The sequence below is a fragment of the Mongoliimonas terrestris genome, from assembly GCF_001927285.1.
Classification (GTDB): domain Bacteria; phylum Pseudomonadota; class Alphaproteobacteria; order Rhizobiales; family Pleomorphomonadaceae; genus Chthonobacter; species Chthonobacter terrestris.
Window position 1 is genome coordinate 170,834 of the sequence record NZ_MSIG01000006.1, and the last position, 113,767, is coordinate 284,600.

101 protein-coding genes, 1 tRNA gene and 1 pseudogene (2 of these 103 cut by a window edge) are annotated in these 113,767 nt (G+C 68.8%); 48 read left to right on the forward strand and 55 right to left on the reverse strand.

The features are described from left to right. Positions 1–922, reverse strand: the 5' portion of a protein-coding gene (locus tag BUQ68_RS10770; RefSeq protein WP_425349523.1) for a LacI family DNA-binding transcriptional regulator. 128 nt of this gene lie to the left of the window's left edge; 922 of the gene's 1,050 nt are visible here — the first part of the coding sequence; its start codon is at positions 920–922; its stop codon lies beyond the left edge, outside the window. Positions 923–1,157: 235 nt separating this feature from the next. Here BUQ68_RS10770 and denD point away from each other — a divergent pair, with 235 nt between their 5' ends. From denD to BUQ68_RS10795, 5 genes are all read left to right on the forward strand, one after another. Next, complete coding sequence (gene denD, locus BUQ68_RS10775) at positions 1,158–2,132, forward strand: D-erythronate dehydrogenase (RefSeq protein ID WP_075215963.1); 975 nt, start codon at positions 1,158–1,160, stop codon at positions 2,130–2,132. Between the two features lie 103 nt (positions 2,133–2,235). Then, positions 2,236–3,135 (forward strand): L-threonate dehydrogenase, encoded by a 900-nt coding sequence (gene ltnD / locus BUQ68_RS10780; protein WP_075215964.1) that lies wholly within the window; start codon positions 2,236–2,238, stop codon positions 3,133–3,135. After that, a complete protein-coding gene (otnK, locus tag BUQ68_RS10785; RefSeq protein WP_075215965.1) occupies positions 3,135–4,391 on the forward strand; it encodes a 3-oxo-tetronate kinase in 1,257 nt (418 codons plus the stop codon). The genes ltnD and otnK overlap by 1 nt, the downstream gene beginning before the upstream one ends. Further along, positions 4,388–5,032, forward strand: a complete 645-nt coding sequence (otnC, locus tag BUQ68_RS10790; protein WP_075215966.1) for a 3-oxo-tetronate 4-phosphate decarboxylase — start codon at positions 4,388–4,390, stop codon at positions 5,030–5,032. Before otnK ends, otnC begins: the two co-directional genes overlap by 4 nt. Then, complete coding sequence (locus tag BUQ68_RS10795; protein WP_075215967.1) at positions 5,033–5,803, forward strand: hydroxypyruvate isomerase family protein; 771 nt, start codon at positions 5,033–5,035, stop codon at positions 5,801–5,803. Positions 5,804–5,856: 53 nt separating this feature from the next. On the opposite strand, the gene BUQ68_RS10800 is transcribed toward BUQ68_RS10795, so the two are convergent. The 8 genes and pseudogenes from BUQ68_RS10800 to BUQ68_RS10835 form a co-directional block, all read right to left on the reverse strand. Further along, complete coding sequence (locus tag BUQ68_RS10800) at positions 5,857–6,807, reverse strand: D-2-hydroxyacid dehydrogenase (protein ID WP_075215968.1); 951 nt, start codon at positions 6,805–6,807, stop codon at positions 5,857–5,859. Positions 6,808–6,826: 19 nt separating this feature from the next. Further along, a complete protein-coding gene (locus tag BUQ68_RS10805) occupies positions 6,827–8,827 on the reverse strand; it encodes a transketolase family protein (protein WP_075216131.1) in 2,001 nt (666 codons plus the stop codon). Between the two features lie 100 nt (positions 8,828–8,927). After that, complete coding sequence (locus BUQ68_RS10810) at positions 8,928–10,184, reverse strand: TRAP transporter large permease (RefSeq protein WP_075215969.1); 1,257 nt, start codon at positions 10,182–10,184, stop codon at positions 8,928–8,930. Next, positions 10,181–10,738 (reverse strand): TRAP transporter small permease, encoded by a 558-nt coding sequence (locus BUQ68_RS10815; protein WP_075216132.1) that lies wholly within the window; start codon positions 10,736–10,738, stop codon positions 10,181–10,183. Before BUQ68_RS10815 ends, BUQ68_RS10810 begins: the two co-directional genes overlap by 4 nt. A 7-nt stretch (positions 10,739–10,745) precedes the next feature. Further along, positions 10,746–11,750 carry a TRAP transporter substrate-binding protein gene (locus BUQ68_RS10820; protein ID WP_075216133.1) on the reverse strand — a complete coding sequence of 335 codons (1,005 nt, stop codon included), beginning with the start codon at positions 11,748–11,750 and terminating at the stop codon, positions 10,746–10,748. Positions 11,751–11,902: 152 nt separating this feature from the next. Further along, positions 11,903–12,913, reverse strand: coding sequence for a transketolase family protein (locus BUQ68_RS10825; RefSeq protein WP_075215970.1), 1,011 nt, complete (start codon positions 12,911–12,913; stop codon positions 11,903–11,905). Next, positions 12,910–13,754 (reverse strand): annotated as a pseudogene (locus BUQ68_RS10830) (transketolase). Before BUQ68_RS10830 ends, BUQ68_RS10825 begins: the two are co-directional and overlap by 4 nt. Before the next feature lie 22 nt (positions 13,755–13,776). Further along, positions 13,777–14,526, reverse strand: coding sequence for an SDR family NAD(P)-dependent oxidoreductase (locus BUQ68_RS10835; RefSeq protein ID WP_075215971.1), 750 nt, complete (start codon positions 14,524–14,526; stop codon positions 13,777–13,779). A 109-nt stretch (positions 14,527–14,635) separates the two neighbouring features. On the opposite strand from BUQ68_RS10835, the gene BUQ68_RS10840 reads away from it, so the two are divergent. Next, complete coding sequence (locus BUQ68_RS10840) at positions 14,636–15,526, forward strand: LysR substrate-binding domain-containing protein (RefSeq protein WP_075216134.1); 891 nt, start codon at positions 14,636–14,638, stop codon at positions 15,524–15,526. 52 nt (positions 15,527–15,578) lie between these two features. Here the strand turns inward: BUQ68_RS10840 and BUQ68_RS10845 are convergent, their stop codons facing one another. The 6 genes from BUQ68_RS10845 to BUQ68_RS10870 all read right to left on the reverse strand — a co-directional run bounded on the left by BUQ68_RS10845 (position 15,579) and on the right by BUQ68_RS10870 (position 23,400). Further along, entirely contained in the window at positions 15,579–17,825 is a 2,247-nt protein-coding gene (locus tag BUQ68_RS10845; RefSeq protein ID WP_245293218.1) for a TRAP transporter permease, read from the reverse strand. A gap of 140 nt (positions 17,826–17,965) precedes the next feature. Further along, positions 17,966–18,922: a TAXI family TRAP transporter solute-binding subunit gene (locus BUQ68_RS10850; protein ID WP_075215972.1), complete on the reverse strand. Its 957-nt coding sequence runs from the start codon at positions 18,920–18,922 to the stop codon at positions 17,966–17,968. Positions 18,923–19,111: 189 nt separating this feature from the next. Next, positions 19,112–20,449, reverse strand: coding sequence for a sigma-54-dependent transcriptional regulator (locus BUQ68_RS10855; RefSeq protein ID WP_075215973.1), 1,338 nt, complete (start codon positions 20,447–20,449; stop codon positions 19,112–19,114). Then, positions 20,436–22,298, reverse strand: coding sequence for an ATP-binding protein (locus BUQ68_RS10860; RefSeq protein ID WP_139315204.1), 1,863 nt, complete (start codon positions 22,296–22,298; stop codon positions 20,436–20,438). Before BUQ68_RS10860 ends, BUQ68_RS10855 begins: the two co-directional genes overlap by 14 nt. A 167-nt stretch (positions 22,299–22,465) precedes the next feature. Then, a complete protein-coding gene (locus tag BUQ68_RS10865; RefSeq protein ID WP_083656481.1) occupies positions 22,466–22,876 on the reverse strand; it encodes a DUF4864 domain-containing protein in 411 nt (136 codons plus the stop codon). 221 nt (positions 22,877–23,097) lie between these two features. Next, complete coding sequence (locus tag BUQ68_RS10870; protein ID WP_139315205.1) at positions 23,098–23,400, reverse strand: hypothetical protein; 303 nt, start codon at positions 23,398–23,400, stop codon at positions 23,098–23,100. 231 nt (positions 23,401–23,631) lie between these two features. Here BUQ68_RS10870 and BUQ68_RS10875 point away from each other — a divergent pair, with 231 nt between their 5' ends. Further along, positions 23,632–23,841, forward strand: a complete 210-nt coding sequence (locus BUQ68_RS10875) for a hypothetical protein (protein ID WP_139315206.1) — start codon at positions 23,632–23,634, stop codon at positions 23,839–23,841. Positions 23,842–23,857: 16 nt separating this feature from the next. Here BUQ68_RS10875 and BUQ68_RS10880 read toward each other — a convergent pair whose 3' ends face one another. Beyond that, entirely contained in the window at positions 23,858–24,184 is a 327-nt protein-coding gene (locus tag BUQ68_RS10880) for a hypothetical protein (RefSeq protein ID WP_139315207.1), read from the reverse strand. Between the two features lie 277 nt (positions 24,185–24,461). Further along, positions 24,462–24,860 (reverse strand): DNA-binding transcriptional response regulator, encoded by a 399-nt coding sequence (locus BUQ68_RS10885; protein WP_139315208.1) that lies wholly within the window; start codon positions 24,858–24,860, stop codon positions 24,462–24,464. 159 nt (positions 24,861–25,019) lie between these two features. On the opposite strand from BUQ68_RS10885, the gene BUQ68_RS10890 reads away from it, so the two are divergent. The 3 genes from BUQ68_RS10890 to BUQ68_RS10900 all read left to right on the forward strand — a co-directional run bounded on the left by BUQ68_RS10890 (position 25,020) and on the right by BUQ68_RS10900 (position 27,097). Then, entirely contained in the window at positions 25,020–25,571 is a 552-nt protein-coding gene (locus tag BUQ68_RS10890; RefSeq protein WP_075216137.1) for a sigma-70 family RNA polymerase sigma factor, read from the forward strand. Then, positions 25,558–26,322 carry an anti-sigma factor family protein gene (locus BUQ68_RS10895; protein ID WP_075215979.1) on the forward strand — a complete coding sequence of 255 codons (765 nt, stop codon included), beginning with the start codon at positions 25,558–25,560 and terminating at the stop codon, positions 26,320–26,322. The genes BUQ68_RS10890 and BUQ68_RS10895 overlap by 14 nt, the downstream gene beginning before the upstream one ends. A 64-nt stretch (positions 26,323–26,386) precedes the next feature. After that, the gene (locus BUQ68_RS10900; RefSeq protein ID WP_075215980.1) at positions 26,387–27,097 is read left to right on the forward strand and encodes a Bax inhibitor-1/YccA family protein; all 711 of its coding nucleotides are present in this window, start codon (positions 26,387–26,389) and stop codon (positions 27,095–27,097) included. A gap of 104 nt (positions 27,098–27,201) precedes the next feature. On the opposite strand, the gene BUQ68_RS10905 is transcribed toward BUQ68_RS10900, so the two are convergent. Together BUQ68_RS10905 and BUQ68_RS10910 are read right to left on the reverse strand one after the other, a co-directional pair. Then, positions 27,202–27,987, reverse strand: coding sequence for a restriction endonuclease (locus BUQ68_RS10905; RefSeq protein WP_075215981.1), 786 nt, complete (start codon positions 27,985–27,987; stop codon positions 27,202–27,204). A 105-nt stretch (positions 27,988–28,092) separates the two neighbouring features. Beyond that, positions 28,093–29,172, reverse strand: coding sequence for a glycosyltransferase (locus tag BUQ68_RS10910; RefSeq protein WP_075215982.1), 1,080 nt, complete (start codon positions 29,170–29,172; stop codon positions 28,093–28,095). Between the two features lie 319 nt (positions 29,173–29,491). Here BUQ68_RS10910 and BUQ68_RS10915 point away from each other — a divergent pair, with 319 nt between their 5' ends. From BUQ68_RS10915 to BUQ68_RS10925, 4 genes are all read left to right on the forward strand, one after another. Further along, positions 29,492–31,225: a hypothetical protein gene (locus tag BUQ68_RS10915; protein WP_075215983.1), complete on the forward strand. Its 1,734-nt coding sequence runs from the start codon at positions 29,492–29,494 to the stop codon at positions 31,223–31,225. 74 nt (positions 31,226–31,299) lie between these two features. Continuing rightward, positions 31,300–31,452, forward strand: a complete 153-nt coding sequence (locus BUQ68_RS23695; protein ID WP_175577785.1) for a hypothetical protein — start codon at positions 31,300–31,302, stop codon at positions 31,450–31,452. A gap of 145 nt (positions 31,453–31,597) precedes the next feature. Beyond that, positions 31,598–32,419 carry a transglutaminase-like domain-containing protein gene (locus BUQ68_RS10920; protein WP_075215984.1) on the forward strand — a complete coding sequence of 274 codons (822 nt, stop codon included), beginning with the start codon at positions 31,598–31,600 and terminating at the stop codon, positions 32,417–32,419. Between the two features lie 161 nt (positions 32,420–32,580). Continuing rightward, positions 32,581–33,993 (forward strand): TadE/TadG family type IV pilus assembly protein, encoded by a 1,413-nt coding sequence (locus BUQ68_RS10925; protein WP_075215985.1) that lies wholly within the window; start codon positions 32,581–32,583, stop codon positions 33,991–33,993. A 54-nt stretch (positions 33,994–34,047) separates the two neighbouring features. On the opposite strand, the gene BUQ68_RS10930 is transcribed toward BUQ68_RS10925, so the two are convergent. Together BUQ68_RS10930 and BUQ68_RS10935 are read right to left on the reverse strand one after the other, a co-directional pair. Further along, a tRNA-Lys gene (locus BUQ68_RS10930) sits at positions 34,048–34,123 on the reverse strand. A gap of 147 nt (positions 34,124–34,270) precedes the next feature. Then, positions 34,271–34,771: a TIGR00645 family protein gene (locus BUQ68_RS10935; protein ID WP_075215986.1), complete on the reverse strand. Its 501-nt coding sequence runs from the start codon at positions 34,769–34,771 to the stop codon at positions 34,271–34,273. Positions 34,772–35,347: 576 nt separating this feature from the next. Between BUQ68_RS10935 and BUQ68_RS10940 the strand changes: the two genes are divergently transcribed. The 10 genes from BUQ68_RS10940 (at position 35,348) to BUQ68_RS10985 (ending at position 48,058) form a co-directional block, all read left to right on the forward strand. Further along, positions 35,348–36,529: an MFS transporter gene (locus BUQ68_RS10940; RefSeq protein WP_175577786.1), complete on the forward strand. Its 1,182-nt coding sequence runs from the start codon at positions 35,348–35,350 to the stop codon at positions 36,527–36,529. 99 nt (positions 36,530–36,628) lie between these two features. Then, positions 36,629–37,597 carry a quinone oxidoreductase family protein gene (locus tag BUQ68_RS10945; RefSeq protein WP_075215988.1) on the forward strand — a complete coding sequence of 323 codons (969 nt, stop codon included), beginning with the start codon at positions 36,629–36,631 and terminating at the stop codon, positions 37,595–37,597. Positions 37,598–37,784: 187 nt separating this feature from the next. Beyond that, entirely contained in the window at positions 37,785–38,141 is a 357-nt protein-coding gene (uraH, locus tag BUQ68_RS10950) for a hydroxyisourate hydrolase (protein ID WP_075215989.1), read from the forward strand. A gap of 3 nt (positions 38,142–38,144) precedes the next feature. After that, the gene (gene xdhA, locus BUQ68_RS10955; protein ID WP_075215990.1) at positions 38,145–39,641 is read left to right on the forward strand and encodes a xanthine dehydrogenase small subunit; all 1,497 of its coding nucleotides are present in this window, start codon (positions 38,145–38,147) and stop codon (positions 39,639–39,641) included. Continuing rightward, positions 39,628–41,976, forward strand: coding sequence for a xanthine dehydrogenase molybdopterin binding subunit (gene xdhB / locus BUQ68_RS10960; protein ID WP_083656484.1), 2,349 nt, complete (start codon positions 39,628–39,630; stop codon positions 41,974–41,976). The genes xdhA and xdhB overlap by 14 nt, the downstream gene beginning before the upstream one ends. 44 nt (positions 41,977–42,020) lie before the next feature. After that, positions 42,021–43,019, forward strand: a complete 999-nt coding sequence (gene xdhC, locus BUQ68_RS10965) for a xanthine dehydrogenase accessory protein XdhC (RefSeq protein WP_245293219.1) — start codon at positions 42,021–42,023, stop codon at positions 43,017–43,019. Positions 43,020–43,056: 37 nt separating this feature from the next. Continuing rightward, on the forward strand, positions 43,057–44,637 hold the full coding sequence (locus BUQ68_RS10970; RefSeq protein WP_083656485.1) for an ABC transporter ATP-binding protein: 1,581 nt from the start codon (positions 43,057–43,059) through the stop codon (positions 44,635–44,637). Positions 44,638–44,896: 259 nt separating this feature from the next. Next, positions 44,897–45,985: an ABC transporter permease gene (locus BUQ68_RS10975; RefSeq protein ID WP_075215993.1), complete on the forward strand. Its 1,089-nt coding sequence runs from the start codon at positions 44,897–44,899 to the stop codon at positions 45,983–45,985. Further along, positions 45,978–46,892 carry an ABC transporter permease gene (locus BUQ68_RS10980; RefSeq protein WP_075215994.1) on the forward strand — a complete coding sequence of 305 codons (915 nt, stop codon included), beginning with the start codon at positions 45,978–45,980 and terminating at the stop codon, positions 46,890–46,892. Before BUQ68_RS10975 ends, BUQ68_RS10980 begins: the two co-directional genes overlap by 8 nt. Before the next feature lie 95 nt (positions 46,893–46,987). Then, positions 46,988–48,058: a BMP family ABC transporter substrate-binding protein gene (locus BUQ68_RS10985; protein WP_075215995.1), complete on the forward strand. Its 1,071-nt coding sequence runs from the start codon at positions 46,988–46,990 to the stop codon at positions 48,056–48,058. Positions 48,059–48,141: 83 nt separating this feature from the next. Here the strand turns inward: BUQ68_RS10985 and BUQ68_RS10990 are convergent, their stop codons facing one another. Continuing rightward, positions 48,142–49,002 (reverse strand): glycosyltransferase family 2 protein, encoded by an 861-nt coding sequence (locus BUQ68_RS10990; protein ID WP_075215996.1) that lies wholly within the window; start codon positions 49,000–49,002, stop codon positions 48,142–48,144. 704 nt (positions 49,003–49,706) lie between these two features. Here BUQ68_RS10990 and BUQ68_RS10995 point away from each other — a divergent pair. Together BUQ68_RS10995 and mfd are read left to right on the forward strand one after the other, a co-directional pair. After that, complete coding sequence (locus BUQ68_RS10995) at positions 49,707–50,012, forward strand: FAD assembly factor SdhE (protein WP_075215997.1); 306 nt, start codon at positions 49,707–49,709, stop codon at positions 50,010–50,012. A gap of 214 nt (positions 50,013–50,226) precedes the next feature. Then, complete coding sequence (gene mfd / locus BUQ68_RS11000; RefSeq protein WP_075215998.1) at positions 50,227–53,880, forward strand: transcription-repair coupling factor; 3,654 nt, start codon at positions 50,227–50,229, stop codon at positions 53,878–53,880. Positions 53,881–54,419: 539 nt separating this feature from the next. Here mfd and BUQ68_RS11005 read toward each other — a convergent pair. From BUQ68_RS11005 to BUQ68_RS11030, 6 genes are all read right to left on the reverse strand, one after another. After that, positions 54,420–55,265: a transporter substrate-binding domain-containing protein gene (locus BUQ68_RS11005; RefSeq protein ID WP_245293220.1), complete on the reverse strand. Its 846-nt coding sequence runs from the start codon at positions 55,263–55,265 to the stop codon at positions 54,420–54,422. A gap of 394 nt (positions 55,266–55,659) precedes the next feature. Then, complete coding sequence (gene mazG, locus BUQ68_RS11010; RefSeq protein WP_075215999.1) at positions 55,660–56,481, reverse strand: nucleoside triphosphate pyrophosphohydrolase; 822 nt, start codon at positions 56,479–56,481, stop codon at positions 55,660–55,662. Between the two features lie 212 nt (positions 56,482–56,693). Beyond that, on the reverse strand, positions 56,694–57,620 hold the full coding sequence (locus BUQ68_RS11015) for a metal ABC transporter permease (RefSeq protein ID WP_075216000.1): 927 nt from the start codon (positions 57,618–57,620) through the stop codon (positions 56,694–56,696). Continuing rightward, positions 57,617–58,552 carry a metal ABC transporter permease gene (locus tag BUQ68_RS11020; protein ID WP_075216001.1) on the reverse strand — a complete coding sequence of 312 codons (936 nt, stop codon included), beginning with the start codon at positions 58,550–58,552 and terminating at the stop codon, positions 57,617–57,619. The genes BUQ68_RS11015 and BUQ68_RS11020 overlap by 4 nt, the downstream gene beginning before the upstream one ends. Continuing rightward, positions 58,549–59,358: a metal ABC transporter ATP-binding protein gene (locus BUQ68_RS11025; protein ID WP_075216002.1), complete on the reverse strand. Its 810-nt coding sequence runs from the start codon at positions 59,356–59,358 to the stop codon at positions 58,549–58,551. The genes BUQ68_RS11020 and BUQ68_RS11025 overlap by 4 nt, the downstream gene beginning before the upstream one ends. Before the next feature lie 13 nt (positions 59,359–59,371). Continuing rightward, positions 59,372–60,343, reverse strand: a complete 972-nt coding sequence (locus BUQ68_RS11030; RefSeq protein ID WP_245293221.1) for a metal ABC transporter solute-binding protein, Zn/Mn family — start codon at positions 60,341–60,343, stop codon at positions 59,372–59,374. Positions 60,344–60,678: 335 nt separating this feature from the next. Here BUQ68_RS11030 and BUQ68_RS11035 point away from each other — a divergent pair, with 335 nt between their 5' ends. The 5 genes from BUQ68_RS11035 to BUQ68_RS11055 all read left to right on the forward strand — a co-directional run bounded on the left by BUQ68_RS11035 (position 60,679) and on the right by BUQ68_RS11055 (position 66,234). Further along, positions 60,679–61,305 carry a regulatory protein RecX gene (locus tag BUQ68_RS11035; RefSeq protein ID WP_175577787.1) on the forward strand — a complete coding sequence of 209 codons (627 nt, stop codon included), beginning with the start codon at positions 60,679–60,681 and terminating at the stop codon, positions 61,303–61,305. Between the two features lie 282 nt (positions 61,306–61,587). After that, positions 61,588–62,190, forward strand: a complete 603-nt coding sequence (locus BUQ68_RS11040) for an SAM-dependent methyltransferase (RefSeq protein WP_075216003.1) — start codon at positions 61,588–61,590, stop codon at positions 62,188–62,190. A gap of 115 nt (positions 62,191–62,305) precedes the next feature. Continuing rightward, complete coding sequence (locus BUQ68_RS11045; protein ID WP_075216004.1) at positions 62,306–62,764, forward strand: hypothetical protein; 459 nt, start codon at positions 62,306–62,308, stop codon at positions 62,762–62,764. After that, positions 62,761–65,043, forward strand: a complete 2,283-nt coding sequence (locus BUQ68_RS11050; RefSeq protein WP_083656487.1) for a glycosyltransferase family protein — start codon at positions 62,761–62,763, stop codon at positions 65,041–65,043. The genes BUQ68_RS11045 and BUQ68_RS11050 overlap by 4 nt, the downstream gene beginning before the upstream one ends. A 102-nt stretch (positions 65,044–65,145) precedes the next feature. Further along, positions 65,146–66,234 carry a glycosyltransferase gene (locus BUQ68_RS11055; protein WP_075216005.1) on the forward strand — a complete coding sequence of 363 codons (1,089 nt, stop codon included), beginning with the start codon at positions 65,146–65,148 and terminating at the stop codon, positions 66,232–66,234. 61 nt (positions 66,235–66,295) lie between these two features. On the opposite strand, the gene BUQ68_RS11060 is transcribed toward BUQ68_RS11055, so the two are convergent. The 7 genes from BUQ68_RS11060 to BUQ68_RS11090 all read right to left on the reverse strand — a co-directional run bounded on the left by BUQ68_RS11060 (position 66,296) and on the right by BUQ68_RS11090 (position 76,365). Next, positions 66,296–66,547 (reverse strand): hypothetical protein, encoded by a 252-nt coding sequence (locus BUQ68_RS11060; protein ID WP_075216006.1) that lies wholly within the window; start codon positions 66,545–66,547, stop codon positions 66,296–66,298. Between the two features lie 80 nt (positions 66,548–66,627). Next, positions 66,628–67,452 (reverse strand): M15 family metallopeptidase, encoded by an 825-nt coding sequence (locus tag BUQ68_RS11065; protein WP_075216007.1) that lies wholly within the window; start codon positions 67,450–67,452, stop codon positions 66,628–66,630. After that, on the reverse strand, positions 67,446–68,798 hold the full coding sequence (locus BUQ68_RS11070) for a caspase family protein (protein WP_075216008.1): 1,353 nt from the start codon (positions 68,796–68,798) through the stop codon (positions 67,446–67,448). Before BUQ68_RS11070 ends, BUQ68_RS11065 begins: the two co-directional genes overlap by 7 nt. A 51-nt stretch (positions 68,799–68,849) precedes the next feature. Next, positions 68,850–70,427, reverse strand: coding sequence for a caspase family protein (locus BUQ68_RS11075; RefSeq protein ID WP_075216009.1), 1,578 nt, complete (start codon positions 70,425–70,427; stop codon positions 68,850–68,852). Continuing rightward, positions 70,417–71,682, reverse strand: a complete 1,266-nt coding sequence (locus BUQ68_RS11080) for an OmpA family protein (protein WP_075216010.1) — start codon at positions 71,680–71,682, stop codon at positions 70,417–70,419. The genes BUQ68_RS11075 and BUQ68_RS11080 overlap by 11 nt, the downstream gene beginning before the upstream one ends. 17 nt (positions 71,683–71,699) lie before the next feature. Then, complete coding sequence (locus BUQ68_RS11085; protein WP_075216011.1) at positions 71,700–75,176, reverse strand: c-type cytochrome; 3,477 nt, start codon at positions 75,174–75,176, stop codon at positions 71,700–71,702. Positions 75,177–75,201: 25 nt separating this feature from the next. After that, on the reverse strand, positions 75,202–76,365 hold the full coding sequence (locus tag BUQ68_RS11090) for a ferredoxin reductase family protein (RefSeq protein WP_175577788.1): 1,164 nt from the start codon (positions 76,363–76,365) through the stop codon (positions 75,202–75,204). A 493-nt stretch (positions 76,366–76,858) separates the two neighbouring features. On the opposite strand from BUQ68_RS11090, the gene BUQ68_RS24230 reads away from it, so the two are divergent. From BUQ68_RS24230 to BUQ68_RS11110, 3 genes are all read left to right on the forward strand, one after another. After that, entirely contained in the window at positions 76,859–78,649 is a 1,791-nt protein-coding gene (locus BUQ68_RS24230; RefSeq protein ID WP_083656489.1) for an SUMF1/EgtB/PvdO family nonheme iron enzyme, read from the forward strand. 32 nt (positions 78,650–78,681) lie between these two features. Then, on the forward strand, positions 78,682–80,832 hold the full coding sequence (locus BUQ68_RS11105; protein WP_075216013.1) for a caspase family protein: 2,151 nt from the start codon (positions 78,682–78,684) through the stop codon (positions 80,830–80,832). Between the two features lie 115 nt (positions 80,833–80,947). Then, positions 80,948–81,484, forward strand: a complete 537-nt coding sequence (locus tag BUQ68_RS11110) for a hypothetical protein (RefSeq protein WP_083656490.1) — start codon at positions 80,948–80,950, stop codon at positions 81,482–81,484. Positions 81,485–81,509: 25 nt separating this feature from the next. Here the strand turns inward: BUQ68_RS11110 and BUQ68_RS11115 are convergent, their stop codons facing one another. From BUQ68_RS11115 to BUQ68_RS11140, 6 genes are all read right to left on the reverse strand, one after another. After that, positions 81,510–82,643 carry an ABC transporter ATP-binding protein gene (locus BUQ68_RS11115; RefSeq protein ID WP_075216014.1) on the reverse strand — a complete coding sequence of 378 codons (1,134 nt, stop codon included), beginning with the start codon at positions 82,641–82,643 and terminating at the stop codon, positions 81,510–81,512. Between the two features lie 76 nt (positions 82,644–82,719). After that, positions 82,720–83,724, reverse strand: coding sequence for a glycoside hydrolase family protein (locus BUQ68_RS11120; protein WP_075216015.1), 1,005 nt, complete (start codon positions 83,722–83,724; stop codon positions 82,720–82,722). A gap of 68 nt (positions 83,725–83,792) precedes the next feature. Next, positions 83,793–84,635 (reverse strand): carbohydrate ABC transporter permease, encoded by an 843-nt coding sequence (locus BUQ68_RS11125; protein ID WP_075216016.1) that lies wholly within the window; start codon positions 84,633–84,635, stop codon positions 83,793–83,795. Beyond that, the gene (locus tag BUQ68_RS11130; RefSeq protein WP_245293230.1) at positions 84,632–85,483 is read right to left on the reverse strand and encodes a carbohydrate ABC transporter permease; all 852 of its coding nucleotides are present in this window, start codon (positions 85,481–85,483) and stop codon (positions 84,632–84,634) included. Before BUQ68_RS11130 ends, BUQ68_RS11125 begins: the two co-directional genes overlap by 4 nt. 222 nt (positions 85,484–85,705) lie before the next feature. Next, on the reverse strand, positions 85,706–87,025 hold the full coding sequence (locus tag BUQ68_RS11135) for an ABC transporter substrate-binding protein (protein WP_245293222.1): 1,320 nt from the start codon (positions 87,023–87,025) through the stop codon (positions 85,706–85,708). Positions 87,026–87,093: 68 nt separating this feature from the next. Beyond that, positions 87,094–88,119, reverse strand: a complete 1,026-nt coding sequence (locus tag BUQ68_RS11140; RefSeq protein ID WP_075216145.1) for a LacI family DNA-binding transcriptional regulator — start codon at positions 88,117–88,119, stop codon at positions 87,094–87,096. Between the two features lie 433 nt (positions 88,120–88,552). On the opposite strand from BUQ68_RS11140, the gene BUQ68_RS11145 reads away from it, so the two are divergent. Continuing rightward, on the forward strand, positions 88,553–89,554 hold the full coding sequence (locus BUQ68_RS11145; RefSeq protein ID WP_075216018.1) for an ABC transporter substrate-binding protein: 1,002 nt from the start codon (positions 88,553–88,555) through the stop codon (positions 89,552–89,554). Positions 89,555–89,629: 75 nt separating this feature from the next. Here BUQ68_RS11145 and BUQ68_RS11150 read toward each other — a convergent pair whose 3' ends face one another. The 10 genes from BUQ68_RS11150 to BUQ68_RS11195 form a co-directional block, all read right to left on the reverse strand. Beyond that, on the reverse strand, positions 89,630–90,445 hold the full coding sequence (locus tag BUQ68_RS11150) for an MBL fold metallo-hydrolase (RefSeq protein ID WP_075216019.1): 816 nt from the start codon (positions 90,443–90,445) through the stop codon (positions 89,630–89,632). Continuing rightward, the gene (locus BUQ68_RS11155) at positions 90,442–91,233 is read right to left on the reverse strand and encodes a TatD family hydrolase (RefSeq protein ID WP_075216020.1); all 792 of its coding nucleotides are present in this window, start codon (positions 91,231–91,233) and stop codon (positions 90,442–90,444) included. The genes BUQ68_RS11150 and BUQ68_RS11155 overlap by 4 nt, the downstream gene beginning before the upstream one ends. Positions 91,234–91,369: 136 nt before the next feature. Then, complete coding sequence (metG, locus tag BUQ68_RS11160; RefSeq protein ID WP_083656492.1) at positions 91,370–92,920, reverse strand: methionine--tRNA ligase; 1,551 nt, start codon at positions 92,918–92,920, stop codon at positions 91,370–91,372. A gap of 35 nt (positions 92,921–92,955) precedes the next feature. Next, on the reverse strand, positions 92,956–94,008 hold the full coding sequence (locus BUQ68_RS11165; RefSeq protein ID WP_083656493.1) for a DNA polymerase III subunit delta': 1,053 nt from the start codon (positions 94,006–94,008) through the stop codon (positions 92,956–92,958). Between the two features lie 3 nt (positions 94,009–94,011). Continuing rightward, positions 94,012–94,659: a dTMP kinase gene (tmk, locus tag BUQ68_RS11170; protein ID WP_075216022.1), complete on the reverse strand. Its 648-nt coding sequence runs from the start codon at positions 94,657–94,659 to the stop codon at positions 94,012–94,014. A gap of 62 nt (positions 94,660–94,721) precedes the next feature. After that, a complete protein-coding gene (locus BUQ68_RS11175) occupies positions 94,722–95,870 on the reverse strand; it encodes a D-alanyl-D-alanine carboxypeptidase family protein (protein ID WP_083656494.1) in 1,149 nt (382 codons plus the stop codon). A 51-nt stretch (positions 95,871–95,921) separates the two neighbouring features. Beyond that, entirely contained in the window at positions 95,922–97,283 is a 1,362-nt protein-coding gene (locus tag BUQ68_RS23995) for a septal ring lytic transglycosylase RlpA family protein (protein WP_075216023.1), read from the reverse strand. Positions 97,284–97,640: 357 nt separating this feature from the next. Then, on the reverse strand, positions 97,641–98,093 hold the full coding sequence (locus BUQ68_RS11185; protein ID WP_083656495.1) for a hypothetical protein: 453 nt from the start codon (positions 98,091–98,093) through the stop codon (positions 97,641–97,643). 161 nt (positions 98,094–98,254) lie between these two features. Continuing rightward, positions 98,255–99,343: a glycosyltransferase family 4 protein gene (locus BUQ68_RS11190; RefSeq protein ID WP_075216024.1), complete on the reverse strand. Its 1,089-nt coding sequence runs from the start codon at positions 99,341–99,343 to the stop codon at positions 98,255–98,257. A gap of 10 nt (positions 99,344–99,353) precedes the next feature. Beyond that, a complete protein-coding gene (locus tag BUQ68_RS11195) occupies positions 99,354–100,898 on the reverse strand; it encodes a lipopolysaccharide biosynthesis protein (RefSeq protein ID WP_175577790.1) in 1,545 nt (514 codons plus the stop codon). A 221-nt stretch (positions 100,899–101,119) separates the two neighbouring features. On the opposite strand from BUQ68_RS11195, the gene BUQ68_RS11200 reads away from it, so the two are divergent. Genes BUQ68_RS11200 through BUQ68_RS11210 form a run of 3 tightly spaced genes read left to right on the forward strand, consistent with a single transcriptional unit; the run spans position 101,120 to position 102,616 of the window. Then, a complete protein-coding gene (locus tag BUQ68_RS11200; protein WP_245293223.1) occupies positions 101,120–101,602 on the forward strand; it encodes a MarR family winged helix-turn-helix transcriptional regulator in 483 nt (160 codons plus the stop codon). After that, positions 101,580–102,116, forward strand: a complete 537-nt coding sequence (locus tag BUQ68_RS11205; RefSeq protein ID WP_075216027.1) for a cytochrome b — start codon at positions 101,580–101,582, stop codon at positions 102,114–102,116. The genes BUQ68_RS11200 and BUQ68_RS11205 overlap by 23 nt, the downstream gene beginning before the upstream one ends. Beyond that, complete coding sequence (locus tag BUQ68_RS11210) at positions 102,113–102,616, forward strand: anthrone oxygenase family protein (protein WP_075216028.1); 504 nt, start codon at positions 102,113–102,115, stop codon at positions 102,614–102,616. The genes BUQ68_RS11205 and BUQ68_RS11210 overlap by 4 nt, the downstream gene beginning before the upstream one ends. 55 nt (positions 102,617–102,671) lie before the next feature. On the opposite strand, the gene BUQ68_RS11215 is transcribed toward BUQ68_RS11210, so the two are convergent. Genes BUQ68_RS11215 through BUQ68_RS11225 form a run of 3 tightly spaced genes read right to left on the reverse strand, consistent with a single transcriptional unit; the run spans position 102,672 to position 104,775 of the window. Next, complete coding sequence (locus BUQ68_RS11215) at positions 102,672–103,916, reverse strand: RNA polymerase sigma factor (protein ID WP_245293224.1); 1,245 nt, start codon at positions 103,914–103,916, stop codon at positions 102,672–102,674. Beyond that, the gene (locus BUQ68_RS11220; protein ID WP_075216029.1) at positions 103,913–104,278 is read right to left on the reverse strand and encodes a YciI family protein; all 366 of its coding nucleotides are present in this window, start codon (positions 104,276–104,278) and stop codon (positions 103,913–103,915) included. Before BUQ68_RS11220 ends, BUQ68_RS11215 begins: the two co-directional genes overlap by 4 nt. Before the next feature lie 50 nt (positions 104,279–104,328). Further along, positions 104,329–104,775 (reverse strand): hypothetical protein, encoded by a 447-nt coding sequence (locus BUQ68_RS11225; protein WP_075216030.1) that lies wholly within the window; start codon positions 104,773–104,775, stop codon positions 104,329–104,331. 359 nt (positions 104,776–105,134) lie between these two features. Between BUQ68_RS11225 and BUQ68_RS11230 the strand changes: the two genes are divergently transcribed. From BUQ68_RS11230 to BUQ68_RS23285, 5 genes are all read left to right on the forward strand, one after another. Continuing rightward, the gene (locus BUQ68_RS11230; RefSeq protein WP_075216031.1) at positions 105,135–106,607 is read left to right on the forward strand and encodes a DNA primase family protein; all 1,473 of its coding nucleotides are present in this window, start codon (positions 105,135–105,137) and stop codon (positions 106,605–106,607) included. 415 nt (positions 106,608–107,022) lie between these two features. Next, positions 107,023–107,406 (forward strand): hypothetical protein, encoded by a 384-nt coding sequence (locus tag BUQ68_RS23280; protein ID WP_139315210.1) that lies wholly within the window; start codon positions 107,023–107,025, stop codon positions 107,404–107,406. Positions 107,407–107,547: 141 nt separating this feature from the next. After that, positions 107,548–108,243 carry a hypothetical protein gene (locus BUQ68_RS23705; protein WP_210215624.1) on the forward strand — a complete coding sequence of 232 codons (696 nt, stop codon included), beginning with the start codon at positions 107,548–107,550 and terminating at the stop codon, positions 108,241–108,243. Positions 108,244–108,535: 292 nt separating this feature from the next. Beyond that, on the forward strand, positions 108,536–108,985 hold the full coding sequence (locus tag BUQ68_RS23710; RefSeq protein ID WP_075216033.1) for a Panacea domain-containing protein: 450 nt from the start codon (positions 108,536–108,538) through the stop codon (positions 108,983–108,985). Then, entirely contained in the window at positions 108,948–109,301 is a 354-nt protein-coding gene (locus BUQ68_RS23285) for a hypothetical protein (RefSeq protein WP_139315211.1), read from the forward strand. The genes BUQ68_RS23710 and BUQ68_RS23285 overlap by 38 nt, the downstream gene beginning before the upstream one ends. 289 nt (positions 109,302–109,590) lie before the next feature. On the opposite strand, the gene BUQ68_RS23715 is transcribed toward BUQ68_RS23285, so the two are convergent. Beyond that, complete coding sequence (locus BUQ68_RS23715; protein WP_175577791.1) at positions 109,591–110,373, reverse strand: Ntn hydrolase family protein; 783 nt, start codon at positions 110,371–110,373, stop codon at positions 109,591–109,593. Positions 110,374–111,180: 807 nt separating this feature from the next. On the opposite strand from BUQ68_RS23715, the gene BUQ68_RS11250 reads away from it, so the two are divergent. From BUQ68_RS11250 to BUQ68_RS11270, 5 genes are all read left to right on the forward strand, one after another. Continuing rightward, positions 111,181–111,624, forward strand: coding sequence for a hypothetical protein (locus BUQ68_RS11250; protein WP_139315212.1), 444 nt, complete (start codon positions 111,181–111,183; stop codon positions 111,622–111,624). A 3-nt stretch (positions 111,625–111,627) separates the two neighbouring features. Next, entirely contained in the window at positions 111,628–112,053 is a 426-nt protein-coding gene (locus tag BUQ68_RS11255) for a hypothetical protein (protein ID WP_075216036.1), read from the forward strand. Between the two features lie 63 nt (positions 112,054–112,116). After that, positions 112,117–112,635, forward strand: a complete 519-nt coding sequence (locus tag BUQ68_RS23290) for a hypothetical protein (protein ID WP_139315213.1) — start codon at positions 112,117–112,119, stop codon at positions 112,633–112,635. 13 nt (positions 112,636–112,648) lie between these two features. Further along, positions 112,649–112,888, forward strand: a complete 240-nt coding sequence (locus tag BUQ68_RS11265; protein WP_075216038.1) for a hypothetical protein — start codon at positions 112,649–112,651, stop codon at positions 112,886–112,888. Positions 112,889–112,950: 62 nt separating this feature from the next. Beyond that, positions 112,951–113,767 carry the 5' end (the start) of a head maturation protease, ClpP-related gene (locus BUQ68_RS11270; protein ID WP_075216039.1) on the forward strand. The gene runs 1,145 nt beyond the window's last position, so 817 of the gene's 1,962 nt are visible here — the first part of the coding sequence; its start codon is at positions 112,951–112,953; its stop codon lies beyond the right edge, outside the window.

Consider the following 113,767-nt stretch of genomic DNA (forward strand, 5'->3'; position numbering starts at 1 on the left):
TGGTGAGCGGGACAGGCAGAGCCTGACCGATCTCCAGGCCGTTGAACCCGGCGAGCGCCACGTCCGCCGGAACCGACAACCCGGTCCCGATGCAGTGGTACATGCCCCCGACTGCCAGATCGTCGTTGGAATAGTAGATCACATCCGGACGCTCCGGCATCGCCGCGAGCAAGCGCTCGGTTCCGGTGCGGCCGAGGGTGACCGAAGAGGGCTCCTGGAGGATCATCTCGCCGGCGAGCGCGTGGCCGCACTCGGCAAGCGCCGACCGAAATCCCTCGAAGCGCCGGCCGGCCCGCCGGTCGCGGGCGATGTCGTGGCCGACGTAGGCGAAGCGACGGTAGCCCCGGCCACTCAGGTAGTAGGCCATCGCACGGCCGCTGGCGGTCTGGGAGATGCCGACCGCCATATCGATCGGCTCGACGTCCACATCCATGATCTCGACGACGGGCAGGTTGGCGGAGCGCAGGAGCGCAATGCCACGCTCGGACAGTCCGGCGCTGGCGAGCACGATGGCGGCGGGGCGCCACGCCAGCAGCGCCTCGAGCAGGTGCTCCTCCCGGTCCGGGTCATAGTTGGAGATGCCGAGGACCGGGTGGAAACCGGCCTCCTCGAGCACCTCTTCAAGGCCTTTCAGCACATCCGGAAAGACCACGTTGGCAAGAGACGGAAGGACGACGCCGACCTGGTTGGACGGCCCGCCGGCCAGCGAACCGGCAAGCCGGTTGCGCACATAACCCAGCTTGCGCGCCGCCTCCTGAACGCGGGCGGTGGTCTCTGGGAGGACGTGGGCTTCGCCGCGCAGCGCGCGGGACGCGGTGATCTCGCTCACGCCGGCTTCCCTGGCGAGGTCCCGCAAGGTCGGCCGCGGCCGACCCGAAAATGTGGATGCGTCGTCCAGCGCCAAACTACCCTCTCCGAGCACCGCCAAGGTCATGGCCCAGGTCATCGCCCGAACAACCTTACACCCCGCCTGATGGCGATCAATACGGGCACAGGCTGTCTGTAATCGCAACGCCCATGGTGACAGCGCTACCATAACCTGAGCTAAGAAGTCTGTCTCATCTCCAATATGGTGCGATTTTTCGGGTTCTGTATGGAAATCCAGATTGACAGCGCTGTCACATACTGTAGAAAACGACAAGCACGGGGGAAGGTTGATGCAGATTCTCGTCACAGGGGCGACCGGATTCATCGGCCGCTTGGTCATGGCCGAATTGGCCGCGCGAACGACGCTCCAGATCGATGGGGTGGACCAGCCTATCGACACGATCTTGGCGGCAGACCTCGATCAAGCGGCGCTGGAAGGTCTGAAGGCGGCTGATGATCGCGTCCGGCCGCTGGCGGGCCCCTACGGGGATGCTGCGACGATCGCGGCGATCGAGGCGGCACAGCCGGGCCTCGTCATCCATCTGGCTTCGGTGGTGAGTTCGGCCGCGGAGGCGGACTATGATCTCGGCATCGAGGTGAACCTCGCCGGGCTCGTCCGCCTCGTGCAGGCCTGCCGCCGGTTTGCGGAACCGCCCGTCTTCGTCTTCACGTCGTCCGTCGCCGTCTTCTCGGCCCCGGGCAACGGTGCGCTCACAGACGACGACGTTCCGGTGCCGCGCTCGTCCTACGGCGCCCAGAAGCTGATGGGCGAGATTCTGGTGCGCGATGCCAGCCGGCGCGGGATCGTGCGAGGCCGGTCGATCCGCTTCCCGACCATCGCGGTGAGGCCGGGCGCGCCGAACCGGGCGGCGTCCAGTTTCGTCAGCGGCATCATCCGCGAACCGCTTGCCGGCGTTCCGGCCCGGCTGCCCGTTGGGACGGAGACCCGGCTCCATCTTGCCTCGCCGGAAGCCGCGCTGGGCTCGATCCTGCGGGCAGCCGCCCTCGTGCAGGCGTCGCTGGGAGGCGAGACCACCATCACCCTGCCTGGCCTCAGCCTGTCGGTCGCGGACATGATCGAGGGACTTCGCGCGGTCGCGGGCGACGATGCGGTCGCGCTCATTCAGCACGAGCCGGATCCGGCGATCGAGGCCATCGTGCTGACCTGGCCCGGCTCCATCGCCACGCCGCGCGCGGTCTCGCTCGGCTTTGACGTCGATCGCACCTTCGCCGACCTGGTGAAGGGGCACGTCGCACGGACCTGAAGTCCGCATCACAGAATCCTGGTCCGAGGACGTTCGGCAGGTCGGTACCCGGTTCGTTCGCTTGCGCTCTGGCCCGTCGAACTCCTGTTGGGGAATTGAGGACATGTCGCATCGGGTCATGGCTGTCGCGGGTCTCGGCTCCATGGGGCACGGGATTGCACTCTCGCTCCTGAGCGCCGGCCACACAGTCTACGGAGCAGACGTGAACCGGGACCGCGTCTCCCGGCTCGTTGCCGCCGGCGGGCGGGACGGCACCGCCACGGTGGTGTCGGCGGACATCGACACGCTGGTGGTCGTCGTCCTGAACGCGGCGCAGGTCGAGGCGGTGCTCTTCGGTGCCCAGGGCTGGGTCTCGCGCCTGAAGCCTGGTGCGGTAATCATCGGATCCACCACCGTTGCGCCGGACTTCGCGCGGCGGATGGCGGACCAAGTGGAAGGCGCCGGTCTGCATTACCTCGATGCGCCCATTTCCGGCGGTGCGGCCCGCGCCGCGGAAGGCCGCCTGTCCGTCATGGCGTCCGGCAGTCCGGCCGCGTTTGCGGCCGCCGAACCGGCCCTCGCCGCCATCGCCGAGACGGTGCATCGCCTCGGCGACGTGGCCGGAACCGGTTCGGCGATGAAGGCGGTCAACCAGCTGCTCGCGGGCGTGCACATCGCCGCGATGGGCGAGGCCCTCGCGTTCGCCGTCTCGCAGGGGCTGGAGCTCGGCCGCGTCGTGAAGGTGATCTCCGGGTCGGCCGGCACATCCTGGATGTTCGAGAACCGCGCACCGCACGTGGTGGACGGCGACTACGCGCCCCGCTCCGCCGTGGGGATCTGGCCGAAGGACCTCGGCATCGTGGCCGAGATCGCCGCCCGTGCCGGCCTGCCGGTGCCCATGACCGAGACGGCGCTCGCGCGCTTCCGCGCCGCCGCGGAGGCCGGGTTCGGGGCCGAGGACGATGCGGCTGTCACCAAGATCTATGCACGCGAAGGCAGGCTCAAGCTGCCAGGAGAGCCCTGATGCTACTCGGCTGTATCGGCGACGACTTCACCGGGAGCTCGGACCTCGGCAACACGCTGACCAAGGCCGGCATGCACACGGTCCAGTATGTGGGCGTGCCGCGCGGGCCGGCGGCGCCGGACGTGGAAGCGGGCGTCATCGCCTTGAAGTCGCGGTCGATCCCGGTCGCCGAAGCGGTGTCCCTGTCGCTCGCCGCATTGGACTGGCTGCGCGCCCAGGGCTGCCGGCAATTCCTGTTCAAATACTGCTCCACCTTCGATTCCACCCCGGAGGGCAACATCGGGCCGGTCGCCGAAGCCTTGGCCGATGCGCTCAATGCGGACCGGGTGATCGTCTGCCCGGCGTTTCCGACAGCCGGGCGCTCCGTCTACCAGGGTCATCTGTTCGTGCGGGACCGGCTCCTGAACGAGAGCGGCATGGAGCACCATCCGCTTACGCCCATGACCGATCCGGACATCCGGCGTTGGCTCGGCCTGCAGACCCGCGGCAGCGTCGGCCTCGTCGGCGCGGCCGACGTGCTCGCCGGGCCGGCGGCGATCCGCGAGGCAGTGGCGCGGGAAATGGCGGCCGGGCATCGGCTGATGGTCGCCGACGCCATGCGGGACGCCGACCTGATGGCGCTTGGCGCCGCTGCCGCCGATCACCGTCTGATCACCGGCGGGTCGGGCATCGCCATGGGCCTGCCGGCGAGTTTCGCCGCGCGGGGCGAACTCGCCGGCGGCCTTTCCGGCTGGCGCGGCGAGGCGGGACCGGCCGCCGCGCTGTCCGGCTCCTGCTCGACCGCGACCCGCGAGCAGGTCCGTCGGCACCGGGAGGCCGGTCACCCGCAGTTCGAGATCACCGCCGAGGCGGTGATGGCCGGCGCGGTGACCGCTGCGGACATCGCCGCCTGGGTGGCGGCCAATCCGGGATTGCCGCTCGCCTATTCGTCCGCCGATCCGGCGACGGTGCTGGCGGCGCAGGAGCGCTACGGCCGCGAGATCATCGCGGGGCGCATGGAGGCGCTGTTCGCCGAGGCCGCCCGGGCGCTCGTCGCCGGCGGCGTGCGGCGGCTGATCACGGCAGGCGGGGAGACCTCCGGTGCCGTGGTGGAAGGCCTCGGCCTCGACCAGCTCCGCATCGGCCCGGAAATCGATCCCGGCGTGCCGATCGTTCGGGCCGGGCCGGACCTGCTCCTCGCCCTGAAGTCGGGCAATTTCGGCGCGCCGGATTTCTTTGCCAAGACGGCCGCCATGATGACCGAGGGGGCGGCATGAGCGACGCCAAGCTGCGCGAGGACATCTGCTTCTGGGCCGCGTCGCTTTTCGCCCGCGGTCTCACGGGCGGCGCGTCCGGCAACATCTCGGTGCGCACCGAGGACGGCGGGCTCCTGGTGACGCCGACCGGCGCGAGCTTCGGCCGGCTGGATCCCGCGCGGCTCAGCCGGTTCGATGCCGCCGGGCGACATGTCGACGGCGATCCGCCCACCAAGGAAATGCCGCTGCACGCGGCCTTCTACGAGACCCGCACGAAGACCGGGGCGGTGGTGCACATCCACTCCACCCATTCGGTGGCGCTGTCCATGCTGCCGGACGCCGATCCGGACCAGTTCATTCCGCCGCTGACGCCCTATGCCATCATGCGGCTCGGGAAGGTGCGGCTGCTGCCCTTCTTCGTCCCGGGCGATCCGGCCATGGGGGACGCGGTGCGCGGCCTCGCCGGGCGGCGCTCGGCCGTCATGCTGGCACACCATGGGCCGGTGGTCGCCGGAAAGGAACTTGAGGCCGCCGTCTACGCCATGGAAGAATTGGAAGAGACGGCCAGACTCGCGCTTCTCTTGCGCGGGACCGGTCACCGGACCCTGTCGGCCGACGAGGTCGCCCGCGTGGTGACCAAATACGATGTGGAGTGGGACTGAATGCTGTTCTCCGCCAACCTGGGCTTTCTCTTCACCGATCGGCCGCTCCCGGACGCCATTCGGGCGGCTGCCGCCGCTGGCTTCGACGCGGTGGAATGCCACTGGCCCTACGAGGTGCCCGCCGAAGACGTGAAGGCGGCGCTCGCCGAGACCGGTCTGCCCATGCTCGGCCTCAACACCCGGCGTGGACGCCCGGGCGAGAACGGCCTTTCGGCGCTCCCCGGCCGGGAGGCGGAGGCGCGAGAGGAGATCGATCGCGCGCTCGCCTACGCCCTTGTTATCGGGGCCGCCAACGTGCACGTGATGGCCGGGTTCGCCGCAGGGCCGGACGCCGCCGCAACCTATCGGGCGAACCTCACCTACGCCTGTGACGCCGCTGCCTCAGCCGGGATCACCATCCTCATCGAGCCGCTGAACCACTACGACGCGCCGGCCTATCACATCGGCCGGACGGACGAGGCTATGACGGTCATCGAGGCGGTCGGCCGGCCGAATCTGAAGCTGATGTTCGACGCCTATCACGTGCAGATCATGGAGGGCGACCTGACGCGGCGCCTCCGCGCGCTGCTGCCGATGATCGGCCATGTCCAGATCGCCTCGGTGCCGGATCGCGGCGAACCGGACGAAGGGGAGGTGGATCTCCTGTTCGTGCTGAAGGCCTTGAAGACGCTCGGCTGGACGGCCCCTGTCGGGGCCGAATACAAGCCCCGCGCAGGGACGGAAGCGGGCCTAGGCTGGCGCGCCCGCTTCCGTGCGGCACTGGCGGATTGACCGCCGCCGGGTCGGACAACGTAGCTCCCGTGTAACGCAACGTAGCGCCGGATTCAGACGACGTTGCGCGGCGTGCCGGCTACGTAAGCCTCGATGTTGCCGATCAACTGATCCGCGAGCGCCTGCTGGGCCTCGTTCGACGCCCAAGCCACATGCGGTGTGACGATGACGTTCGGGCGCGCCGCCATCCGCATCAGCGGACCGTCGGCGGGGGGCGGTTCGGGCATGGTGACGTCGATGCCGGCACCCGAGACGAGGCCTTCGTCGAGGGCCGTCTCCAGGTCATCCTCGACGACGATGCCGCCGCGGGCGGTGTTGATGATCAGCGGCTGGCGCTTCATGCGGCGGAAGGCCGCCATGCCGATCAGGCCCTCGGTGTCCGCCGTCAGCGGGCAGTGCAGGGTGATGATGTCGGACTCGCCGATCAGGTCTTCGAACGACACGAGGTCCGGGGTGCTGGCGGGTGCCCAGGGATCGTAGAGACGGACCACCATGTCGAACGCCCGGCCGATCGCCGCCACCCGGCTGCCGAGGACGCCGGCCCCGACGATGCCGAGGCGCTTGCCGCCGAGGTCGCGGATCGGGGCATCGAAGAAGCAGAACTGGCCCGACCGTTGCCAGGCGCCGTCGAGGACGGCGGCGCGGTAGGGGACGATCGCGCGCTGCAGGGCGAGGATCAGCGCGAAGGTGTGTTCCGGAACCGTGTGAACCGCATAGCCGCGGATGTTCACGACCGTGATCCCGCGCGCCTTGGCGGCCTCCTTGTCCACGCAGTCGGTGCCGGTCGCCGCGACGGCGACGAGCTTCAGCGCGGGCAATTGCTCCATCGCCTCGGCGGTGAGGCGGACCTTGTTGAGGACGACGATGCTGGCGTCGCGGCATCGGGGCACCACCTGGTCGGGCGCGGTGCTGTCGTAGGCCGTCCACGCATGGTCGAAGGCCGGACGCCGCAGCGTCACCTGCGGCGCGAGGGTCTCGTTGTCGAGGAAGACGATGTTCTCCATGATGACGGGACCGATCCTCTCAGAGTTGGCGCTTCGCCGCGGCCACGACGGCATCCACGGTGATCCCGAAATGCCGGAACAACGCCTCCGGCGGGCCGGACGCGCCGAAGCCGGACATCCCAACGAAGGCGCCCTCGGCGCCGAGCCAGCGGTCCCAGCCGAACCGCACGGCCGCCTCGATGCCGATCCGCACGGTGCCGGGCTCCAGGACGGCCTCTCGGTAGGCCGGATCCTCGGCCTCGAACAGCTCCCAGCAGGGCATCGACACCACGGCGGTCGGGATGCCTTCCCCTTGCAGGATCCGCCTCGCCTCAAGGGCGATCGCCACCTCCGAGCCGGTCGCCATCAAGGTGACGCGCCGGTATCCGCCGGTTTCCAGCGACAGCACGTAGGCACCCCGCGCGGACCGGTTCTCCGCGCCGCCGTCGCGCCGGACGAGCGGCAGCGGTTGGCGCGAGAGGGCAAAGGTCACCGGACCGGTCCGGTGCTCCATGGCGATCTCCCAGCATTCCGCAGTCTCCACCGCGTCGGCCGGCCTGAAGACGAGCATGTTCGGCATGGCGCGCAGCGAGGCCAGGGTCTCCACCGGCTGGTGGGTGGGGCCGTTCCGGCCGATGCCGATGGAGTCGTGGCTGAACACGAACTTCACCGGCAGACCCATCAGGGACGCCATGCGCATGGCGGGCCGCTCGTAGTCGGAAAAAGCCAGGTAGGTCACGGCCGCCGGGATCACGCCGCCATGGGCCGCGAGGCCGTTCGCGAGCGCCGCCATGGCGTGCTCGCGCACGCCGCAGTGGAGGTATCGACCGGCGGGGTGATCGGCCGTGAAGGCGGCGAGCTGGCGCTTGTGGTTGGTCGAGGCTTCCAGATCGGCGCAGCCGGTCATGAGCTCGGGCACCCGGTCGTAGAGCAGGGCGGCCACGTCGCCGGAACTCGCGATACCGGGCTGGCCCTCGCCACTCTCGGCGGCGGCCACCTTGTAGGCATGGAGCGGCTTGCGCCAGCCGTCCAGCAGGTTGCCCGCCATGGCACCACCCAGAGCATCCCGCATCGCCGTCGGCGCGGATGCGAAACGCTGGCGCCAGCCGGCCACGCGCGGCGCGGCGCGGTCGGCAAAGCCGCGCCAGGTCGCCCGGACGTCGGCCGGGATATCGAAGCTGCCGGCCGTCCAGCCGAAGCGTTCGGCCATCGCCGCCCGATCGTCCGGGAAGACCTTGCCGCCATGGCCGGCGCGCTGGCCCTCCACGCGCGGGATGCCGCGGGCGATCGTGGTGCGGCACGCGATCATGGACGGTCGGGGATCCTGCTTGGCCGCCGCGATCGCCGCCGAGACGGCCGCGATATCGTGGCCGTCGACCGCCGAGACGTGCCAGCCGGCGGCGCGGAACCGGGCGGGGACGTCCTCCGAGGCGCCGATCGACAGGACGCCGTCGTCGGTCATCTCGTTATCGTCCCAAAGGAAGATCAGGCGGCCGAGGCCGAGGTGGCCGGCGAGCGCGATCACCTCCTGCCCGACTCCCTCCTGAAGGCACCCGTCGCCCACGAAGGCATAGGTGTAGTGGTCGATGAGGTCCGCGCCGAACCGGGCCCGCAGATGCGCCTCGGCGATCGCCATGCCGAGCGCGTTGCCGATCCCCTGGCCGAGCGGTCCGGTCGTGGTCTCGATGCCGGCGTCCGGTTCGTACTCCGGATGGCCGGCGCAGTGGGAGCCGAGTTCGCGGAAGCGTTTCACCTGATCGAGCGAGATCTTCGCGTAGCCGGCGAGATGCAGCGGGGCATAGAGCAGCATGGAGCCATGCCCGTTGGAGACCACCAGCCGGTCCCGGTCCGGCCACAGCGGATCCGTCGGGTCGTAGTTCAGGTGATCGGCAAAGAGCGCCGTCGCGATCTCCGCCATGCCGAGCGGAGCGCCCGGATGGCCTTCGCCGGCCGCCAGGAAGGCGTCGACGGAGAGGAAGCGGATCGCGTGGGCGGCGGCGGCGAGCGGCGCCGGCGTGACCGGGGGGAACAAGACGGGCATGGGAAGGTCGTCGGGCATCGGGATCGAAGCCTCGCAAGATCCGTGTCGGGAATGGTGCCGGCGGGCCGAGTGCGAACACCCGACCGCGCCGGCGGCAGAATTAGAGCGTCAGGGCAGGAATGAAGCTGAAGGCGAGTACCGTGGCGATGGCCACCAGATAGAAGGGCCACAGCTCTCGGGTTGCCTTGATGATCGAGACGCCGGCGATCGAGGACGAGATGAAGAGCGTGGTCCCGACCGGGGGCGTGTAGAGCCCGAGGGCAAGGTTCAGCACCATCATCACACCGAGCTGGGTGAGGTCGAGGCCGATGGCGAGCGCCAGCGGGACGAAGATCGGACCGAGGAGCAAGATCGCGGCCGGCAAGTCTATGAACATGCCCGCGACCAGCATGATCAGGTTCATCGCCAGGATGATCAGCATGGGATCCTGCAGGACTTCGAGGCACCAGGCCGCGAAGGTCTGCGGCACCTGCGCCCAGGTCATCAGCCAGCCGACCACCGACGAGCCCATGATCACCAGCATGACGACGCCGGTCGCGACGCCCGCCGCGATCATCGCCTCGACGAAACGCTTCACCGTCATGTCCCGGTAGACCAGCACACCGGCGGCGATCGCGTAGAGCACGGCGACAACGGAGACTTCCGTCGGGGTCGCGAAGCCGAACCGCAGAAGCGTGAGGATCATCACCGGCATCAGGAGCGCCGGCAGCGCCGCGACGAACAGGCGCCGGACCTTCGCCCCGTCGAAGGGCGAACGCACGAGGGGAAAGCCCCGGACGCGCGCGGAAATGTTGTTCACCGCCACGAAGCCGACGGTCAGGATCAGGCCGGGGACGACACCGGCGAGGAAGAGGTCGGCGACAGAGACCTCCGAGACCAGCGAGTAGAGGATGAAGGGGATGGACGGGGGAATGAGGATGGCGATCGTGGCCGAGGCGGCGTTGTTGGCGGCCGCGAACCCGGCCGGATAGCCCTCGCGCTTCTGCCAGGGAATCAGCATGCCGCCGAGGGCCGTGGCGTCGGCCACCGCCGAGCCGGACACGCCGCCGAAGATGGTCGAGCCGACCACGCTGACGGAGCCGAGGCCGCCGTGGCGGCGCTGGATCAACTCGGATGCAAACCCGATCAGATTCTCCCCGAGCCGGCCGGACATCAACAGGCTGCCCGCCAGGATGAAGAAGGGCAGGGCCAGCATCGGGAAGCTCTGGGTCTGGTTCACCATCTGCTGGGCGACCAGCATGACCGGGAACTGCCCGCCCCACAGGATGGCGCCGCCGGACGCGATCACCAGCACGTGGGCGACCGGAACCGCCAGCGCGAGCAGGACGAAGAAGGCGATGAGCAGGAAGGCGATCATTGGACGCTGTCCTCGGCACGGCCCTGCGGCGCGGCGGCCGACCCCAGCATGGCGACGCGGAGCGCGATCGACAGGGCGCTCACGGCGAGCAGGAAAGCGCCGCCCGAGAGGGCCCAGTAGGGGATCGACCCCGGTGTCCCGAGGATCGGATTGATTTCAAAGGCCACGATGTCGGCGACCTGCTTGGCGACAGCGCCGAGGTAGACGTAGGCGGCGGCGATCAGGAGGTTCGTGGCGACGATGAGCGCTCTCTTCAGCCGTTCGGACAGGGCGCCGTGGATCAGATCGACGGCAATGTGGTTGCCGCCGTGAACGGCGAGAACGACACCCGCCATGATGAACCAGGCGAAGATCTGCTTGGGCAGTTCCTCCGCCCAGTCGATGCCGCCGACCGTGATGATGTAGCGGGACAGGACGCCGATGCTGATGGCGGCGAGGAGGGCGACGCCCGCGCTCACCACAATGACCCTGCACAGGAGCACGATCACGCCGTCGACCTTGTCGGCCACCGCGATGAGCGGTGGCCGACGGCCCGAGAGAGACCCGGTTGCCATGGTCATGTCAGGCGCCGGCCGTCTTGATGACCGACTGGACGAAGGCGCCGAAGTCCTTGGCGAGCCACTTGTCGTAGACCGACGCGGTCGCCTTCTGGAAGGCGGCGCGGTCGCACTCGTTGACCGCAACGGCGGGGTTCGCCTTGAACTCGGCGAGGAGCGCGTCGTTCTTGTCGGCGTTCATCTGCACCTGCATGGCGCCCGCCTCCATGGAGGCCTCGCGGATCACGTCCTGACCCTTCTGGTCGAGCTGTGCCCAGATCATCTTCGACACCAGAACCGGATTGGATTCCCACTTGTGGGCCGACAGGCTGATGTACTTGTTGACCTCGAAAAGCTTGGCCGAGTGGATGTTGGTGAGCGGGTTCTCCTGCCCGTCCACCACGCCCTGCTGCAGCGCCACATAGACCTCCGCGAAGGGGATCTGCACGGTGGCCGCGCCCAGCGACTGGAAGATGTCGACGGTCATCGGGTCCGGCGGGGTGCGCAGCTTCAGGCCGCTCAGATCGGCCGGCACGTTGATCGGCCGCTTGGAGTTGGTGATGTTGCGGATGCCGTTGTCCCAGAAGCCCAGGAGCACGATGCCGGCCTCTTCGTAGCGGGCGCTCAAGGTGGCGGTGATCTCGCCCGAGCAGGCCTTGATGGCGGCGGCCGCGCTGGGGAAGAGGAAGGGCAGGCCGAGAGCGGCGACCTCCGGAACCACCGCCGAGGCGGCGCCCTGGCTGTTCACCGACATGCCGAGCACGCCGGTCCGAAGGCTGGTCAGCATGGCGGCGTCGTCGCCGAGCTGGGCGGCGCCGGCGACGGTGATCTCGATGGCGCCGCCGGACTTCTCCTTGACGATCTCGGCGAACTTGTCGGCCGCCACCGACCGGGGGTTGCCCGGCGCGGCGCCATGGCCGAGGAAGATCTTGGTGGGCGCGGCGCGCAGGATGGTCGGCATCGCCAGCACGCCCGCGCCAAGGGCGGCGGTCTGGAGCAGAATGCGGCGGCTGATCGGGGACTTGATCATGGACATCGGTTTCCTCCGTCTGATGCCCCCTCCGGGGGCCGTATCGAGTTGTTCGGTGCGCGTTTGTTCAGCGTCTTCCGAAGCAAGGACCGGACCCGCGGCCGCGCCGGGATCCGTGGGGGAGGACACGGCGGAGGCCGCCATGTCCGGTTTCAGAGCCGGGCCTTCACCCGCCGGCAGATCTCGGCGGTGGACAGGCCGTAGCGGTCGTGAAGGGTGGGCAGCGCGCCGGCGTCCAGAAAGGCGTCCGGCAGGCCGATGTGGGCGAAGGGCGGATGGACGGCGGCGCGCATCAGCACACCCGCGACCGCTTCGCCAAGGCCTCCGATCACGGTGTGGTTCTCCACGACGACGACGAGCCGCCCTGGCTTGCCGCAGGCCTCCAGGATGGCGGCCTCGTCGAGGGGCTTGATGGTCGGCACGTGGAGGACGGCGGCGTCGATCCGATCGTCCGCCATGGCCTTCGCGGCTTCCAGCGCCCGCATGGTCATGATGCCCGACGCGACGAACAGAACGTCCGTGCCGTCGCGCAACAGCGCGGCCTTGCCGAGCTTGAACCGGTAGCCGTACTCGTCGAGGACGAGCGGCACCTGCCCGCGCAGGAGGCGCATGTAGACCGGCCCGGGGTGGTCGGCCATCTCGGCGACGGCCTGCTCCACGTCCAGCGCGTCGCAGGGGTCGATGATGGCGAGGTTGGGCAGGCCGCGGAAGATGGCCAGATCCTCGGTGGCCTGGTGGCTCGGGCCGTAGCCGCTGGTGAGGCCGGGGAGGGCGGCCACGATCTTGACCGGCAGGTTCTCCTCGGCGATCGCCATGGCGATGAAATCGTAGGCGCGGCGCGACGCGAAGGCCGCATGGGTGGTCGCGAAGGGGATGAACCCTTCCTTCGCCATGCCGGCGGCGGCGCCCATGAGCAACTGCTCGGCCATGCCCATCTGGTAGAAGCGGTCCGGGAAGGCCTGGGCGAAGATGTGCAAGTCCGTGTACTTGGCGAGATCGGCGGACATGCCGACCACCTCGGGCCGCGCCTTGGCGAGCGCGACGAGGCCGTGGCCGAAGGGGGCCGGCTTCGTCTTCTGGCCTTCGGCCGCGAAGGACGCGATCATCGCGGAGGTCGAAAGCCGCGGCTTGGACGGATCGGCGGGGGTGAAGACCTTCTTCATGACGCGGTCTCCCGATCCAGAATGGCGATCGCCTTGTCCCATTCGTCGGCATCGACACGGATGAAATGGTTTTTGTCGCGCGCCTCCAGGAAGGGAATGCCCTTGCCCATGAGCGTGTCGCAGACGATCACGCGCGGCTTCGGCTCGGGGTGGGTCCGGGCCCGGTCGAAGGCCGCCACCAGCGCGCCGATGTCATGGCCGTCGACCCGCTCGGCGTACCAGCCGAAGGCGCGGAACTTCTCGTCGACCGGTTCGGACGAGAGCACCTGGGACGACGGACCGTCGGCCTGCTGGTTGTTCATGTCGACGACGGCAATCAGGTTGTCGAGCCGCCAGTGGGCGGCGCCGAGGGCTGCCTCCCAGGTCGACCCTTCGCCGAGTTCGCCATCGGAAAGAAGGTTGTAGACGAAGGACTTGGAGCTCTTCCGCTTCAGTCCGAGGCAGGAGCCGACGGCGATGGTCAGCCCCTGGCCGAGCGAGCCGCCCGAAATTTCCATGCCCGGCGTGTAGGAGGCCATGCCGGACATGGGCAGGCGGCTGTCGTCGCCGCCGTAGGTGTCCATCTCTTCCCGGGGGATGAAGCCGGCTTCCACCAGCGCCGCATAGAGCGCGATGGCGTAATGGCCGATGGAGAGAAAGAGGCGGTCGCGTCCCTCCCAGTCGGGCTCTTCGGGGCGGTAGGTCAGAGCGTAGAGTAGAGGACCGCAAGGACGTCCGCGAAGTCCAGAGCCTGGGCGATATAGCCCTGGCCCTGCACCTTGCCCATCAGGAGGGCGTTGCGACGGATGGACCGCGCCCGTACCGCCAGGCTGGCGTTGTGTCCGATCAAGGGGGATGTCATGGGGAAGTCTCCGGCCGGCGCCTCAGTGGATGAGCATGCCGCCGTTGACGTCGATCGTGTTGCCGGTCAGGTAGGCCGACAGATCCGACGCGAGGAAGAGGAAGACGTTGGCGACGTCCTGCGGCACGCCGAGGCGGTTCAACGGGATGCCGGCCAGGATTTCGACGCGCTTTTCGTCCGAAATCTTGCCCGCGTTGATGTCGGTCTGGATCAGGCCCGGCGTCACGCAGTTGACGCGGATGCCGTCGCCGCCAAGTTCGCGGGCCATGGCCTTGGCGAGGCCGAGCACGCCGGCCTTCGCGGCCGAATAGTGCGCGCCGCCGAGGATGCCGCCGCCGCGCTGCGCGGACACGGAGGACATGCAGGCGATCGAACCGGCCTTGCGTTCGCGCATGTGCGGCATCACCGCCTGGCTGAGGAAGAGCACGCCCTTCAGGTTCACGTCCTGGATGCGATCCCAGTCGGACGACCCGATGTCCCAGACCTTGATCGCCTGGGTGATGCCGGCGTTGTTGATCAGGATGTCGATCTGGCCGAAGGCGTCGAGCACGGCGGCGACGGCCTTGTCGCAGTCGGCGCGGGAGGTCACGTCGCAGGCGACGCCGATGTGCTCGGGGCCGAGTTCGGCGGCGGCATTGCGCGCGGCCGCGCCGTCGATGTCCAATATGGCCACCCGCGCGCCCTGGGCGGCGAAGGTCCTGGCGGTCGTGAAGCCGATACCGCGCGGCCCAGCGGCCCCCGAAATGACGGCGGTCTTGCCCGAAAGCAGCATGTTCCCCCTCCCTGGAGACTGTTCCTCTTGAGGCCGGACTATGCGCGGATGGCCATCCTGAAAAAAACGAATAAAATGCGTGGATCGATGAATTGGATTCATGGTCGCGATGACGCGCTCGCTCCCGCTCAATGCTCTTCACGCCTTCGAGGCTGCTGCCCGGACGGGGTCATTCCGCGTCGCCGGGGAGGAACTCGGCATTTCAGCCTCCGCCGTCAGCCACGCGATCCGGAAACTGGAGGATCAGATCGGGGCGTCCCTGTTCGAGCGGGACGGTCGGGTGGTGCGGCTGAACCCGGGCGGGGAGGTGCTCTATCGCCATGTTTCTGATGCACTTGACGGTCTGCGCCAGGGCATCGCGATGGTCGGATCGCGCTCGGACAAGCTGCTCCGGGTGCACTGCGCGCCGTCGTTCGCGACCCAATGGCTGATGCCGCGGCTCAGTCGCTTCCTCATCGAACATCCCGGGCTGGAGGTTCGGTTCTCGGCGGACACAAACTATCCCCGTTTCCAGAACGATGAATTCGACTTGGACATCTGCTACGGCCAGCCCCGCCAGGACGGGCTGATCGTGCTGCCGCTCCGCGAGGAGCTCGTCACGCCGCTCTGCCGGCCGGACATCGCCGAGAAGGTGAGGCAGCCGAGCGACCTCTATGCGTTCAGCCTGATCGAGAGCGAGCACAAGCGGGTGCGCTGGCCGGACTGGTTTGCTTCCAACGGGTTGCCGGCCCCGGCGCCGAACGGAAACCGGTTCGATCGGAGCTTCATGGCGATCACCGCGGCGGTGGACGGAATGGGAATTACGCTGGAATCAACGCAACTTGCGGAAAGGGAACTGCAGCGGGGAGATCTGGTGGCGCCGCTCAGGGAGAGTGCCCGGAACATCACCTATACCGGCCATTTCGTCGTCTTTCCGCAGCGGGTCCGGCCGCGGCGGGCCGTGCGGACGTTCGTCAATTGGGTGATGGGCGAACTGGATCTACCCGAACTGACGGCCTGATCCGAGCCGGTCGGGGCACGCCACGCGGCGTGCCCCGTCTTTGAAAAGCGGATCAGGTGCCGGCCGCAAGCATCTGTTTTCCCTTGCTGATGCGCATGATGTGCCAGGCCACCACGGCGCCACCGAGGGCGAAGCCGAGGAGGTCGGTGACGAGCATCGGGGTGACGAGTAGCAGAGCGGCGGCGATGGCGACCGCCCGTTCCGTCACGCTGACCCGCCCGGCGAGCCAACCGAAGGCGCCGATGCCCCAGAGGAGAACGGCGGCGAGCGCCTTCACGATGACAAAGGCAGCCGACGCCCAGTAGGCGGCGCCCTCCAAACCGGGGACAGGTTGTAGCATGAGCTGCGGGTTGTAAACGGCCATGTAAGGCAGAATGAAGCCTGGTAGCGCGATACGGAGCGCCTGCACGGCGATCCGCATGCCGGTCTCCTTCGCCATGGGCGCGGCCGCGAAGGCGGCGAGCGCCACAGGCGGGGTGAGGTCCGCCATGATGCCGAAATAGAAGACGTACATGTGGCTGACGATGAGCGGCACGCCAATCTCCAGGAGGATCGGTGCCGCCAGGGAGGAGGTGATGATGTAGTTCGGGATGGTGGGGATGCCCATGCCGAGGATGAGGCTGAACACCATCGTGAGCACGAGGGTGAGCAGGAGATTGTCCTTGCCGATGGCGATCAGCGCCTCGCCGATGACGGTGCCGAGGCCGGTCAGCGTCATGGTGCCGATGACGAGGCCGACGACCGCGCAGGCGAGACCCACCGGGATCGCCTGACGGGCGCCCTCGGCGAGGGCGTCCACGCAGCCGACGAGGGCGGGGCGGACCTTGCCGGAAAAGAGGCCGGCGACGACGAGGGCGAGGACCACGAGGCCGACCGCGCTGACGGAGTACCAGAGCGAGGCGGCGCTGATGCCCGCAAGCCCCATCCAGAACACGAGCCGGAGGACCGCCGTGGAAAGGCCGAGGGCGAAGGCTGCGCCGATGATCATGATCGACGTCAGCATGAGACCGACTGAGCCGGCAAACAAAGGTGTGTAGCCGCCGAACAACAGGACGACGAGCACGATCAGCGGCAGGACGAGGAACCAGCGTTCGCGGATCACCTTCCGGGCGCTCGGCAGGATCGTCGCCGCCATGCCGTGGAGGTTGAGCTTGCCGGCTTCCAGGTGGACCGACCAGAAGCAGGTGACGAAATAGAGGAGCGCCGGGACGATGGCCGCCTGGACGATGTCCGAATAGGGCACGTTGATGGTCTCGGCCATGATGAAGGCGACCGCGCCCATCACCGGCGGCATGATCTGGCCGCCCATGGACGCGGTGGCCTCGACGCCGCCCGCGAAGGCGTTCTTGAAGCCGTAGCGGCGCATCAGCGGAATGGTGAACTGGCCGGAGGCCACCACGTTGGCGACGCCCGATCCGGACACCGTGCCGAGAAGGGCGGAGGTGGCGATGGCGACCTTCGCGGGGCCGCCCTTGGAGCGACCGAAGATCGCCATGGAGACGTCGTTGAAGAAGGCGACGACGCCGGCCTTTTCCATGAAGGCGCCGAACAGGACGAAGAGGAAGATGTAGGTGGCCGAGACCAGCGTCGGCGTGCCGTAGATGCCTTCGGTGGAGAAGGCCATGTGCTCGATCACCTGCTCGAAGTCGAAGGAGCGATGGTCGAGCGGCGCCGGCAGATAGTGGCCGAACAGTGAATAGAGCAGGAAGATCATGCCGACCACGGTGAGGGCCGGCCCCATGGCGAACCACGCCAGGAAGAGGAGGCCGACGATCGCCACGGTGCCGATCACCACGTCGTGCGGCTCGATCTCACCGGCCTTGATCATCAGCTCTTCATGAAAGCCCCAGTGGTAGAGGCCGACCAGGAAGCCGGCGACGCCGAGCCCCCACAGGAGCGCCTGACGACTCTTCGGCAGGCCGGAGACGCTGGCCAGCAGTCCGCCGCCGAGCAGGCAGAGGAAGCCCACGTGGATGGCGCGGGTGACGACGCTCGGAACCCCGCCCGGATAGAGCGCCAGGATGGCCCAGACCACGGCCAGCGCGACGACGGGCACGGCGAGCCAAGGGTCCTTCGCGGCGCCGCGGACCAGGAAGAGCCAGCCGAGCCAGCCGAGGAGGACGACGCCGGCGACGTTGATGGCGGTGAGGCCCGGCACGACGGCGAGGTCGAGCGGGATGCCGAAGGAGGTGACGATCTGGAAGGTCGCGAAGGCGACGCCGATCCAGAACAGCACAAGCCCGTGCCGCGACGCCGGATAGGCATGCGGCAGATGGGACTCCGGGTTCTCCTCGGTCACCGGTGCAACAAAGGTTTGGGACGGTTCTGAAGCAAGCATGGCTTGGACTCGAACTGGAACTGGACAAGCGATGAAGGGCCGCTCCCGAGCCGTGACGACGAAAGCCGGGCGACGTGGGAGCGGCGACGCGGAGAGGGCGATCAGCCGGCGACTTCGGCGAAATACTTGGCCGCGCCAGGGTGCATCGGGGCGATCGGGTTCTTCCCGGCCGCGGCCGGATCGATCTTCTTGGCGGCGGCATGGGCCGCCACGAGCTTGTCCAGGTTGCCGTAGATCGCCTTGGTGAGGCCGTAGACCAGGTCGTCGGAGAGATCCGCGCGGGTCATCAGGTAGTTGGGGATCGCCACGGTCGGCACGTCCGCGGTCTGACCCTCGTAGGTCTTCGCCGGGATGGTGCCGGGCAGGAAGGGAACGCCCATGGTCCCCACGATGGCCGGGTCCACCGACACGATGGTCACCGGAACCGAGACCGAAAGGTCGCGGAGCGACGCCACGCCGAGACCGGCGGACTGGAGGGTGGCATCGAGCTGGCGGTTCTTCATCAGTTCGACCGATTGGGCGAAGTCCAGATACTCGACCTTGGCAAGGTCGTCGTAGCTGAGACCGGCGGCCTTCAGCACCGCGCGGGCGTTGAGCTCCGTGCCGGACTTCGGCGCGCCGACCGACAGGCGCTTGCCCTTGAGGTCGGTGATCGAGGCGACGCCGCTGTCGGCGAGCGCGACGATCTGAACGTAATTGTTGTAGAGGGCGCCGAGGGTGCGGATGTTCTCCAGCTTCTTCTTGAAGCCCACGTCCGCGTTGCCGGCCAGCGCCTCGATCACCGCATCGCCGAGCGCGAAGGCGACTTCGCCCTTGCCGGCATCAAGCAGGTTCAGGTTCTCGACCGAGCCCTTGGTGGCCTGCACGGTCGGGCGCGTGCCCGGCACGGTCTCCACCACGATGGCCGAGATGGCGACGCCGAGCGGGTAGTAGATGCCGGCCGTACCGCCGGTCAGCACGTTCACGAAGTCGGCGGAAAAAGCCGGGCGCACGCCGACGAGCGGGGCGGCGGCGGCGGTGCCGGCGAGCGCGAGAATATCACGACGATTGAAAGTCATTTTGGTCCTCCCGTTGGATTGGAGCCCCTCCAGGCTCCCGTGAGAACCGTTCCAAACCTCGTGCCACGCCGCCGAGCGTTAAAAATATGTTGAGTAGGAGAGACTTAGCGGGATTGAGCAGTGCCGCGTCGGCAAGACTCCGCCGGTGCCGCAAAGGCCATCGGCGGAATTTTGCCGATCCGCCCAATGTTATTCGCGACGCAAACCGAGGCGCGCCATCTTCTCGTTGAAGGTGCGGCGGGGCAGGTCGAGTTCCTCCAGCACCGGAGTGACCGCGCCGCCGTGACGATCCAGCGCTTCCGCCAGCACCGCGCGCTCGAACCGGGCGAGCCGATCGGCAAGGGAAAGGGTGCCGGCCGCGTCGACCCGATCGACCGGTCCGCCCTCCAGGCCGAGGGCGAAGCGTTCGGCGGCCGCCTTCAGTTCGCGCACGTTGCCGGGCCAGTCCCGCGCGAGGAGCCGCGCCGCGGTGGCCTGGTCGAGCGGCGGCCGGGGCCGGCCCACCTGCCGGGCCATGGCGGCGGCGAAATGATCGAAGAGGAGGAGAACGTCGTCGCCCCGCTCGCGGAGAGGCGGAACAGCGACGTCGGCCTGGGCGAGCCGATAGTAGAGATCGCTGCGGACGGCGCCTGTCGCCACCAGATCGCGGAGATCGCGCTTGGCCGCGACGACGATGCGCACGTCGAGCGCGATAGTCCGGTTGGAGCCGAGCCGTTCGACGGTCCGCTCCTGCAGGACGCGGAGGATCTTCGCCTGGGCGGCGAGCGGCATGCTCTCGATCTCGTCGAGGAAGACCGTGCCGCCCTGGGCGTGCTCGAACTTGCCGATGCGCTTGTCGCGCGCGCTGGTGAAGGCGCCGGCCTCGTGGCCGAACAGCTCGCTTTCGACCATCTCGGCCGGCATGGCGGCGCTGTTGACGGCGACGAAGGGGCGGGACCGGCGGGCGCTGAAGTCGTGCAGCGCCCGGGCGACCAGTTCCTTGCCGGTGCCGGTCTCGCCGATGATCAGCACGTCGACGGGCAGCGGCGCGACCGTGAGGATCCGGGCGCGGAGCGCCTCGGCGGCGGGCGACGAGCCGACGATGCGCCGCTCCAGCCCCTCCGCCGCGGCAAGCCGCGTCTCCAAGGCCTCGACCCGGCGGGACAGGCGCGCCACCTCCACGGCCCGTTCCAGAATGGCGGCGAGGTGCTCAGGAATATAGGGCTTGGTCAGGAAGTCGAACGCCCCGCGCCTCATGGCGTCGACCGCCATCGGCACGTCGCCGTGCCCGCTGAGGAGCACGACGGGCGCGGTCTCGCCGCGCCGCCGGATCTCGGTGAGGAGATCGAGGCCGGTCATCCGGGGCATGCGGACGTCCGCCAGCACCACGTCCGGATGGGCGGCCGGCAGGCAGGCGAGCGCCGAGAGGGCATCCGGCACGGTTTCGACCGCAAAGCCCACGAGCCCGAGATACTGGGTGAGCGACGAGCGGACATCCGGGTCGTCGTCGACAAGGAGCACCCGCGCCGGTGCTTCAGGAGACGCCATCGACAGCCGCCTCCGGAAGCCGAGCCGGCATCATGCGCCGGACCGGGAGCGAGAGGGCGAACACCGCGCCGCCAAGGGGCGAGCAGCGAGCCTCCAGGGTGCCACCGTAGTCGAGCGCGATCCGGTGGGAGATCGCCAGACCGAGGCCGAGGCCCTTGCCGGCCTGCTTGGTGGTGAAGAAGGGCTCGAACAGCCGTTCCGCCGCCTCGGCGTCCAGCCCGCAGCCGCTGTCGTGGACCTCGAGGACCGCGTAGCCGCCGCTCTGGCGCCCTTCAACCCGGACGCGGCGGTCGGCGCTGTCGCCCACCGCGTCGATGGCGTTGGAGAGGAGGTTGAGCACGACCTGCTCCATCCGGCTGTCCGAGCCGGTCGTCGGCAGGGCGGCGGGCAGGGCGGTCTCCACCGCGATCTCCGCGTCGCGGAAGCGGAAGGTCATCAGGCGCAAGGTTCGTTCCACGATCGGGACGAGGTCGATGGGGCCGCCGGTGCCGTCGTCGCGCCGGGCGAGCGACTTCACCCGGTCGTTGAGGTCGCGGAGGCGGTCGATGGTGTCGGCCATTTCGCCGACGGTCTGTTCCGCCTCGCCGGTGCGGCCCTTGGCGATCAGGAGCCGCGCGGAGGCGAGGTAGGTGCGAAGGGCGGCGAGCGGCTGGTTGAGCTCGTGGGCAAAGCCCGCCAGCGTCTGGCCAAGGGCGGCGAGCTTGGCCGACTGCACGAGTTGGTCGCGGGTCCGGTGGAGATCCGCCTCGGCCTTGCCGCGCTCCAGGATCTCCGCCTCGAGACGGTGGTTCGCGTCGGCGAGTTCCGCCGTGCGTTCGCGGACGCGCCGGTCGAGGAGCACGAGCGCCTCGCGCTCGGCGAGACGCGCGCGCCGGCGCTGGACGCCGACGGCGGCGAGGGCGGCGAAGAGGGCGCCGGCGAGCGCGGTGGCAAGCCCCGTCTGGACGACCTGCCGGTCGACGTCGGTGACGTCCGCCGCGTAGAGGACCCGCCAGCCGAAGTGCGGCAGGTCGCTGACGACGACGAGCGCCTCAGCGGCGCGGCTGCCGTCGAGCCGCACCGACTGGACGACGGACGGGCGCGGGGGCGTGTCGAGGATGGGCTCGGCCGCGATCTCGATGTCGGCGTAACGCTGTTCGGCGGGGATGCCGCCGGACGCGGCGGCGGCCGGCAGCAGCTGGCGGTAGCGCCATGCGGGGAGGGACGCGAGAAGCACGACCCCGTCGTCGGCGACGACGGCGATCCGTTCGCCGGACCGGGTCCACTCGGTCTCCAGCGGGGCGAGATTGATCTTGACCACCACGACCCCGACGACCTGCCCCTTGGCCCACACCGGGGCGGAGAGGAAGTAGCCGGCGACGCCGGTGGTGACGCCGACGGCGTAGTAGCGGCCCTGCTCGCCGTTGATGGCGGCGCGGAAGTAGGGGCGGAAGTCGTAGCTGCGGCCGACGAAGCTCGTCTCCTCGCGCCAGTTGCTGGCCGCGAGCGTGGTGCCGGTGGCGTCGAGCACGAAGAGGGCGTCGGCGCCGGCCGACCGGGCGGTGACTTCGAGCGCCCGGTTGGCGGCGTCGACGGACGACGGGGCGGCGCCGGGCGCGAAGAGGGCGCGGATCTCGGCGGTTCGGCCGAGGAGTTCGGGCAGGTAGGCGAAGCGCCCCACGGCAGCGTCGAGCGAGGCGCCGACCCAGGAGAGCCGGCCGCGGGCGGTTTCATCGAGGGCGGGGAGCAAGGTCTGGCGCGCGACGACGGTCGCGGCGAGCGTCAAGGCCGCGATCAGGAGCACGGACAGGATCACCATCCGGTGCCGGACCGGCCGTGCGCCCGTCGCTTCCACCGCCTCGATCAGCAAGGCCAACTCCCCAACCCACGCCACGTGCCATCCGCCATCCTGACAGGAACAGCGGACGGCGCAAGGCGACGTTGGTCCGCAAGGACCGCGCGATCGTCAGGCGTGTGCGCGCGGGCCGACGGTCCGCGGCGGGGAGGGCGGTGAGGCGCCGACGCGCGGTGGGTCGGTCACGCGCTGACGCGCGGTTCCTTGGTGAGCTGGCAGCCGGCGATGCGCCAGGAGCCGTCCGGCTGCTGCTGGAGGGCGTAGAGGGCGGTCCACTCGACGCCGTCCGGGTCGACCAGGAAGACCTCCTGGATGTAGGCGTCGTTCTGGTCGCGCAGGCGCCCGAAGGCGACGGACTGGGGCCGGTATACCGGCCGGTAGGCGCTCTTCACCATGGACATGAAGACGTCCGGATTGGGGAAGACCTCCTGCAGCCGCGGCGAGGCGAAGCTGTAGGCGGTGGCGCCGTCGTCGGCGAGGAAGGCCTCGATCTGACGGTCGATGAGGGATTTGATGGACGTGGCCGGGTCGGCGGCGAGCGCCGGCGAGGCCAAGAGACTGAAGCCGAGTAGCCATCCCGCGACACGCATCATCCGTCCTCCGGTTCTGTAGGCGGCGTATGAGGTGCGGGCCGGCCCGAGGCGGAGATAAGGCCCCCGCGGGTCGGCACGCCGTCAGTTGCGGATCCGGGGCCGACTGCGGCGCAAGGGGTCCGTTCCTGAAGATGGTAGCAGCAATTCGCGTTTCGGAAAGGGGCGCCCTGCCGACTTTGCGGGCGTGCTCACGAAACCGTCAACGCGAACGGCGGCAAGGGTCAATCGTCGTTCGAGGCGTTCAGATCCTGCGGGTGGAGAACGCCGAGGTCGCCGACCGCAACGCCGGTGCGCAGGCGGAGCGGATCGCGGAACGCCAGGGTGAGGCCGAGCCGGCCGGCGAGCAGGGTGGCCGCGCGCTCCGCCTCGTCGAGCGGGGTGCCGAACGGGATCGTGTGGCGGATCGGCCCGGTGGCGGTGTCCTCCGGCACGTCCGCATAGGCGCACGCCGCGCCCTCGTCGTCCCGGTAGACGTGGAGGGCGAGCAGGCGGCTGTCGTCGGCGGGCGGGGCGTTCGGGGGCATTCCGGTCTCCAGGTCGATCGGCGGCGCGCAAGCGCGCAACGCCTGATCCCACAACGCTCCAGGCGACGCTTCGTTCGCCGACGTTCGGTTCACGGTCGCAAGCGACCCAGTGTTTCGGCGAACCCGTCAAGGGATCGTCAACGCCAAGCGCGCATTCCCGCGCCGCGTCCGCAACAGCTTCAGGACTGATGGGTTAGAGAGGTCGAGATCACGAAGCGTGCGGGACGGACGATGGGGCGCGAGACGTCAGACAGCGAGATGCGGCCGGAAGCGGCGGCCTGGCAGCCGATGGCCTACATCCCGGTGCGCGCCGCCGTGGACGTGCGGGACGAGAGCGGCATCATCGCCCTCGCCGAATGCCGCAAGGTCGGCGCGCGGCTGGTGTTCCTGGCGGGCGCGCTCGCCGGGCCGCCAGTGTCGTGGCGCTGGCCGCGGGATTAAGGCGCCACCGCGCCGGTCAGGCGTCGATCAGCACACGGTCGCTCAGCATCATCGCCGTGTCGGTGCAGACGAGGCGGAGTTCGGCGAGGCGGGTGGGCAGGAAGCGGCGGATGACGGCGCCGGACGGGCTGGTCGGCGCGTGGGTTTCCATGGACCGCCGCAGGACGCGGCAGGTGTCGAGCACGGCCTCCGTCATGCCGGCGCCGATCTCCGGGGTCATGTCCCGCGCGAGCGCCTCGACCGCGGCGATGGCCTCCAGGAGGCCGTTTTCGGCCGCAAGGGTGCGTTGGAGCGCGGTCCTTTCCAGGCGGGCGCGCATCCGGGGGTGCAAGGGGATCGACATCGGTCGGGCGGTCTCGGCATCCGTCGGTGGGCATCTCCGGTCTCTCCCGGCCGCCGAACCGTCCAGTCGGGGCGGTGCGGCGGCGAGGGCCGGATCAATGCCGACAACGCTATGCCGGTTAGCCGCCGAACTGAATATCGGGGCTATGCCGGATGCGACTTCAGGGTGCAGATGCGCGCGACGGACAGCTTCTGCGGATCAACGCCGGTGGATCCGCCGTTCTGCGGACGGCTCGCGCGCCGGCACGGGCATCAACCGGGTGCCCGCGCCGCTCCGGTCAGTGAGGCTTGCCGGGGAGCGGCCGTCCGGCCGCGGTTTCGGCGGCGATCAGGAGATCGAGCGGCAGCCAGGGCTTCGGCATGAAACGGTCGCCAGTGTCGAGGCGTGGCGAATCGTCGCCGCCGGTGGCGATCACCCGCACCCATGGGCATTCGGCGTGAACGCGCTCGACCAGGTCGGTGGCCGCCGATCCGGCGGCGTCGAGGTCGACGAACACCGCGGCGACCCGGTCGCCGGAGGTCTCGAGCCTCTGCATGGCATCGTCGACGGTGTCGCAGTCGACCGGGAGAAGATCGCTCTCCTCGAAGAGAACGCCGGCCAGGTGGCGGGCCTCGTCATCCTGGTCGATGATCAGTATCTGCCGGCGCGGCATCGCTTGTCCCGTCGCTTGTCCCATGGGGGGCCCTCCGTCCTTTCCTGGTGGCGAACTGTCGGGCAACGTCCCGTATGCGGTATGGTTCACCGGATTCGGGCCGAAAACGGCGCTTTTCGACCGCGTCGACGATTTTTTTCATCGGCTATGGATGGGGTGGCGCTTGCGCTTCGTATGTGGGGCATGACGAGCCACGGACCCTTCGATGTCGTCCAGCACCTCGCGTCGCTTCGGCGGTTCGCGCGCACCCTTGCGCGCAGCGACGCCGACGCGGACGATCTTGTGCAGGAGGCGCTGGTCAAGGCCTACGAGCGGCGCGGATCGTTCGACAGCCGGCGCAGTCTGAAGGCCTGGCTGTTCGCGGTGCTGCACAACGCCTTCATCGACGGTGTGCGCCGGCGGAAGGCCGAGACGAACCGGGACGACGCCTTCGGCCTGACGGTGGCCGAGAGGACCGCCGAGCCGGGACAGGATTCGGCCGTGCGGCTCGCCCAGATCCGGCGGGCCTTCGCCCGGCTGCCGCAGGACCAGCGGGAGGCGCTGCATCTGGTGGCGGTGGAAGGACTGCCCTACCAGGAGGCTGCCGCAATCCTGGACGTGCCCGTGGGGACGCTCATGTCGCGGATCGGCCGCGCACGGGCGGCGCTGCGGGCGCTCGAGAGCGATCCGGCGGACAGCGCCGGACCCGCTCGACCGACCCTCAAGATCATCGGAGGACAGGATGACCCGCGCTGATGGGATCACCGACATCGACCTCCACGCCTATGTGGACGACCAGCTCGACCCGGCCCGTCGGATCGAGGTGGAGAACCACTTGGCGGCGCATCCGCAGATCGCCGCCGCCGTGATGGCGGACCTTGCCGTGCGCGACGCGCTGCGGCTGCCGGCGGACGACCTGCCGCCGCCGACGCTGCGCCTCGTGGAGCAGGCGCGGGTGCTGGAGCGCGGGCTTGCAAGCCGTCGCTCCTTCCTGCCGCTGGCCCGGATCGCGGCTGCCGCCTTTCTCGTGGCGGGCGGCTGGTTCGCCCATGCGTCGTTCGGCTTCACCGGCGTGCGCGAGAGCGTCGCCGCCACGGTGCCGCCGGTGGTGGACGGGGCGCTCGCCGCCCTGAAGACCGCCAAGACCCGGGCGGAAGTGCCGTCGCAGCCGAAGTCGGCGGTGTACGACCCGGCGGAGCTGCGCCGGGCCACAAGCCTGGCGCTGCCTTCCCTGCCGCAGAATTGGCGGGTGAGCGACGTGCAGATCTTCCCCTACGCCGGCGGCTTCAGCGTGGAGCTGATGGCGGAGGCGGACGACGCCGGACGCGTGTCGCTGTTCGCCGCCCGCTCGCCGAGCTTCGACGTGGTGGCGCCGACGGCGCTGGCGCTGGAGGATGGAGATTCGGTGTTCTGGCAGGTCGGCCAGGACGTCTTCGTGCTTTCCGGCGAGACGGAGCCCGCTCGGCTCCGCCTTGCCGCCGAACGGCTGGCCGGCAGCCTCTACTGACGGCCCCGCACTTCCCCGGTCTTCGGACCGGGCACTGACAACCACCGTAACCTGAGGATACCTGATGGCCACCCCGATCTATCGCACACACGCGGGCATCGACAGCGCCGCCTTCGACGAGGGCCTGCGCCAGCATATGCTGCGCGTGTTCAACTACATGGGCCTCGGCCTGGTGATCACCGGCATCGTGGCCTTCGTGGTCGGCACCACGCCGGCGCTCTACGTGCCGATCTTCTCCACCCCGCTGAAGTGGGTGGTGATGCTGGCGCCGCTCGCCTTCGTGTTCTTCTTCTCGTTCCGCATCCACGCCATCTCGGCGGCGACCGCGCAGATGCTGTTCTGGGCCTTCTGCGCCGTCATGGGCCTCTCGATGGCGTCGATCTTCCTGGTCTTCACCGGGCAGAGCATCGTGCGGGTGTTCTTCATCACAGCCGCCATGTTCGGCGCCACCGCGCTCTGGGGCTACACCACCAAGCGCGACCTGTCGCAGTTCGGCTCGCTCCTGATGATGGGCCTGATCGGCATCATCATCGCCAGCCTCGTGAACATCTTCCTCGCCTCCGACGCGCTGCAGTTCGCCGTGTCGGTGATCGGCGTGATCGTGTTCACCGGCCTCACCGCCTACGACACGCAGAACATCAAGGCCCAGTACGCCGAGAGCTTCGGCGAGGAGAGCAACCAGAAGCTCGCCGTGTTCGGCGCGCTGTCGCTCTACCTGAACTTCATCAACCTCTTCCAGATGCTCCTGTCGCTGCTCGGCCAGCGCGAAGAGTAATCGAGGTCTCCTGGCGGCTGACAAAGCGCCAACTTGAGGGCCGACGGCTTTGCCGCCGGCCCTTTTTTCATGGGCTGGGCGGGCAGCGCGGTGACCCGATGCGCTCAGGCGGTCTGAAGGCCCGCGAGAGCATCGAACCGGGCAAGGTCGGACTGGTGGAGGAGGAGGACGCCGGTGGAGGCAGCGAGGGCGCGGGCCGACGGCGTGTAGGCGGCGTTGGTGACGACGGCCGCCACGTCCGCCCGGTAATGGCGCTGGGCCGAAAAGGCCTCCTGCACCGCCTTGTTGCCGACCGGCTGGCCGTAGAGCTTGCACTGGAGCACCGCCACGACGCCGTCCTTCTCGGCGAGCACGTCGGCGCCCTGGTCGCCGGCAGCGCCCGTCGCGGTGGTGTGCCAGCCAGCCTTGGCGAGGCGGCGCTCGCACCAGCGCTCGAACTCCTGCGGGGAGAGGTCCTCGGTGAGGCTGAGCTGACGATCGATGATCCGGGCGCGGGCGAGCACCGGCTCCTCGATCAGGCGGCGCCAATGGCCCGACGCGCGGGGCCGCCCGTTGAGTTGGCGGCGCGCCTCCGGGCCGAGGGTGGGGCCGACCACATTGTCGAGGAAGTGGTCGATCTCCTTGTCCCAGCCGCCATCGGTGAGGACGCCGTAGTGGTCGCGGGTGACGAGGTTGAGGCGGCGGCGGGCGAGCGTTTCCAGATGCGCGGCGACAGCGTCCTCGATGGCGTCGCGGGCATCGCAGAGGGCGCGGTCGACGGCGACGGCCGTGCGGATGACGACGGACGTCGCCCAGACGGACGCGAACCCGGCGCCGAGCACGGCGAAGGCGCGGGTCGGCTCGTAGGCCAGCCCCGCTCCGATCAGCGCGACCCATCCGATCCGCCCCATCAAGCCCGCCTCTCCGCTAGATCAAAACCGGAACAGGTTCAAAGACGTCAGATCACCACCGGGTTTGTCAAGCGCAAGAGGGCCGGGGCCCTCAGCCGCCTCGGCTCAGGCCGCGGGCGTGCGCCGGGCCACGCCCGCGAGCGCGCCGACAACGTCGCGGGCAAGGCCGAGCGGGCTCGGCCGCCACGGGTCGCCGACACCGTAGTCGCCGGCAAGCACGCTCCGCGTCAGGCCGGGCAGCCAGCCGAATGTCGAGCGGTCCGCGTAGAGGGTGGCCCGGCGGCGCGAACGCTCCATCAGGATCAGGTACTTATCCCGCAAACTGCGAACGTCGTCTGAACGCACCGGATGGGCTTTCAGAAAGCGGGCGGTCTCGGGATCCGGGGCGGCGAACGCCTCCAGAAGGCCCGTGAGGATCGCGGCGCGGTTGGCGGCGAGCTCCACGCGGCGGCGGTACTCGCCGGTGCGGTCGGCGAGCTTTGCCGCGAGATCGCCGGCGGCCGAGCGGTCCGCCTTCTGACCGGAGACGTTGGCCGGATGCTGGCGGTAGAGCGCCACCTCCTCGCCGATCAGCCGGATGCGGCCGAGGGCGCCGGCGAGGAAGAAGAACCACGTGTCGTGGCCGAGACGCTCGCCGACGTTGAAGGTGTCGTCGCTCATCGCCCAGAAGCGCTCGAAGGCGAGCAGGTCCCGGCGGATGGTCATCGTGAAGCCGGGGAAGAAGCTGAAGGGCGGCAGGTCGTGCTCGCTGACGGTGCGGTCGGCGAAGGCCGGCTTGAGGCGACCCATGCGGGTGCCGTCGGCGGCCATGAGGAAGACGTTGTGGGCTGCGGCAAGGACGTGGGGATCCGCGAAGGCCTCCGCGGAGACCTGGAGCTTGCGTGGCAACCAGACGTCGTCCTGGTCGCAGAAGGCGACGAGATCGCCCGCGCAGGCGGCGGCGGTGCGCAGGAAATTCACCCGGTAGCCGAGCCGCCGGCCGGCCGGCAGCCGGTGCACCGGGAAGGGCGCCCGGGCGGCGAAGCGGCTGAGGATCTCGGCCGTGCCGTCGGTGGAGCCGTCGTCGCCGACCACCAATTCGAGAGGCGGGACGGTCTGTTCGGCGAGGCTTTGCAGCTGCGCCTCCAGGTAGCGTTCGCCGTTGTAGGTGGCGAGCGCGACGGAGACGCGGGGGGATGCGGACATGGGGCTTCCTCGTGAAGCGACCCGGTGAGAGGGCAGGGGCGACATCGGCTGGTCGCCCGGTGCCTTCGCGCCGGTGCGCCCGCTCTACCACAACAGCGTGCTGCCGTGCAGCACGCGCGCCTTGCCGATTGCCGGCGGGGTGAGCGAAGGGTTAGCATTCCGTCGTTTCGATGTGCTCACCGTTTCAAGTGCGGTGCGGGACCGGCGATTCGCCTTTTGGGCGCACGCTCCCGCAAGCCGCACGCGCCGCGCGCGTTCTCGTCGGCGCGATACAAGCCGCCGCGTTCCCGGCTTCCGTTCGACCTGAAGGCCTTATTCGATGACGACCGTTTCCGCGCGCGGGACGCGCCGCCTTTCCGCCGATCCATGGCTGGTCGACGGCTTTGCCGCCATCGTGCTGACGCTCGTCGGCGCCGCGATCGCCTACGGGCTGATGGGGTCGCTGCTGGTCGGCGGCATCGACGATGCGGCGATCACGCAGGTCTATGCCCGCAACATCGCGGCCGGGCATGGCTACGTCTACAACCCCGGCGGCGAGTGGGTGGAAGGGTCGACGTCTCTGGCCTGGACGGTTCTCAACGCCGCCGTCTTCGGGCTGTTCGCCGATCCGGTGCCGGTGCTGCACGGGCTGAGCGCCGTGATCGCCGCCGCGACCGCGCTCGTGTGGCTGCGCACCGCCCGGGGCGTCGCCGCGGCGACGGGGGCGTCGGCGACCGCCACGGTGACGGGTTTCCTGATGCTGATGGCCGGCCTGGCGCCGTTCTGGCTGTGGATGGTCTGGTCGCTGATGGATGTGACGCTATGGGCGCTGGTGGTGGCGCTCGCCGTCCACCTCAGCCTCAGGATAGCGCTGGACGAGGAGGCGACGGACCGCAGCCTCGGCTGGCTCGCCGGCATGCTTGCGCTCGCGGTGGTCACCCGTCCCGACGGGGTCGCGCTTGCCGCCGGGATGGCGGCGCTCACCGGGCTGGTGCTGGCGCTGCGGCCGGGTGGGCAGCGGAAGGCGGTGGTGTTTACGGCCGGGACGCTCGGGCTGGTGCTGGGGGTGTTCGCGCTGCTGGTGGCCTGGCGGCTGGCGACGTTCGGCTATCCGCTGCCGAACACCTATTACGCCAAGACGTCGGCCAACATGGCGGCGACGCTCGCGGACGGCGTGAAGTACCTGATCAACAGCCTTGTGGCGGAACGGCTTTTCCTGCCGGCGCTGGCCGCGGCGGCGCTGCTGCCCTTTCTCGTCGCGTTCCGCGCCCGCGGCTCCCGGCACCGCGGCGATGCGCGCGAGGCGGCACGGCGGTGGGCGGACGGGACGGCGATGATCCGCGGGGCCGTGCTGCCGGCGGTTCTCCTCGGTTTTCTCGCCATCGTGGTCCTTTCCGGCGGGGACCACTTCAACAACCAGCGCTTCCTGGTGCCGATCGCGCCGGCCCTGATGCTGGCGCTGGCGGTGACGGGCGCCCGGCTTGCGGCGCTCGCCTACCCGGCCGTGAGGCCGGCGATCGGGCCGGTCGGGCTCGCGATCGGGCTCGCCGGCATCGCCGGGCTGACGACCGTGGGGCCGCTCCTCCAGTTCCGCTACGATGTGCTGAAGGGGGACGCCGGCCCGACCATCCACCGCGAGTTCTCCCTCCGGCAAAGCCAGGTGACCTACGGGGCGGCGCTCGCCGCCGCGCTGCCGGCGACGCTGGAGCGGCCCGCGCTCGGCGTTCTGGCGGCGGGCGGCATCGCGCTTTCGTATCCGGGGCCGCGCCTCGACCTCCTCGGCCTCAACTGGACCGAGATGGCGCACAAGAACCCGGACAAGACGGGCCTGAAGAGCCACGCCAGCTTCGACGCCGACACCTTCCTGGCGCACGCGCCGGGGCTGGTGCAGCTCTCCTGTCCGATCAGCCCGTTCGAGGACGCCGTGACGCGCGGGATCGTCGGGACGGAGCGGTTCCGCGCGCTCTACACGCCGGTGACGGTGGACCTTGCCGGCCTCGGTGCGCGGACGCTGTTCGCCCGGCGCGACATCCGGCCGGCGATGGGCGACGCGTTCCGGGACGCGGATTGCTGATCGGGCGGGAGGCTGGAGGGAACGGGACCGGGGGGCGGGGCATTTCCGAAGCCGTCCCCACGGAGCACCGCACCATGGCCCGCCGCGTTCGCGTCACCCCTCTCCTCGTCAGCAGCCTTCTCGTCGTCGTCATGATCGTGGCGGCCACGGCCCTCAACCTCTCCGGGGTGAGCGACATCACCGACGAGGAGACCGGCGGGCAGCCGCAACCGACGACCGAAAACTGATCGAAGAAAATCAGTCGGCTTCGGGGGCGAGATGCTATGAAGCCAACATGACCCCATGGACCGACAGGATTCCGTGACGAGCGTCCAGACCGCATCTGTCCGCTTTGCACCGCATGTCTCGGCCTTAAGGACGAAGGAACGTCTCATGCACATCAAAGTCGGATACGAGATCGCCTACGACTGCCCGCAGCCGACGCCCATGCTGCTGGTGCTGAACGTGCACTACAGCCGCGCCAGCGACATCGTCGTGCCGGACCACGTGACCACCGACCGGCAGGTGCCGATCACCGCCTACCGGGACGGCTTCGGCAACTGGTGCAGCCGCATCACGGCGCCGGCCGGCCGCACCACCATCCGCGGCAGCGGCGTGGTGCGCGACAGCGGCGCGCCGGATCCGGTGGTGCGGGACGCGCGCCAGCACACGCTGGAGGAACTGCCCGGCGACGTGCTGGTGTTCCTGTTGGCGAGCCGCTTCTGCGAGACCGAGCTTCTGTCGGAAACCGCCTGGTCGCTGTTCGGCACCACGGAACCCGGCTGGGCACGGGTGCAGGCGGTGTGCGACTTCGTGCACAACCACATCACCTTCGGCTACGAGCACGCCCGCGCCACCAAGACCGCGTTCGAGGCCTACAACGAGGGCAAGGGCGTCTGCCGGGACTATGCGCACCTGGCCGTCGCCTTCTGCCGCGCGCTCAACATCCCCGCCCGCTACTGCACCGGCTATCTCGGCGACATCGGCGTGCCGCCGCCCTATGGCCCGATGGACTTCGCCGGCTGGATGGAGGTCTACCTCGGCGGCCGCTGGCACACCTTCGACCCGCGCAACAACGTGCCGCGCATCGGCCGCGTGCTGATGGCGATGGGCCGCGACGCGGTGGACGTGGCGATCACCACCACGTTCGGACCGAACACGCTGGCCGGGTTCACGGTGGTCTGCGAGGAGATCCCCGGGCCGACGGCGGGGTGACGAGGCGCTGGACGGCGCGCTTTTACGATCATGATCTCGCGCCTTGTCCATAAGTAACGGTAATGCCTATTCACGCCTTCTTCTGGTGGTCCTTACCGAAGTGAAAAAATTAATGCTTCTCATGTTGAATAAGTCTGACTGTTAATTGATGACAGGCCGACATGAGCATAGCATACAATTTTTGCCGGGACCGGCAGGGCGTGGTCGTGGTCGCCTTCGCGATCATGCTGGTGCCACTCCTCACGGCGGTAGGCGTCTCCGTCGACTACGCCTACGCCGGGCGCGTGCAGCGGCAATTGCAGGACGTTTCGGATGGGGCCGTGCTGGCGGCGGCCCGGGTCTACATGAAGACCGGTTCTGAAGACGGCTTGCGCGCGGCCGTTGAGACCTTCATGGCGGCGAACGACGGCAAGACCGTCGCGCCCACCCTTGTCGACGATCCGTCTGTGGATGGCGCCGGCGCCGAGATCTGCATAACGCTTGAGGATTCCGCACCGACGGCTTTCCTCGGGATGGTGTCCATCGACACGGTGGACGTGGGCGCGCAGTCGTGCGCCATCATCGCCACCAACCAGAACGTGGAGATCTCGCTCGTTCTCGACGTCTCGTCCTCGATGATCGAAAACAACCGCTTCGATCCGATGGTGAAGGCGGTCGACGAGTTCCTCAAGGTGTTCCAGTCCGACCAGACCCTCAACAAGCGGACGAAGATCGCCATCGTGCCGTTCTCGAGCCGCGTCAGCATCGGCATGACGCGGACAAGCTGGCTGACCGCGCCGACGGGCGCCTCGGCCGTGCCCGACCGCTGGACGAACCCGACGGCGCACTACTCCTCTAGCTTCAAGAAGATCCTGTGGGTCGATGGCCAGACGCCGACCATGTACAACGGCAAGAACTACTACTGGATGGGCTGTATCGAACCGCGCTCGGACGTGGAGATCCATACGACGGGAAAAATCGGCACCCACGGCCTGACGGATTCTCCGCCAGCGACTGCCCCCTTCTGGGCGATGGACCACAACGCGGAGTCCAGCAAGAGCTTCTGCCCGCCGCCGATCGTGTCGCTCTCGTCCGATTTCGCGGCGCTTCGGACGGCCGTTGCGGCGCTCACCTCGCAGGGCTCCACCCGCCTCGACGCCGGCATGACCGCCGGGTGGTACACGCTGTCGCCCAAGTGGCGCGGTGTGTTCGCCGACGCCACCGCGCCGCTCGACTACGGCTCCAAGGTCCAGAAGATCGTGGTGTTCATGACGGACGGGCAGATGAACGTTCAACACGGCAGCAGCAGCGGCAAACTCGACTGGCTGTGCGAGTTCAACAAGACATCCAGCTGCAACAGCGTCGCCAACACGCATCTGCAGACCGTGTGCACGGCCATGAAGTCCGCCGGGATCCTGGTCTTCACCGTGTCCTATGACGGGGACGCGGATCTGGAGAACATGCGGACATGCGCAACGTCCGCCGCCCACCAGTACACCGCATCGAAGACCCTGACCGCCACGGACTACATCGGCACCATCTACACCGAGATCGCCGAATCGATCCGCAGCGAGATGCTGCGCCTTTCGCACTGATCCAGGACCTCGATCGGGCGGATCCGGGGTGGGGATTCTGGAGTGAGAGAGTTTTGGTGAGCGCGCTGGGACTCGAACCCAGGACCCCATGATTAAAAGTCACGTGCTCTACCGACTGAGCTACGCGCTCCCCTGCCGCTTGCCCTTGATGGGCGGTGCCGGTGGTGGCCGGCGGGTGGGCGAGGGGTCGGCTCGCCCGCGGACGGCCCTTCCTATACGCAAGCGCGAACGGTTCCGCAACAAGGGGAGGGCGGGCGCGGTGGGGCGCGCAGCACGCTCAGAGTTTCGGCTTCGCCATCAGCTTTTCCAGGATGCCGAGAAGAACCGCCGAGACGACGAAGGCCATGTGCAGGATGGTCAGCCACATGATCCGGTCGTTCTGGTACTTGTCCGCGTTGAGGAAGACCTGGAGCAGGTGGATGGACGAGATCGCCACGATGGAGGAGGCCACCTTGATCTTCAGGCTGCCGCTGTCGAGCTTGCCGAGGAAGGAGATGTCGGCCTCGTCGTTGTCGAACCGGCTGACGAAGTTCTCGTAGGACGAGATCATCACCATGACGAGGAGGCTCGCCACCAGCGCGGCGTCGATCAACGCCAGCATGGCGAGAATCATCTCCGCGTCGCTGAGGGTGAAGACGTTGGCGGCGACCTTCCAGAGCTTCTTGAGGAAGGAGACCGCGTAGACCGCCAGGGCGAGTCCCAGGCCGACATAGAAGACGACGAGAACGAAGCGGCTGGCGAGAATCACGCGTTCGATAAAGATCTCGAGAGACTTCAAGGGTGGCTCCTCAAAGGACGGCACGAAAGGACGGCAGTGTCGGGCGGAGGCGTCGGCTTGGCTGTGGACGAACGGTGCAAGGTCTGGGGATGGGGCGTGGGTGGGCGGTGGTCAAGCGCGCCGCGAACGGGCGGTCGGGACGGGGAAAACCCGCGGGAAAAGGCTGGGGATGACCGGTGGACGGGCAGGGAAAAACCCTGGGGACGGCCGATCGGAAGCCCCCGGCGCTTCCGGCCGATCGCCCATGGGTGAAGGACTAGCTCGCGTCCGTGTCGGCGTCGAGACAGCGCACCGTCGCAGGCCGGCTTGACTTCGCGGGCGGCGTCCGGCTTTTAAGCGGTTGCTTAATTGCCTGGGGTTCGATCGGCGTCCGCATTGCCACCGATCGGCGCGGCTTCAGGGCGAGGCGCTGCGGCCTGTCGGGCGGCTCCTTGCCGGCCCGTCGTCGTCACGTCATCGGAACGGTGTTCGGTGCCGGCGCGTTCGGCGGTGCCGGCTGGCCCGGAACGGGGCGCCGGGCGCCACCCATGCCGGCGATCCGCGGCCGGCTTATTCCTTCTCACTCGGGGACGTCCCGTGCCTTTGTTCATTCGGATCGGTGCTGCCTTCTTCCTCAACGCCTTCCTCCTCGGCAGTTGGCTCACCCGCGTGCCGGATGTGATGGAGACGCTTGGCCTTTCCAAGGCCGAGATGGGCCTTGCGCTCACGGCCGGGCCGATCGGCACGCTGGCGGTGCTCCCCTTCGTCGGGCGCTGGATCGACCGGACCTCGCCGGCGGCGGTGTTCATCGCCTCCGGCATCGGCCTGTCGCTGGCGCTGCTGCCGATCGCGCTCGCGCCGAACGGCATTCTTCTGACGGTGGCGATCTTCATCGCAGGTGTCACCAACGCCGGGATGGAGGTGGCGCAGAACGCCGCCGCCGACCGGTCCGAGAAGGCGGACGGCCGCAAGGTGATGGCGCGCTGCCACGGGTTCTGGAGCCTCGGCATCATGGCGGGCGCGCTGGTAGCGGGCGCCGCCGGGCAGTTCGGCATCGGCTACGGGGCGCACTTTCCGGCGGTGGCGGCGGTGGCCGTGCTGGCGACCGTGGGCCTGATGTGGGTGCTTCCGCCGGTGGTCTTCCGGCCGCCGCCGACGGCCGGGGACGCGGGCGAGCCGGGACCGGTGTTCGCGCTGCCGGGCCGGGCGGTGCTCGGCGCCTGCCTGATGGCGATCGGCGTGACGCTGGCCGAGGGGGCCTTCTACGACTGGGGCACGCTGTTCCTGCGCCAGGATCTCGGCGCCTCACCGCTCGCCGCGGGCGTCGGCTACGCGTGCTTCGCGGTCGCCATGGCGGCGGGACGCTTCTCCGGCGACGCGATCCGCGAGCGGTTCGAGGCGCCGGTGATCGTCCGCGCGTGCGCCGTGGCGGCGGGCATCGGGCTCGTCGGCTTCGTGCTGGCGCCGACGGTGCCGCTCGCCTGCGCGGCGCTGGTCGTGCTCGGGGCCGGGGTGTCGCTGGTGTTCCCGCTGGCGGTGAGCGCCGTCGCCGACCGCAGCGGGGCGAGTGCGGCCTCCAACATGGCGGGCCTGTCGCTGGCCGTGATGGCGGCGCTGTTGACGGCACCGCCGCTGATCGGCTTCCTCGCCGAGGTGGCGGGCCTCGGCACCGCCTTCCTGGCGCTGTTGCCCGCCGTGGTGATGACCGGCTTCCTCGCGGGCCATTCCCGGGCGGTGCGGACGCCGCAAACGCTGAAGGCCTGCCCGGAGGCGGCCTGACGGCGGGCTGCCGGATCGCGGCCGCGTCGAGAAGGCTTTCACCTTGGCCGGCGAATGCTTTAGCGTCCGCGGATCGACTCGCGATCCGTGGAGAATGCCATGAAAGCCGTTCGCGTCACCGAGACCGGGGGCCCCGAGGTGCTGCAGCTCGTCGACATCGACGTGCCGTCGCCCGGACCCGGCGAGGCCCTGGTGCGCCACACGGCGATCGGGGTGAACTTCATCGACACCTATTTCCGGGCCGGCCTCTACCCGACGGACCTGCCCTTCATTCCGGGTGCCGAGGCGGCCGGCGTGGTGGAGGCGGTGGGGGAGGGCGTGACCACCGTGAAGCCCGGCGACCGGGTGGCCTACGCGGGATCGGTCGGCGCCTATGCGGAAAAGCGGATGATGGCGGCGGACCGGCTGGTGCCGGTGCCGGACGGGGTGGACGACCGCACCGCGGCGGCGGTGCTCCTGAAGGGGCTGACGGCGCAGTTCCTGCTGACGCGGACGTTTCCGGTGCAGCCCGAACACACCGTGCTCTTCCACGCGGGCGCCGGCGGCGTCGGCCTGATCGCCGGCCAGTGGCTGAACGCGATCGGCTGCACGTCGATCGCCACCGTGGGGTCCGACGACAAGGCCGAGATCGCCAAGGCGGCGGGCTATACCCACGTGATCAACTACAGCACCGAGGACTTCGTGGCGCGGGTGGCGGAACTGACCGAGGGCGCCAAGGCCGACGTGGTCTATGACAGCGTGGGCAAGGATACCTTCCCGGGCTCGCTGGACTGCCTGAAGATGCGCGGGATGTTCGTCTCGTTCGGCAACGCCTCCGGCCCGGTGCCGCCGTTCGACATGCTGACGCTGTCGCGCAAGGGCTCGCTGTTCGCGACCCGGCCGACGCTGTTCCACTATGTGGCCAAGCGCGAGGAGCTGCTGGCCGCGGCGGCGGACCTCTTCGACAAGGTCGCGGCGGGCGTGGTGCGGCCGGAGATCGGCCAGACCTTCGCGCTCGACGACGTGGTGGCATGCCACCAGGCGCTTGCCGGACGGGGCACCCGGGGCGCGACGCTGCTGCTGCCGTGAGGGGGCGCAGGCGCGGGCCGATCGGGGGGAAGAAGTGTCGCGGCCTTGCAGACCATCTCTGGTTGGAAGATGTTGATTCCGTGCTTTCGCGGATGGCCCCTTGCGTGAGATCGTTTTTTCGGCAGGGTGAGAAAAGCGGCGCGCGCGGCGTTGGAGGGCTTCCGCGCCGTTTGTCGAGGAGGTGAGTTTGGGCCGACTGACGACGCATGTACTCGACACGGCATCGGGCCTGCCCGCCGCCGGCCTGACCGCCCGGCTGGTGCGGATCGGCCCGGACGGCGACGCGACGCCGATCAAGACGGTGGTGACCAACGACGACGGCCGGGTGGACGCGCCCATCCTGGACGGGGACGCGATGACGGTCGGGACCTACGAGCTGCGCTTCGAGGCGGGATCCTACCTGCGCGCGGCCGGCCATGCCCTGCCGGAGCCGGCCTTCCTCGACGTGATCCCGATCCGTTTCGGCATCGCGGATCCGGGGCGCCACTATCACGTGCCCTTGCTCCTGTCGCCCTACGGCTACAGCACCTACCGGGGGAGCTGACCGATGCGCGACAGCGTCCGTTTCATCCGCCAGGGCCGGGTCGTCGAATTGAAGAGCTTCGGCCCGACCGAAACCCTGCTCGATCATCTGCGCCTCACCGAGCGCGCCTGCGGCACCAAGGAAGGCTGCAACGAGGGCGACTGCGGCGCCTGCACCGTGGCCGTCGGCACCCACGAGGACGGCAAGGTCGTCTACCGGCCGGTGAACGCCTGCATCCTCTTCGTCGGCCAACTCGACGGAAAGGAGATCGTCACGGTGGAGGACATCGCCGGGTCCGGCGGGCTCCATCCGGTGCAGCAGGCCATGGTGGACCACCATGGATCGCAGTGCGGCTTCTGCACGCCGGGCATCGTGATGAGCCTGTTCGCGCTCTACCAGGACGCCGGCCGCGCTACGCCGCCGCCGCGCGCGGTGATCGACGAGTGGCTCTCCGGCAACCTTTGCCGCTGCACCGGCTACCGGCCGATCGTGGAGGCGGCGCGGACGGCGCTGTCCGCGCCGCCGGACGACATGTTCACCCGCTCAGCCGAGGCGACCGGCGGGGTGCTGCAGTTCCTGGCCGACGCGGAGGACGTGTTCGTCGGGACGGATCAGCGCTTCTTCGCGGCGCCGCGCTCGGTGGAGGCGCTCGCCGCGCTCTACGAACGCCATCCGGACGCCACGCTGGTGGCCGGCGCGACGGACGTGGGGCTCTGGATCACCAAGCAGTTCCGGCCGGTGGAGAAGGTCATCCACCTCGGCCGGGTCGACGGGCTGGACCGGATCGAGGACGTGGGGCCAGCGGTCATCATCGGCGCGACGGCTACCTACGAGGCGGCGACGGACGCGCTTGCGGGCATCGACCCGGACATCGGCGCGGTGGTGCGGCGGATCGGCTCGCGGCAGGTGCGGGCGTCGGGCACGATCGGCGGCAACATCGCCAACGGCTCGCCGATCGGCGACACGCCGCCCATGCTGATCGCCCTCGGGGCGACGCTGGAGCTCGTCTCGGCCAAGGCCAACCGGGCGGTGCCGCTGGAGGACTTCTTCATCGCCTACGGCCGGCAGGACCGGCAGCCGGGCGAGTTCGTGGCCGGCGTGCTGGTGCCGAAGCTGAAGGCCGGCCAGGTGTTCCGGGCCTACAAGATCAGCAAGCGGTTCGACCAGGACATCAGCGCCGTGATGGGCGCCTTCCTGTTCACGCTCGCCGACGGGGTGATCACCGAGGCGCGCATCGCCTTCGGCGGGCTCGCGGGCACGCCCAAGCGGGCGGCGGCCGTGGAGGCCCGGCTCATCGGCGTGGCGCCCGGCTCGGCGGCGGCGTGGAGCCCGGCCATGGAGGCCTTCGCGGAGGACTTCCAGCCGCTCACCGACATGCGGGCGAGCGCGCACTACCGGCTGGAGACGGCCCGGGCGCTGCTCGGCAAGGCGCTTCTTGAAACAGCCGGGGCGCCGACCACGCGCACCCGTGTCATCGGCCAGCGCGAAGCGCGGCAGGAGGGTGCCCATGTCGGCGCTTGAGAGCGATCCGGACGGCCTGCGCGACGACAGCCAGGAGGGCGTGTTCTCCGTTGTCCGCCAGCCGGTGCGCCACGACAGCGCGGTGAAGCACGTCACCGGGCAGGCGATCTACATCGACGACATGCGCGAGCCGGAAGGCACGCTGCACGTGGCGCCGGGCTTCTGCCGGCAGATCGCCAGGGGCCGGTTCACCGCCGTCGACCTCGACCCGGTGCGCGCCTTTCCGGGCGTGGTGACGGTGCTGACCGCCGCCGACGTGCCGGGCGTCAACGACTGCTCGCCGTCGATCGGCGGCGACCCGATCTTCTCCGAAGGCGTGGTGGAGTTCTGGGGGCAGGTGGTGTTCGCCGTGGTGGCGACCACGCGCGACGCGGCCCGGCGCGCGGCGACGCTCGCCCGCTTCGAGGTGGTGACGGAGACGCCCGCCATCACGGTGGCGGACGCGCGGGCCGCGGACATCCACGTGCTGCCCGAATACCGCTTCGGCCGCGGCGACGTGGAGGCGGTGCTCGCCGACAGTCCGAAGCGCCTGGACGGGCGGATGGTGATCGGCGGCCAGGAGCACTTCTACCTGGAGGGCCAGATCGCCTTCGCGCTGCCGGGTGAGGACGGGGACATGCACGTCCATTCGTCCACCCAGCACCCGACGGAGGTGCAGCACCTGGTGGCGAAGGCGCTCGCCGTTCCGGACGCGGCGGTGACGGCCGAGGTGCGGCGCATGGGCGGCGGTTTCGGCGGCAAGGAGAGCCAGGCGAGCCAGTGGGCGGTGATCGCGGCGCTGGCGGCGGCCAAGACGCGCCGGCCGTGCAAGCTCCGGCTCGATCGCGACGACGACATGGTGATGACCGGCAAGCGCCACGACGACGTGGCGGAGTTCGCCGTCGGCTACGACGCGGACGGGCGGGTGACGGCGACGCGGATGGATTTCTACGCCCGCTGCGGCTACTCGGCCGACCTGTCGCTCGGCGTCAACGACCGGACCATGTTCCACGCGGACAACGCCTACTTCTACCCGGCGGTGCGCATCCTCTCCCAGCGACTGAAGACCAACACGGTCTCCAACACCGCCTTCCGGGGCTTCGGCGGCCCGCAAGGGGTGCTGGCGGCGGAACGCATGATGGACGCCATCGCGGTGGAGACCGGGCTCGACCCGCTGGAGGTGCGCAAGCGCAACATCTACGGGCCCGACCGGGACGTGACGCCCTACGGCATGAAGGTGGAGGACAACGTTCTTCCCGAGATCATCGCCGAGTTGGAGCGGACGTCCGACTACGCGGCGCGGCGGGCGGAGGTGAAGGCCTTCAACAGCCGCAACCGGATCCTGAAGAAGGGCCTCGCCTTCACGCCGCTGAAGTTCGGCATCTCCTTCACGCTCGTCCACCTCAATCAGGCGGGGGCGCTCGTTCACGTCTATACGGACGGGTCGGTGCACCTCAACCACGGCGGCACCGAGATGGGGCAGGGGCTGAACACCAAGGTCGCCCAGGTGGTGGCCGAGGAGTTCGGGCTGACCCTCGACCGGGTGAAGATCACCGCCACCACGACCGGCAAGGTGCCCAACACGGCGCCGACGGCGGCCTCGTCCGGCACCGACATCAACGGCATGGCGGCGCAGATCGCCTGCCGGCAGATCAAGGCGCGGCTCGTCGCCTTCGTCGCCAACGAGTTCGGGACGCCGGAGGACCAGATCGCCTTCCGGGACGGTCAGGTGATCATCGGCAACGGCTCGGTACCGTTCACCGAGGTGGTCAAGAAGGCCTTCATCGCCCGCATCCAGCTTTCGTCGGCCGGCTACTACAAGACGCCGAAGATCACCTGGAACCGCGACCGCGCGGAGGGCCGGCCCTTCCTCTACTTCGCCTACGGGGCGGCCTGCTCGGAGGTGACGATCGACACCATGACGGGCGAGATGAAGGTGGACCGGGTCGACATCCTGCACGACGTGGGCAAGTCGCTGAATCCGGCCATCGACATCGGCCAGATCGAGGGTGGGTTCGTGCAGGGGATGGGGTGGGTGACCACCGAGGAATTGTGGTGGGACGACAAGGGGCGGCTGCGCACCCACGCGCCCTCCACCTACAAGATCCCGTGCGCCTCCGACGTGCCGGACGCCTTCAACGTGGCGCTCTACGACAGCCCCGGCAACCGGGAGATCACCATCTTCCGGTCGAAGGCGGTGGGCGAGCCGCCGCTGATGCTGGCCGCCTCGGTGTTCTCCGCCGTGTTCGACGCGGTGGCGAGCCTGAAGCCGGGGGTGATCCCGCCGCTCGACGCGCCGGCGACGCCGGAGGCCATCATGCGCGCCGTCACGGCCATGCGCCGGGCGGAGGTTTGACACGGCTTCGAGGTCGGAGACGATCCTACCAGCCGAGAAAGCGAGTGCGTTCCTTGTCCGCCGTCTTCGCAACCCTTGAACGGATCCTCGCCGGCGAGCCGGCCGTGGCGCTCGTCACGGTGGTGGGCGCGCGCGGGTCGACGCCGCGCGAGGCGGGGGCGCGCATGGTGGTGACGGCCGCGGGCGCCATCTCGGGCACGGTCGGTGGCGGGCGGCTGGAGCTGGAGGCGATCGCGGCGGCACGGGCGCTGGCCGAGGCGGGCCGGGATACGGCGACGCTCCGCCGCTTCGCGCTCGGGCCGGCGCTCGGCCAGTGCTGCGGCGGGCACGTGACGCTCGCCATCGAGGCCATCACGGCGGCGCGGCGGGACGAGATCGCGGCGCTCGCCGTCGGCGAGGCGGCGGGCGGCATGGCAACCACGGCGCGCTTCGCCGAAGGGGAGGGGATCCGGCGCACGATCGTCGGCCACGGTCCCGGTGCGCCGACGGCGGCGCTCGCCGACGACGGGACCCTGACGGAGGTGTTCGGGGCGCGGCCGCGGGCGGTGTATCTGTTCGGCGCCGGGCATGTGGGGCGCGCGGTGGTGCTGGCGCTGGCGCCGCTGCCTTTCCGGGTGACCTGGGTGGACGAGCGGGCCGACATGTTCCCGGCCGCCGTGCCGCGCACGGTGGAGACGGTGGCGACGGACCGGCCCGAGACGGTGGCCGCCGCCATGGAAGAGGGCGCCTTCGCGCTGGTGATGACGCACGACCACGGGGTGGACCTTGCCATCGTGCACGCGGCGCTTGTCGCCGGCCGGCACCGCTATCTCGGCCTCATCGGCAGCGCGACGAAGCGCGCCCGGTTCGAGAGCCGGCTCCACGCGCTCGGCCATGACGGCACGACGGCAAAGGCCTTCCGCTGCCCGATCGGGGTGGCGGGCATCACCTCCAAGGAGCCGGCGCTGATCGCGACGGCGGTGGCGGCCGAACTTCTGATCGAGGACGAAGCCGCGCGGGCCCGACGCCCGACCGACGCGGCGCTGATCCGGCTGGTGCCGTGACGGGGCGGGCGGGGCGACGACAGGTGGACGGGGACAGATGACGGCGACGAGCACGCCCGAGACGACAGGATCCGCGCGGCCGCGTGGTGAGGCCCGACCGCGCGACACGGGGGGCGTGCCGCTCTTGGAGGCTCGCCATATCGTGAAGCGCTTCGGCGCCAACACGGCCAACGACGACGTGAGCCTGAAGGTGATGCCGGGGGAGATCCACGCGCTTCTCGGCGAGAACGGCGCCGGCAAGTCGACGCTGGTGAAGATCCTCTACGGCGCGCTGCAGCCGAACGAGGGCGAGATCCTCTGGAAGGGCCAGCCGGTGGTGATCGGCTCGCCGGCGGAGGCGCGCGCGCTCGGCATCGGCATGGTGTTCCAGCACTTCTCGCTGTTCGAGGCGCTGACGGTGGCGGAGAACATCGCCCTCGCCCTGCCGAAGGACGCCGACCGGCGGGGGCTTTCGGCGACCATCGCCAGGGTCTCGCGCGACTACGGCCTGCCGCTCGACCCGACGTCGCGGATCGCCGACCTGTCGGTCGGCGAGCGGCAGCGGGTGGAGATCGTGCGCTGCCTGTTGCAGAACCCGCAGCTCGTCATCATGGACGAGCCGACCTCGGTGCTGACGCCGCAGGAGGCGGACCAGCTGTTCGAGACGTTGAAGCGGCTCGCCTCGGAAGGCTGCGCCATCCTCTACATCTCGCACCGGCTGGAGGAGGTGAGGGCGATCTGCCACCACGCGACCATCATGCGCCGGGCCAAGGTGGTGGCCGAGACGGACCCGACCACGGAGACGGTCGGCACACTCGCCCGGCTGATGGTGGGCAACGAGGTGGACGCGGTGACGCGGACGAAGGGCGTGCCCGGCGCGCCGCGTCTCACGCTCGCGGGCCTCGACATGCCGGCGCTGGGTGCCTTCGGCGTGCCGCTCCGGGCCATCGACCTGGAGGTGCGGGCGGGCGAGATCGTGGCCATCGCCGGGGTGGCGGGCAACGGGCAGAGCGAGCTTTTCGACGCGGTCTCCGGCGAGCGGACCGGGCGCGACGGCGCGGTGGTGATCGACGGCCGGCCGGTCGGCCACCAGGGCGTCAACGAGCGGCGGCGGCTCGGCGCGGCCTTCGTGCCGGAGGAGCGCCTGGGCCATGGGGCGGTGCCGGCGCTGAAGCTGTCGGAGAACGTGGTGCTGACCCGCCACGGCACAGGAGAGGGCATCGCCAGCGGCGGCTTCACCCGCTTCGGCCTCGCCGGGCGGATCGTGGAGGCGGTGACGAAGCGGTTCGACGTGCGCAAGGGGCCGGCGGACCCGGAGGCGCGGGCGCTGTCCGGCGGCAACCTGCAGAAGTTCGTGGTCGGCCGCGAGGTGGACCGAACCCCCGGCGTACTGGTGGTGGCCCAGCCCACCTGGGGCGTCGACGCGGGCGCCGCGGCGGTGATCCGCCAGGCGCTGATCGACCTCGCCCGCTCCGGGTCGGCGGTGCTGGTGATCAGCCAGGATCTCGACGAGATCTTCGAGATCGCCGACCGGATCGCGGTGATCTCGCGCGGGCACCTCTCCGTGCCGAAGGCCGCGGAGGCGATGACGCGGGAAGAGATCGGGCTGCTGATGGCCGGCGGGGCGGAGAAGCGGTGATGGGGATTGCCGGAGCGACTCGATCGTCGGTGGTAGAGGTGGCACCCCTCTCTCCCACTCTCTCCCACAAGGGGAGAGAGGGTTCTGGCGGAGGGTCCGGCGCTCACCGACTGGCCCTCGTCAGCCGGGTCGCGACGACCGCCGTCAAGGGCGCCAACCGGCCCTCTCTCCCCTTGTGGGAGAGAGTGGGAGAGAGGGGTGCCGGCGCAGCCCATCCAATCTTGCGTCGACCCGCTCAACCCCACCCGGAACCCCGCCCATGCATCTAGAACTCGTCAAGCGACCGGAGGTGAGCCGGGTCATGATGGTGGGGTCGCCGGTTTTGGCGGTCGGGCTCACGGTCATCTTCGCCGCCATCGTCTTCGCGCTGCAGGGCAAGGATCCGCTAGCCGGCGTCTACTATTTCTTCCTGGAGCCGCTGACGTCGTCGTGGTCGATCGAGCAGTTGATCGTCAAGGCGACGCCGCTCGTCATCATCGCGCTCGGGCTGGCGGTCTGCTTCCTCTCCAACAACTGGAACATCGGCGCGGAAGGCCAGCTGACCGTCGGGGCGATCACCGGGTCGATGCTGCCGGTGCTGGTGCCGGAGTTCGCCTCGCCGGCGACGCTGCCGCTGATGGTGCTCATGGGCGCCCTTGGCGGGGCGCTGTTCGCGGCGGTGCCGGCCATCCTGAAGACCCGGTTCGGCACCAACGAGATCCTCACCTCGCTGATGCTCGTCTACGCCTCCGGCCTCTTCCTCGACTGGCTGGTGCGCGGGCCCTGGCGCGATCCAAAAGGCTTCAACTTCCCGATCACCATCGCGTTCAACGACGCCGCCATCCCGTCCACCATCCCGATCGGGCCGCTCTACCTCAATCTTTCCGCCTTCGTGGCGCTGGTGCTGGTGGCGGTTCTGGCGGTGACGCTGGGGCGGACGCTGAAGGGGTTCGAGATCCGCGTGCTCGGGCAGAGCCCGCGCGCGGGCGCCTTCGCGGGCTTCTCGGCGCGGCGGATGACGCTGTTCGCCTTCATGGTATCGGGCGCGCTCGCCGGGATCGCGGGCATCCTGACGGTGGCGTCGGAGATCGGCAAGCTGCAGCCGGTGATCTCGCCGGGCTACGGGTTCACGGCCATCATCGTGGCCTTCCTCGGCCGGCTGAACCCGGTCGGCATCCTGATCGCAGGCCTCGTCATCGCGCTCTCCTATCTCGGCGGCGAGGCGATCCAAACCACCATGCAGATGTCCTCCAAGGTGGCGACGGTGGTGCAGGGCATGCTGCTCTTCTTCGTGCTTGCCTGCGACACGCTCATCCTCTACCGCGTCCGGCTGGTCGGTCGCGCGCCGAAGGAGCCCGCCCGTGCTTGAGGCCATCATCCTCACCGTGATCACCGCCGCGACGCCGCTCCTGCTGGCGGCCATCGGCGAACTCGTCGTGGAGCGCTCCGGCGTGCTCAACCTCGGCGTGGAAGGCATGATGGTGATGGGCGCCGTGTGCGGCTTCGCCGGCACGCTGACCTTCGGCACGCCGTTCGCCGGCATCATCGCCGGCGCGCTCGCCGGCATGGCGGTGAGCCTCCTGTTCGGGTTCGCGACGCTGACGCTCGTCGCCAACCAGGTGGCGTCGGGCCTGGCGCTCACCTTGTTCGGGCTCGGGCTCGCGGGTCTCATCGGCGAGGGTTTCGTCGGCACGCCGGGTCTGAAGCTGCCGGCGCTCTTCATTCCGGGGCTGACCGACCTGCCGGTGGTGGGGCGCATCCTGTTCGGGCAGGACGTGCTCGTCTACCTCTCGTTCGCGTTGGTCGCGGGCGTGTCGTGGTTCCTGTTCCGCACCCGGGCGGGGCTGGTGCTCCGCGCCGTCGGCGACAATCACGGCTCGGCGCATGCGCTCGGCTATTCGGTGGTGAAGGTGCGCTATCTGGCGGTGCTGTTCGGCGGCGCCTGCGCGGGGCTCGGCGGCGCGTATCTGTCCATCGCCTACACGCCGCTCTGGGTGGAGAGCATGACGGCCGGGCGCGGCTGGATCGCGCTGGCGCTCGTCGTGTTCGCGTCCTGGCGGCCGGGGCGGCTGGTGGTGGGCGCCTATCTCTTCGGCGCGGTGACCATCCTGCAGCTCCATGCCCAGCCGCTCGGGCTCGGGGTGCCGTCGCAGTTCCTCTCCATGCTGCCTTATCTCGCCACCGTGGTGGTGCTGGTGCTGATCTCCGGCAACCGCCGCGCCACCCGCTTCAACACGCCGGCCTGCCTCGGCACCCCCTTCGTTCCGGACCGATGACGGCACCGGACGACCGATCGGCGGACGCGTACCGGCCCGCGCCCGCCCGCATGTTCCAGACGGCCGCATACTCGATCCTTCCAGGGAGACACCGCATGAAGAAACTGCTCCTCCTCGCCGGCACCGCGCTTGCCGTCGCGCTCGGCGCCACGGCCGCTTCCGCCCAGGACAAGACCAAGGCCTGCTTCATCTACGTGGGGCCGATCGGCGACTTCGGTTGGTCCTACCAGCACGACCAGGGCCGGCTCGCCATCGAGGCCGCGTTCGGCGACAAGGTCGAGACCGCCTATCTGGAGAACGTCTCCGAGGGTCCGGACGCGGAGCGCGCCATTGAGCGTCTCGCCCGCGACGGCTGCGACATCATCTTCACCACTTCGTTCGGCTTCATGGACCCGACCATCAAGGTCGCTAAGAAGTACCCGGACGTGAAGTTCGAGCACGCCACCGGCTTCAAGACGGCCGAGAACGTGGGCATCTACAACTCGCGCTTCTACGAGGGCCGCTACATCATCGGCCAGATGGCCGCCAAGGTGTCGAAGGCCGGCATGGCGGGCTACATCGTGTCCTTCCCGATCCCGGAAGTGGTGATGGGCATCAACGCCTTCATGCTGGGCGCCCAGAGCGTGAACCCGGACTTCAAGGTGAAGATCGTCTGGGTGAACTCCTGGTTCGACCCGGGCAAGGAGGCGGACGCCGCCAAGGCGCTGTTCGACCAGGGCGCGGATATCATGGTCCAGCACACGGACTCCACCGCGCCGCTGCAGATCGCCGAGGAGCGCGGCCTGAAGGGCTTCGGTCAGGCGTCGGACATGATCAAGTTCGCCCCGAACGCCCAGATGACCTCCATCGTGGACGACTGGTCGGCCTATTACGTCGGCCGCGTGCAAGCGGTGATGGACGGCACCTGGAAGCCGGAGAACAAATGGGGCGGTCTCGCCGACAAGGGCCTGATGATGGCGCCCTACACCAACGTGCCGGAAGACGTGGCGAAGGCCGCCGCCGAAACGGAAGCGAAGATCGCCTCTGGTGAATTCCACCCCTTCACCGGTCCGATCTTCGACCAGGACGGCAAGGAGCGCTACGCCGCCGGCGTCGTGGCGCCGGACGGCGATCTCCTCGGCATGAACTGGTACGTGAAGGGCGTGGACGACAAGCTGCCGCAGTGACGGACGGCGCCGGCTTGCCGGCGAGGTTACCCACCACGCGGCACGGGGAGCGGTCACGCCCCCCGGGCCGCGCCCGCGGGCCGTCAGAGCAGGGTGAAGCCCCTCAGGCGCCCCACATGGAGCCCGAATTCAAAGAGCCAGGCCTCGTAGGTTATCTGTCCCATGACGATCAGCGCCGCCCGGGTGAGGCAGGCGGCGAAGCGGCGCGACTCGCGGGCAAGATAGCGGACCCGCGACCGGTGGCCGTACTTCTTTTGAAGCAATGCTTCGCTCCGGCCCCAGGCGACGCCCTGGTTGTAGCGCGCCGTGCCGCTGTCGCGGAGCCGGTAGTGAACCTTGGCCTTGGGCTCGAAGTGGAGTTGGAAGCCCGCGCGCTGCGCTCTCCAGCAGTAGTCGATATCCCAGGACGTACCGCAGTCGTGCGCCGGGCCGCCGATCGCGTCGTAAACGGCGCGGCGGAAACCGATGGCGCAGCCGAAGCCCCAGGGTAGAGTCCAAAGCGGACCGGTTCCGACCATCAGCCCTGTTTGCTGAACGGTGAACGCGCGCGCCAGGTCGGGTCGATTCAAAGGGACGGGATCCAAAGCCGCCACGACGAAATCATGATGGCGGAGCGCTTCGCTCATGGCGGCAAACCAGTCGTCCGCCAACTCGTCGTCAGCCTCGCAGAGGAGAAGGCACTCGCCACGCGCCGCCGCGAACCCGGTGCGATAGGAGTGATCGACGCCTTGCCGCGGACCCGTGCCGTCGAAGGCCTGGACGATCCTCAGGTTCGGAAGCTTGTCCACATACTCACCGACGATGTCCATCGATCGGTCTGTACATCCGTTGTCCACCACAAGCACTTCACAACCATCCGTCCAGTTCTGTTGGGCAAGAGAGTCCAGCTGAACAGCGATCGTGGACACGCCATTATAGACGGGCAAGATGACGCTGTACTGCATCTCGGACCCCCTCGATCATCATCACTACTAAGAATAGGGAAAGACGTGAGTGAACTATTGGATTGCGAAAATTGCACCTGATTACTGCACATTATGGGTTATAATCCGTTGGATCTAGATTTATCTCAGGATGAGTTCTTGCCGCAATTGAAAAAACGGGGACAGATCGCCGTGATATGGGTGGTTGAGGATACCGTTTACTTTATTTAGACTCTGGGTCAGATAGTCGGGTTCGACCATTAAGACGGCAGGCGGTGGGCTTATGGGGGATTTGCTTCTCATCGAGAATGAATTGGTCTCCAGTTTTACGGCATTGTTTTCGCTCGACTTCATTCGAGCCTCACACCAAGAATGGACCCGGCAGAACGGCGACGTTAGCAAAGTGGACCAAACACCTGTCGACTTTCGTCTGTTCGTCTACACACGAGCACTCGGACTCATCATCAACGAGCTGAATTTCAACACCGACGCACATGTGGAAGACGCTGACGACAGGCCTGATCGGCTGAAGGTAATGCGGTCTCTGTGAGATATTGTTCTTAGTGAGAATTCACGGGTAGGGACATCAGCGTGCAATCACTGTCTCGAACGTCCTGGTCCGACGGGCCGGTGATTCCGCGCGGCCGTTAAGCCCGATCGGATTTCCTCCGACGGCAAACGGCTCTACATAGAGGGTCGAAAAACTCGGCATCCGGAGCGCCCCCATGTCCATCCCGTCCTACGGCCTCACCCGAACCTCGGACGATCTCGACGTCCGCCGCCGGAAGGCGCTCTATCATGCGTGGCACCGGGGCACGCGGGAGATGGACCTGCTGCTCGGCCGCTTCGCGGACGCGCATATCGCCGATCTGTCCGAGGACGAACTCGGCGACTTCGAGCGGCTGATGGAGGTGCCTGATCGGGACCTGTTCGGCTGGATCCTCGGCCGCGAGGAGACGCCGGACAACTACAAGGGTCCCGTCACCGAGAAGGTGCTGGCCTTCGCCATGGCGAACCCGCTGACGGGCTGAACCGACGCACGCTTTTCCCCTGACTTTCCGCCCGACGGGCGCTACATAGAACGCGTCGCCGACGGGCCCCGAACGGGCCCGGCGGTGGCTTGCCGTTGTTGAGGCAAGACGACCGGCGCGATCCTGTCGCCGGCCGCAGCCGCCCGTGGGCGTCGATCCGGCGCCTCTTTCATGCCTTCGGCGCCCTTTGCCGGCGCCCGTTCCAAGAGCCGCCATGTCCCGCACCGCCAAGAAGCCGCTCGACGCCCATCTGTTCGACGAGTATCGCGCCGTCACCGTGGCGGGGGTGCCGGACGGGGCGGAGGCGCTGGCGCTGGCCGAGATCGCCCGGGCCGCGCCGGGCAAGGGCGTGCGCGCCGTCTACGTGGCGCGGGACGGGCAGAGGCTCGCCCAGTTGCAGCGGGCGCTCGGCTTCTTCGCGCCGGAACTCGGCACGCTGGAGTTCCCGGCCTGGGACTGCCTGCCCTACGACCGGGTGTCGCCGACGCCCGCCATGGTGGCCCGGCGCATGACCACGCTGGCGGCGCTGGTGGCGAGCCGCAATGAGACCAAGCCCTTCGTGCTCCTGACCACCGTCAATGCGCTCGTCCAGAAGGTGGTGCCGCCGACGCTCGTCTCCGGCGCGGTGCTGACGGCGGCGCCCGGCAACCGTATCGACATGACGACGCTGACCGCCTGGCTGGAGGACAACGGCTTCTCGCGCACCTCGACCGTGCGCGACACCGGCGAGTACGCGGTGCGCGGCGGCATCCTCGACCTCTTCGCGCCGGGGACCGAGTATCCGGTGCGGTTCGACTTCTTCGGCGATACGCTGGAATCCATCCGCACCTTCGATCCGGAGAGCCAGCGGACGGTCGGCCAGTTGATCCGGCTCGACCTCGTTCCAATGTCGGAGGTGCAGCTGACACCGGCCTCCATCAAGCGCTTCCGCCAGCGCTATGTGGCGGCGTTCGGGGCGGCGACCTCGGGCGATCCGCTCTACGAGGCGGTGTCGGAGGGCCGGCGCTACGCGGGCGTGGAACACTGGATGCCGCTCTTCCACGAAACGGTCGCGACCCTCTTCGACTATGTGCCGGATGCGCCCTACGTGCTCGATCCGCTCGCCGACGAGGCGATCACCGAGCGGCTCGTCACGGTGGCCGACCACTATGACGCGCGGCTCCATGCGCTAAAGGACGGCGGCGCCGGGGCGCCCTACAAGCCGCTGCCGCCGGGCGATCTCTACCTCCTCGATCGGGAGGTGAAGGCCGCCCTCGACAGCCGCGACGTCGCGCGCCTGACGCCCTTCCACCGGCCGGAGCAGACGTCCGCCAAGGTGGTGGATTTCGGCGGCAAGACCGGCCGGTCGTTCGCGGCGGAGCGGGCGAGCCCGGACGTCAACGTGTTCGACGTGCTGGTGCAGCATATCCGCGCGCTGAAGGCGGAAAACCGGCGCGTGGTGCTCGCCTGCTGGTCGGAGGGCTCGCGCGACCGGTTGGCGCAGGTGATCAACGACCACGGCGTGCAGGCGACCGACACGGTGCCGCATCTGGCCGCAGCGCTAAAGACGCCCGCCCACGTGCTGCCGCTCGCCATTCTGGGGGTCGAAACCGGGTTCGAGCTGCCGGACGTGGTGGTGGTGGCCGAGCAGGACGTGCTCGGCGACCGGCTGATCCGCGGCGCCAACCGCAAGAAGCGGGCGGACAACTTCCTCAAGGAGGTGGCGGCGCTCGCCGAGGGCGACCTGGTGGTGCACGTGGACCACGGCATCGGCCGCTTCACGGGCCTGAAGACCATCGAGGCCGCCGGAGCGCCGCACGACTGCCTGGAGATCCAGTACGCCGGCGGCGACCGGCTTTTCCTGCCGGTGGAGAACATCGAGCTTCTGTCCCGCTACGGCTCGGAAGACACCGAGGCGGTGCTCGATCGGCTGGGCGGCGGCGCGTGGCAGGCCCGCAAGGCCAAGATGAAGAAGCGGATCCGCGAGATGGCGGACGAGCTGATCAAGACCGCCGCCGCGCGCATGCTGCGCACCGCCCCGTCGCTGATCCCGCCGGAGGGCGTCTACGACGAGTTCGCCGCGCGCTTCCCTTATGACGAGACCGAGGACCAGCTGAACGCCATCGACAGCGTGATGGGCGACCTCGGCTCCGGCCGGCCGATGGACCGGCTGGTGTGCGGCGACGTGGGTTTCGGCAAGACGGAGGTGGCGCTCCGCGCGGCCTTCCTCGCCGCCATGTCGGGCAAGCAGGTGGCCGTGGTGGTGCCGACGACGCTGCTGTCGCGCCAGCATTTCCGCACCTTCGAAGCGCGCTTCAAGGGGCTGCCGATCGAGGTGCGCCAGGCCTCGCGGCTGGTGCCGGCCAAGGATCTCGCCGCGACGCGGGCGGGGATCGCCGACGGCACGGTGGACATCGTGGTGGGCACCCACGCGCTTCTGGCCAAGGGCATCGCCTTCAAGGACCTCGGCCTCCTCATCATCGATGAGGAGCAGCACTTCGGCGTGAAGCACAAGGAGCGGCTGAAGGAGCTGAAGGCCGACGTGCACGTGCTGACGCTGTCGGCGACGCCGATCCCGCGCACGCTGCAGCTGGCGCTGACCGGCGTGCGCGAGCTGTCCCTGATCGCCACGGCGCCGGTGGACCGGCTGGCGGTGCGCTCCTTCGTGACGCCGTTCGACCCGCTCACCATCCGCGAGGCGCTGCTGCGCGAAAAGTACCGCGGCGGCCAGGCCTTCTACGTCTGCCCGCGACTGACCGACCTCGCCTCCCAGCGGGAGTTCCTGGAGAAGCACGTGCCGGAGGTGAAGGTGGCGGTCGCCCACGGGCAGATGGCGGCGACGGACCTTGAGGACATCATGAACGCCTTCTACGAGGGCCAGTATGATGTGCTCCTCTCCACCACGATCGTGGAGTCCGGGCTCGACATCCCGACCGCCAACACGCTGGTGGTGCACCGCTCCGACATGTTCGGCCTTGCCCAGCTCTACCAGCTGAAGGGCCGCGTCGGCCGGTCGAAGACGCGCGCCTACGCGCTCTTCACCACGCCGGCAGAGAAGAAGCTGACCGCCCAGGCGGAGCGGCGGCTGAAAGTACTGCAGAGCCTCGACACGCTGGGCGCCGGCTTCCAGCTCGCCAGCCACGACCTCGACATCCGCGGTGCCGGCAACCTCCTCGGCGAGGAGCAGTCGGGGCACATCAAGGAGGTGGGCTACGAGCTCTACCAGCAGATGCTGGAGGAGGCCGTCGCGGCGCTGAAGACGGGCGACGAGAGCCTTTCGGAAGACCAGTGGAGCCCGCAAATCACCGTGGGTACGCCGGTGATGATCCCGGAGACCTACGTCAACGACCTGACGCTGCGCCTCGGCCTCTACCGCCGGCTCGCGGACCTGGAGGACGCCGGCAGCATCGACGCCTTCGGCGCGGAGCTGATCGACCGGTTCGGGCCGCTGCCGAGCGAGGTGGAGCACCTTCTGAAGATCGTCACCATCAAGGCGCTCTGCCGCAAGACCAACGTGGACAAGGTGGACGCCGGGCCGAAGGGCGTCGTGATCTCGTTCCGTGAAGGGCGGTTCGACAACCCGCCGGCGCTCGTCAAGTACATCGGCGAGCAGGGCATCATGGCCAAGATCCGCCCGGACCAGAAGGTGGTGCTGGTGCGCGACTGGCCGGACCCGGAGCAGCGCCTGAAGGGCACCGCCGCCATCCTGGTGCGGCTTGCCAAGATGGTGGACGAGGCCAAGGCCGGCGCGCCGACCAAGCTCACCATGCCGGCCACCCCGCCACCCCCGCCGCCGGAGCCGGTGCGCAAGGGTAGCTACCCGAGCGTGGCGAGCTTCAAGGCGAAGGGCAGGGGGGTGAAGGGCGGGAGCGGGTTCGGACGACGGTGAGGGGTGGGGAGCTTAAGGGGGCGGGTCGCGCGGGTCACGACGATCGGGGGCGGGTGGAGAGGCCGGTGGTTGCGGATCCGCCATCTTTTGGTCAACGCGTCACCCCGGCGAAAGCCAGGGCCCAGCCGACGGTGGGAACCGGGGCGGAAGGGTGCCGGGGCAACACGGAGATGGCGCCGTCGGTTGGATCCCGGCGTTCGCCGGGATGACGATCGGGCGCTTAGACGGGGTGGCGCGGGCATGCTGGCGCCGGTCACCGCCGTCCTCGTCATGGGCCGGTTCATCCGGACCAGCCACGCATTTTGCCGCTCGGGGCGCGGGAAACCCTATACGTCAGGGCGCAAGAAATGCGTGGGTGGTCCGCCTGCGCGGACCATGACGATCGGGGTGGGTGGGACGGTCGGTGCGGGTCGTTTCTTTGCCGCCGCACCCATTTCCGTCACCGGCTTTGGAAACTCCGTAACCGTCGCCGCCGCACGAAAAAAGCCGCCGGGGGTTGCCCGGCGGCTGGCTGGCGCATGCGGGAATTTACCGTCGTGTCAGTTCATCTTGGCGACGCAGTCGGCGTCTTCCTTGAGGCTCGGGGCGTCCAGGTACTTGGCGCGGATCTTCGTGTAGGTGCAGTCGGCGATGATCTCCTCGAGAGCGAGGTTCACCCGGTCGAGCAGTTCCTGGCTGTCCTTGCGGACGAACCACGAGAAGCCGCGCTTGTCTTCCGGCACGGACGGGTCGCCGAGCCAATGGTCGCCGCCGCCGAGCTTCCAGTCCTTGCCTTCGGGCTTGTTGATCAGCTCGACAGTCCAGTTGATCTTGCTGTCGAAGGTGAGGTCGATGCGGCCGGCCAGGAGATCGAGCTTGATCTGGTCCGGGTTGTCGTAGAGCACGAATTCCATCGAGTTGGGGAAGTGCGTCTCGATGTACTTGATGGTGGCGGCGCCGCGCTGGAGGCCGATCTTCTTGCCGGCGAGGCCCTCGGAGGTGAAGGTCCAGTCGGAGGAGGCCGGCACCACGAAGGTGGTCGGGTTGTAGACGACCGGGCGGCTGAAGAGGCCCTTTTCGGCGCGCTCCGGGGTCGGGGCGAGCTGGGTGGCGATTAGGTCGAACTTGCCCTGGAGCATGGACGGGATCAACGCCTTGAAGTCGATGGCGACGATCTCGCACTCGACGTTCATCCGCTTGCAGACCTCGCGGGCGAGATCCGGCTCGACACCGACGACGGCGCCGGTGGAGTCCACGATGGAGAAGGGCGGATAGGTGCCCTCGTTGCCGATGCGCAGCTTTTCCGCCTGCGCCGAGGCCATGCCGCCGACGACGATCAGGGAGCCGAGCGCGAGGCTGGCGACCGCCGATCGCACGAGCCGCATACCGAAGTGGTCCATCTTCATGTGTAGTCCTGCCCTGGCATTCCCTCGACCGTTCCGGCGAGGTCCTTGATGCTGAATGCTAGTCGGCGGCACGAGGCGGAAAAATCGACAATGCCTAATGCGAAGGCAGGGCGTTAAGCGATGCAAAATCTGCCTAGCGCCGCGCCGCACTGGTCAGCACATGGGCATCCGACCATCCGTATCGTCCAGCGTCGCCAGGCCGGCGGCAACCCAGGGCGGAAGCGGCGCCGCGGCGGCGCGCGGGCGTTTCGACCGGCAGCCTGGAGCAGTTCCCGACCTGACGCCAATCGCCAGGTCGGGAAGATATCGCTCCAGATACAATGAGCCGGAGCATTCTCTCATCGCTCAAGTCGTGCAACTTGATCGGAGAATGCTCCAGCGGGGCGGAGAACCGTCAGCCGGCGGTCTTGGCCTGCTGCCAGAGCGCTTCCATCTCGGCGAGCGTGGCATCGGCCGGCGTACGGCCGTCCGCCTTCAGGGCGGCTTCAATGAAGCGGAAGCGAGTGCGGAACTTCTGGTTGGTGGCGGCGAGCGCCACGTCCGGGTCGACGTCCAGGTGGCGGCCGAGGTTGGCGAGGGCGAACAGCACGTCGCCGAGCTCGCCGGCCACAATCGTGCGGTCGGCGCGGGCGTCGATCTCGGCCTCCAGTTCGTCGAGCTCCTCGCGGATCTTGGCGAGGACGGCCTTCGGGTCGTTCCAGTCGAAGCCGACGGTGCCGGCCTTCTCCTGCAACTTCACGGCCGCCTTCAGCGGCGGCAGGATGGCCGGTACATCGGCAAGAAGGCCCTCGTCCGGGGCGGGGAGGCCGGCAGCCGCGCGGCGGGCGCGCTTCTCGGCCTTCTCCTCCGCCTTGAGGGCCTTCCAGAGGCCCTTCGCCATGGAGGGCGAGCGGGCCTCGGCCGGACCGAACACGTGCGGATGGCGGCGGATCATCTTGGTGGTGATCGCCTCCACCACGTCCGGGAAGGCGAAGCTGCCCTCCTCCTCGGCCATGCGGGCATGGAAGACCACCTGCAGGAGAAGGTCGCCGAGTTCGTCGCAAAGGTCGGCCCTGTCGCCGCGCTGGATGGCGTCCAGCACCTCGTAGGCCTCCTCCAGGGTGTAGGGCGCGATGGTCTGGAAGGTCTGTTCCACGTCCCAGGCACAGCCGGTGGCGGGATCGCGCAGGCGCGCCATGACCTCAAGGAGGCGCTCGATATCGCGGCCGGGCTGCATCAGGGGGAGGGCTCCTGGAACGATGGGGGTCCGGCCCTGGATCTAGCATTCCGGCCGGGAAAAGCCCACCGCCGCGGCCCGCGGTTCATACCTCGCTCGTAAAGTACCGACACGTCGGAACTTTACGAGGTTACGGCCTGATCGGCCGACGCCCGTTCGGGCTTGCCTTCACCCACTAAGTTTCGACAAGTCAAAACTTAGTGGGCTCGGTATCAGGCCGGCGCGCCGATCGACCGGGTGCCCTTGCGGCGGGGGCCGGCCACGCAGGCGGCCGCGAGGATGAGGCCGGACACCACGGCGATCATGCCGGCGGCGCTGACGCTGGACTGGAAGCCGATCCAGAGCGGCCCGTAACCGGCGGCGACATAACCACCGACAGCGGAGGCGACGGCAAAGAGAAGGCTCCAGGCCACCTGCGGCACCAGCCGGTCGGTCATCAGCCGGGCGGCGGCGGGTGGGCAGATGAACATGGCGACGACGAGAATGGAGCCGACCGCCTCGAAGGCGAACACCGCCACCACCGCCGTGAAGAGGAGAAGCGCCATGTCGACCACGCGCGGGCGCGCGCCGACCGTGGCGGCGAATACCGGGTCGAACGAGCCGATCACCAGCTCCTTCCAGAAGGCGAGCACGAAGGCGGCGACGGCCACCAGCACCGCGAGAAGGCGCCAGACCTGCGGGGGGAGGGCGGCAAGAGCAGTGGGGTCGAGGAGGGCGGCCCAGCCGGTGCCCTCGAACCAGATCAGGCTTTCCAGGTTGCCGAGAAGGGCATGCTCCACGTCGAGGTGGACCGATCCGGCACCGGAGGTCTCCAGGAGGAGGACACCGCCGGCGAACATGCTGGTGAAGACGACACCCATGGCGGCCCCCGGCTCCACCCCGCCGACCGAACGGACGAGCGCGATCAGGGCCGAGGCCAGCACGGCGGCGGCGGTGGCGCCGAGAAGCATGGGCAGGGGCGCCACGACGCCGGTGAGGAGAAAGGCGGCGACGATGCCGGGCAGCACCACGTGGCTGACCGCGTCGCCGATCAGGCTCTGGCGACGAAGGACGAGGAAGTTGCCGACGAGGGCGCAGGCGAGCGCCGCGGCGGTGGAGACCACCAGCGGCACGAGGGACAGGAGGACGAAGTCGTTCATCCGACCGCCTCCTCGGTCCGCCGGCGGACGAAGGCCGGGAAGAGGCCGCGCGCCGGACCGAAAAGCAGCGAGACGACGAAGAAGGCCGTGCCGGTGAGGACGATCAGCGGGCCGGTGGGCAGGCCCGGGCCGGCGGCCGACAGGGCGGCGCCCACGTGGCCGGAGACGGCGCCCATGCCGGCTGCGATCAGCGTCATGGTGCCGACCCGGTCGGTCCAGAAGCGGGCGGCGACGGGCGGAATGATGGCGAGGGCCACCACGAGCACGAGGCCGGCCACCTGCAGACCGATGACGATGACGACGAGGAGGATGCCGATCATCAGGAGGTCGACGCGGCGCACGTTGACGCCCGTGGCGGCCGCGAAGGTGGGATCGAAGCAGACCAGCGTGAACGACCGGCGGAGCGCCATGATGAGGAGCCCGGCGACACACGCCGACAGCGCGATGGTCTGGGCCTCCACGAGGCGCATGCCGGCTGTGGCGCCGAGGAGGAAGCCGGCGATGCCGGCCTGGCCGCCGACGTCCATCGACTGGATGACCGTGAGGAGCACCACGCCGGCGCCGAAGAAGGTGGAGAGCACCGCGCCGATCGCCACGTCCTCGTCGAGCCGGGTGTTGCGCGTGATGGCGTCGATGGCGAGGAGCCCGAGCACGGCGGTGCCGACCGCGCCGAGCATCAGCCCCGGCAGGAAACGGCCGTCGCCGGTTGCGAGCGCCATCACGATGAAGGCTATGGCAAGGCCGGGGAGGGTGGCGTGGCTCATGGCGTCGGAGACGAGCGCCCGGCGGCGGAGCGTCACGAAGGTGCCGATCGCCCCGGCGTTGGCGCCGAGAAGGGCGGCGCCGATGGACACGAGGGTCGAATTGTAGCCGGCCTGGAAGGAGAGGGCGGCGAACACCGCCGGCCCGAAGTCCGTCGCGAGCGTGGTCATCGCAGGCGCTCCGGCCGGCCGCGACCGTCCGGGAAGGCCTCCAGGGACAGCCGACCGCCGTAGGTCGTCTCCAGCACGTCGGGGGTGAAGACCTCGGCGGTGCGCCCGGCGGCGACGATGCGGCCGGCCATCAGCACCACGTGGTCGAAGATCTCCGTGACGCTGGCAAGGTCGTGGTGGACGGCCACGATGGTGCGGCCCTCCTGGTTGAGGCTGCGCAGCACCTCCACGATCGCGGCTTCGGTGGCCGCATCGACCCCGGCGAAGGGCTCGTCGAGAAGCGTCAGGTCGGCGTCCTGGGCGAGCGCGCGGGCGAGGAAGACCCGCTGCTGCTGGCCGCCGGAGAGCCGGCCGATCTGCCGGTCGGCGAGGCCGGCCATGCCGACGCGGGCGAGCGCCGCGCGGGCCTTCTCCTTGTGGCGGCGGCCGGGCAGGCGCATGAAGCCCATGTCGGCGTAAAGCCCCATCAGCACCACGTCGAGAGCGGTGGCCGGGAAGTCCCAGTCCACCGCCGCCCGCTGCGGCACATAGGCGACGCGCCGGCGCACCGCGCCGAAGGGCCGGCCCCAGAAGGCGACGCGGCCGCTTGTGCGCGGGATAAGGTCGAGCGCCGCCTTTAGAAGCGTGGACTTGCCGGCGCCATTCGGCCCCACGATGGCGGTGAGGGATCCCGGCTGGATGTCGACCGAGGCGGAGCGGATGGCCGCAAGGTCCTGGTAGGCGACCGTCATGTCGCGGATCGACAGCGGGGAGGCCGCGTCGACGGCGGCTGTCGGATCGGGCGGAACGGGCGCGCGCTTCAGCATGGATCGATCTTTCTCAATTCACGGCGCCGAGACGGCCGTTGAGGCCGGCTTCGGGCGCGGTGCCGCCGAGGGCGCGGGCGATGAGCGTGACGTTGTGGTCGATCATGCCCATGTAGGTGCCCTCGTAGGTGCCGGCGCGGCCCATGGCATCGGAGTAGATCTGGCCGCCGATGACCACCTTGTGGCCGCGCGCGGCGGCGCCTTCCACCAGCGCCTTCACGTTCCGCTCCGACACCGAGCTTTCCACGAAGATGGCGCCGATGCCGCGCGAGACCAGCACGTCGACGAAGGACTCCACGGTGGCGAGACCCGCCTCGCTTTCGGTGGAGATGCCCTGGATACCCATCACCTCGTAGTCATAGGCGCGGCCGAAGTAGTTGAAGGCGTCGTGCGCGGTGACGAGCACCCGCGCCTGTTCCGGCACGCTGGCGAGAACGGTTTCGGCGTAGCCGGCGAGCCGATCGAGGTCGGCCTCGGCCTTGGCGAGGTTCGCCGCATAGTCGGTCTCGCCGGCCGGATCGAGCGCGACCAGCGCGTCCCTGGCGGCGCGGACCACCAGCACCCAGAGGCGCGGGTCCATCCAGACGTGCGGGTCGTACTTGTCCGGGTACTCGTCGTGGGCAAGCAGCCGGTCCTTCGGGACGGCGGTGTCGGCGAGGGTGAACAGACGACGGTGGCTGGCGAGGCTCTCGAAGAAGTCCTCCAGCTGGGCCTCCAGATAGAGCCCGTGCCGGAACACCGCGTCGGCCTTGACCATGGCGGCGATGTCCGAGCGGGTCTGGCGGTAGGTGTGCGGGTCGATGCCCTCGCCCATCAGTCCCTGGACCTCGACCCGGTCGCCGCCGACGGTGCGGATGGCGTCGGCGATCATGCCGGTGGTGGCAACCACGGAGACGGGTTTGGCGGCGGCAAGCACAGGGCGCGCGGCCGTGGCGATCGCGAATGCGGATGTCAGGAGGAAAATGCGTCGGTCGATCATCGTCATGGGTGGCAGAGTCCGATCTTGGGCGCCGAAGGGGATTTCCAAAACTGCAATTGCAAACTATTCGCAATTCAATGTAGAGGGTGTCGCAGCGCTGTCAAGGGCCATGGTGCGATGCAAGGCTCGTCCGACCGCGGTCAGGTCGGCCGTCCGTCGGCCGCGAGTCGGCCGGGTGGACGGACGATGCCCGCCAAGGGCACCATCCCCGGAGCCGCGCGAGAATAGGCCCTGGGCGATCAGCGCTTCTCGCCATCCCGCAGGAACGCCGCCCAACCCATTCCGTGCGAACGCGGAATCGTGGCCGCTTGCGGGCTGGCCGGCTGTCGGAAATGATGGCGATGATGAACGCGCGCGCAGATGACGACGACGACGAAAAGGAAGCGGTGGGCGGGTTCTGGGATCCGCCGCCGGCAGCCGGGGAGGGCGATCGGAACCCGGATCGGGACTGGCTCCGCCGGGCCGCCCTCGCCTATTTGGAACGGTATGCGTCGTCGGAAGCGAACCTGGTGCGCGTTCTCCGCCGGAAGATTCGTCGGCGCGAGGCCCTGGCGGAGCGTCCGGTGCTCGATCCGGACAAGCTGATTGCCGAGGCGGTGGCGGCCTGCCTCCGGATCGGCCTCCTGAACGACGCCGTGTTCGCCGAATCCAAGGTGGCGTCCGGCGCCCGCAAGGGCCAGTCGCGCCGGAAGATGATGGCGGTGCTTGCCCAGAAAGGCGTCGAGCGCGATCTGGCGGAGGCTGTCGTGGAGCGGGACGCACCGTCCGCGGTCCGGGCCGCGCTGGTCTTCGCCCGCCGTCGAAAGCTCGGCCCCTGGCGATCGCCCGGCCGTGTGGTGGATGACCGGGGTGCCCGCGAGATCGCCGCGCTCTGCCGCGCCGGCCACGGCTACGGCATTGCCCGTGCGGTGGTGGAGATGGATATGGATGCGGCCGAGCGGATGCTGGCCGACGATGAAGAGGGTTGAGCCGGTCCAGACCGGCCGGCTCTATCCAGGCTGATCTCGATATTCCATAATATCCCTTATGCGATTTGCAGATCGGTTTTCCGTATCCTTCCAATAGGTTGACTATTGTCCGAGACCGTCGGTCAATGAACGCCCTCGCCTGCCGCGGCGTGTCGGGGCCGGGTCTGCCCCACGCGGGCCGGCAGGCCCGATCGCCTGGATCCGTGTTTCCCGAACCACGCTGTCTGGCTCCCGCCTATCATCCGGTCCATGCTCGACGCGGATCAACGCCGGAGAGCATCCATGACATTCTGGGACGAGCGGTACGACCGGGAGGATTACGTGTTCGGCACGCGGCCGAACGCCTTCCTGGAACGGCAGGCGCACCGGCTCCAGCCCGGCCAGACGGTGCTGGCCGTCGCCGACGGCGAAGGTCGCAACGGGGTTTGGCTGGCCGAACAAGGGCTGCAGGTGCATGCGGTGGACGGCTCGGCCGTCGCGGTCGGAAAGGCGAAGCGGCTGGCCACGGCGCGCGGTGTCACGGTGCGGAGCGAGGTCGCCGACCTTGAGGACTTCGCCTGGCCGGACGCCGCCTACGACGTCGTCGCGGCCATCTTCATCCAGTTCGCCTCTCCGCCGTTCCGCAGCCGTCTGTTCGCCGGGATGCGCACCGCGTTGAAGCCCGGCGGCCTCCTCCTCCTGGAAGGCTATCGGCCCGAGCAGTTGAACTATCGGACCGGAGGTCCGCCGACCGTGGAGAACCTCTACACCGAGGACCTTCTGCGGGCGGAGTTCGGCCTGTTCGACATCCTGGAGCTTCGCGCCTACGACGCGGTGCTGGAGGAAGGCAGCGGCCACGCGGGCCTTTCCGCCTTGATCGATCTGGTGGCGCGAAAGCCCGTCTGACACGGGAGCGGTACCGCACCGGGGCGCGGCCCGACGCGGCGCGCTTGTCGCTTGTGGCGAGGCCGGGTATCGTCGGGATGAGGGCCACGAGGGCCCGCTCCTGGCAGCCCCGCTCATGCGCGCCTTGTTCGATCGGCTCCTGTCCCTGCGGTCTGCCCGCTCCTCCGGAGCAGCCGCGGAAACCCTTCCGCCCGCGCTGCCGGCGGACGACGCGACCGCAGCGACGGCCGAGCGGCCGGTGCTCCTGGTCTCCATGCTGGAGGTTCAGCCGGAGGAGCATCCGGAGATCCTCGACAAGGTGATGGCGACCTTCGGCGCCAGCCACAAGCTGGTGTTCCTGATCTCCACCGACGCGTTCGGCCCCTTCCTCGCCCGGCAGTCGGCGATCGAATACTTCATGCCGATCGACCAGCAGATCCTCCACCGGGACCTGATGGACTGGCCCGACTATCTCGCCGAGAAATGGGCGCTGCTCCTCCTGAAGTGGCGGCCCGCCTCGGTGATCGCCTACGGCATGAATGTGGATCGGTTCCTCAACGCCGCCCGGGCGGCGCGCGCGGCGGGCCTTCCTTGACGCCAGCCCTGGACATCCTCTTCGTCACGGACCCGCGCTTCGAGGGCGGCGTCAGCACGGCGCTCGGCGTGGAGATCCGCGAGGCCGCCCGGCTCGGGCTTCGAACAGGGCTCATCATCGTGCGCGGACCGTTGATCCGCCGCACCTTGGCGACCCATCCGGACATCGCCGCCGCCCTCGACCAGGGGCTCGTCGCAAGGGTCGATCCGCAAGAGGCGGTGACGGCGGCGCTGGTGCTGATCCATCATCCGACCATCCTGTCGAACCCGTTCGTGCCCCGCCCCCGTGTGACCGCCGGCCGGGTGGTCGTGGTCCTGCACCATCCGGTCCGCGATGCGTCCGGACGGCGCCAATACGACCTCGCCGCCGTGGTGAAGAACGGCCGGATGGCGTTCGGTCGGCCGGTGGAACTGGCGCCCATCTCCGCTGTGGTGCGCCAAGGACTGCCAGGGCTGGCGATCGACGGCGGCACGGTGCTGCCCGCCGATTGGGACAACCTGCTCGACCTCGACCGCTGGCCGCGCCGGCCGATGCGCGCGCCGGAGGCGGGCGCCGCGGCGGTGGTGATCGGCCGCCATGCCCGCCCCGACCCGAAGAAATGGCCCGATTCCCTGGAGGAGGCGCGGGCCGCCTATCCGACGCCGCCCGGGTGGCGCGTGCGCGTTCTCGGCGCCGGCGATTTTCTGGACGCGCTCTATCCGGAACGGCCGGCCGAATGGGATCTCATCCCCTTCAACGCCATGCCGGTGCAGGACTTCCTCTCCGGCCTCGACGTATGGGTCTACTTTCACGGAAGCGCCTGGCTGGAGGCGTTCGGCCGGACCGCCCTGGAGGCCATGGCGACGGGCGTGCCGGTGATCCTCGCGCCCCACTTCCGGCCCCTCTTCGGCGACGCCGCGCTCTACTGCGAACCCGGCGAGGTGGAGGCGACCGTCCGGAGCCTGATGGAGACGCCTAGCGCCTGGGGGGAGCGGTCCGATGCAGGCCGGACCTTCGTGATGGAGCGGTTCGGTGCCGGGCGCTTCCAAGCCCGCGTGGCGCCGCTGATCGCCGCCGGGCGGGTGATCATCGAAGAGACGCGGCCGAAGGGCTCGGAGGTGGCACCCCCCTCCCCGACCGGTTCCGCCCTGGCGTCGGCCGCGGTGCGCCCGACCCCGGCGGCCCGGCCCGTGCTCTTCCTCTCGTCCAACGGCATCGGGATGGGGCACCTGGTCCAGCAGCTGGCGATCGCCGATCGGCTTCCGTCCACCGCGAAGCCGGTGTTCGCCACCATGTCCTATGCGGCCTCCGTCGTCCGGGAGGCCGGCTACGCCACCGAGTTCCTGCCCCACCACCGCAACGGCGGCCTGGACGCGGCAGCCTGGAACGACCACTTCGCCGAAGTGCTTCTCGACCTCCTGATCCGGCTCCGACCGCCGGTGGTGCTCTATGATTCGACGGCCGCGTTCAGCGGCGTGATGCGGGCGCTGGAGGTCTACCGCGACGCGTTCACGGTCTGGGTGCGACGCCCCCTATGGCAGGAGATGCACCGGCGCTTCCTCGATGCCTTCTGGCGGTTCGACGCGGTGATCGAGCCGGGCGAACTGGCGGCATCGTTCGACCACGGACCGACGGTGGAGCAACGGCGCGACGTGCTGGTCACCCCGCCGGTGCTGCACCTTTCACCTGCCGACCGGTTGCCCCGGCCGGTCGCACGCCAGCTACTGGACCTGCCCGAGGACGCGACCGTGGTGGCGATGCAGCTTGGCGGCGGCAACAATTTCCCGCTCGCCGCCCTCCAGTCCGTGCTGGTGGAGGCGGTTTTGGAACGCCCCGAGACGCTGCTCCTGGAGATCCGCTCGCCCGTTCGGGTCGGTCCGGACGAGCCGCCGCCGACGCATCCGCGCCACCGGGTGATCAGGCTCTTCCCCGCCTTCCGCTACTCCACCGCGTTCGACGCCGCCATCACGGCAGCCGGCTACAACGCCTTCCACGAAGCCATCCTGGGCGGCATTCCGAGCCTGTTCGTGCCGAACGAAGCGGCGGAGATGGATCTGCAGGTCAACCGCGCGCTCTGGGCGGACCTGAGCGGGTGCGGCCTGATCTGCCGCCGCGACCTGCACGGCCCTTCGGCGCGCGAGCGGGTCGCGCGGCTGTTGGACGCCGCCGAACGGGCGCGGATGGTCGAGGCCTGCGCGTTCCACGGGTCCGTGCGGAACGGCGCGGACGACATCGTCCGGCTGGTGACGGACTCCCTGCACCTGGTCCGGTCCGATCGCGACCCGGCGATCCGCATCTAGAGCATGCTTCGACACGGGCAGGGCCGGACCGGTCCTGTCGGAACGAGTTTCCACACGACCAGACGATCTTCGTCCGGTCGGACGTCACGCCAGGAAGGGTGGATGCGCCGCACGGTTCTCTTCGTCTCCTCCAACGGCGCGGGACTCGGCCACCTCACCCGGCAGATGGCGGTGGCGCGCCGGCTTTCGGACCGCTTCCGCCCGGTGTTCCACACCCAGGCCCACGCGCTCGCCCTCGTCCGCGCCGCCGGCATTCCGGTGGTCCACACGCAGCACCACGACGCGGCCGGCTGTCCCATGGACGCGTGGAACGACGCCCTGGAGGCGGATCTTCTCGCCCTCGGCCGGCGGCTCGATCCGGCCGCCGTCGTGGTCGACTCGACGGCCCTCTTCGGCGGCTTCGCGGGCTTTCTCCAGCGCATCAACCCAGTGCCGCGGGTCTGGGTGCGGCGCGCCTTCTGGTCGGAGGAGAACCGCTTCTTTCTCGATCTGGCACCCTTGTTCGACCGGATCGTCGAACCGGGCGATCTGGCGGACGCGCTCGACACGGGGCCGACCACCACCATGGCCGAGGGCGTCGTCAAGGTGCCGCCGACCCTCCTCGTCGATCCGCAGGACCGGCTCGACCGCGACGCGGCGCGCCGCGCGCTGGGACTGCCGGCGGATGGAGCCGTGGTGGCCTTGCAACTCGGCTACAGCTTCGGCGCGCGGACGGACGCGCTGCGGGCGCAGGTCCTGGCCGCCCTCACGGGACGCGCCGACCTGACGGTGGTGGACATCCGCTCGCCGCTGGAGCCGCGCGGCAACGGCCCCGCGCGACCGCCGGAGGGCGTCCGGCAGGTCGATCTCTTTCCAAGCTTTCCGGTGTCGCGCGCGTTCGACGCCCTGATCGTGCCGGCGGGGTACAACAGCTTCCACGAGGCCGTGCTCGGCGGCATCCCTGCCCTCTTCCTCGCCAATACGTCCGCCGGCATGGACAGGCAGGATCTCCGGGCGGCCTGGGCCGAGGCGAGCGGCTTCGGGCTCGGCCTTCCCGTCGACGCTCCGGGGCAGACGGTGGCCGCCGCGGTCGAGCGGCTGCTGTCGCCGGCCTTCGAGGCGGGCCGCCGGAAAGCGGCCGATCGCATCGCCTGGAGCAATGGCGCCTCCGCCATCGCCCGCATCATCGAAGAGATTGCCGACGGCGGATGAGCGTGCTGGACCACCGGCCGCCCCTTCGGCCGACAAGTTGCCGCCTGACGCAAGAAGGGCCTCAGTAGTCCGACCCGCTGTCCGCGCTGCGATTGCCGGAGATCTGGACCCTGCCGGCGGTCGCGGCCTCTGCGGCCTTGGTCTTCTTCGCCTGGTCGGCGCATTTCGGGTCGCGCTGCGCCTGGGGTGTCGCGCAGAGCTCCGGCGTCTGGGTCGCGGTGGCGCAGCCGGCGAGCATCGCCGACGTCACCGCGACCGATGCGCCGCGCCCGATCCTGCCCCGCCACCGGATGAACGTCTTCAGAAAGTCCATGTGCCGCCCTCTCCTCGCCAAGGCCCCCGCCCCGGCTCTGCCATGTCATGGTCCCGCCATCGCCGGCACCCGATCGGACCTCAGCGGTCCATCATCCGGGCATGCAGGATGAGTTCCGGCCGGTACTCGAAGTGCATGCCGTCGAAGTGGTGCCACTTGCCGCCCCAGATGAAGCCGTAGCGTTCGAACGTCTCCACGATCTCGCGCGGAATGCGGTTGGCGTAGGGGCCGGCGTCGCCCTCCGCCCGGCCGGACCAGCGCCAATAGCCGCCGAGCGCGGTGTTGAGGTCGAACGCGATGCCGTAGCTGTGGGCGCTGTAGCGCGTCGTCCCGGCGATCGGCCGCCAGTTGAAGCTGCCGCCCACGTCGCGGAAGAAGGGCCGCCAGTCGATCGGCAGGGCGGCGACCGCGGCGAGCGCGGCCGCCATCTGGCAGGCGACCCCCTGGGCGCGGGTCATGTAGAAGGTCGCGGTGGCGCCGCCGGAGATGACCGTCTTCTCCAACTGCCGCTTCACGGCGGCGGCGCTCGACCCGTAGAGCGCCTGGAAGAAATCCTCAGACCGGGCGCGGCCCGGATCGAACCAGGGCCGGCCGCGGCTCTCCAGGTCGAAGGCGAGCGGATAGCGGTCATGGAACTGCTCGCGAAGGCTCGGCGCGTCGAGCCGCGCCGCGGGCGCGCGATCCGGATCGTCGCCGAGCGGCAAGCGGCTGCCGTCCGGCAGGACGACGGCCCCGTTCTCTACCGAGACGTTCGGGTAGGCGGCGGCGAGCGCGGCGGCGACCGGGTCGGTACCCGCCACCGGCAGCGGCATGGCCATGAAATCAACCGCCCCGCAGTCGGCCGCGACGGCCGGCCGGCCGAGGAAGGCAAGGGCGAGGAGGAGCGGGCCGAGGCGCTTCAGCATCCGAGCCGCCCCTCTTCGGCCTTCAGTTCGTCCACCCGCCGGCGCTCGGCGGCGCTGAGCTTCGGCGACGAGGTGGTGCAGCCGGAGGTGTCGAAATACTCCCGCGCCTTGGCGGTGGTGAAACAGTAGCCCTTGGCGGCGAAGATGGCGTTCCGCTCGTACCAGAGGTCGAAGCAGCTTGCCGGCCCGGTCTCCGCCTCCATGGCGGGGGGCATGGCGGGCGCGACCGGCGTCGGCGGGACGAGGGCAAGCAGCCGGGCCTCCGCCTCGGCCCGGTAGCGGCCCTCCGGAAAGCCGAGGAGGTAGGACTGGTAGGCGCTCTCGCTGTCGCTGGCGAGCGCCTGCTGCCAGATCTCCGCCTCCACCATGCCGGTGATGATGCGGCGGGCGTCGGCGGCACGCGGGTGGTCCGGATGGCGGCGCACGAAGCCGTCGAGCGCGGCGCGGTCGCCGGACTGGAGCGCGGCCAGGAAGTCGAGCTCCGCGTCGGCGGCGGAAACGGCCGGGGCCGACGCCCCTGCCCCGCTGGCGCCGCCCGGGTCGATCGCGGCCGGGCCGGTGGCCGCGGGCACCAGGTAGATCTCCTTGTCCGGCAGTTGCATCCGCTCCATCGGCACCTGCGTGCCGTTGGTGGCGGCGCGCACCTTGGCGCCGAGCTTGCGGAACATGAAGCCGACCTCCAGGCCCGGTTCCCCGAGCACCTCCAGGAGGGCGCTCGCATAGGGGCTGTTGCGGCCGGTGCCGTCGGCAGCGGTCTGTCCGGGCTGGGCGGCGAAGCTGACGAGGAGGCCCGGGTCCTCCACGGTCACCGGCGCGAGCCCGCGCGAGAGCGAGCGGCTGGCGCCGCTGCGGCTGAGCTTGGCGAGGAAGGGATTGTCCCGGCAGGCGTCCACCAGCACGAGGCCGAGGTCGCGCGCCTGGGACACCGCTTCGGCAACCGCGTCGAGGTCCACGGTTTCCAGTTTGGCGCCGATCTCGTCCTGCATCAGGGCGTCCACCGGAATGAGATAGTTGCGCCCGCCGATCTCGATGCCGTGCCCGGCATAGTAGACGAGCGCGATGGCGGCGCCCCGCGCGTTGGCGGCGAACTCCGCCACTGCCCGGCGGGCCGTCATGGCGTCGAGATCGATGGCGAGCGTCACTTCAAAGCCGATCTCGGTGAGGCGGGTAGCGAGCGCCTCCGCGTCGCGGCGCGGGTTGGCGAGCGCCGCCACGTTCTGGTAGGCGGCGTTGCCGATGACGAGCGCCACCCGCTCGGCGGCCGCGGACTCGCCGGCCGACAGCACGAGGAGAAGGCCCGCGAGCGCGAGAACGCCCCTCGCCCACCCGATCCGTTGCCGTGCCATGCCATGCCCTCCCATTCGCGTCCCGCTTCACGCCCCCGCGCCAGCGTTTCGTCAACCGCCCTCGGTGAAGAGGCCGATCCGGCCGAACTGGCAGGTCGTGTCCGACGCCGCCGCGGTGATCTCCTCCACCGGCGGCACCAGCCGCCCGTTCGCATCGTTGAGAAGCGCGTGCAGCGACAGCGGCGGCCGTTGGCACCAGACGACCACGAGCTGATCCTCGCCGGTCGGCGGCACCACGGTGAAACGCAGCGACAGCCCCTCCGGCGCGGCCGCATCCTCCCGGAATCCGGGCGGATAGAGACCATATTGCAGGGTGCCGTCGCTCGCCACGTTGAAGAGCGTGAGGAAGACGAGCGAGGGGTTCGGCGGGAAGAAGTCGAAGCCCACCTGGGCATCGATCGGCTGCCGGGCGGCCGACTGCTTCGACACGATCTCCACCGGCGGCAGGCTGCTGACCTTGGCGCCGTTGATGTCCAGGAGGAAGCGCGCCCGCGCGATGTGGGGGCCGACGTCGCCAAGGAAGGTCGTCACCTGGTCGCCGACGCCGTTGTAGACCACCCAGCCCTTGTTGGTCTCCTCGACCGTCATGGCCGCACCCGTGTCCACGAGGCGGCAGCGGCAGGTGGCGAGATCGAGACCGGGCGGCGGCTGGCCGATGACCTGAAGCGGCAGCGCCTTGGGGTCGACCACCACCGGCACCGGCGCGGGCGGCGCCCGGAAGGTGAGCATCACCGACGGGTCGCCGCGCGGCAGGAAGCGCGGCTGCTGGTTCTGCTCCATGTGGGTGAAGACGCGGTCGCCGATGAAGGACGCCAGCTCCTGGCGGGTCAGCGATCCGTCGCCGTTCTGGTCCGCCTCCCCCTTCACCGCCTGGGCGAAGAACCACGACAGGGCACCGTGCTGGCGGCCCTCGAACACGGTCTCCTGCACCAGCCGGTCCTCGGTGGCGGTGGCGAGGATCTGGGTAACGTTGGCGAGCGGCGGCAGACCTGTGTCGCCGGCACCGCTCGCCGGCTCGGTCGGGATCGGATCGAGCGGGATGTCCCACACGCCGCCGGTGCGCATCAGCCCCTGGCGGCGGGCGATCTTCCGCTCCAGGCCGGCGGAGTGGCAGCTGTCCATCACCCACAGCACCTGGAAGGGCGCGGTGGTCTCCAGAAGCGTGCGGAGCTGGTCGTCGTTGAGCCGCCCCTCGCGCGGGTTCTGCGGGTTGAACTCGTGGAACATGATGGTCTCGTCGAGACCATCCGCCTCGTCGAGCGGCGCCGACACCTCCCGCTCCTGGCCGCCGTGGCCGGCGAAGCTGACGATGATGGTGTCGCCCGGCGCCGCCTGGGCTGTCACACGCTCGAACGCCTCCAGGAAAGCCGCGAGCGTGGCCCGGCCGTCGAGCAGCACCCGGTCGTCCGGCAGGTCCACCCGCGCCTCGCGGAGCGCCGCCGCGATCACGGTGGCATCGTTGACGGCGCCCTGCAGGTCAGTCAGCTCGCCCGGCCGGCTCTGGTCGGCCGGCAGCAGGTGGGCGTAATCGTTGATGCCGACAACGACGCCCCAATCCTTTGCGGCGACGGGCCCCGTCAGCAGGAGCATGACGACCGCCGCAAGGGCGATCAGCCGGTCACGACCCAAAGGCCACCTCCACCCGGCGGGCGATGGTGCGCAACTCGTCCTGGGAGTAGACGCCGCTGTCGACGATCACCGGCGGTTCCGCCTCGCCCTTGCCGACGATCTCGATGCGCGACGTCACGCCGTCCTTGATGAGGAATTCGGCCAGCGTCCGCGCCCGGCGGAGCGACAGATCGAGGTTGTAGGTCGGATCGCCCACGTCGTCGGTGTGCCCGGCGATGAGGACGCCCGGGACCGCGTTGGCCTTCATGAAGGCCGCAAGCCGCGCCGCCTCACGGGCGCCGCCCTCGTCCAGCTGGTCGCTGTCGAAGCCGAAGCGGATGGGCACGAACACGCGCTGGACCTGGAGGGCGGCGGCCGAGATCACGTTGAACGTGTCGCCGCTCTGGATCTGCACGGACTGGAGCTGGACGCCTGCCGCCGCCGGAGCGGGCGCGGCCGGTGCCGGCGTCACGGCGGGGAGCTGCACCACCTGCGGCTGGACGGCGGCCGGCGCCTGGACCACCTGCGGCTGGACCGTCTGGGTCTGCAGCACCTGCGGCTGCGGCGCGGCGGGCGCGGCCACGGCCACCTGCTGCGGCTGGACGAGAACGGGCTGCGCCACCTGCGGCGCCGGCGCGGTCGCGGCCGGTGCCGCTGCTGGAGCCGCGGCGGCGGGCGCGCCAGCGGCGGCCCGTTCCACGGCGAGGCCGCGCGCGATGACGGCCATCACGCCAGACGCCTCACCGCCGCGCGTGACGGTCGCCTCCATGCTGCCGGCGAGCATCATGTTCTCCTGCGCCAGCATGGCGAGGCGGCTTGCCACCGGGACGAGGCCTTCGGACTGGGCCGTGAGCGCCGGGTCGCCGATGCTGTCGAGGGCGGCGTTGTAGAGCTTGGACGCCTCGTCGCGCTCGCCGCGCTTGGCGGCGATGTCGCCCCGGACGGCCTGGACCGCCCAGTGCACGCCGGGCGCCTGCCGCACCGTCTCCTCCGCGCCGTCCACGTCGCCGGACGCCAGGCGGTCCTGGGCGAGGCGGGCGATCACCGCCGACACCTGGGAGCGGGCGCCGCTGACCTGGGCGGGCGCGCAGGTGGCGTCCGCCTCCACGGATTTCCATCCCGCCAGGACGGCGGCGAGGTCGGCCTTGCCGTAGGTCGCCTGCAAGGCGGCGAGCGTTCCGGCGCAGCCGGTCTGCGCGGTCGCCGGGGCGGGCAGGCCCGCTAGGCCGATCCCGAGGCCCAGCAGGCCGAGACGTACAGTCCAGATGCGGAACATCCTAGCCCCTCCCCCACTCACGGCGACACGTCGAAGGTGATGACATTGGTCGCGCTCAGCCCGTTGTCGGCGGCGACCTGTTCGGTTCGCTCGATTACGATTCCGCGCGACAGCGGCTGGAACCTGGCCCGGGCGTGGGCCATGGCGGCCTCGCCGGTGATGCGCTTGTCGCCAAGCCCGCCTTCGCGGCAGAAGGCCACCATGGTCTCGCCCTGGCCCGGCGTGTCGAAGCGGAGCTGGAAGCCGGAACCAGGGAAGGGAATGCGCCGGGTCTCGCCCGCCTCCAGGAAGGCGGGCCCGATCACCTCGGGGGGCAACTCCTCAACGGTCCGGCTTTCCTCCACATAGAGCACCTGGAGTTCGCACCGCCGGTTGGCCGTCACGTCGAACTGCAGGAGATCGTTGACCTTCACGGCGACGCGCGGCACCGAGAGCTGCAGCTCAAGGCCGTTCACCGGCCGCGCCTGCGGCACGAAGGGCTGGAGGCTCGCCGGGTTCGGCGGCACGAAGGCGACCTGCTTGGCCTGCAGTTCCTGGGCGAGCGCGACAGCGGCCGCCTGGTCGAACCCGCCGCCGATCGCCTGCGGGGCGAACGCCACATGGCCGGCGCCGAACGGCCGGAAGTCGGTGAGGCGGGCGAGCAGCGCCGGCCAGACCTCCTCGATCTCGGACCGGGTGACGAACAGGCCGTCGTCGATGCGGCGGATCCAGTTGTCGACCGTCTGCATCAGGGCCGGGTCGCCCATGGTGCGGACGCGCTCGCGGAACTCCCCCTCGGTGAGGAAGAAGGCGCGGGCGACGTCCTCCAGGTCGAGGCTTTCGAACTGCAGGTCGGCCAGGAAGGTGACGATCTCCTTGCCGCCGGCGGGCGACGGCGCCTGCAGGCTGACCGGCACGCCGGCCGCCGACTTCTGCACCGCGCCGAGCTGCTCAAGCGAGCGCACGAAGGCGGTGATGTCGCGGGTGTAGTGCTCGTCGAGCTCGTCCGGGGCGACATACATCTCCATCAGCCGGTCGCGCTGTTCGCGGGTGTAGCTGTTGGCGCTCTCGATGAAGCTGCGGATCTCGTCGGACTTCCGGATGATGCCGTTCTCGTGGCAATCGAAGCAGGACCGCGCGTTGACGATCTCCACGCCCTTGCCCACCGGCTTGTTGCGGAAGGACACGATGGAGGCCGGGCCGACCAGCAGACGCTCGCCGGCGGCGGTGGAGAGATAATAGCCCTGCATGCCGTTCGGCAGGCTGAAGATCATCTCGCCGCCGTCGTGCTCGAACGGCTCGGTGCCGGAGAAGAGCGGCATCGCTTCCACCGGCCCGTCCGGATGCTGCAGCAGGGACTGGCGGTTGTCGCTGCCGGCGAAGTCATAGGACTTCCAGTAGTAGCCGCCACGCGGCAGGTCGAACCGCTCCAGCATGCGGTTGTGGTCCGACACGCCGGAGCTGCCCTCCACGAAGCCGGCCCGCACCACCTCGCCGACGCGGATCATGCCGTTGACGTCGAGGCCCATGCGGCCTTCCAGCTCCGCGATGTGCGGCGGCAGGCGCAGCAGCATGTCGTAATAGGGCGACTGCGACGCGAAGTGGACGAACCAGCTGGCGTTCAGGACCGGAACGGCCGCGCCGGTGCCGTTGGCGAGAACGGCGAACAGGTTGTCCGACGCCGGGTCCACCGCGTAGGGGTAGACGGTGGCGAGATCCGCCCAGCTCTCCGGCGAGAAGCCCGCCTCGGTGGCGCCGTGGGTGTAGACGCCCGTGGTCAGGGCGTTCCAGTCGTCCTGCGTCCAGCCGAAGTCGCGGGTGTCGATGCGCACGAGGGCGCCATCGGTGCCGGCCACCGGCTTGACGGCCACCACGCGGGTGCCGCGGCTGACCGAGTTGATGAACTTGTTGAGGCCGGCGTGCAGGTAGTGGACAGGGTTGCGCATCATCCCCTCCGCCGCGCAGTCGATCGGCGGCAGGGGCGTATTGGCGAAGCTGAAGTAGCGGACGAACGGCCGGTCCTTCTCCTCCAGCGCCTGCAGGTCGGCGACCGCCGACAGGGTGAGCGCGGTGAGGTCGCCGCCGATGTAGCGGGGCAGCTTGGTGGTGCCCGCCGACGCGGCCTCGGCGGATGCGGCCGGGGCGGCGGCGATCGCCGGCTGGGCGCCGAGTGCGGTGATCCACGCCTTGATGGCGTCGAGCTCCTCCGGCTTCAGCTTGGTGCCGAGCGGCATGCGGTTGCTGGCGATCGACTGGTAGACCGCCGACTTCTCCGGATTGCCGGGGGTGACGGCCGCCGGGTCCGCCGCGAGGTCGGTGATGTCGTGCATCGGGAAGGTGCGGTCGTTGCGCTGGCCGGGTCCGTGGCAGGTACGGCAGTGCTGATCCATCACCCGGTCGGCGGCCCGCTCCAGGGCCTCCGGCACGCCGGCCGGCGCGGTGGCGGCCACCGGCACGAGGCTGGCGGCGGGCTTGGCCGCCGGTTCCTCGCACATGGCGGCGACGATCTGCATCAGGCCTTCCGACCCGGTCGGCTTCCCGGCTTCGATCGGGTCGAAGACGACGGGCGTCGCCTTGACCACCGGCGTGGCGCTGCCGCCGAGGTCCGCCACCACCTTGGTCTCCGTCGACAGCGCCGAGGCGTCCACCGGCGCGTTCGTCAGGTAGGCGTACATGGCCGCGCGGTCTTCCACCGACAGCTTGGCGGTCGCGTGGGTGACGCGGAGCATGGACGGCATGGCGATGGCCTTGCCGTTGAGCTTCAGGCCTTTGCCCATGGTGCCGACGGCGAACGCCTCCGGCCCGAATTTCTCCAGCCGCGCCTTTGAAATGTCGGGCGCGTAGTCGCCGAAGTAGCCCATGAAGCCGGTGAAGGGTTCCCCGGCGTCGAAGCCGAGCGTGCTCTTCGGCGTGTGGCACTCGCCGCAATGGCCGAGCGCCTCCACCAGATACTGGCCGCGGGCGATCTGCGGGTCGGCGGGCGGGTCGAGCGGCGGGCGCTCGCTGTCCATGAGGAGAAGCGCGTTGCGGCCGAAGAAGTTGACCTCGTGCTCCTTGGAGGGCGCGTCGCTGGTCGGCAGCGTCTTCAGATAGGCGCGGAGGTCCAGCGCGTCCTCCGGCTTCATGCGGGCGTAGGAGAGATAGGGGAAGAAGGCGCCGTAGTAGCTCGACCCGTCCGGCGCGATGCCGCGCATGACGGCGTTCAGGAACTCGGTGTCGGTCCAGCCGCCGATGCCCGCTTGCGCATCGTTGGTGATGTTGGGCGCATAGACCTTGCCGAGCCGGTTCTCGAACGCCCGGCCTCCGGCCAGAAGGTCCATGTCGCCCTCCACCGAATGGCAGGTGGCGCAGCCGGCGGCGTTGTAGACGACCGCGCCGCGCGCCGCATCGGCCTGATACTCCGCGTAGGCGCCATCGGCGAACGGCTCCGCCGCCTCCGCCGAAGGGCCCGCGACGGCGAAGGCAAGCATGCCCGCGCCGACGGCCAAATGCCGAAAGGACCTCTTGTCGCCCATGGTGGTCTCCCCCCGGTTCTGGCGATCACCTGAATTCGAATCGCTCGAAATGCATGGAGCGCGGGCTCTTGCCGAGGCCCTTCAGGCCTTTGGCGAGCGCCACGCGCAGCGGAGCGGGCCCACAGAACCAGAGGGCCGCGCCGGTTATGTCGAAGGGCACCAGCGCCACCAGCCGGGCCGCGTCGAACCGCCCGTCGGCTTCGCTGACGTGCAGCTTGAAGGTGAAGCTCGAGGTCCGCTCGGCGGCGCGCCGCAGACGATCGAGGCCGACGCCCTCGGCTTCCGTGCGCACGCAATAGACGAGGCAGATCTCCGGCGCGCCGGTCGCCGGCAGGCTGTCGGCGAACGACAGGAAGGGCGTGATGCCGATGCCGGCCGCGACCCACACTTGCCGCGGCCCGCCGGCGCGGTAGTCGAACCGGCCGTAACCGCCCTCCACCCGCGCCACATCGCCCGGCAGGAGGCCGTCGCGCACGCGCTTGGTGAAGTCGCCGAGGCCGCGGATGGAGAACTGGATGCCGCCGTTCGGCCGCACCTCCGAGACAGTGAAGGGATGCGGCTCGCCGAGCCCCTTGGCGCCGAACGACACGAAGGCGAAGCCGCCGGGACGCACGTCGATACCCTTGCCCACCGGCTCCAGGTCCACGATCGTCGCCGCCGCGTGCTTGGTGACGGCGGTCACCGTGTACTTGCGGCGGCGCAGAAGGGGGCCGCCGATGGTCCAGCCGTAGCTCGCCAGCCCGATCACCGCCATGACGTTGAGATGGGTGGCAAGGAGCGCGTTGTTGTCGAACGGCGCCTTGACGAAGAACTGGTGGAAGGCGAGCGCCGCGAACACCACCCCGAGCAGCCGGTGCGACCAGCGCCAGATCTGATAGGGGATCTCGAACGGCACCTTCGGCAGCCGCTTGAAGAAGCTGATCAGCACCAGGACGAGCAGGACCGGGAAGGCGATCTCCGCCACCTCGACGGCCGCAGCGCTGAGCGCCTGCTGGACCTCCTTCCCGTCCGTGCTGATCTTGATCTGCTGGTGCAGGAAAGCGCAGGCAAGGGCGAGAATTCCGAACCACTTGTGCGCGAAATACACCTGGTCGAGGCCGCCGAACATGCGGTCGACCCCCGGCGCGCGCGTGGCGACCAGCAGATTGAGAGCCATCAGGCTGAACGCCGTCGCACCGAGCGCGATCACCGGGAAGGTCGTCCCCGGAAGATGACCAGCCGCCGAGTAGGCCAGCAAAACTGGCAAGACTATTCCCACAATGGCCAAGGCTGCCTTGCCCATACTTAAACTATCCTGACAACGAATATGTCCACGAAATCATCGACTGCAAACCTAGCCCGATCGGCGTATCGCTCACAAGTGTTTGCCCTATCTTCTTCACCGTATTTTCTACGGCAGGAAGGCGAATAACTCCTTGTCTAAGTTAACGTCATCGATTTGAATGATGTGGCAGACGTCGCGAATTCTTTAGCTAGGCGATTGCGTAGGATGATGGGCATGTCGATTCGTTGACGCCGGCAACGGCTGTCTTTGCCCTGCTTGGCAAAACGGACGGGAACCGAGCATCCGGGTAGAAGAACGACGATCCGAAACGCGGGCAAGTCCATGCGCGCGAGCCTTTATCGGACGAAGCCGGCGGCCTGTCGAACGGCTTGAGGATCGCGTCGAGGAGATCGGGACGGTGGGTGAGATCGCGTGGCGTTCGGATCGGTTCGCGGGGCTCCGCCGCCTCGCCGGCGGGCTCGCCGCACTGGCCCTCGCCGTCCTCTGGCCCGTTTTCGCGGCGGACGCGGCCGAACGCCGCGCCGCCCTCGTGATCGGCATCGGCGCCTACGAGACCGTGGCGCCGCTGATCAACCCGCCGAACGATGCGCGCGCCATGGCGGGTGCCCTCCGCGATCTCGGCTTCGAGGTGGTCGACGGGATCGACCTCGACCGCGAGGGCCTGACCCGCAGCCTGCGCAACTTCGCCCGTCTGGCGGACGGGGCGGACTTGGCGCTCGTCTTCTACGCCGGCCACGGCGTGCAGGTGGACAACGAGAACTGGCTGCTGCCGACCGACGCGCAGCTACAGAACCGCATGGACCTGGAGTTCGAGGCGATCGGCGCGGAGACGCTGCTCCGGGCCATGAGCGGCGCGCGCGGCCGGATCCTGCTGCTCGACGCCTGCCGCGACAACCCGTTCCGCGAGGGTTTCCTGGCGGCGAGCGCCGGCCGCTCGGTCTCGCGCGGGCTTGCGCGCCTCAACGTGCAGGACACCGGCACCCTGATCGCCTTCGCCACCAGCCCGGAGGCAGTGGCGGCGGACGGGGGCGGGGGCGGCGCGAACAGCCCCTTCACCACCGCCCTCCTCGCCAACATCCGCGAACCGGGCCTGGAAATCCGCCAGATGCTGACGCGCACCCGGCAGGCGGTGATCGCCGCCACGGACGGCCGGCAGACCCCGTGGGAGAATTCCTCGCTGGTGAGCGACGTCTATCTGGCCGGCCGGCCCGACCAAGTGGCCGCGCGGTCGGCCGAGGACGTGCTCTGGGAGACGGTGCGCGAGAGCCGCGACCCGGCGGCCTTCGACCTCTTTCTCACGCGCTTTCCGGAGAGCCGGCACGCGGCCGAGGCTGCCGCGGCCCGCCGCCTGATCGTCGCCGCCCTGCCCCCGCCGTCGGCCGCGCTCCCCGTAGCAGAGGCGCCCGCGCGCGACTGCGCCGGCTGTCCGGAGTATGTGCGCCTGCCGGCCGGCGCCTTCATCATGGGCGCACCGGACACCGACAGGGACGCCCGCGACGCGGAGCGGCCGGCGCACCGGGCGGTGGTCGGCGCGCTCGCCATGACGCGGTTTCCGATCACCTTCGCCGAATGGGACTCCTGCGTGGCCGACGGCGGCTGCCCGCCGATCGCGGACGACGGCGGCTGGGGGCGGGGCCAGCGGCCGGTCATCAACGTGAGCTGGGCCGACGCGAGCGCCTACGCGGTCTGGCTCTCCGCCAGGTCCAGCGCCCGCTGGCGGCTGCCATCGGAGACCGAGTGGGAGTATGCGGCGCGCGCCGGGACGGCCACCACCCGCTTCTGGGGCGACGATCCGGCCGGCGCCTGCGCCCACGCCAACGTCTATGACGCGGTCGCCCACCAGCCGCTGGCGGCGGCGGGCGGGGCCGTATCGGTCGGCACGCCCCATCCCTGCTCGGACGGCTACGGCGGCACCGCCCCGGTGGGCAGCTTCAAGCCGAACGGCTTCGGCCTCTCCGACATGATCGGCAACGTCTGGCAGTGGGTCGCCGACTGCTGGCAGGACGACTACGCGGGCGCGTCCGGCGGCGCCGAGCCGGTCGCAGATCCGGCCTGCCAGGAACGGGTGCTGCGCGGCGGGTCGTGGCTGAGCCAGCCGGAAACCGCCCGCTCCACCGCGCGGATGCGGAGCGCACCCGACGAGCGCGACACCAATTTCGGCTTCCGCCTCGTCCGCGAGCTGCCCTGATGTCCGCACCCTCCCCTCGACGGAGACAGCCGATGACCACCCCTCCGGCGCCGCGCCGCCCCCGCCCCACCACCCGCGCGGCCGCCTTGCTGCTGGCCGGTGTCGCGGCCCTGCTGCCGCCTGCGCTCGCCAATGCCGCCGAGCGGCGGACGGCGGTGGTGATCGCCAACGAGACCTTCGCGGACACGCGGCTCTCCACCGCCCGGGCGGACGGCGCCCTGATCGCCACCACCTTGCGCGAGGCGGCCTTCGACGTGCTCCTCGTGGACAATCTCGCCGGCGCCGACATGGCCGGCATGCCCGACGCGGTGGCGCGCCACGTGGCCGGCAGCGATCTGGCGCTCTTCTACTTCACCGGCGTCGGCATGCCGGCCGAGGGCGACGTGCTCCTGGCGCCGGCGGACGCGATGTCCGGCGGGAAGACCGCCAAGGGGCTTTCGCTGAAGAGCGTGGTCGACGCGCTCGACGCCGGGTCCGACGCGGCCGTGGTGGTGCTCGACGGCATCCCGGCGCCCGCGCTGGCGCCGCCCGGCGAGAGCCGGTCCGTGCGGCCGATCGCCCGGCAGACCTCCGTCGTCGCCGGCCGGGAGCGGCTGATCATCTCCTACTCGGGCGCCACCGGTCTTCCCGACGCGGAGGGCAGTCCGGGCGGCAACAGCATCTTCGCCACGGTCCTCGCCAACGCCCTCGGCGAACCCGGCAAGGGCCTGCAGGCCACTTTGCGCGAGGTGCGCCGGACCGTGCGCGAAGCGTCCCGCGGCGCGCAGGTTCCCTCCGCTGAGGGAGACACCGGTTTCGACGTGGTGATCCGCCCGGTGTCGGAGGCAACGCCCGCCCCCAAGGAGCGGCCGGGGCTCGACGTGGTGTTCTGGGCCGCCATCAAGGACAGCGCCGAACCCGCTGATTTCGGGCTCTTTCAGCAGACATTTCCCAATAGCGACCTGAAGGAGCGGGCGGCCGTCCGCTCGATCTCCTTGACGCGCGGCGACGCGGCCGGCGTCGGCCGGCTGGTCCGCCCGGCGAGCGCGACGACGGCGGCAGCGGAGCCCGCGTCGGCCGAGCGCCTCAGCCTCGCCTTCGGCATCGCGGGCGACCGGGCGCCACCGGTGCAGGTGCGGTCCTGGCCGTCGGTGCTGCCGGCGACGCCCGGCGGGCTTGCCACGCTCGCCACCGCCTGCGACCTGGTGGCGGGCGATCCGGACGATCCGCAGCGGCTGTCGCCCGGCGTTCGCTGGGGCCTCGTCAATCTCCGCGTCGCGACGCGCGTCTGCCTCGCCGATCTCGCCAAGGCGCCGGACAACCCGCGCCTTCTCTTCCAGGTCGGCCGCATCCTCGACATGGGGCGGCGGTTCGCCTGGGCGGAGAGCTACTACCGGGAGGCGGCGGCCCTCGGCTATACGGCCGCCTACGCCAACCTCGCCTACATGTGGATGACCGGCCGCGGCCGTCCGGCCGACATGGCCGCCGCCGTGCCCTTCCTGCGCCAGGGCGCCAACCTCGGCAATCCGCGTTGCCGCACCGACCTCGGCTTCGCCTTCCTGCAGGGTCTCGGGGTGGAGAAATCGACCGAGGAGGCCCTTCTCTGGCTGCGGCTGGCGAGCGCCGGCGGCTGGCCGAACTCCATGGACATCCTCGCCACCATGTATCTCTCCGGCTGGGGCGTGGAAAAGGACGAGGCCGCCGCCATCGACCTCTTCCAGGCGGCCGCCTTCGTCGGCAACACCAACGCCATGTCGAGCCTCGGCAACCGGCATCTGGACGGCCGGGGCGTGGCGAAGGACCCGGCGCGGGCGCGCTTCTGGTTCGAGAAGGCCATCGCCGCCGGCAACGCCTTCGCGCCCTACTTCCTCGGCCGGATGGTCCGGGACGGCGTCGGCGTGAAGAAGGATCCGGCGAAGGCCTTCGCGCTCTTCACCCTGTCAGCGGAGCGCGGCTTCGGGGAGGCCCGCCTGCGGCTCGGCGACCTCCACGCGGAGGGTCTCGGCACCAAGCGGAACCGGGTGGAGGCGGCGTTCAACTACGCGCTCACCGACCGGCAATCGTTCGAGCACCCGGTGAAGCAGGCCTTCGTGGACGAGGCCAAGGAGAAGTTCGCCAAGATCTCGGCCAAGCTCTCCGACGCCGAGAAGGCCGAGGTGGCCCGGCGTGTGGAGGAACACGCCAAGCTGAACGGCACGGGCTGACTTGCCGCAGACGGCACGAGCCGGCGAGAACCATTTGCCGTCTTTCGTCGTACTTTCCTCAGCGCGCCCGAGAAGACCCCGCGGACGGCGGGACAAATGCGCCAGGAGACGACCCATGATGCGTATCGCCGCCCCCGGCGCCGCCGTTCTGGCGCTCATCGGATTGGCCGGACTGTCCCCGCCGGCGTTGGCCGCCGGCCCCGGATGCTTCGCCAGTTGCATGGCCGAGCGCCCGCCGAAGACCGACGACTACTATGCCTTCGCCGACACGGTGAAGCTCTGCCGCGACCGCTGCGACGCCTTGGCCCTGGAAGGCCTGAAGACGACGGGGCTCTACGAGGCCTACGCGGCCTGCACCCCGGCGCCGCTCTCCAAGGAGGATTTCCGCGACCTCCGCGCCAAAAACCCCTCCTGGCAGAGCCAGTTCAACACCTTCACCTGGGACATCACCAACCCGTTCAAGGACAAGATCCTGGTCGAGATCGAGGTGCAGACCCAGGACATGAATCTCTCCACCGTCTCGCTGACCTCCGCCGGGGTGATCGCGCCGGGCCAGTCCGGCACCTTCGTGGTGCCGGATTTCTTCGACGGCTATCCGGCCGTGCGCTACGCCACCAAGGTGCGCGGCGCCAAGGCCTGCACCCTGCCCTGAGGCCCTCGCAGCGGCGGGCGGCGGCTCAGGCCGCCGGCCGCTCCCGGCGCGCCCGGGCGATCTCCGGCACCTTGAGACGGACGGCGGCGACACCGTCGGCGTCGAACAGGTGCACGTCGTCCCCCGAGAAGGTGAGCGGCAGCGTCGAGCCGACCGCCGTCATCCGGGTGCCGTCGATCAGGGCGGTGACGCCGGCGCCCTCCCCGGCCGCCACCTCCACGATGGTCTGATGGCCGAGCCGTTCCACCAGCGTGACCTGCCCGGTGATCAGACCCGTCTCGCTGCCCGCGGCCATGTGCTCCGGGCGGATCCCGAGCGTCGCCGCCGACCCGGGTGCGAGTCGTCCCGGCTCGACCGGCACGGTCAGATGGGCCGTCATCCACGGCGCCGCGACGGTGACGCTGTCCGCCGTCGCGGCGACCACCGTCACCGGCAGGAGGTTCATCTTCGGCGAGCCGATGAAGCCGGCCACGAAGGTATTGCGCGGCTGGTGGTAGAGCTCCAGCGGCGAGCCCGCCTGCCGGATGACGCCGCCTTCGAACACCACGATGGTGTCGGCGAGCGTCATCGCCTCCACCTGATCGTGCGTCACATAGATCATGGTGGCGCCGAGGTCGCGGTGCAGCTTGGCGAGTTCCGCCCGCATGGTGACGCGGAGCGCCGCATCGAGGTTGGAGAGCGGCTCGTCGAACAGGAAGACCTGCGGGTTGCGGACGATCGCCCGGCCGATGGCGACGCGCTGGCGCTGGCCGCCGGAGAGCTGGTTCGGCCGCCGATCCAGGAGGTGCTCCATCTTCAGGATGCGGGCGGCGTCGCGCACCTTGGCGTCGATCTCCGCCTTGTCCACCTTGGCGATCTGCAGGCCGAAGGCCATGTTGTCGTAGACGGTCTTGTGCGGGTAGAGCGCATAGGACTGGAACACCATGGCGATGCCGCGCTCCTTCGGGGCGAGGTCGTTGACCACCGTGCCGCCGATCTTCAGCTCGCCGCTGGTGATCTCCTCCAGGCCGGCGATCATCCGCAGCAGCGTGGACTTGCCGCAGCCGGACGGGCCGACGAAGACGACGAATTCGCCGTCGGTGATCGTCAGATCCACACCCTTGATGATTTCCACCGAGCCGTAGCTCTTGCGCAGGCTTTCGATCGACAGGCTTGCCATCAGGTCCTCCCTTCGTCGGACCGGCGGCGCATGCCATGCGCCCCTGTCCGCTCACGTTTCTTTCCAGTGTTGAGTGTCAGGCGATGTCGTCCGCCAGCGGGATGCCGTAGCGGCGCCCGTCGACCCGAAGCCGCCCGTCATCGAGGATGGTGACCGGCAGCGGGTCGGAGAGGCCGCCGACGAAGCGGCCCTCGGCGTCTAGATTCTCAAAGCCCATGAAGACGAGCGCGCCGTCCGGGGCCTCCGTGATGCGGCCCGCGTAGAGCCGGCCGACCGGGTCGCCCACCAGGAAGCGGTCCTCCGGCAAGCGCCAGGGGCCGAGCGGATCATCGGCCATCAGGTAGTGGGTGCCGGTGACGACGCCCGGCCGGCCGGTCGCCACATAGCCCGGCTCCATGTGCTCGTGCGCGAGGCAGAAGAGCATGTACCAGCGCCCGCCGCGCTCGAAGATCTGCGGCACCTCCATCTGGCCGTAGAGGCCGGGCGCGGCGATCGGCGGCTGAACGGTCCAGGATACGAGGTCCGGCGATGTCGCGTGGCCGACGACGCCGCGGCCGAACGCCGGGCCCTCCAGGCCGCGTGCCGTGAAGGCCATGTGCCAGAGATCGTCGCCGGGCACGCGGAAGATCCACGGGTCGCGCCAGGCCTGATCGTGCCAGAGCCCCGCCTCCAGCACCTCGTACCAGCGAGTGTCCACGTCGAGCAGCGGATTTTCCGGCAGCCGCGTGAAGGTGACGAGGTCGTCCGACACGGCCGCGCCGATCCGCTGCTTCAGCCCGTTCTCCGCCCGGCAGGTGCCCGTGTAGAAGAGCATCCACTGCCCGTCCGGACGGCGGATCACCGAGCCCGTCCAGGTGGTGTAGTCGTCGAATGCCGGGCCTTCCGAGGGGCTGAGCGCGGTCGGCAGCTCCTGCCAGTGGACGAGGTCCTGCGAGACCGCGTGGCCGATCGAGACGTTCCAGTGACGTAGGTCCGGATCGCCGATGGACCGCGGCGCATTGAGGAAGAACAGGTGATAGTCCGCCCCGTCGCGGACGATCCAGTAGTCCCAAACGAAGCGGTCGTCCGGACGGAAGGCCATTGCGTCTTTCCTCGAACCGGTCGGGGGAAGGGAGGGAGCGGTCGGTCCGAGGCCGCTCCCTCCCGCGTTCACTTCACTGCGCTCGCCACCACGGACTGGATGAACCAGCGCTGGAAGGCCAGGTAGAGCACCAGGATGGGCAGGCTCATCATCACCGAGAAGGCCATCAGGTCGCCCCAGGTGGGCGGCGGCGTGCCGAAGAACTGGGCGAGCGCCAGCGACACCGGCCGAACCTCCGGCCCGCGGGTGACCATCAGCGGCCAGAGATAGGCGTTCCAGTATTCAAGGCTCTGCAGGATGGCGACGGTGGCGATCACCGGGCCGGAGAGCGGCAGCGCGATCTTCCAATAGACCTGTGCCGGGGTCGCGCCCTCCACGTAGGCCGCCTCGTCGATGTCCTTCGGCAGCTTGGCGAAGAACTGGTAGAAGAGGAAGATCGAGAAGGGATGGGCGATGAAGGGCACGATCTGCGCCTGGTAGGTGTCGAGCCAGCCTACCCGGTTGACCATCAGGAGGAGCGGGATCGCCAGCGCCTCCATGGGGATGATGATCAGCGCCACGACGACGGCGAGCACCAGGTTCCGGCCGCGGAAGCGCAATCGCGACAGGGCGAAGGCCGCCGCCGAGTTGACGAAGATGCCCACCACGACGATCCAGCCCACCACGAAAACCGAGTTGAACAGGAAGCGCAGGAAGGGCTGGGTCTGCGAGGCCAGCACCTGGGCGTAGTTGGTCCACTCGGCCTCAAGCGGGTTGACCCAGAAGGCCGCCAGCGAGCCGATATCGAGGAGGATGCGGTTCTCGTCCCCCTTCAGCGACGTCGCCACCATGAGGGCTAGCGGGGCGAGCACGGTCAGCACCACCACGAGGGCGAGCGTCAGGATGACGAGACGTTCCGAGCGCGTGATCATGCGACCTCCCTGTCTTCCTTGAGGAAGACCCGCTGGCCGACCGAAATGGCGAGCACGACCAGGAAGAACACCACGGAGAGGGCTGCGGCGACGCCCACCTGTCCCTTGCGAAAGCCGGTCTCGTAGATGAGCCGCACCACCGTCTGGGTGGAGCCGAGTGGCCCGCCCTTGGTGAGAAGGTCCACCTGAGCGAACAGCTTCAGGGCCAGGATGGTGGTGGTGACGACGACGAAGATGTGGGTGTTCCTGAGGCCCGGCATGGTGACGGCCCAGAACTCCTGCCAGCGGCTCGCCCCGTCCACCCGCGCGGCTTCGTAGAGCTCCGGGTTGATGCCCTGGAGGCCGGCCAGATAGATGACCATCTGGAAGCCAAAGCCCTGCCAGACCGACACGAGCACGATGGAGGGCATCGCCAAAGCCGGATTGGCCAGCCAGTCGAAGCCCGGATGCGCGCCGAACGTCACCGCCTGGATGACGGCGTTGAAGAAGCCGTTGATCTGGAAGAGATTCGACCAGATCACCACGACCACCACCATGGTCAGCACGGTCGGCAGGAAGAAGATGCCGCGGAACACGTTGCGGGCCGGCAGGCGCGAGTTCACCAGCATGGCGGCACCGAGCGCCAGCGCCGACTGGAGGGGCACCACCAGAAGCGCAAAGGTGAAGGTGTTGCGGAAGGACTGCCAGAACTCCGCGTTACCGAAGAGCCGCAGGTAGTTGGAAAAGCCCTGGAAGCTCGTCGGCAGGTTCGGGTTCGGCACCAGCCGCTGGTTGGTGAAGGAGAGCCCGAGCGACAACAGGAACGGGGCGATGATGAAGACGAAGATCAGAAGGCCGGCCGGTGCCATGAGCACCAGCGCCGGTCTCGACTGATCGTGAAGGGATGATCGTTTCTTCGGCATGGAATGTTCCCGGGCAACGGGAGCGCGCCTTGGACCCGGCGAGGGTGCACGAAAGCAGCGCAGGCGCCCGGCTCCGACCGGCAACCGTCGAGTTCGTGCATGAGCGGAGGGTTCCCCGGGTCGGATGCCGACCCGGGTGCGTGTGCGATGGAGGCCCGGAGGCTCCGGTCAGTTGGCGGCGAACGGCGGGTAGCCGTCGTTGGCGGCGATGTCCTCGTCCACAGTGGCGGCAGCGGCGTCCAGCGCCGCCTTCGGGTCCGCGCCGTTGATCACGTCGTCCACCGCCTGGGCGAAGGCGGCGGTGATCACCGGATAGCCCGGGTGGGCCGGGCGCGGCATGGCGACCGTGTCGAGCTGCGTCACGTAGAGCGACAGGGCGCCGCCCTCCTTGAAGAGCTCCGAGGCGGCGGCGGCCGACTTGGTGCCCGGCACGGCGCCGTTCTGGTTGGTGATGGAGAGGATGTTCTCATCGCTCATCAGGAAGGCCAGCAGTTTGCCGGCCGCCTCCTGGTTGGTGCCGGCGGCCGGGATGCCCCAGGCCCAGGACCCCTGCCCGGTCACCACCTTGTCGCCGAACTTCGGCATCGGCAGCAGCAGCAGGTCGTCGCCGAGGGCGGCCTTGTGGGCGCCGTACTGCCAGTGGCCGACGAGCGAGATGGCGGCGGTCTTCTTGCCGTAGAAGGCGTCGTCGCCGGCGGAGGCCGGCACCACCCAGCCGTTCTTCACCCAGCCCTGCATGGCGGTCAGCGCCTTCACGGCTGCCTCGCCGTTCATGGCGCCCTCCGCCTTCCAGGGGGTGCGGCCGATCAGGTCGCCGCCGAACGACTGCACGATGGGCGAGAAACCGTAGGTGTACCACTCGCCCTTGCCGTAGTTGAGCTTCAGGTCGAGCGGGTATTCCACGCCCGCCGCCTTCAGCTTGGCGAGGGCGTCCTCGAACTCGGCGAGCGTCCAGGCATCCTCGACGCCGGTCGGGATGCGCACGCCGGCCTTCTCCAGCAGCGCCTTGGAGGCCCAGAGGCCGAGGCCGCTGTCGAACTGGCCGATGGCGTAGAGCTTGCCGTCCGGCGCGTAGGTGCCCTGGGACACGATGGACGGCAGGAGGTTGGCGACCACCGCCGGATCGACGAGGCCGTCGAGCGGGGCGAGGAAGCCGGACCACACGTAGTTGGCGTAGTTCGGGCCGTCGAAATCGAGGAGATCCGGCAGGCTGCCGGCGAGCGCCGCCGCCTGCACCTGCTCGGCGTAGGCGCCTTCCGGCAGCTGCACCAGTTCGGCCGTCATGTCCGGGTTGGCCTTGTTCCAGGCCTCGATCTGCGCCGCCACATTGGCGCTCTCGCCGTCGCCGCGCCCGCCGTGGTGCCAGACCTTCAGGGTAGCCGCCGAGACGCTGCCGAGCGACAGGGCCAGCAGGCCCGCCAGCAGGGCGCCACGGCCGACGGTGCGGACCACGGTCCGGCTGATGTTTGCATATGACATCGTTGTCATTCGTGTGTTCTCCTCTCCATGGACGACCGGCTCCTCCCGGTCCGTATTCGGCCGCGCGGGCGGCCGCCTTACCCGTCGATGGCGCGGCAGGACTGCCGTTCGACCAGCGGACACGGCACCAGGACCGGCGGCTCGATGCCGGCCTTGGCGCCGGGCGTGCCGGCGGACAGGGTCTCGATCGCGCGTCGACCGATCTCGAAATAGGGCAGTCCGACGGTGGTCAGCGCCGGCCTCAGCGTCTCGGCGATCACCGTCATGTCGTCGTAGCCCATGACGCTGAGGTCCTGCGGGATGGAAAGCCCCAGGCTTGCCGCCGCCGCGTAGATCTGCATGGCAATCTTGTCGTTGCCGCAAATGATGGCCGTCGGCCGGTCGGGGCGCGACAGCAGGTCCCGGCCCGCCTCGTAGGCCACGATGCGCTCGCTTTCGATCGGCCCGACGAAGCCCGGCCGGTCGAGTTCCGGGTCGAACGGCACGCCGACCTCCGCGAAGGCCGTGCGAAAGCCCGCTCCACGCAGCACCGAAGCGCGCAGGACCGGGTTCAGCGACACAATGCCGATCCGCCGGTGGCCGAGCGCCAGGAGGTGCGCCGCCTGCGTGTAGCCCCCGTGCTCATCGTCCGGCACGATGGCCGGGAAGCGGCCGCGCGGCGAAAAGCAGTTGGCCAGCACGATGGCGCCGCCGAACTCCGGGTCGCCGAGGTCGAGCGGCCGGTGGTACATGGTGGCGTAGACCACGCCGGAAACCTTGTGCGCCCGGAACATGCGCCAGACGTCGCGTTCCAGGTCCGCGTCCCCTTCCGTGTTGGCGATCAGGAGTGTGCGCCGGTCGCGCCGGAGCGAGTCCTGGGCGCCGCGGACGATGTCCACCGAATAGGGTGTCGTCGCCACCACGTCCGTCATCAGGCCGACGACGCTCGACGTGCCGGCCCGCATCATGCGGGCGGCGTGGTCGGGCACGTAGTCCAGCCGGCGGATCACCGCCAGGATGGCGTCTCGCGTCTCCGCGTTCACTGCCGGGTCGTCGTTGACCACGCGCGACACGGTCTTGGCCGACACACCGGCCTGTCTGGCGACATCCCGCAAGGTGACCACGCCCAAGTCCTCCCTCTCGCTGATCTTGTTGCCGAAAGAGGCCGTTGAAGGCCCCTCCTGGTCGAACAGTCGAGTGACAACGTTGTCATTAGCAGGATTAGTCCCAAGCGCCGGGCGAGTCAAGGCATTCTCGACCTTGTTGGAATTGTCATGCTAATCCGGCGCGCTGCTCTCTTCGGCCAACAGGGTGGCGCGCTTTTGCGGCGTCGACGGAAGGGGAAAATTTCCCGAGATGCGTGACATGAACGAAATTTAAGGCGGCCGCGTCCCCTCGCGCCATTGCCCGCGTGGGCGACCGCTCCTACGGTCTGCCCCGATCGACAGCACGAACTCCGGGCGACCACCGGCCATTTAGGGCCTTCCGGTCAAGGGGTTCGATGAAGACAAAAGGCGGCCCGGGGGGCCGACCTCTTCGACAAGGGAGGCGGATGCGATGACGTTCACAGTGGACAAGCGGCAGTTTCTGGGTCTGGTCGCCGGTGCCGGCGCGGCCCTCGCGGTGCGCCCGGCCCGGGCGGCGGCGACCACCATCCGGTCGGCGGTGCTGAAGACCGGCACCGTGAACTGGGAGATGAACGTCATCCGCCACCATGGGCTCGACGCCAAGCACGGCTTCGCGCTCGACCTGATCGAGGTAGCCAACAACGAGGCGACCCGCATCGCCCTCCAGGCCGGCGAAGTCGACCTCATCACCTCGGACTGGCTGCTGGTGGCGCGCGAGCGCGGCGAAGGTACCGACCTCACCTTCGTGCCGTTCTCCTCGTCGGTCGGCTCGATCATGGTGCCGGGCGACAGCCCCATCAAGACGCTCGGCGACCTCAAGGGCAAGTCGATCGGCGTCGCCGGCGGCCCGCTCGACAAGAACTGGCTGCTCCTCCAGGGCATGGCCGCGCGCGATTTCGGCATCGACCTTGCCAAGGACTCCTCGCCGTCCTTCGGCGCCCCGCCGCTCCTGTCGGAGAAGCTGGAGACCGGCGAACTCGATGCCGCCCTCCTCTTCTGGAATTTCTGCGCCCGCCTGGAGCCGAAGGGTTTCCGCTACCTGATCGGCGGCGAGGACGCGGCCATTGCCATGGGGGCGACCGGCCCGATCTCGGCGGTCGGCTACACCTTCACGGAGACCTGGGCCAACGCCAACCTCGACGTCGCCCGCGGCTTCGTCGCCGCCTCGCGCGAGGCCAAGGAGATCATGAAGACCTCCGACGCCGAGTGGGACCGCCTGCGTCCGGAGATGCAGGGGGCCAAGGAAGACGCGGCCTTCATCGCGCTCCGCGACCGCTTCCGCGAGGGCATTCCGACCCGGCCGATCGGCGAGGAGGAGCGGGACGCCGCGGTCATCTTCAAGGTGCTGGCGGACCTCGGCGGCGAAAAGCTGGTCGGCAAGGCCACCACCTTCCCGGACGGCACCTACTGGAACGAACTGCCGCGCGCCTGAGCGGGGTTCACGCCTGTTCGCTCGTCAAGGCCCCGCCCCCGCGCGGGGCCTTTTGCCATCCGGGGGCCCCAGCGCTCATCCTGCCGGCAACTCGATCACCAGGCCGTCGTAGCCGGGCTCCACGTTGGCCGGCAGCTTGGCCATCAGGGCGTTGTAGTCGAGGTCGATGTGCATGTGGGTGAGGATGGTGCGCTTCGGCGCCAGCACCTGGGAAAGCACCAGCGCCTCGTCCAGCGAGAAATGGCTCGGGTGCGGCGTATAGCGGAGCGCGTCGACGATCAGCACGTCGAGGTCGCGGAGAAGCGGCGCCGACTCGTCCGGCATGGCGCTCACATCCGACGAATAGGCGAGCGTCCCGATCCGGAAGCCCAGGCTGCGGATGTCGCCATGGGCCTGGTCGTAGGGCAGAAGATCGATCGGCCCACCCGGCCCGTCGATCGAGAAGGAATGCCAGGGCTTGATGGTGTGGGCGGCGCAGATCGGCGGATAGCTCGATCCCGCCGGGGTTCGGAAGCAGTAGCCGAAGCCCTCCATCAGCCGGTCCATGGTGACGGCGTCGGCATAGACGTCCACCCGCCGGCGGCGGTTCAGCACGAAGGCACGAAGGTCGTCGATGCCGTGGATGTGGTCCGCGTGCGCATGTGTGTAGACCACGCCGTCGGCCCAGGAGACGTCCGCGTCGAGCATCTGGTCGCGGAAGTCCGGGCCGGTGTCGATCACCACCACGGTCCTCGCCCCGTCCGGCCGGATCCGCTCCACCAGGAGGGAGGCGCGCCGCCGCCGGTTCTTCGGCTCGCGCGGATCGCAGGCGCCCCAGTCGTTGCCGATGCGCGGCACGCCGGGCGAGGATCCGCAGCCAAGGATCGTGAACCGGAGGACGGCGTCCGTCATGCGGCGGGCGGTCCTTTCGGCACCTTGGCGAACAGCCGGTGGAAGTTCTCCGTGGTCGCCGCCGCGATGGCGGCCGGGTCGAGGCCCTTCACCTCCCCCAGCACCTTGGCGGTGTGGGCCACGTAGGCGGGCTCGTTGCGCTTGCCGCGCCAGGGTTGCGGCGCCAGATAGGGCGCGTCGGTCTCCACCAGCAGCCGGTCGAGCGGCACGTCGGCGGCGATCGCCCGCAGTTCCTCCGACCGCTTGAAGGTGAGGATGCCGGAGAAGGAGACATAAAGCCCGAGGTCCACCCCCACTTCCATCAGCCGCCGGCCGGACGAGAAGCAATGGAGGAGCGCGGGGAACGCGCCCGCCGCCATCTCGTCCTTCAGGATGGCGGCCATGTCGTCGTCGGCGTCACGGGCATGGATGACGAGCGGCAGGCCGGTCCGGCGCGCCGCCTCGATGTGGCGGCGAAGGCCGGTCGCCTGGGCCTCGCGGGGTGCGCTGTCGTAGAAATAGTCGAGTCCCGCCTCCCCGATCGCCACGCATTTGGGATGGGCGGAGAGGCGGACGACGTCGTCCGCCGTCACGTCCAGCTCCTCGCCCGCGTTGTGCGGATGGGTGCCGACCGAGCAATAGACCTGCGGATGGGCCTCGGCGAGGGCGCGGATCTGGTCGAACCGGTGGACGCGGGTGCTGATGGTCACCATCAACCCGACGCCCGCGGCCTCGGCCCGGGCGATCAGCCCGGGGACGTCGTCCGCGAAGTCCGGAAAGTCCAGGTGACAGTGGCTGTCGACGAGCATCGAGTCCGGGGTTCCCTCGTGAAAAGCCGGCGTTCCTCCCGACATAGCGGCAGGGGCATGCCCTGTCGAGGGCATGGGGGCGCGGCCTGATGCGGTGCGGCATGCGCCGACGGCACGGGTGCCGCCGGCGTCGCGGTCATTCCGCCGAGGGCTTGTCCTCGACGTAGCGCGGGAAGATGCCGGCCGGAGCCGGCAGCGCGGCGCCGCCCGCCAGACGGCCAGCCGGGCCGAGCCGGTCGAAGCCGCGCGCGTCCGCCGGGATCGCCAGGAGATCGAGGAGCTTGGCCATGCTCTCCGGCATCACCGGCTGGGCCAGGATCGCCACCTGCCGCAGCACCTCGGCCGTCACCCAGAGGATGGTGCCGAAGCGGACCTCGTCGGTCTTGCGCACCGCCCACGGGGCCTCGGCCGCGAAATATCGATTGGCGTCCGCCACCACGGCCCAGACGGCGTTGAGCGCCTGATGGATCTGCTGCTTGCCGATCGCCTCGCGGCAGAGGGGCAGCAGCGCGTCGGTGGCGGCCAGGATGGTCCGGTCCGCCTCGGAGAGGTCGGCGGGGGCCGGCAGCACGCCGTTGAGGTTCTTGGCGATCATCGAGAGCGACCGCTGGGCCAGGTTGCCGAGATCGTTGGCGAGATCGGCATTCATCCTGGCGACGATCGCTTCGTGGCTATAGTTGCCGTCGTGCCCGAACGGCACTTCGCGGAGGAAGAAATACCGCACGGGATCAAGCCCATAGGTATCCACCAGCTCCTTCGGCCCGACCACGTTGCCGACCGACTTCGACATCTTCTCGCCGCGGTTGAACAGGAAGCCGTGGGCGTAGACGCGCTTCGGCACCGGCAGGCCGGCCGACATCAGGAAGGCCGGCCAGTAGACCGTGTGGAAGCGCACGATGTCCTTGCCGATGATGTGCACCGCCGGCCAGAAGCGCGCGAAAAGATCAGCCTCCACATCGGGATAGCCGAGCGCGGTGATGTAGTTGGTGAGCGCGTCGACCCACACGTACATCACGTGCCGCTCGTCGCCCGGCACCGGGATGCCCCAGTCGAACGTGGTGCGCGAGATGGAGAGGTCCTTTAGCCCGCCCTTGACGAAGCTCACCACTTCGTTGCGCCGTTCGTCCGGCCCGATGAAGTCCGGATGAGCCTCGTAGTAGGCGAGAAGCCGGTCGGTGTAGTCGGACAGGCGGAAGAAGTAGCTCTCCTCCTCCACCCAGTCGACAGGCGTGCCCTGGGGTCCGTAGCGCACGCCGTCGGCGCGCACTTCGGTCTCGCTCTCCTGGTAAAAGGCCTCGTCGCGGACCGAGTACCACCCGGCGTAGCTGTCCAGGTAGATGTCCCCGTTCGCCCTCATGGCCTCCCAGATGGCCTGGCTCGCGCGCTTGTGCCGCGCCTCCGTGGTGCGGATGAAGTCGTCGTGGGAGAGGCCGAGCAGGCGGGCCATGTCCTGGAAGAGGGCGCTGTTGCGGTCCGCGAGGTCGCGCGGGGAGATCCCCTCGCGGCGGGCCGTCTGCAGCATCTTGATGCCGTGCTCGTCGGTGCCGGTGAGGAAACGGACGTCATACCCGTCGAGCCGCATGAACCGGGCGATCGCATCGGTCGCCATCGCCTCGTAGGCGTGGCCGATGTGGGGAGCCCCGTTCGGATAGCTAATCGCCGTGGTGATGAAGAACGTCGGTTTCATGGAGGTCCGTTTCTGGTCTGAGCGACCGGGCATACTCAACTTCTCACCGTCTCCGCAAGGCTTTGAAGCATGGCGATGACCGCCTGCTTGCGGTCGAGGTTGAGGCCGTTCGTCTCCGCCTCGATGCGGTTCACCTTATCCCAACCGTCGGCGAAACGCCGCGCCGACACGTCGCGCTGATCCACCGCCGCGCGCATGCGGGTGCGCAGCCACGTGCGGGCGAAGTCGGCGACGAGGCCGAGGTTGTCGTCGTTGCGCCGGCCGCTCGCAAGTTCCGCGAACCGGTGCAACGGCTTGCGCGGCAGCGCCGGCAGCGCGTCGGCAAGCGTCCGGAAGGCGCCGTAGAGGGCGAGGCCGTCGTTCTCCAGGCATTCCACCGCCCGCCGCACGCTGCCCTCGGCGATCGCCGCCAGCAACGGCCGCCCGTCCGGATCCACCTCCAGCCCGAGGGTGTCGAGCGCGCGGCCGAGGTCGTCGCCGCCGAGCGGCGAGAGCGGCAGCCGCCGGCAGCGGCTGCGGATGGTCGGCAGGAGGCTGCCCGGCGCGTGGCTGAGCACCAGGAACATGGCGCGGTTCGGCGGCTCCTCCAGCATTTTCAGGAGGGCATTGGCGGCGCTGGCGTTCATGTCGTCCGCCGCGTCCACGATGGCGATCCGGTACCCGCGGCTGCCGGCGGACGTGCCGAAGAAGGAGACGGAGCGGCGCACCTCCTCCACCGTCAGCACGGTCTTCAGCTTCTTGTCCTTGTCGTCCCATGGGCGGCGGAGATGCAGCACGTTCGGATGCGCCCCGGTCGCCACCTGGGCGGTGACGCGCGGATCGGCCGGCAGCAGGCCCGCCTCCGGCGGCGGCGCGGCCTCCGGATCCGGATGGGAGAGCGCGAAACGGGCGAAGCGGAAAGCGAGCGTCGCCTTGCCGATGCCCTTCGGTCCGGCGATCAGGAAGGCGTGGTGCATGCGACCGCTGCAATAGGTCTCGTGCAGCGTCCGCGCCGCCTCGTCATGGCCGATCAGCGCGGTCTGCTCGCGCGGCAGCGGCAGGCCCTCGATCCAGTCCGCCTCCTGGCTGTGATCCACCAGTTCGGCCACGGGTCACGCCTCGGTCGGCAGCACGATGCCCAGCCGGTCGGACACGGCGGCGAGCACCGCGCCGGCGACCGCGTTCGGGTCGTCCGTTCCGTCGACGACCACGCAGCGGGTCGGCTCCCAGGCGGCGAGCGCCAGGAAGCCGGCGCGCCGCGCCTCGTGCACGGCCACCTCGTCCGCCTCGAACCGGTCCGCCGAAAGGCCGGACCGGGCACGGACGCGGCCGAGGCCGACTGCCACCGGCACGTCGATGATGACGGTGAGGTCCGGCCGGGTGTCGCCCACGGCGGCCGCCTCGATCCGGTCGATGACGGCGGCGTCGAGCGTGCCGGCAGTGCCCTGGTAGACGCGGGTCGAATCCATGAAGCGGTCGCAGATCACGAAGTCGCCTCGGGCGAGCGCCGGCCGGATGGTCTCCTCCAGATGGTCGATGCGCGCGGCGGCGAACAGATAGGCCTCGCCGAGCGTGCCGAGCGGCTTCGCCCGGCCGGAGAGGAGCAGCCCGCGGATCGCCTCCGCGGTCGGCGAACCGCCGGGCTCGCGCGTGGTCACCACCTGATGGCCGACCGACTGCAGCGCGGTCGAAAGCAGGCGGACCTGGGTGGACTTGCCGGCCCCCTCCCCGCCCTCGAAAGTGATGAAGCGTCCGCGCACGTGTCGTTTCCTGCCGATCGGATACCCGGGCCAGTCCCGCTTCTGTCTAGCACAGACCGTGGTTACCACCAGCCAAGAAGCAGTTCGCCGAGGCCGTCGCGGGCCCGGTCCTTGAGATCGCCGACCGCCACGTCCGCCGCCGCGATCAGCGGCACGGTCTGGTACACCCGGTCGTCCACCCGGATCTCCAGCGCCGCCACGGTCTCGCCCTTCCTGACCGGCGCCCGCACCGGCCCGGTGTAGACGACCCGCGCCCGGAAGGCGTCGCGGTTGCCGTTCGGCAAGGTGGCTTGCACGGGCCCCGCGCCGGTCACCGGAACGCGCGTCGCCACGCCGCCGAACACCCGGACGGTCGCGATCACCTGGTCGGGCGGAAACAGCGTGACGCGGGTGAAGTCCGCGAACGCGCCGTTGACGAGGGCGCGGATGTCGCCGTCCCGCTGGGAGATGCTGGTATAGCCGCTCGCCGCCACCAGCATCCGCCGTCCGTCCCGCACCACCGAGACGACGGCGCCGAAGCCGTCGCTCTCGTCGTAGGCAAAGATCAGGCCCTCGGTGCCGGGAAGGTCGCGGAGATAGGCCGTCTTGTTGAGCTGGCGGATCTTGTTCCACTCGAACTCGGCCAGCGCGTAGAGCGCGTAGTAGGCCGGATGCCGGGTGCGGACGTGGTCGACCAGCCGGGCGACGTCGCGAAGCGACGTGCGCGCCTCCGGGTCCGGGTAGCCGGTCGGGTTCATGAAGCGGCTGTCCGTCATCCGAAGCGACTGGGCGAGCGCGTTCATCCGGACGGCGAAATCCGCCTCCGAACCGGCGATGCCCTCGGCCAGCACGATGGCGGCGTCATTGGCGTAGGAGACGAGGAGCCCGCGGATCAGATCGCCCACCGACACCTCGGACTTCACCGCCGCGAACATGGTGGTAACCCGGGCCGGCGCGCCGCCGGTGCGCCAGGCGTGCTCGCTGACGCGGAAGGTGGTCGCCTCGGAAATCTCGCCGGCCGTCAGCGCCTCGAACACCACCGCCGCCGTCGCAAGCTTCGCGAAATTCGCCGGTGCGAAGGTGCGGTCGGGCCGCTTTTCGTAAAGGACGGAGCCGGTGTCGGATTCAATGACCAGCGCGCGGGGAGCGGCCGATTCGAGCGCGACGGCGCACGCCGGCGCCCCGAGGGCACCGATCAGCAGGCAGCCGAGGAAAACGATCCACCGCATCATGAGGAACCTGGGTCCGTTCGGCCGGCCTCGGCCGATCCGGACCCGCAAGGGTCAGCGGCCGATCACCCGGGCGCCGCGGGCACCGGCCCGCTCGGCGGCCGCCACGGCCTCGAGCGGCGAAAGGCCTTCGACAAGCGCGGCGATCCGCACGCGCTTCATGGCCGCGCCGGAGACGACCACGTCCTCCACCGTCACGGTGCCGACGCCGCGAAGCGCGGCCGCGATCCGCTCGGCGTTGGCCGGGTTGGAGAAGATGCCGACGTCGACGAGCGCGCCCTGGGCAGCCGCCCCGCCGGCAGACGTCGCCGTCTTGTTGGACAGGCGGGCGAGACCGGACGCAAGGTCCGACAGCGCGACGCCGGAGCCGACGGCGTCCACCGCCGCATAGGCCTGGTCCACACGCTCGGCCGCATAGGACGACCGGGCGGGCGCCGCTTCCGGCACCGGCGCCGTGAGCGCATCGGTCGGGTCGAAGGCCGCGGGTGTCGGCTGGTAGGCGGCGGGCTGCGCGCCGACCGAGAACGAGGCTTCCGTGAAGCCGACCGAGGCGGCGGCGGACAGCCCGGGAGCCGTCTGGGCCGGCGCCTGCAGCGACGCCACCTGCACCGGCGCGGCGGTCGACCAGACGTCGGCCGGGTCCACGGACGCGACCACGATATAGGCCTCGTCGGCAAGCACCGGGCGCGGCGTCGGCGCAATGGCCGCGATCACCGGATAGGTCGGCGCGGACACGGCCGGCGCTGCCGGGGCGGCGGGCTTGGCCGTCGACTTCGCGGCGGTGGCGGTGCCGCTCGTGAGACGGGAGGCTACGCGGGAGGCGAGGCCCGGCAGGCCGAAGCTACTGCCGGTGTCAGCGGAAGCCACCATGGTTTCCGGCATGCCGACCGGGCCGAAGTCCTTCGGGCCCTGGTAGGACGCGAGCAGCATGCGGGTGTCGTCGCCGTCCTTCGGCGCCGGGCCCACATACTCCACCTTCACCTTGGCGATGCCGGCGCGGCGGATTCCGAGCATCTCGGCGGTGCGGCGCGACACATCCAGCACGCGGTTGCCGTGGAACGGCCCCCGGTCGTTGACGCGCACCATCACGCTGCGGCCGGTGGTCATGCTGGTGACCCGGGCGTAGGACGGCAGCGGCATGGTGGGATGGGCGGCGGACAGGTGGTCGGCGTCGTAGATCTCGCCGTTCGCCGTGTAGCGGCCGTGGAAGGCATCGCCGTACCAACTGGCGAGACCGACCTTCTCGTAATCCGGGTCGACGCGGGGCACATAGCGCTTGCCGGCGACCGTGTAGGGCTTGCCGACCATCTCGCGCCCGCCGCCCTTCGGCGGGGTCTGGCCCGGCTGGTAGACGCGCGGGCTGGCCGCAACGCCGTATTTGGGATCGATTTGCGGTTTGGCGGGTTTGGAAGACATGGCGGTCTGCGTGGTGGTTCCGCATCCCGCCAGACTGACGGACAGAACGACAGTCGCTGCGACCGTGGCGAGGAGACGTGCGACGGATCGATTGGCTTCGTCCGCCCGCGGTTGCTTCCGCCATACGCTCATGTCGAGTACCCTGACCTGCCGATGCGACCGCCGGGCACAAGACCGTTTCCGGAGGCGCCGCATAGCGCTCCGTCCGAGTCTGCGGGACCGGTGAAGCCGTCCCCACGGCGTCGCCAGTCCTATTGTCCGGATCTTCGTTAACGAATCCTGAAAGTCAGGTCCGTCATGCGCAAATCCGGCCCGATCGGGCACATCTGGTGTGAACCCCAGCGAGACGAACAGCCTTCACTGCCCAACCCGCGCTTCACCTTCTAACCCGTCATCGCGTTTCCAGTAAAGGGTGGTCTCGCCGATGCGCTCCAGAATGAAGCACTGTTTCTTCCCGTCGTACCACTCCTGCCATTGCTGACAGAGCTGATTGTCGGCGATCCACCACTTTCCCTGATCCTTGGGCGCCATGAAGCGGCCGAGCCCGAGCGCTTCGCCGGAGCCGTCGACCACCCCGTTGCGCTGGTAGAAGAGCGGAAACTCGCCGCCGAACGGCGTCTGGAGATAGATGCGCTTGCCCTCGATGGTGCGCTCGATCTCCTTGGACGAGAGCGGCGTCCGGTCGGCGAGGGCCGGGTCGGCGGTGGTGCTGTAGAGCGCGGCCGACAGGATGGCGAGAACCGCCCAACGGCTCGTGGCAGCAATTCGGGCCGTGCCGTTCTGGCACGGATGGCTGGGTTTTCGGTGCATGGGCGGCCTTTCGCGAACGAGTCTCGCCGCCCCCCGTGTCCGGCCCGGCGGCCGGTCCGCAGCGGTGCGGTCGGCCTGCTTACGCCCGAGCCTGCGGATCGGTTTACCGTGTTCGATGTCAAGACGACCCCTGCCCTCCCCGGCCGTACCGGGCAGCCCCTTCAGGACAGCAGGTAGTCCTCGAAGGCGCGGGCCGCGCGATCCCAGGTGAAGGTGTTGATGCGGGCCGTGCCGGCCACCTGGATGCGCCTGAGGAGCGCCGGATCCTCCGCCATCCGGCAGAGGTTGCGGTAGAGCCCGTCCGCGTCGCGCGGCGGGCAGAGGAGCGCGGTCTCCTCATCCACGGCATACTCCCGGAAGCCGTCCACGTCGGTCCCCACGAAGGCGCAGCCGCAGGCCATCGCCTCGGCGGGCGGCAGGCCCCAGCCTTCGCTGATGCTGGCGCCAAGATAGATCGTGTGGCCGTTGTAGAGTTCGTCCACCAGCATGTCCTGCGGCGGCTTCTCCACGAAGCGGATGAAATCCGGCACGTCCGCGCCGGCGGGCTCCGCCCCGAACAGGGTGATCGGCACCGACGGATAGCGGGCGTGGAAGCGCGTCAGCGCCTCCAGGGCGTAGGACACGCCCTTGAATTCGTAGGAGTGGTAGAGGCTGAGCACGCTGAGCGGCCGATCCTCCGGCGGACGGGTAATGCGGAAGCGGTCGAGGTCGAGCCCGTTGGTGATGTAGCGCATGTCGCCGCCGGGATCGAGCGTGCGGCCAAGCTCCTCCAGCCACTGGGAGATCACCACCTTGCGCAGCGGCAGCCGCCAGGTGTCGTCCACCGCCTCCTTCGGGCCGGCCCAGGTCTCGTAGTGCTGGATCAGGTAGTACTTTCGGCCCTTGGCGGGCGAAAGCGCGGCGACCGGATCGGCGGTCTGCCAGCCGGTCGCCACCACCGCGTCCGCATCCGGGATCCAGAGGTCGGAGACGCGTGGCGCGAGCCGGAGGCGCACGGCCGGATGGAAGTCGTGCCAGGGGATCAGCGGGCGGTGCTTCAGCCGCATCTTCAGCGGCCAGAGCACCTCCTTGACCGGCCGCAGCCGCGACGGCGGCCGCTCGCCCTCCAGGATCTGGCGCGGGAAGGCGACCGTCACCTGGTGGCCGTAGGCCGCGAGCTTGTCGGCATACTCGTAGACGATCCGGTAGCCGCCGACGGGGAAATCGACGAAGGACGGCAGGACGAAGGTGATCTTCAGCACGCGCGACATGGCTGGGTCCTCAGATCCGGATCACCCGGCGAAAGCCGGCGAGGAAGCGCAGCACGCCCGCGTTTTCCTCTTCGGTCGTCACTTTCAGGAGCACCAGTCCCGGCAGAAAGACGCACATGTAGAGGCTGCCCTCCACCATCAGCCAGCCGAGGTGGGCAAGCCGCCCGGCGTCTGCTTGCGGCGGGAAGACCGCGTGCACGGCGGCGACCGCCAGCATGGCGGCCACCATGACGGCGGTCAGCGGCAGGAGCCAGCTGAGAAGCGTTCGGTAGATCGGGAAGTCGAACAGCCGGCCGAAGAGCACCAGGAAGTAGACCGAGCCGATCACGTTCGCCGCGATGGTGGCGCCGATGATGCCGGCAAGGCCGTAGGTGGGAGCAAGCGCCAGGGTGAGCACCACGTTGAGCACCGTGGAGAGCACCGCGTAATAGGTCTCGTAGCGCGGCATCTCGGCCGCCCGCACGATGGTGGTGCCGCCGCCCGTCAGGTTGTTGACCGCGAACGAGAGCGACAGCGCGATGGTGACCAGCACCGCCTCCGGATACTCCCGGCCGATCCAGGCGAGAATCAGCCGGTTGGCGTCGACGATGACGAAGCCCGTGATGGCGAGCGTCATGATCATCAGGTAGCGGTTCATCCGCACATAGAAGGCCTCAAGCTCCGCCCCGCGGACGCGGATGGCGATGCTGGTCGCCGCCGGCACGATGGCCGAGAGAAACTGAAGCGGGATCAGCCGGTTGAGCGTCGCCAGCCGGTTGCCCACCTGGTAGGGCGTCACCGCCGCCACACCGAGGTAGCGGCCGATCACCAGCTTGTCGAGTTCCAGCGAAACGATGGCGGCAAGCTGGTTCACCTGCATCCAGCCGCCGAACGACAGAAGCTTGCCGACGAGCGCGCGCGGGATGGTGAAGGGGTTGCTGAACGGGTTGCCGTCGTAGCGCACCACCAATGCCAGCATCACCACGAGGGTGAAGACGATCTGCCCCACGTTGAAGAGAATGGCCGCCGTCACGGTCGGCACGATCGGCAGCGCCCAGATCACCAGCGACGCGTAGAGAACCTGCCCGGCGAGCGCAATGTAGGAGACGAGGTCGAGCCGGTGGTGCGAGGTCAGCCGCGACCCGAACACGCCGCCGATGCAGTTGAGGATGAACCAGCCGAACATCAGCATGATGGACAGGATGGCGGTGTCGCGCATCTCCGCCGGCAGGTCCAGGAGATCGCAGAGCCAGGGCGCGATGAGATAGAGCGGCCAGCCGACCGCAACCCCGATCACCAGATAGAAGACGACGCTGAAGGTGGTCACCTGGCGGACGGCGCGCGCATCGCCCTTGTCGGAGAATTCCGTGTAGTGGCGCACCAGCCCCGGCCCGATGCCGAAATCGAGCAGGCCCGCATAGGCCGTCAGCGCGCCGATCAGCGTGAAGAGACCGAAGCCCTGGTCGCCGAGGGTGTGGATCATGACCGGCGTCGTCACGAAGGCGAGCGCCAACCCGAGGATCCGCGTCACGCCCCCGGCGACCGTGTTGATGAGGATCTTGCGACTGGTGGCCATGGACTCGCGAAGGTTTGGGAAAAAACGGCGCGCGATGGCACACATGCCACTCGAATCATGCATCGCACAAGAACGGCCGCCCCGGATGGTGAAGCTGGCCGATGTGTGCCGGGACGTTGAGAACGCAAAAGATGGCGATGTGAGGATGGCCGATCGACGCCAGTAGATGACATGACGGTACCATATTGACAGTATATTGTCTAATTGGTTATATGCTGTCCATGGATATCGCAACGGCCATCACCGATCTCGTGCTCGAGACCTTCCGCCTCAACGGCGCGCTTCTGGCGTCCGGCGACGCGCTGATCGCGGACCTCGGCCTCACCTCCGCCCGCTGGCAGGTTCTGGGCGCCATCGCCTATGCGCCGCAGCCTCTTCCGGTGGCGCACATCGCCCGCAACATGGGTCTCACGCGCCAGGCGGTGCAGCGGCTGGTCAACGAAATGGCCGCGGACGGCCTGCTGGACATGGCGCCGAACCCGCACCATCGGCGCGCCAAACTGGTCATCCTGACGGCGGCTGGGCACGCGGTCTTTGAAGCCGCCATGGCGCGCCAGAAACCTTGGGCGGAAGCTCTTGGGCGGGACCTGACCGCCGCCGACATCGACGGCGCGCGCCGCGTGCTGGCGGCCCTTCGGAGCCGGCTTTTGCTTGACGACAACACGACGGAGGGAGAGAGCGATGGCATGGAAGAGCACGTCTGACAGCTACGGCGGGGTCGGTATCGCCCTGCACTGGATCGTCGCCGTCTTGTTCGTCGGCATGATGGTGGCCGGTTTCGCGGCCTCGTCCGCGACCGACGACAGCGCCAAGGTGGCGATCCTCAGCCTGCACGCGCCGATCGGCTTCGCCATTCTGGTGTTGACCGTCGCGCGGATCGTCTGGTGGACCTGGGCCGATCGCAAGCCGGCGGCGCCCTCGACCGTCGCCCGTTGGCAGTCGCGGGTCGCGACGGCCGTCCACGTTGGGCTCATGGGCGCGGTTCTCGGCCTCGCCCTCTCCGGCATCGCGTTGTTCGCCCTTTCGGGCGCGGGCGCCATCGTGTTCGGTGGCGATCCGCAAACCCTGCCGGATTTCTGGACCTTCGCGCCCCGCTACGGCCACGCGGTCCTCGCCCGCCTCGCGATCCTCCTTGTCGCGCTCCACGTCGCGGCAGCGCTTTACCATCAGTTCGTGCTCAAGGATCACCTGCTCGCCCGCATGGGAGTTGGACGATGACCCGCGCCCTCATCCCCCTCGTGGCGGTGGTTGCCACGGCCATCTTCTTCGGCATCGCGGCGTACATCAACATCGCCGAGCAACCCGCGCGCCTCGCGCTCGCCGACGGCCCCCTGCTTGAGGAATGGAAGATCAGCTTCCAGGTGGCGTTCGCCGTCCAGAGCACGCTCACCGTCGTCGCGGGGCTCGCCAGCCTCCTCGCCTTCTGGCGCCTGCGGGATTGGCGATGGCTCGCCGCCGGACTTCTGATGCTGGCGAACTGGCCGTGGACGCTGGTGATGATCCAGCCCGTCAACACCGCGCTCCTGGCGACCGCCGCCGCCACACCGGAGACCCGCACGGTCATCGAACACTGGGGCCTGCTTCACGGCGTGCGCACCCTTCTGGCCGCAACCGCCCTTTGCCTCATGGTCTGGGCAAGCGCCAGGTCCTCGGCAGTCCTCGGCGGTCCGTTGCCCCTTGGTGGGTCGTCTGGCAATCAACCACGCCGCGCCACCTGAAAGACGACCGGCAAACCACGGTGGGCGCAGAATTTGGCGATGTGAGGATGCGGCTCTATTCCCGCGCGCCGGCATCAAGCCGCGCCAGGCGATCCGACAGGTGGGCGCGGACGGCTGCCTCGTCGGTCAGCGCGAGGGCGGCCCTCAGGCTTTCGGCCGCCGTGGCGGCATGGCCGGCGCGCTCGGCCACATGGGCACGGGCGACCCACCACGGCTGGTGTCCGCGCACACGGGCGCGCTCCATTCCGTCGAGATCCGCGAGCGCCCTCTCCGCCTCGCCCGTGTCGGCCAACACCACGGCGCGACCGATCCGGGGCCCGATGCCATCGGTGTGGCGCACCAGGAGGTCGTAGAGGGTGAGCAGCGCCTGAAGGTTCAGCCGACCCGTGATCGGGCGCTGGACGTGCACCGACTGGATGGCCGCCTCGCACTGGTAACGGCCGAAGCGGCCCGCACCGGCCGCCTCGGTCAGCAGGCGCTCGGCTTCGACGATCAAGGCGCGGTCCCAGAGGCGCACGTCCTGCCGCTCCAGCGGCACGAAGGCGCCGGCCGCATCGCGCCGCGCCGCACGCCGCGCCGTGCAGTAGAGCATCAGCGCGAGCAGCCCATTCGGCTCCGGTTCCTCCGGCATCAGGCTGACGAGGATGCGCGCCAGCCAGATCGCCTCGCCGGTCAGCCCCTCCGGCGCGTCGGGCCGCTCCAGCCCGTCCCAGCCCTGCCCGAATGCGGCGTAGATGGCGTCGAGCACGTCCGCCAACCGGCCCGGCATGTCCTCGGGGTCCGGCAGGGCGAAGCGCAGCCCGGCGTCGCGGATGCGCGCCTTGGCCCGCACGAGGCGCTGCGACATGGCGGCCGGTTCGGTCAGGAAGGCGCGGGCGATCCGCGCCGCATCGAGCCCCAGAACCGTCTGCAGGATCAGCGGCGCCCGCACCGCAGGGTCGATGGCCGGGTGGGCGCACACGAACATCAGCCGTAGCCGGTCGTCCGGGATGGCCGGTGCCGCGGCGGCGTCCCCATCGGCGCGCAGCAGCAGGTCCGGCTCAGCCCGCTGGCGCACGGCGCCGGCCCGATAGGCGTTCCGGCGGCGGTTGCGCGCCGCCGTCACCAGCCAGCCCTCCGGATTTGCCGGCACGCCCTCGACGGGCCAGACGGCGAGCGCCGCGACGAAGGCCTCCGAGAGGGCGTCCTCGGCCGCCGCGATGTCGTGGTCGCGGGCGGCAAGGACGGCCAGGAGCTTGCCGTAGCTCGCCCGGGCCGCCCGTTCCGCGGCCCGGACCCCGTCGTCGGGCGTGGGCATCATGACCCGGTGGGCGGCATCTGCAGCACCGGCCGCACCTCCACTGAGGCGGTCAGCGCCGACGGCGCCCGCGCCGCCCAGTCGAGCGCGGCGTCGAGGTCCGGAACCTCGATGACGAAATAGCCGCCCAACTGTTCCTTGCTGTCCGGATAGGGGCCGTCCTGCACCGTTCGCTTGCCGTCGCGCACGCGCACGACCGTCGCCGTGTGGGGGCCTTGCAGGCCGTCCCCCTTCACGATGACGCCGGCCGCCGCCATGGCGCCGATAAAGGCGTTCCACCCGCCCCAGTAGTCCGTCGCCTCGGCGGCGTCGGCGCGGCGCGCGAAGTCGTTCGCGCTCTCGTTCAGGATCAGCATGAACTGCATCGGTCTTTCCTTTCGGGAGAGAATAGCATCAACGCGGCATCCGGCACGCGTCAGGTCGGCGACCCGGAACGAAGGCCCGCCACGGCAAAGAGCGCGGCCGCGATCGCCACCACGAGCGTCAGGATGACCACCTGCGGCGTGCCCATGGCGGCGAAGACGCCGTGCACCGCGTCGCCGATCCAGAGCAGCGCATAGGCGACGAGCGAGACGGCCAGCACCGGTCGGGCCGCCGCAGGCCACGCCAGCAGGAAGACGCTGCCGATCAACCCGCCCCCGACGCCGACGAAGAAGGCAATCGTCATCCAGACCGGATAACCGGTCATGATCGCGGCCTGCTCGGCGGTCAGGCCGTCCGCCACGAGGCTTTCGGGCGTGGCGGTGATGGAGCCGGCGAACTGAAGAGCGCCGAAGGCGTTCCAGGCGATCCCGCCGAGGGCGACCGCGGTCAACCACAAAGGCAGCCGGCCGGCGGAGGGGATGAGTGTCGAGGCAAGCATAGAGCCATCCGTCCTGTCTCGAAGCCACCACCATGGCGGCTTCCGACAGGGTGACACGCGTGGCCCGTCGGTTTCGACAACCCCGCACGGTTTTTTTTCCGCAATGGTCGCAACGGACTGGGCGACGATCGGCACGCGCCGCCCTGGCGGGCGGCATAAGTCATTGACAAAGAGTGATTTTCGCGATGCCGCGCATCTGGCGGATGGGGTGGGGATATCCCTGCGTAACAAATTCAGTGACTTGGGTCGGCTAACCGCACCGTGTGCACCCGTTGCTTTAAAACAGCTTTTCCCCATTCTGTCTAACCGGTCAACGCTCGCTTCCCCTGCCGACCTGGCGGGCCTCGGGGGGCGGCGCGATGGATGATCAAGCCCCCGACACCAGGGCTGCCATCCTCGCCGCGTTGGCGGATGCTGTCCCCGTCGCTGATGACGAACCGTTCCAAACGGAAAGCGGCGGCCGTGGGCGACGGAGCGGGGGGGCGGGGGGCGTTGACAATGCCGAGTTGGCATTCCTGCCGCTGACCGATCTTGGCAACGCTGAGCGGTTCGCGCGGCGAGTGGCCGGCCGGGTGATCCACGTCACGGCTCTCGGATGGCTGGCGTGGGACGGCCGGCGGTGGTGCAAGAACGGGGCCGACGATGTGGTGTTGCGCCTTGTGCACGAGACCGTTCGAGCGATCCAGGACGAGGCGACGGCCATTCGATCCGCCGGCTTGGATCTTGAGATTGAGCCGGCGAGCAGCAAGAAGCCGGCGCTCATGCTGTCCGATAAGGTTGCGGCCTGGGGACGTGCGAGCGAGGCGGCGGCGAAGCTAAAGGCAATCTCGCCGCACGCCGCCCCATACCTGGCCGTCCGCGTCGAAGAGCTCGACGCCGACCCTTTCGTGCTCAACGTCGAGAATGGAACGCTTCGGTTCCGGCGCGACACCGCCGGCGGCGACCTGGTGCAGCTGCACCCGCATGACCCGGCAGACCGGATCACGAGGCTCGCACCTGTGATCTACGATCCGAACGCGACGTGTCCGACCTACGATCGATTCCTCGCCGAGGTGCAGCCAGAGCCCGACATGCGGCGCTTCCTCGCTGCATGGGGCGGATACAGCCTGACGGGTGATACGAGCGAACAGAAAGTGGTGTTCCAGTACGGCAGCGGCAAGAATGGCAAGTCCACTCTGGTCGACGCATGGGGCAACGTCGCAGGTGATTACGGCACCACGGCCGCAATCGAAACCTTCACAGGAGACGGACGGAACAGGAGCGGCGCTCAGGCTTCGCCCGACCTCGCAGCCTTGGTTGGGGTGCGCTACCTCCGCACCTCCGAACCGGAGCGCGGCGCTAAGCTAGCCGAAAGCCTTATAAAGCTGGTGACTGGCGGTGAGCAAATCATGGCGCGCGAGCTGAACAAATCACCGTTCTGGTTCAGGCCGTCGTTTAAGCTGACGATGAGCGGCAACCATCGCCCGAAGATCAGCGGCACGGATGAAGGGATTTGGCGGCGCTTGGCTCTCGTGCCCTTCGCCGTCCAGATTGACCAGCCAGACCCGGAGCTCGGCGACAGGCTTAAACAGGAAGCCTCCGGCATTCTGAACCGCCTTCTCGATGGACTGCGCGACTGGATGGAAAACGGGATGCCCTGGCCCGGACGCGTCCTCAACGCCACTGCGGAGTATCGGGAGGACTCCGACCCTCTCGGCCGCTTCCTCGCCGAAGCCACGGTGCCGGAAGTGGGCGCGCGGACGGCGGCGGGGCGCATGCATGCGGCTATGCCGCATGGGCGCGATCGGCCGGTGAAACTGTCTGGACGCCGAAAGGCCTTCACGGGGCACTGAGCGACAAAGGTTTCGCGGCGCTGCGGTCCAACGGCAAGTGGTGGCTGGACGTGCGCCTGACGAAAACCGAAGCCGACTTCGATGAGGCTCCGGACCCCGCTCCCCAATGGGAAAACGACCGAGAATGAGCCCCTATCGTTCCATTGGAACGATGCGCGGAACGATTTTGGAACGATCAACGATGGCTAAGCCATTGATCCTAAACGCTTCGGAACGATTGGAACGATAAACACCCTATATTGGCCCCTATATGCGTGCGTGCGCGCAGGCGCACACACGAGCCCTTCATAGGGTGTTTATCGTTCCAATCGTTCCAAAGCTAATAATATCAATAGGTTAGGGGTGTTCTATCGTTCCATTATCGTTCCAACATCGTTCCAATGATCGTTCCAACCCTCTCTAGAGCCTGAAATCCATGGCTGTGCGCCCCGAACAAGCGGTGTCTCGTGAATTGGTAAAGCTGAGACAAGAGTTAGCAGAGGCTAACACGCGTCTCGATGTGGCTCGCGAATGGGCGAAGAAGTCTATCGAGGAGAGGAATTCGCTTCAGGAGCGACTAGAGGAAGCGGAAGACACGATAGAAACGTTGAAAGATCGCTTGTCTAGTGCCGCATCCGTAGTCGAAGACTTGCTCCAAGAGATGGAATGCGGGATAATCGATGAGGACTCGATAGGTTCAAGAGCCGTAGATGCACGGTTCGACCTGGATGGATACTTGGAACTGGATGGTAGCTGTTTCCAAGATGCGAACGACATTATCGCGGCAATCGATCGGGCGGCGAGGTCAGGTCAAAAGTAGATGCCCGAAGGTCGGGTGGGGGTGGGTTCGGGTCCTTCCCACCCCGAGAGCTGTGCGGGTAGTTCAGGCCCCGCTATATTTCCAGTAATGCTGGACTGAATATTGTGTTATCGTGGGGCCATCACAACGGGATTGCTTGGAATGAGCGCGGACAACGGTGATAGGTACTGGACCATCAAGCAAATCGTCGCTCGCGGGCGCGATGGCTCCCAACCGAACGTGTCGAAGACCGTGGGACGGTTTGTCGAGCGGTTCGGCCTCGATGTGATCCGCGACCGCGCCGGCCACGTCCGGGCCGTCGACATCGAGCAGTTCGATCGGTGCCGGGAGCAGTGGACCAACCCGGCCAAGCGATACGCCGGCCTCGGCAACCTTCCTCGGTTGCCTTCCTCGCCGGACGGATCGGAGCCGCAGGACGGCCAGGCGCCGGCGGGACCGCGCAAGGCGGACTCGTCCTACGAAGAGGCGATGCGACGGCGCGCATGGGCGGAAGCGGAGCGGAAGACGATCGAGCTCGACAGCCTGAAGGGGAACCTCATCGTGCGGGCCTCTCTTGTGACCGCCCTGGACGATGCCTCAGCGGCCATCTGCACGACCATTGACCGGCTTCCCCGCCAGTCCGATGAACTTGCTGCCGTCGTCGCCAAGGAAGGCTCCCACGGCCTTCAGGTGGCGCTTCGCAAGCTCGCTGGCCGGATGCGCGGCGAGATCGCCGCTGCGCTCCAATCGATCGCCGCCGCCGCGCCGGCTGAGGAGGGCGGGCCTTCCACGGACGACGACGAGCTCCCGCCCTCCCCGGAGCCGCCCTCCGCCCCGGACGGCCCCAATCCCATCTGAGAAACCAACTGCTCTCGATGGGCACTATCCGAGGTCACTCGGCCTAAGTCTGAAGGGCGTGGAAATGACCAAATCCACAATGACTGCGAAATCGCGAGTGATCACGAGGAGAGTCGCCGCTTTCATCCGAGTGCACTTCAGCATGGGACAGGCGCCCTCGCGTCTTCTGCTACAACTTGCAAGCCCTCGCTTCACACCTTTTTCAGGATCCTGTGTCGTTCCTAGTTACGGCTGGATGAACCATATACACTGTGGAAAACACAAGCCGATTGATTCGGCGGGAGGAGCGAAAATGCCGGTGAGCTCGATAGATGCCGCTGCGCGGATTTGCGAGCGTGGAAATTGGCAAGTCACCAACCTCGCGCTTCAGAAGATCCTTTACCTAGCGCACATGGTCTATATGGGGCGTTACGCTGGGCAAAGGCTCGTTGACGCTCAGTTCGAAGCTTGGGACTACGGGCCAGTGGAGCCGAAGCTGTACCACCATGTGCGCGCTTTTGGTCACAAGCCTATTGGAGATTTCTTTTTTTCGGCTAAGAGTCTCAACGGCACCGCTGAAGGTGCTGTGCTTGATGAGGCTTGCAAGAACTTCCTTACAAAGCGCCCGGCCGAACTCGTTGCCATAACCCATCAGCCAAATACGGCATGGGCGAAGAACTATGTTCCCGGTGTCCGCGGCATCGTCATTCCGGACCGAGACATCTATGATGAGTACAGACTTAGAACCGGTTCCCAAGGGTGACTTCGAGAAAATACAAGCTGGAACCTCAGCTCCGACCAAGAACGACGAAACAGCAGCATCGCTTGAGGCGCAATTACAGCGGGAACGTGACTCGCGCTGCGAAGAGCGCTTTATGTGGATATTCGCGGCAGTTCTTGTGTTTAATGCGACGACGGTCGATAAGATGTCGTCTTCGATCGTTCAGGGTTCAACTGTATTGTTTAGCATAATATTCCTGATTGGTGCGGCAAAGTATTTGGGCGTTGATGTAGCTGTAATACTACTAGAAGCGCTTTTCCATAATTTGATGAAGAGAATCGGCGGTAAGAAGGACTAATATCGACTGACGATCTTCAAGCCTACCTATGCCAAGAAGAACGTTCTACCTCTAAGCTACGCGCATGGGGCCACCAAGGTGTCAGGCCTTCGTGGCAGCAGCGCTGTGCAGAACGAAGCAGGGGTGCACCGATTTAATAACGAACGGAGTTGGGTGTTGCTTTGCTCGGGTGGCAGGCGCCGCGCCAAGGTGAGAACATCCCTACGCATAACCATCGGCAATCGGCAGAGTTTTTGGTGGCGTGCTTTACGGATCCCGGCGCAATATTGTTGGTCGCTTTCAATCGCCGTTATCTAGGGTTTGCTTCTTCCTTAAAGAAATGCTTCCGTTGTACCCACTTAAAGCCTTCGTGCTTTGTGATAGTAGCTATCTCGATTGGGCCTCCTACGGTTTTCGGGTGCTGTCTAACATTGAATTGTATGTATCCAATTGTGACCTGAACTAAGTATCTAGCTAAATCAATTGCGTCTTGGATGGGCATTGCCGGCAAGGCGAAGTACGTAAAGGCATCGCGGCATATCTCACTATGAAGAGCTTCGCGTTCCTGGGCGTTGTCAACCTTGGACTTCAAAGTATCGTCTAAAGTTCCAGGAAGTCCCAAAATCAGGCGGTTCAGCGGCTCATACTCTCCGGCCCAAGACAGCCCCCAGTCGGATTCACCACGTAGTTGTTCAATCCCTATTACTCGACCTTCGTGGATCTTGAGGTCGTGAACTTCGGAATGAGGTCGTCCAGCGGAGTACCCGCACATTCTCACTAGCAAGCTTTCCGAAGTTAGCTTAGGTGCAATATAATTTGCAAGCAGTTCTGTTAAACTAGCAATTGTGTAGCTACTGACGTCAAAATTTATCATTCCTAAAGTCAGATCTCGTCGGAAGTCTTTAATGATCGTATTTATCGACTCCGATCCAATATTGCCGCTGCCGGTTACTAGGGCCCCAATCGGCATGCCTTTTATGACGTTCACAATTTTCTCGGCATTCGCATAAATTTGGCCAATACCGAATGTAGATGCGCTATCCGAGGCCAATACGATTCCATCGTTTATTTTAACGGTCACAATGACGGTCATGATAACCTCCAGAAAAAGCTTTCTACAGTACGAAAACAACGCATCCTTTGCCTGCTCGAGCTACCTCTACTGCCGTCTGAGGTAGAAGTATTTTAAGATTGCGAAATATTATCTGCGGATTACTGCCACTAGACGCAGCTGCTGATGCAATCTCAACCATTGTTTGAGGCATTAGCAAGGTTTTTGAACAGTCAATGTCCAAGCCGCCCCCATTAGCTGCTATTTGCACCATTGTCTGTGGCATCATCATCATCATAGAGCCTCCGGTTTTAAACTTCACTGATCTTACGCAGTCTCAAGCCCGGACCTTCGCCGTTCTCCTCCACGAAGATGACGCGGGGCCGCCGCCGAGGTGTCAGGCCTGGATGGCAGCGGCCCCGAGCGCCCCGTAGCCGAGACGCTACGGCCAACATCCTAAGTCGACGGGGGCGCCGTCAACGGTCTGTGGCCGTTGGCAGGCGAAGGGCATCCTCTGATGGCGATCAGGAACGCTCGAAGAAGCTCGCCAGGATCTTCCGGATAGCCTCCGGCCTGCTGGGCTTCGGGTCGGGCTGAGCGGCGATCCATGCGTCGAGTACGGCGAGCGCTGGCGGCAATAGACGAACGCCGACTAGGTGGCCCTCGCCGGTCGTCTTCGGCCGCCCTCGGCGTCTTTTTGCGTTATCGCTAATTGCGTCAGCCATGGAATTCATGTTATCGAATAATCGAGCCGGCGGGAAGGTGGCACTTCCCGGCCGGCTCTGACCCAACGCAATGGAGTGGACCATGCGAGAGGCTACGCACGCCCATACCACGACTCGCCGAGGCTTGCTCGGGGGCATTTTTGCCGCCGGCACGATTGCCGCGACCGCTGCCGGCATGGCCGGCCACGCGCTTCAAGCGCCGCCGGCCGACCCGATCGGCGCCCTGATCGACGGCTCGGCCCGCATGCAGGCGGCGGTGGACGAACTGATGGCGGCTGCAGCAGCTGCCGGCCATGTCCTTCCCGTCTGGCACGTGTCGATTCCGCAGCATCGATCCGAGGCCCTGATCATCATCGGCACGCCGCCCAAGCGCCCGCCGCTCGAATATTCTGGCCCTGCGAACTACGAGATCCGAGTCCGTGGCATCCAGCCAATCTGGCGGGTGGAGGAAGCGCCGAGGCTCCCTGGGTACTATCGATGCCGGCAGGAACTGAGGACCGCTCGGCCTGGCCGGTGGAAATATTTCGCGAAGTCGGAAGTGACCTTCCTGCGCCGAATGGAGGGTTGAGCCATGGCCGACGAAGCCCTCTTCAGCCTCGCCGATCAGATGGTCGAGCACTACAAGCGACACGATCGCGCGCAGGAACTGGTGAATGAAGCTCTTCCGGAATCCGACCTCGAGCGCGTGACCGACAACGCGGCGGGTTTTCACAGCCAATGCTTGGACGACCTTCGACACGCGATTGCAGCGTTCCGCGCTGAGACCTTAGTCGGCGCGTATGTCCAGCTCATGGAAGCGCACAACATCGCGAGTCTGCACATTCCTGCTCGCGAGAAGGGCGACCAGCGCCGGCTGGATGCGTTGTTCCACTCGGCGTTAGGCGTGCTTCGGCAGCACATGGCCGAGAGCGATTTCAGAGCGCGTCACTCGGCGGAGTACGAGATGTTCGACCCGTGGCGCGCCCTTGAGCGCGCGGAGAAGCTGGCTGCCAGATAACTGCACTTGCACCCGTTCCGGCCTTGTTCTAAATTGGGTGCAATTGCAACCAAGGTGCCCGCTATGTCATACCCGATCTCCGAAGCTGCTTTCCTCGCCGGTGTCCCGGTCGATCAACTGAAGTCGCTTCGGAATCGCGACCAGCTACCCTTTCTTTCTCCCGGCGCCGAGAACTACGACCGCGAGCGCTTGGATGGTCGTACCAAGCGAGAATGGGCCCGCTTCATCGCTGAAGACTGTGTTCTCCTTGCTGTCGCGAGGCGCCTCGGTGAACAGGTTGGCTATGCGGAAGGCCTGCCTCCGAGCACAACGGCGAAGATCGTGGACAACAACCGCACGGCCATTCTGAAGGCGGCGAAGAACCCCGGTTGGGACGTGTGGATCGGTTACAGCGCCGGCGATTTCGGCTTCAACCTCGCCGGCACGATCTCGGACGTGGCTGAGAAGATCGCCGAGCGCGAGAACGAAGCACTCGCGGAAGGCCGGCCGGCACCGGTTCGGGCCTTCCTCGTCAACGTCTCCCAGGTCGTCCGGGAAGTCCGGGCCCGGGCGGCTGAGGCCAAAATCGACTTCACCCTCTGAGGAGCGCCAAACCATGATGGTCCCGAACCCGGTCCTGGTTCCCTACAACGAGTTCCGCCGGCGCTCCGCCGAGGTTCGCGCCCGGCAGGAGGCCGGCGAGGAAATCGACGTAAACATGCTGGCGGACCTGCTCGGTCTGTCGCCCGAGTTCACCGCCGCCGCGTGCGGGCTTGCCGTCCATTTGCGTGATGGAAAGACGGTGGTGCTCTCGCCGGAGCTGAACGCGCACAGCGCTGGTGAGGCCAAAGCATGAACGCGCCGGCACCGACTCTGCGAGCTGCCCCGACATCGCACCGTCTCATCGTCGGTGGCGAGTTGCTCCTCTACGGCCCGGTCGGGTTCGTCGACTTCGACGGGACCGGCTTCACCTCCAGCGATGTGAAGGCGGCCCTCGCCACCATGTCGGGTGACATCACCGTTCGGGTGAACTCCGGCGGTGGTCTCGCCTTCGACGGCATCGCCATTCACAACGCGCTCCAAGCCCATCCTGGGAAGGTCACGGCGATTGTGGACGCCCTCGCGGCCTCGGCCGCGACTCTGCCGATCATGGCGGCCGACACCATCGTGATGAACGAGGGTGCGCTCATCATGATCCACGACCCTTCGGCTATCTCCTTCGGCACGTCGGAGAGTCACCGGAAGGCTGCCGACGTGCTGGACCTCCTCGGCGAACAGGCGGCCGGCATCTACGCCAGGCGCTCCGGCCTGCCGATCGAAGCTGTTCGCGCCATCATGCGCGCCGAGACCTGGTTCGATGGCCCCGGCGCCGAGGAGAACGGCTTCGCCGACCTGGTGCTCGCCTCCCCGCCGGAGGAGGCCATGGCTTTCGACTTCAGCCTCTACGCCCACGCACCTGCGCACCTGATGCGCATGTCCCGCCCCATCCAGCGCCAAGACCTCCCGAGCTGGACCACCGCGGCCCCCGCCGCCCATGAAGAGGAAGCTACGATGCCCGTGACTGCCCCGGCGGAACCGTCCGTGTCCGCCCGTGATCTTACCGCCGACATCATGTCCCGGTGCCGTGCCGCTCGGCTCTCCCTCGAGGAGGCGTCCGAAGTGCTCGCCAAGGCCACCTCGCCCGATATGGCGCGTGACCTGATCATCGACATGGTGGCCGCCCGCGACCCCTCGC

Coding starts and splice junctions, on each gene's coding strand:
- BUQ68_RS23280 (WP_139315210.1), top strand. CDS start 107,023: ATGGCTGTGCGCCCCGAACAAGCGGTGTCTCGTGAATTGGTAAAGCTG.
- BUQ68_RS10820 (WP_075216133.1), bottom strand. CDS start 11,750: ATGATCAAGTCCCCGATCAGCCGCCGCATTCTGCTCCAGACCGCCGCC.
- BUQ68_RS10900 (WP_075215980.1), top strand. CDS start 26,387: ATGGCCACCCCGATCTATCGCACACACGCGGGCATCGACAGCGCCGCC.
- BUQ68_RS11135 (WP_245293222.1), bottom strand. CDS start 87,025: ATGACAACGATGTCATATGCAAACATCAGCCGGACCGTGGTCCGCACC.
- BUQ68_RS11210 (WP_075216028.1), top strand. CDS start 102,113: ATGACCCGCGCCCTCATCCCCCTCGTGGCGGTGGTTGCCACGGCCATC.
- BUQ68_RS10885 (WP_139315208.1), bottom strand. CDS start 24,860: ATGGGACAAGCGACGGGACAAGCGATGCCGCGCCGGCAGATACTGATC.
- otnK (WP_075215965.1), top strand. CDS start 3,135: ATGCTACTCGGCTGTATCGGCGACGACTTCACCGGGAGCTCGGACCTC.
- BUQ68_RS11060 (WP_075216006.1), bottom strand. CDS start 66,547: ATGGACTTTCTGAAGACGTTCATCCGGTGGCGGGGCAGGATCGGGCGC.
- BUQ68_RS11230 (WP_075216031.1), top strand. CDS start 105,135: ATGGATGATCAAGCCCCCGACACCAGGGCTGCCATCCTCGCCGCGTTG.
- BUQ68_RS10985 (WP_075215995.1), top strand. CDS start 46,988: ATGAAGAAACTGCTCCTCCTCGCCGGCACCGCGCTTGCCGTCGCGCTC.
- BUQ68_RS11035 (WP_175577787.1), top strand. CDS start 60,679: ATGATGAACGCGCGCGCAGATGACGACGACGACGAAAAGGAAGCGGTG.
- BUQ68_RS10795 (WP_075215967.1), top strand. CDS start 5,033: ATGCTGTTCTCCGCCAACCTGGGCTTTCTCTTCACCGATCGGCCGCTC.
- BUQ68_RS11030 (WP_245293221.1), bottom strand. CDS start 60,343: ATGACGATGATCGACCGACGCATTTTCCTCCTGACATCCGCATTCGCG.
- BUQ68_RS11110 (WP_083656490.1), top strand. CDS start 80,948: ATGATGCGTATCGCCGCCCCCGGCGCCGCCGTTCTGGCGCTCATCGGA.
- BUQ68_RS10915 (WP_075215983.1), top strand. CDS start 29,492: ATGACGACCGTTTCCGCGCGCGGGACGCGCCGCCTTTCCGCCGATCCA.
- BUQ68_RS11055 (WP_075216005.1), top strand. CDS start 65,146: ATGCGCCGCACGGTTCTCTTCGTCTCCTCCAACGGCGCGGGACTCGGC.
- BUQ68_RS11125 (WP_075216016.1), bottom strand. CDS start 84,635: ATGATCACGCGCTCGGAACGTCTCGTCATCCTGACGCTCGCCCTCGTG.
- BUQ68_RS10850 (WP_075215972.1), bottom strand. CDS start 18,922: ATGACTTTCAATCGTCGTGATATTCTCGCGCTCGCCGGCACCGCCGCC.
- BUQ68_RS11195 (WP_175577790.1), bottom strand. CDS start 100,898: ATGGCCACCAGTCGCAAGATCCTCATCAACACGGTCGCCGGGGGCGTG.
- BUQ68_RS11020 (WP_075216001.1), bottom strand. CDS start 58,552: ATGACCACGCTCGCGACGGACTTCGGGCCGGCGGTGTTCGCCGCCCTC.
- BUQ68_RS10835 (WP_075215971.1), bottom strand. CDS start 14,526: ATGCTGCTTTCGGGCAAGACCGCCGTCATTTCGGGGGCCGCTGGGCCG.
- BUQ68_RS11215 (WP_245293224.1), bottom strand. CDS start 103,916: ATGATGCCCACGCCCGACGACGGGGTCCGGGCCGCGGAACGGGCGGCC.
- BUQ68_RS11070 (WP_075216008.1), bottom strand. CDS start 68,798: ATGGCACGGCAACGGATCGGGTGGGCGAGGGGCGTTCTCGCGCTCGCG.
- BUQ68_RS11265 (WP_075216038.1), top strand. CDS start 112,649: ATGATGGTCCCGAACCCGGTCCTGGTTCCCTACAACGAGTTCCGCCGG.
- ltnD (WP_075215964.1), top strand. CDS start 2,236: ATGTCGCATCGGGTCATGGCTGTCGCGGGTCTCGGCTCCATGGGGCAC.
- BUQ68_RS10975 (WP_075215993.1), top strand. CDS start 44,897: ATGCATCTAGAACTCGTCAAGCGACCGGAGGTGAGCCGGGTCATGATG.
- BUQ68_RS10875 (WP_139315206.1), top strand. CDS start 23,632: ATGGGGCGCGAGACGTCAGACAGCGAGATGCGGCCGGAAGCGGCGGCC.
- metG (WP_083656492.1), bottom strand. CDS start 92,920: ATGAAACCGACGTTCTTCATCACCACGGCGATTAGCTATCCGAACGGG.
- BUQ68_RS11255 (WP_075216036.1), top strand. CDS start 111,628: ATGGCCGACGAAGCCCTCTTCAGCCTCGCCGATCAGATGGTCGAGCAC.
- BUQ68_RS11225 (WP_075216030.1), bottom strand. CDS start 104,775: ATGCTTGCCTCGACACTCATCCCCTCCGCCGGCCGGCTGCCTTTGTGG.
- BUQ68_RS10865 (WP_083656481.1), bottom strand. CDS start 22,876: ATGATGCGTGTCGCGGGATGGCTACTCGGCTTCAGTCTCTTGGCCTCG.
- otnC (WP_075215966.1), top strand. CDS start 4,388: ATGAGCGACGCCAAGCTGCGCGAGGACATCTGCTTCTGGGCCGCGTCG.
- BUQ68_RS11005 (WP_245293220.1), bottom strand. CDS start 55,265: ATGAAGATGGACCACTTCGGTATGCGGCTCGTGCGATCGGCGGTCGCC.
- BUQ68_RS10905 (WP_075215981.1), bottom strand. CDS start 27,987: ATGGGGCGGATCGGATGGGTCGCGCTGATCGGAGCGGGGCTGGCCTAC.
- BUQ68_RS10945 (WP_075215988.1), top strand. CDS start 36,629: ATGAAAGCCGTTCGCGTCACCGAGACCGGGGGCCCCGAGGTGCTGCAG.
- BUQ68_RS23710 (WP_075216033.1), top strand. CDS start 108,536: ATGCCGGTGAGCTCGATAGATGCCGCTGCGCGGATTTGCGAGCGTGGA.
- BUQ68_RS23285 (WP_139315211.1), top strand. CDS start 108,948: ATGATGAGTACAGACTTAGAACCGGTTCCCAAGGGTGACTTCGAGAAA.
- denD (WP_075215963.1), top strand. CDS start 1,158: ATGCAGATTCTCGTCACAGGGGCGACCGGATTCATCGGCCGCTTGGTC.
- BUQ68_RS10840 (WP_075216134.1), top strand. CDS start 14,636: ATGACGCGCTCGCTCCCGCTCAATGCTCTTCACGCCTTCGAGGCTGCT.
- BUQ68_RS11040 (WP_075216003.1), top strand. CDS start 61,588: ATGACATTCTGGGACGAGCGGTACGACCGGGAGGATTACGTGTTCGGC.
- BUQ68_RS10970 (WP_083656485.1), top strand. CDS start 43,057: ATGACGGCGACGAGCACGCCCGAGACGACAGGATCCGCGCGGCCGCGT.
- BUQ68_RS10825 (WP_075215970.1), bottom strand. CDS start 12,913: ATGAAGAAGGTCTTCACCCCCGCCGATCCGTCCAAGCCGCGGCTTTCG.
- BUQ68_RS11200 (WP_245293223.1), top strand. CDS start 101,120: ATGGATATCGCAACGGCCATCACCGATCTCGTGCTCGAGACCTTCCGC.
- BUQ68_RS11045 (WP_075216004.1), top strand. CDS start 62,306: ATGCGCGCCTTGTTCGATCGGCTCCTGTCCCTGCGGTCTGCCCGCTCC.
- BUQ68_RS10870 (WP_139315205.1), bottom strand. CDS start 23,400: ATGCCCCCGAACGCCCCGCCCGCCGACGACAGCCGCCTGCTCGCCCTC.
- BUQ68_RS23290 (WP_139315213.1), top strand. CDS start 112,117: ATGTCATACCCGATCTCCGAAGCTGCTTTCCTCGCCGGTGTCCCGGTC.
- BUQ68_RS10815 (WP_075216132.1), bottom strand. CDS start 10,738: ATGGCAACCGGGTCTCTCTCGGGCCGTCGGCCACCGCTCATCGCGGTG.
- BUQ68_RS11015 (WP_075216000.1), bottom strand. CDS start 57,620: ATGAACGACTTCGTCCTCCTGTCCCTCGTGCCGCTGGTGGTCTCCACC.
- mazG (WP_075215999.1), bottom strand. CDS start 56,481: ATGCAGCCCGGCCGCGATATCGAGCGCCTCCTTGAGGTCATGGCGCGC.
- BUQ68_RS10805 (WP_075216131.1), bottom strand. CDS start 8,827: ATGCCCGTCTTGTTCCCCCCGGTCACGCCGGCGCCGCTCGCCGCCGCC.
- BUQ68_RS10810 (WP_075215969.1), bottom strand. CDS start 10,184: ATGATCGCCTTCCTGCTCATCGCCTTCTTCGTCCTGCTCGCGCTGGCG.
- BUQ68_RS23695 (WP_175577785.1), top strand. CDS start 31,300: ATGGCCCGCCGCGTTCGCGTCACCCCTCTCCTCGTCAGCAGCCTTCTC.
- BUQ68_RS11105 (WP_075216013.1), top strand. CDS start 78,682: ATGACCACCCCTCCGGCGCCGCGCCGCCCCCGCCCCACCACCCGCGCG.
- BUQ68_RS10925 (WP_075215985.1), top strand. CDS start 32,581: ATGAGCATAGCATACAATTTTTGCCGGGACCGGCAGGGCGTGGTCGTG.
- xdhA (WP_075215990.1), top strand. CDS start 38,145: ATGCGCGACAGCGTCCGTTTCATCCGCCAGGGCCGGGTCGTCGAATTG.
- BUQ68_RS11145 (WP_075216018.1), top strand. CDS start 88,553: ATGACGTTCACAGTGGACAAGCGGCAGTTTCTGGGTCTGGTCGCCGGT.
- BUQ68_RS10880 (WP_139315207.1), bottom strand. CDS start 24,184: ATGTCGATCCCCTTGCACCCCCGGATGCGCGCCCGCCTGGAAAGGACC.
- BUQ68_RS11190 (WP_075216024.1), bottom strand. CDS start 99,343: ATGTCGCGCGTGCTGAAGATCACCTTCGTCCTGCCGTCCTTCGTCGAT.
- BUQ68_RS10990 (WP_075215996.1), bottom strand. CDS start 49,002: ATGCAGTACAGCGTCATCTTGCCCGTCTATAATGGCGTGTCCACGATC.
- BUQ68_RS11115 (WP_075216014.1), bottom strand. CDS start 82,643: ATGGCAAGCCTGTCGATCGAAAGCCTGCGCAAGAGCTACGGCTCGGTG.
- BUQ68_RS11085 (WP_075216011.1), bottom strand. CDS start 75,176: ATGGGCGACAAGAGGTCCTTTCGGCATTTGGCCGTCGGCGCGGGCATG.
- BUQ68_RS10855 (WP_075215973.1), bottom strand. CDS start 20,449: ATGGCGTCTCCTGAAGCACCGGCGCGGGTGCTCCTTGTCGACGACGAC.
- BUQ68_RS10920 (WP_075215984.1), top strand. CDS start 31,598: ATGCACATCAAAGTCGGATACGAGATCGCCTACGACTGCCCGCAGCCG.
- BUQ68_RS10800 (WP_075215968.1), bottom strand. CDS start 6,807: ATGGAGAACATCGTCTTCCTCGACAACGAGACCCTCGCGCCGCAGGTG.
- BUQ68_RS11220 (WP_075216029.1), bottom strand. CDS start 104,278: ATGCAGTTCATGCTGATCCTGAACGAGAGCGCGAACGACTTCGCGCGC.
- BUQ68_RS11065 (WP_075216007.1), bottom strand. CDS start 67,452: ATGCTGAAGCGCCTCGGCCCGCTCCTCCTCGCCCTTGCCTTCCTCGGC.
- BUQ68_RS10895 (WP_075215979.1), top strand. CDS start 25,558: ATGACCCGCGCTGATGGGATCACCGACATCGACCTCCACGCCTATGTG.
- BUQ68_RS23995 (WP_075216023.1), bottom strand. CDS start 97,283: ATGTCTTCCAAACCCGCCAAACCGCAAATCGATCCCAAATACGGCGTT.
- BUQ68_RS23715 (WP_175577791.1), bottom strand. CDS start 110,373: ATGACCGTCATTGTGACCGTTAAAATAAACGATGGAATCGTATTGGCC.
- BUQ68_RS10910 (WP_075215982.1), bottom strand. CDS start 29,172: ATGTCCGCATCCCCCCGCGTCTCCGTCGCGCTCGCCACCTACAACGGC.
- BUQ68_RS11150 (WP_075216019.1), bottom strand. CDS start 90,445: ATGACGGACGCCGTCCTCCGGTTCACGATCCTTGGCTGCGGATCCTCG.
- BUQ68_RS11185 (WP_083656495.1), bottom strand. CDS start 98,093: ATGCACCGAAAACCCAGCCATCCGTGCCAGAACGGCACGGCCCGAATT.
- mfd (WP_075215998.1), top strand. CDS start 50,227: ATGTCCCGCACCGCCAAGAAGCCGCTCGACGCCCATCTGTTCGACGAG.
- BUQ68_RS11080 (WP_075216010.1), bottom strand. CDS start 71,682: ATGTTCCGCATCTGGACTGTACGTCTCGGCCTGCTGGGCCTCGGGATC.
- BUQ68_RS11175 (WP_083656494.1), bottom strand. CDS start 95,870: ATGATGCGGTGGATCGTTTTCCTCGGCTGCCTGCTGATCGGTGCCCTC.
- BUQ68_RS11205 (WP_075216027.1), top strand. CDS start 101,580: ATGGCATGGAAGAGCACGTCTGACAGCTACGGCGGGGTCGGTATCGCC.
- BUQ68_RS11130 (WP_245293230.1), bottom strand. CDS start 85,483: ATGGCACCGGCCGGCCTTCTGATCTTCGTCTTCATCATCGCCCCGTTC.
- BUQ68_RS10995 (WP_075215997.1), top strand. CDS start 49,707: ATGTCCATCCCGTCCTACGGCCTCACCCGAACCTCGGACGATCTCGAC.
- BUQ68_RS10890 (WP_075216137.1), top strand. CDS start 25,020: ATGACGAGCCACGGACCCTTCGATGTCGTCCAGCACCTCGCGTCGCTT.
- BUQ68_RS11025 (WP_075216002.1), bottom strand. CDS start 59,358: ATGCTGAAGCGCGCGCCCGTTCCGCCCGATCCGACAGCCGCCGTCGAC.
- BUQ68_RS23705 (WP_210215624.1), top strand. CDS start 107,548: ATGAGCGCGGACAACGGTGATAGGTACTGGACCATCAAGCAAATCGTC.
- xdhB (WP_083656484.1), top strand. CDS start 39,628: ATGTCGGCGCTTGAGAGCGATCCGGACGGCCTGCGCGACGACAGCCAG.
- BUQ68_RS11120 (WP_075216015.1), bottom strand. CDS start 83,724: ATGGCCTTCCGTCCGGACGACCGCTTCGTTTGGGACTACTGGATCGTC.
- BUQ68_RS11155 (WP_075216020.1), bottom strand. CDS start 91,233: ATGCTCGTCGACAGCCACTGTCACCTGGACTTTCCGGACTTCGCGGAC.